At 60.1% G+C, this 114,721-nt stretch carries 103 protein-coding genes and 6 pseudogenes (1 of these 109 cut by a window edge); 51 read left to right on the plus strand and 58 right to left on the minus strand.

What is annotated here, in order from left to right:
- Positions 1 to 92: SAM domain-containing protein (locus tag QQL28_RS46120; protein ID WP_431309600.1), on the minus strand; the 92-nt coding region annotated here is incomplete at its 3' end.
- A gap of 335 nt (positions 93 to 427) precedes the next feature.
- On the opposite strand from QQL28_RS46120, the gene QQL28_RS13005 reads away from it, so the two are divergent.
- Positions 428 to 571: a hypothetical protein gene (locus QQL28_RS13005; protein WP_284265609.1), complete on the plus strand. Its 144-nt coding sequence runs from the start codon at positions 428 to 430 to the stop codon at positions 569 to 571.
- A 41-nt stretch (positions 572 to 612) separates the two neighbouring features.
- Here the strand turns inward: QQL28_RS13005 and QQL28_RS13010 are convergent, their stop codons facing one another.
- The gene (locus tag QQL28_RS13010) at positions 613 to 921 is read right to left on the minus strand and encodes a hypothetical protein (RefSeq protein ID WP_284265612.1); all 309 of its coding nucleotides are present in this window, start codon (positions 919 to 921) and stop codon (positions 613 to 615) included.
- Positions 922 to 2,231: 1,310 nt separating this feature from the next.
- Here QQL28_RS13010 and QQL28_RS13015 point away from each other — a divergent pair.
- On the plus strand, positions 2,232 to 2,426 hold the full coding sequence (locus QQL28_RS13015; protein WP_284265615.1) for a hypothetical protein: 195 nt from the start codon (positions 2,232 to 2,234) through the stop codon (positions 2,424 to 2,426).
- 497 nt (positions 2,427 to 2,923) lie between these two features.
- On the opposite strand, the gene QQL28_RS13020 is transcribed toward QQL28_RS13015, so the two are convergent.
- From QQL28_RS13020 to QQL28_RS46125, 8 genes and pseudogenes are all read right to left on the minus strand, one after another.
- Positions 2,924 to 3,076 (minus strand): hypothetical protein, encoded by a 153-nt coding sequence (locus QQL28_RS13020; RefSeq protein ID WP_284265616.1) that lies wholly within the window; start codon positions 3,074 to 3,076, stop codon positions 2,924 to 2,926.
- Between the two features lie 672 nt (positions 3,077 to 3,748).
- Positions 3,749 to 4,603, minus strand: coding sequence for a sugar phosphate isomerase/epimerase family protein (locus tag QQL28_RS13025; RefSeq protein WP_284265618.1), 855 nt, complete (start codon positions 4,601 to 4,603; stop codon positions 3,749 to 3,751).
- Between the two features lie 219 nt (positions 4,604 to 4,822).
- Positions 4,823 to 6,840: pseudogene (locus QQL28_RS13030) on the minus strand (methyl-accepting chemotaxis protein).
- 141 nt (positions 6,841 to 6,981) lie between these two features.
- Complete coding sequence (pcaF, locus tag QQL28_RS13035; protein WP_284265620.1) at positions 6,982 to 8,184, minus strand: 3-oxoadipyl-CoA thiolase; 1,203 nt, start codon at positions 8,182 to 8,184, stop codon at positions 6,982 to 6,984.
- Positions 8,181 to 8,858, minus strand: coding sequence for a 3-oxoacid CoA-transferase subunit B (locus QQL28_RS13040; protein ID WP_284265622.1), 678 nt, complete (start codon positions 8,856 to 8,858; stop codon positions 8,181 to 8,183). Before QQL28_RS13040 ends, pcaF begins: the two co-directional genes overlap by 4 nt.
- The gene (locus QQL28_RS13045; protein WP_284265624.1) at positions 8,858 to 9,577 is read right to left on the minus strand and encodes a 3-oxoacid CoA-transferase subunit A; all 720 of its coding nucleotides are present in this window, start codon (positions 9,575 to 9,577) and stop codon (positions 8,858 to 8,860) included. Before QQL28_RS13045 ends, QQL28_RS13040 begins: the two co-directional genes overlap by 1 nt.
- Positions 9,578 to 9,721: 144 nt before the next feature.
- Complete coding sequence (locus QQL28_RS13050; RefSeq protein WP_284265625.1) at positions 9,722 to 10,582, minus strand: sugar phosphate isomerase/epimerase family protein; 861 nt, start codon at positions 10,580 to 10,582, stop codon at positions 9,722 to 9,724.
- 169 nt (positions 10,583 to 10,751) lie between these two features.
- Entirely contained in the window at positions 10,752 to 11,420 is a 669-nt protein-coding gene (locus tag QQL28_RS46125; RefSeq protein WP_431309598.1) for a LysR family transcriptional regulator, read from the minus strand.
- On the opposite strand from QQL28_RS46125, the gene QQL28_RS13055 reads away from it, so the two are divergent.
- The 6 genes from QQL28_RS13055 (at position 11,377) to QQL28_RS13080 (ending at position 15,880) form a co-directional block, all read left to right on the plus strand.
- Positions 11,377 to 11,703 (plus strand): Dabb family protein, encoded by a 327-nt coding sequence (locus QQL28_RS13055; protein ID WP_284265627.1) that lies wholly within the window; start codon positions 11,377 to 11,379, stop codon positions 11,701 to 11,703. The two genes, QQL28_RS46125 and QQL28_RS13055, sit on opposite strands and share 44 nt — an antisense overlap.
- Before the next feature lie 9 nt (positions 11,704 to 11,712).
- Complete coding sequence (locus QQL28_RS13060; protein ID WP_284265629.1) at positions 11,713 to 12,000, plus strand: YciI family protein; 288 nt, start codon at positions 11,713 to 11,715, stop codon at positions 11,998 to 12,000.
- A gap of 12 nt (positions 12,001 to 12,012) precedes the next feature.
- Positions 12,013 to 13,080: a maleylacetate reductase gene (locus QQL28_RS13065; protein ID WP_284266170.1), complete on the plus strand. Its 1,068-nt coding sequence runs from the start codon at positions 12,013 to 12,015 to the stop codon at positions 13,078 to 13,080.
- Positions 13,081 to 13,091: 11 nt separating this feature from the next.
- A complete protein-coding gene (locus tag QQL28_RS13070; protein ID WP_284265631.1) occupies positions 13,092 to 13,877 on the plus strand; it encodes an SDR family NAD(P)-dependent oxidoreductase in 786 nt (261 codons plus the stop codon).
- A 21-nt stretch (positions 13,878 to 13,898) separates the two neighbouring features.
- A complete protein-coding gene (locus QQL28_RS13075; protein ID WP_284265633.1) occupies positions 13,899 to 14,699 on the plus strand; it encodes an SDR family NAD(P)-dependent oxidoreductase in 801 nt (266 codons plus the stop codon).
- A 110-nt stretch (positions 14,700 to 14,809) separates the two neighbouring features.
- The gene (locus tag QQL28_RS13080; RefSeq protein WP_284265635.1) at positions 14,810 to 15,880 is read left to right on the plus strand and encodes a 2,3-butanediol dehydrogenase; all 1,071 of its coding nucleotides are present in this window, start codon (positions 14,810 to 14,812) and stop codon (positions 15,878 to 15,880) included.
- Positions 15,881 to 15,946: 66 nt separating this feature from the next.
- Here QQL28_RS13080 and QQL28_RS13085 read toward each other — a convergent pair whose 3' ends face one another.
- The 5 genes from QQL28_RS13085 to QQL28_RS13105 all read right to left on the minus strand — a co-directional run bounded on the left by QQL28_RS13085 (position 15,947) and on the right by QQL28_RS13105 (position 20,429).
- Entirely contained in the window at positions 15,947 to 16,786 is an 840-nt protein-coding gene (locus QQL28_RS13085) for an intradiol ring-cleavage dioxygenase (protein ID WP_284265637.1), read from the minus strand.
- A gap of 50 nt (positions 16,787 to 16,836) precedes the next feature.
- Positions 16,837 to 17,616 carry an ATP-binding cassette domain-containing protein gene (locus QQL28_RS13090; protein WP_284265639.1) on the minus strand — a complete coding sequence of 260 codons (780 nt, stop codon included), beginning with the start codon at positions 17,614 to 17,616 and terminating at the stop codon, positions 16,837 to 16,839.
- The gene (locus QQL28_RS13095) at positions 17,616 to 18,689 is read right to left on the minus strand and encodes an ABC transporter permease (protein WP_284265641.1); all 1,074 of its coding nucleotides are present in this window, start codon (positions 18,687 to 18,689) and stop codon (positions 17,616 to 17,618) included. The genes QQL28_RS13090 and QQL28_RS13095 overlap by 1 nt, the downstream gene beginning before the upstream one ends.
- A gap of 128 nt (positions 18,690 to 18,817) precedes the next feature.
- Positions 18,818 to 19,771 carry a sugar ABC transporter substrate-binding protein gene (locus QQL28_RS13100; RefSeq protein ID WP_284265643.1) on the minus strand — a complete coding sequence of 318 codons (954 nt, stop codon included), beginning with the start codon at positions 19,769 to 19,771 and terminating at the stop codon, positions 18,818 to 18,820.
- Between the two features lie 502 nt (positions 19,772 to 20,273).
- Entirely contained in the window at positions 20,274 to 20,429 is a 156-nt protein-coding gene (locus QQL28_RS13105; RefSeq protein ID WP_284265645.1) for a hypothetical protein, read from the minus strand.
- Between QQL28_RS13105 and QQL28_RS13110 the strand changes: the two genes are divergently transcribed.
- The 4 genes from QQL28_RS13110 (at position 20,428) to QQL28_RS13125 (ending at position 24,765) form a co-directional block, all read left to right on the plus strand.
- The gene (locus QQL28_RS13110; protein ID WP_284265647.1) at positions 20,428 to 21,357 is read left to right on the plus strand and encodes a sugar ABC transporter substrate-binding protein; all 930 of its coding nucleotides are present in this window, start codon (positions 20,428 to 20,430) and stop codon (positions 21,355 to 21,357) included. The two genes, QQL28_RS13105 and QQL28_RS13110, sit on opposite strands and share 2 nt — an antisense overlap.
- Positions 21,354 to 22,916, plus strand: a complete 1,563-nt coding sequence (locus QQL28_RS13115) for a sugar ABC transporter ATP-binding protein (protein ID WP_284265649.1) — start codon at positions 21,354 to 21,356, stop codon at positions 22,914 to 22,916. Before QQL28_RS13110 ends, QQL28_RS13115 begins: the two co-directional genes overlap by 4 nt.
- Positions 22,913 to 23,947: an ABC transporter permease gene (locus tag QQL28_RS13120; RefSeq protein WP_284265650.1), complete on the plus strand. Its 1,035-nt coding sequence runs from the start codon at positions 22,913 to 22,915 to the stop codon at positions 23,945 to 23,947. Before QQL28_RS13115 ends, QQL28_RS13120 begins: the two co-directional genes overlap by 4 nt.
- A gap of 95 nt (positions 23,948 to 24,042) precedes the next feature.
- The gene (locus QQL28_RS13125; RefSeq protein ID WP_284265653.1) at positions 24,043 to 24,765 is read left to right on the plus strand and encodes an SDR family NAD(P)-dependent oxidoreductase; all 723 of its coding nucleotides are present in this window, start codon (positions 24,043 to 24,045) and stop codon (positions 24,763 to 24,765) included.
- 66 nt (positions 24,766 to 24,831) lie between these two features.
- On the opposite strand, the gene QQL28_RS13130 is transcribed toward QQL28_RS13125, so the two are convergent.
- Entirely contained in the window at positions 24,832 to 25,737 is a 906-nt protein-coding gene (locus QQL28_RS13130; RefSeq protein WP_284265655.1) for a LysR family transcriptional regulator, read from the minus strand.
- A gap of 150 nt (positions 25,738 to 25,887) precedes the next feature.
- On the opposite strand from QQL28_RS13130, the gene QQL28_RS13135 reads away from it, so the two are divergent.
- Positions 25,888 to 26,802, plus strand: a complete 915-nt coding sequence (locus QQL28_RS13135; protein WP_284265657.1) for a LysR family transcriptional regulator — start codon at positions 25,888 to 25,890, stop codon at positions 26,800 to 26,802.
- 1,413 nt (positions 26,803 to 28,215) lie between these two features.
- Here QQL28_RS13135 and QQL28_RS13140 read toward each other — a convergent pair.
- Positions 28,216 to 34,617, minus strand: a complete 6,402-nt coding sequence (locus QQL28_RS13140; protein WP_284265659.1) for an AAA family ATPase — start codon at positions 34,615 to 34,617, stop codon at positions 28,216 to 28,218.
- 236 nt (positions 34,618 to 34,853) lie between these two features.
- On the opposite strand from QQL28_RS13140, the gene QQL28_RS13145 reads away from it, so the two are divergent.
- The 3 genes from QQL28_RS13145 (at position 34,854) to QQL28_RS13155 (ending at position 38,132) form a co-directional block, all read left to right on the plus strand.
- The gene (locus tag QQL28_RS13145) at positions 34,854 to 35,825 is read left to right on the plus strand and encodes an ABC transporter substrate-binding protein (protein ID WP_284265661.1); all 972 of its coding nucleotides are present in this window, start codon (positions 34,854 to 34,856) and stop codon (positions 35,823 to 35,825) included.
- A gap of 94 nt (positions 35,826 to 35,919) precedes the next feature.
- Complete coding sequence (gene groL, locus QQL28_RS13150) at positions 35,920 to 37,560, plus strand: chaperonin GroEL (protein WP_284265663.1); 1,641 nt, start codon at positions 35,920 to 35,922, stop codon at positions 37,558 to 37,560.
- Between the two features lie 344 nt (positions 37,561 to 37,904).
- Positions 37,905 to 38,132, plus strand: coding sequence for a hypothetical protein (locus QQL28_RS13155; protein ID WP_284265665.1), 228 nt, complete (start codon positions 37,905 to 37,907; stop codon positions 38,130 to 38,132).
- Positions 38,133 to 38,178: 46 nt separating this feature from the next.
- Here QQL28_RS13155 and QQL28_RS13160 read toward each other — a convergent pair whose 3' ends face one another.
- Positions 38,179 to 38,421 carry a hypothetical protein gene (locus tag QQL28_RS13160; protein WP_284265666.1) on the minus strand — a complete coding sequence of 81 codons (243 nt, stop codon included), beginning with the start codon at positions 38,419 to 38,421 and terminating at the stop codon, positions 38,179 to 38,181.
- A gap of 208 nt (positions 38,422 to 38,629) precedes the next feature.
- Here QQL28_RS13160 and QQL28_RS13165 point away from each other — a divergent pair, with 208 nt between their 5' ends.
- The 3 genes from QQL28_RS13165 to QQL28_RS13175 all read left to right on the plus strand — a co-directional run bounded on the left by QQL28_RS13165 (position 38,630) and on the right by QQL28_RS13175 (position 39,905).
- Complete coding sequence (locus QQL28_RS13165; RefSeq protein ID WP_284265668.1) at positions 38,630 to 38,854, plus strand: hypothetical protein; 225 nt, start codon at positions 38,630 to 38,632, stop codon at positions 38,852 to 38,854.
- A gap of 520 nt (positions 38,855 to 39,374) precedes the next feature.
- Positions 39,375 to 39,731, plus strand: a complete 357-nt coding sequence (locus tag QQL28_RS13170) for a hypothetical protein (protein ID WP_284265670.1) — start codon at positions 39,375 to 39,377, stop codon at positions 39,729 to 39,731.
- A gap of 15 nt (positions 39,732 to 39,746) precedes the next feature.
- A complete protein-coding gene (locus tag QQL28_RS13175; RefSeq protein ID WP_284265672.1) occupies positions 39,747 to 39,905 on the plus strand; it encodes a hypothetical protein in 159 nt (52 codons plus the stop codon).
- 430 nt (positions 39,906 to 40,335) lie between these two features.
- Here the strand turns inward: QQL28_RS13175 and QQL28_RS13185 are convergent, their stop codons facing one another.
- Positions 40,336 to 40,512 carry a hypothetical protein gene (locus QQL28_RS13185; protein ID WP_284265674.1) on the minus strand — a complete coding sequence of 59 codons (177 nt, stop codon included), beginning with the start codon at positions 40,510 to 40,512 and terminating at the stop codon, positions 40,336 to 40,338.
- Positions 40,513 to 41,397: 885 nt separating this feature from the next.
- Here QQL28_RS13185 and QQL28_RS13190 point away from each other — a divergent pair.
- Complete coding sequence (locus QQL28_RS13190) at positions 41,398 to 41,673, plus strand: ribbon-helix-helix domain-containing protein (protein WP_284265675.1); 276 nt, start codon at positions 41,398 to 41,400, stop codon at positions 41,671 to 41,673.
- A 190-nt stretch (positions 41,674 to 41,863) separates the two neighbouring features.
- Here the strand turns inward: QQL28_RS13190 and QQL28_RS13195 are convergent, their stop codons facing one another.
- The 3 genes from QQL28_RS13195 to QQL28_RS13205 all read right to left on the minus strand — a co-directional run bounded on the left by QQL28_RS13195 (position 41,864) and on the right by QQL28_RS13205 (position 43,525).
- Positions 41,864 to 42,145 carry a hypothetical protein gene (locus QQL28_RS13195; protein ID WP_284265677.1) on the minus strand — a complete coding sequence of 94 codons (282 nt, stop codon included), beginning with the start codon at positions 42,143 to 42,145 and terminating at the stop codon, positions 41,864 to 41,866.
- Positions 42,146 to 42,392: 247 nt separating this feature from the next.
- Positions 42,393 to 42,590: a GDCCVxC domain-containing (seleno)protein gene (locus tag QQL28_RS13200; RefSeq protein WP_284265679.1), complete on the minus strand. Its 198-nt coding sequence runs from the start codon at positions 42,588 to 42,590 to the stop codon at positions 42,393 to 42,395.
- 137 nt (positions 42,591 to 42,727) lie between these two features.
- On the minus strand, positions 42,728 to 43,525 hold the full coding sequence (locus QQL28_RS13205; protein WP_284265681.1) for a RodZ family helix-turn-helix domain-containing protein: 798 nt from the start codon (positions 43,523 to 43,525) through the stop codon (positions 42,728 to 42,730).
- A gap of 223 nt (positions 43,526 to 43,748) precedes the next feature.
- Here QQL28_RS13205 and QQL28_RS13210 point away from each other — a divergent pair, with 223 nt between their 5' ends.
- From QQL28_RS13210 to QQL28_RS13225, 4 genes are all read left to right on the plus strand, one after another.
- On the plus strand, positions 43,749 to 44,603 hold the full coding sequence (locus QQL28_RS13210) for an arylamine N-acetyltransferase family protein (protein ID WP_284265683.1): 855 nt from the start codon (positions 43,749 to 43,751) through the stop codon (positions 44,601 to 44,603).
- Positions 44,604 to 44,880: 277 nt separating this feature from the next.
- On the plus strand, positions 44,881 to 45,174 hold the full coding sequence (locus tag QQL28_RS13215; RefSeq protein ID WP_284265685.1) for a hypothetical protein: 294 nt from the start codon (positions 44,881 to 44,883) through the stop codon (positions 45,172 to 45,174).
- 901 nt (positions 45,175 to 46,075) lie between these two features.
- Positions 46,076 to 46,555 carry a hypothetical protein gene (locus tag QQL28_RS13220; RefSeq protein ID WP_284265687.1) on the plus strand — a complete coding sequence of 160 codons (480 nt, stop codon included), beginning with the start codon at positions 46,076 to 46,078 and terminating at the stop codon, positions 46,553 to 46,555.
- A gap of 232 nt (positions 46,556 to 46,787) precedes the next feature.
- On the plus strand, positions 46,788 to 48,539 hold the full coding sequence (locus QQL28_RS13225) for an adenylate/guanylate cyclase domain-containing protein (protein WP_284265689.1): 1,752 nt from the start codon (positions 46,788 to 46,790) through the stop codon (positions 48,537 to 48,539).
- 76 nt (positions 48,540 to 48,615) lie between these two features.
- Here the strand turns inward: QQL28_RS13225 and QQL28_RS13230 are convergent, their stop codons facing one another.
- Positions 48,616 to 48,993 carry a response regulator transcription factor gene (locus QQL28_RS13230; protein WP_284265690.1) on the minus strand — a complete coding sequence of 126 codons (378 nt, stop codon included), beginning with the start codon at positions 48,991 to 48,993 and terminating at the stop codon, positions 48,616 to 48,618.
- A gap of 314 nt (positions 48,994 to 49,307) precedes the next feature.
- Here QQL28_RS13230 and QQL28_RS13235 point away from each other — a divergent pair, with 314 nt between their 5' ends.
- From QQL28_RS13235 to QQL28_RS13265, 7 genes are all read left to right on the plus strand, one after another.
- Complete coding sequence (locus QQL28_RS13235) at positions 49,308 to 50,579, plus strand: two-component system sensor histidine kinase NtrB (RefSeq protein ID WP_284265692.1); 1,272 nt, start codon at positions 49,308 to 49,310, stop codon at positions 50,577 to 50,579.
- A gap of 33 nt (positions 50,580 to 50,612) precedes the next feature.
- Positions 50,613 to 51,701: an ABC transporter ATP-binding protein gene (locus QQL28_RS13240; RefSeq protein ID WP_284265694.1), complete on the plus strand. Its 1,089-nt coding sequence runs from the start codon at positions 50,613 to 50,615 to the stop codon at positions 51,699 to 51,701.
- 80 nt (positions 51,702 to 51,781) lie between these two features.
- Positions 51,782 to 52,960, plus strand: coding sequence for an ABC transporter substrate-binding protein (locus tag QQL28_RS13245; RefSeq protein ID WP_284265696.1), 1,179 nt, complete (start codon positions 51,782 to 51,784; stop codon positions 52,958 to 52,960).
- Positions 52,960 to 53,859 (plus strand): ABC transporter permease, encoded by a 900-nt coding sequence (locus tag QQL28_RS13250; protein WP_284265698.1) that lies wholly within the window; start codon positions 52,960 to 52,962, stop codon positions 53,857 to 53,859. Before QQL28_RS13245 ends, QQL28_RS13250 begins: the two co-directional genes overlap by 1 nt.
- On the plus strand, positions 53,856 to 54,698 hold the full coding sequence (locus tag QQL28_RS13255) for an ABC transporter permease (protein WP_284265699.1): 843 nt from the start codon (positions 53,856 to 53,858) through the stop codon (positions 54,696 to 54,698). Before QQL28_RS13250 ends, QQL28_RS13255 begins: the two co-directional genes overlap by 4 nt.
- Positions 54,699 to 55,133: 435 nt before the next feature.
- Positions 55,134 to 55,724: a hypothetical protein gene (locus QQL28_RS13260; RefSeq protein ID WP_284265700.1), complete on the plus strand. Its 591-nt coding sequence runs from the start codon at positions 55,134 to 55,136 to the stop codon at positions 55,722 to 55,724.
- Positions 55,725 to 56,167: 443 nt separating this feature from the next.
- The gene (locus QQL28_RS13265; protein WP_284265702.1) at positions 56,168 to 56,350 is read left to right on the plus strand and encodes a hypothetical protein; all 183 of its coding nucleotides are present in this window, start codon (positions 56,168 to 56,170) and stop codon (positions 56,348 to 56,350) included.
- Positions 56,351 to 56,930: 580 nt separating this feature from the next.
- On the opposite strand, the gene QQL28_RS13270 is transcribed toward QQL28_RS13265, so the two are convergent.
- The 5 genes from QQL28_RS13270 to QQL28_RS13290 form a co-directional block, all read right to left on the minus strand.
- Positions 56,931 to 57,587, minus strand: coding sequence for an SGNH/GDSL hydrolase family protein (locus tag QQL28_RS13270; RefSeq protein WP_284265704.1), 657 nt, complete (start codon positions 57,585 to 57,587; stop codon positions 56,931 to 56,933).
- An 11-nt stretch (positions 57,588 to 57,598) separates the two neighbouring features.
- A complete protein-coding gene (locus QQL28_RS13275) occupies positions 57,599 to 58,543 on the minus strand; it encodes an ABC transporter permease (RefSeq protein ID WP_284265706.1) in 945 nt (314 codons plus the stop codon).
- A gap of 3 nt (positions 58,544 to 58,546) precedes the next feature.
- Complete coding sequence (locus tag QQL28_RS13280) at positions 58,547 to 59,488, minus strand: ABC transporter permease (RefSeq protein ID WP_284265708.1); 942 nt, start codon at positions 59,486 to 59,488, stop codon at positions 58,547 to 58,549.
- A 12-nt stretch (positions 59,489 to 59,500) separates the two neighbouring features.
- Entirely contained in the window at positions 59,501 to 60,997 is a 1,497-nt protein-coding gene (locus QQL28_RS13285; RefSeq protein WP_284266172.1) for a sugar ABC transporter ATP-binding protein, read from the minus strand.
- A gap of 86 nt (positions 60,998 to 61,083) precedes the next feature.
- Positions 61,084 to 62,160: an ABC transporter substrate-binding protein gene (locus QQL28_RS13290; RefSeq protein ID WP_284265710.1), complete on the minus strand. Its 1,077-nt coding sequence runs from the start codon at positions 62,158 to 62,160 to the stop codon at positions 61,084 to 61,086.
- Between the two features lie 342 nt (positions 62,161 to 62,502).
- On the opposite strand from QQL28_RS13290, the gene QQL28_RS13295 reads away from it, so the two are divergent.
- From QQL28_RS13295 to QQL28_RS13305, 3 genes are all read left to right on the plus strand, one after another.
- A complete protein-coding gene (locus QQL28_RS13295; RefSeq protein ID WP_348522497.1) occupies positions 62,503 to 63,162 on the plus strand; it encodes an SGNH/GDSL hydrolase family protein in 660 nt (219 codons plus the stop codon).
- A 53-nt stretch (positions 63,163 to 63,215) separates the two neighbouring features.
- Positions 63,216 to 64,301 (plus strand): ROK family transcriptional regulator, encoded by a 1,086-nt coding sequence (locus QQL28_RS13300; RefSeq protein ID WP_284266174.1) that lies wholly within the window; start codon positions 63,216 to 63,218, stop codon positions 64,299 to 64,301.
- Positions 64,302 to 64,494: 193 nt separating this feature from the next.
- Entirely contained in the window at positions 64,495 to 64,773 is a 279-nt protein-coding gene (locus QQL28_RS13305; RefSeq protein WP_284265713.1) for a hypothetical protein, read from the plus strand.
- Between the two features lie 203 nt (positions 64,774 to 64,976).
- On the opposite strand, the gene QQL28_RS13310 is transcribed toward QQL28_RS13305, so the two are convergent.
- The 11 genes and pseudogenes from QQL28_RS13310 to QQL28_RS13360 all read right to left on the minus strand — a co-directional run bounded on the left by QQL28_RS13310 (position 64,977) and on the right by QQL28_RS13360 (position 73,775).
- Positions 64,977 to 65,822, minus strand: coding sequence for an Npun_R2479 family HD domain-containing metalloprotein (locus QQL28_RS13310; protein WP_284265715.1), 846 nt, complete (start codon positions 65,820 to 65,822; stop codon positions 64,977 to 64,979).
- 149 nt (positions 65,823 to 65,971) lie between these two features.
- Positions 65,972 to 66,160 carry a hypothetical protein gene (locus tag QQL28_RS13315; RefSeq protein WP_284265717.1) on the minus strand — a complete coding sequence of 63 codons (189 nt, stop codon included), beginning with the start codon at positions 66,158 to 66,160 and terminating at the stop codon, positions 65,972 to 65,974.
- A gap of 332 nt (positions 66,161 to 66,492) precedes the next feature.
- Positions 66,493 to 67,269 carry a benzoate diol dehydrogenase BenD gene (gene benD / locus QQL28_RS13320; RefSeq protein ID WP_284265720.1) on the minus strand — a complete coding sequence of 259 codons (777 nt, stop codon included), beginning with the start codon at positions 67,267 to 67,269 and terminating at the stop codon, positions 66,493 to 66,495.
- Positions 67,266 to 68,288 carry a benzoate 1,2-dioxygenase electron transfer component BenC gene (gene benC, locus QQL28_RS13325; protein ID WP_284265721.1) on the minus strand — a complete coding sequence of 341 codons (1,023 nt, stop codon included), beginning with the start codon at positions 68,286 to 68,288 and terminating at the stop codon, positions 67,266 to 67,268. Before benC ends, benD begins: the two co-directional genes overlap by 4 nt.
- Positions 68,289 to 68,320: 32 nt before the next feature.
- Positions 68,321 to 68,845 (minus strand): benzoate 1,2-dioxygenase small subunit, encoded by a 525-nt coding sequence (gene benB / locus QQL28_RS13330; RefSeq protein ID WP_284265723.1) that lies wholly within the window; start codon positions 68,843 to 68,845, stop codon positions 68,321 to 68,323.
- A pseudogene (locus QQL28_RS13335) lies at positions 68,842 to 70,215 on the minus strand (Rieske 2Fe-2S domain-containing protein). The gene benB and the pseudogene QQL28_RS13335 overlap by 4 nt, the downstream one beginning before the upstream one ends.
- 51 nt (positions 70,216 to 70,266) lie before the next feature.
- Positions 70,267 to 71,160 (minus strand): dioxygenase family protein, encoded by an 894-nt coding sequence (locus QQL28_RS13340; protein WP_284265725.1) that lies wholly within the window; start codon positions 71,158 to 71,160, stop codon positions 70,267 to 70,269.
- Between the two features lie 56 nt (positions 71,161 to 71,216).
- Positions 71,217 to 71,507 (minus strand): muconolactone Delta-isomerase, encoded by a 291-nt coding sequence (gene catC / locus QQL28_RS13345; RefSeq protein WP_284265727.1) that lies wholly within the window; start codon positions 71,505 to 71,507, stop codon positions 71,217 to 71,219.
- A 3-nt stretch (positions 71,508 to 71,510) separates the two neighbouring features.
- The gene (locus QQL28_RS13350; RefSeq protein ID WP_284265729.1) at positions 71,511 to 72,674 is read right to left on the minus strand and encodes a muconate/chloromuconate family cycloisomerase; all 1,164 of its coding nucleotides are present in this window, start codon (positions 72,672 to 72,674) and stop codon (positions 71,511 to 71,513) included.
- Between the two features lie 119 nt (positions 72,675 to 72,793).
- Complete coding sequence (locus QQL28_RS13355; RefSeq protein ID WP_284265732.1) at positions 72,794 to 72,922, minus strand: hypothetical protein; 129 nt, start codon at positions 72,920 to 72,922, stop codon at positions 72,794 to 72,796.
- Positions 72,923 to 73,553: 631 nt separating this feature from the next.
- Positions 73,554 to 73,775, minus strand: a complete 222-nt coding sequence (locus QQL28_RS13360) for a hypothetical protein (RefSeq protein WP_348522492.1) — start codon at positions 73,773 to 73,775, stop codon at positions 73,554 to 73,556.
- Positions 73,776 to 73,907: 132 nt separating this feature from the next.
- On the opposite strand from QQL28_RS13360, the gene QQL28_RS13365 reads away from it, so the two are divergent.
- On the plus strand, positions 73,908 to 74,831 hold the full coding sequence (locus tag QQL28_RS13365; protein ID WP_284265734.1) for a LysR family transcriptional regulator: 924 nt from the start codon (positions 73,908 to 73,910) through the stop codon (positions 74,829 to 74,831).
- An 843-nt stretch (positions 74,832 to 75,674) separates the two neighbouring features.
- Here QQL28_RS13365 and QQL28_RS13370 read toward each other — a convergent pair.
- The 3 genes from QQL28_RS13370 to QQL28_RS13380 all read right to left on the minus strand — a co-directional run bounded on the left by QQL28_RS13370 (position 75,675) and on the right by QQL28_RS13380 (position 79,106).
- The gene (locus QQL28_RS13370) at positions 75,675 to 76,379 is read right to left on the minus strand and encodes a DUF899 family protein (protein ID WP_284265736.1); all 705 of its coding nucleotides are present in this window, start codon (positions 76,377 to 76,379) and stop codon (positions 75,675 to 75,677) included.
- 1,571 nt (positions 76,380 to 77,950) lie between these two features.
- Positions 77,951 to 78,229, minus strand: coding sequence for a hypothetical protein (locus QQL28_RS13375; RefSeq protein WP_284265738.1), 279 nt, complete (start codon positions 78,227 to 78,229; stop codon positions 77,951 to 77,953).
- 466 nt (positions 78,230 to 78,695) lie between these two features.
- Positions 78,696 to 79,106: a hypothetical protein gene (locus QQL28_RS13380; protein WP_284265740.1), complete on the minus strand. Its 411-nt coding sequence runs from the start codon at positions 79,104 to 79,106 to the stop codon at positions 78,696 to 78,698.
- Here QQL28_RS13380 and QQL28_RS13385 point away from each other — a divergent pair.
- The 8 genes from QQL28_RS13385 to QQL28_RS13420 all read left to right on the plus strand — a co-directional run bounded on the left by QQL28_RS13385 (position 79,087) and on the right by QQL28_RS13420 (position 90,010).
- Positions 79,087 to 80,064 (plus strand): ABC transporter substrate-binding protein, encoded by a 978-nt coding sequence (locus tag QQL28_RS13385; RefSeq protein WP_284265742.1) that lies wholly within the window; start codon positions 79,087 to 79,089, stop codon positions 80,062 to 80,064. The two genes, QQL28_RS13380 and QQL28_RS13385, sit on opposite strands and share 20 nt — an antisense overlap.
- A 247-nt stretch (positions 80,065 to 80,311) precedes the next feature.
- Entirely contained in the window at positions 80,312 to 81,268 is a 957-nt protein-coding gene (locus QQL28_RS13390) for an ABC transporter substrate-binding protein (protein ID WP_284265744.1), read from the plus strand.
- Between the two features lie 533 nt (positions 81,269 to 81,801).
- Positions 81,802 to 82,605 (plus strand): alpha/beta fold hydrolase, encoded by an 804-nt coding sequence (locus QQL28_RS13395; RefSeq protein WP_284265746.1) that lies wholly within the window; start codon positions 81,802 to 81,804, stop codon positions 82,603 to 82,605.
- Between the two features lie 520 nt (positions 82,606 to 83,125).
- A complete protein-coding gene (locus QQL28_RS13400) occupies positions 83,126 to 84,862 on the plus strand; it encodes an adenylate/guanylate cyclase domain-containing protein (RefSeq protein ID WP_284265748.1) in 1,737 nt (578 codons plus the stop codon).
- An 815-nt stretch (positions 84,863 to 85,677) separates the two neighbouring features.
- Positions 85,678 to 86,988: an ABC transporter substrate-binding protein gene (locus tag QQL28_RS13405; protein ID WP_284265750.1), complete on the plus strand. Its 1,311-nt coding sequence runs from the start codon at positions 85,678 to 85,680 to the stop codon at positions 86,986 to 86,988.
- A gap of 72 nt (positions 86,989 to 87,060) precedes the next feature.
- Entirely contained in the window at positions 87,061 to 87,990 is a 930-nt protein-coding gene (locus QQL28_RS13410) for a carbohydrate ABC transporter permease (protein WP_284265752.1), read from the plus strand.
- 3 nt (positions 87,991 to 87,993) lie between these two features.
- On the plus strand, positions 87,994 to 88,845 hold the full coding sequence (locus QQL28_RS13415) for a carbohydrate ABC transporter permease (protein WP_284265754.1): 852 nt from the start codon (positions 87,994 to 87,996) through the stop codon (positions 88,843 to 88,845).
- Between the two features lie 73 nt (positions 88,846 to 88,918).
- Positions 88,919 to 90,010, plus strand: coding sequence for an ABC transporter ATP-binding protein (locus QQL28_RS13420; protein WP_284265756.1), 1,092 nt, complete (start codon positions 88,919 to 88,921; stop codon positions 90,008 to 90,010).
- A 394-nt stretch (positions 90,011 to 90,404) separates the two neighbouring features.
- Here QQL28_RS13420 and QQL28_RS13425 read toward each other — a convergent pair whose 3' ends face one another.
- From QQL28_RS13425 to QQL28_RS13445, 5 genes and pseudogenes are all read right to left on the minus strand, one after another.
- A complete protein-coding gene (locus tag QQL28_RS13425; RefSeq protein ID WP_284265758.1) occupies positions 90,405 to 93,218 on the minus strand; it encodes a hsp70 family protein in 2,814 nt (937 codons plus the stop codon).
- A 27-nt stretch (positions 93,219 to 93,245) separates the two neighbouring features.
- The gene (locus tag QQL28_RS13430; RefSeq protein ID WP_284265760.1) at positions 93,246 to 95,078 is read right to left on the minus strand and encodes an Hsp70 family protein; all 1,833 of its coding nucleotides are present in this window, start codon (positions 95,076 to 95,078) and stop codon (positions 93,246 to 93,248) included.
- A gap of 117 nt (positions 95,079 to 95,195) precedes the next feature.
- Positions 95,196 to 95,816: a DUF2760 domain-containing protein gene (locus tag QQL28_RS13435; RefSeq protein WP_284265762.1), complete on the minus strand. Its 621-nt coding sequence runs from the start codon at positions 95,814 to 95,816 to the stop codon at positions 95,196 to 95,198.
- 732 nt (positions 95,817 to 96,548) lie between these two features.
- The gene (locus QQL28_RS13440) at positions 96,549 to 96,896 is read right to left on the minus strand and encodes a hypothetical protein (protein ID WP_284265764.1); all 348 of its coding nucleotides are present in this window, start codon (positions 96,894 to 96,896) and stop codon (positions 96,549 to 96,551) included.
- Between the two features lie 196 nt (positions 96,897 to 97,092).
- Positions 97,093 to 97,253, minus strand: a pseudogene (locus tag QQL28_RS13445) (adenylate/guanylate cyclase domain-containing protein); the annotation flags it as partial.
- Positions 97,254 to 97,428: 175 nt separating this feature from the next.
- Here QQL28_RS13445 and QQL28_RS13450 point away from each other — a divergent pair.
- Complete coding sequence (locus QQL28_RS13450; RefSeq protein WP_284265766.1) at positions 97,429 to 97,680, plus strand: hypothetical protein; 252 nt, start codon at positions 97,429 to 97,431, stop codon at positions 97,678 to 97,680.
- 319 nt (positions 97,681 to 97,999) lie between these two features.
- Here the strand turns inward: QQL28_RS13450 and QQL28_RS13455 are convergent, their stop codons facing one another.
- Both QQL28_RS13455 and QQL28_RS13460 read right to left on the minus strand, forming a co-directional pair.
- Positions 98,000 to 98,161, minus strand: coding sequence for a hypothetical protein (locus tag QQL28_RS13455; protein ID WP_284265768.1), 162 nt, complete (start codon positions 98,159 to 98,161; stop codon positions 98,000 to 98,002).
- Between the two features lie 230 nt (positions 98,162 to 98,391).
- The gene (locus tag QQL28_RS13460; protein WP_284265770.1) at positions 98,392 to 98,658 is read right to left on the minus strand and encodes a hypothetical protein; all 267 of its coding nucleotides are present in this window, start codon (positions 98,656 to 98,658) and stop codon (positions 98,392 to 98,394) included.
- A 338-nt stretch (positions 98,659 to 98,996) separates the two neighbouring features.
- Between QQL28_RS13460 and QQL28_RS13465 the strand changes: the two genes are divergently transcribed.
- Positions 98,997 to 99,236 (plus strand): DUF6064 family protein, encoded by a 240-nt coding sequence (locus QQL28_RS13465; protein ID WP_284265772.1) that lies wholly within the window; start codon positions 98,997 to 98,999, stop codon positions 99,234 to 99,236.
- A gap of 75 nt (positions 99,237 to 99,311) precedes the next feature.
- Here QQL28_RS13465 and QQL28_RS13470 read toward each other — a convergent pair whose 3' ends face one another.
- The 5 genes and pseudogenes from QQL28_RS13470 to QQL28_RS13485 all read right to left on the minus strand — a co-directional run.
- The gene (locus QQL28_RS13470) at positions 99,312 to 101,552 is read right to left on the minus strand and encodes a DUF3363 domain-containing protein (RefSeq protein WP_284265774.1); all 2,241 of its coding nucleotides are present in this window, start codon (positions 101,550 to 101,552) and stop codon (positions 99,312 to 99,314) included.
- Positions 101,553 to 102,080: 528 nt separating this feature from the next.
- Positions 102,081 to 103,156 (minus strand): annotated as a pseudogene (locus QQL28_RS13475) (IS110 family RNA-guided transposase).
- A 195-nt stretch (positions 103,157 to 103,351) separates the two neighbouring features.
- The gene (locus tag QQL28_RS45895; RefSeq protein ID WP_348522493.1) at positions 103,352 to 103,720 is read right to left on the minus strand and encodes a lytic transglycosylase domain-containing protein; all 369 of its coding nucleotides are present in this window, start codon (positions 103,718 to 103,720) and stop codon (positions 103,352 to 103,354) included.
- Positions 103,695 to 104,213, minus strand: a complete 519-nt coding sequence (locus QQL28_RS13480; RefSeq protein ID WP_348522494.1) for a transglycosylase SLT domain-containing protein — start codon at positions 104,211 to 104,213, stop codon at positions 103,695 to 103,697. The genes QQL28_RS45895 and QQL28_RS13480 overlap by 26 nt, the downstream gene beginning before the upstream one ends.
- A pseudogene (locus tag QQL28_RS13485) lies at positions 104,210 to 104,502 on the minus strand (S26 family signal peptidase); the annotation flags it as partial. The pseudogene QQL28_RS13485 and the gene QQL28_RS13480, both read right to left, overlap by 4 nt.
- A 659-nt stretch (positions 104,503 to 105,161) precedes the next feature.
- Between QQL28_RS13485 and QQL28_RS13490 the strand changes: the two are divergent.
- Positions 105,162 to 105,458, plus strand: coding sequence for a helix-turn-helix transcriptional regulator (locus tag QQL28_RS13490; RefSeq protein ID WP_284265776.1), 297 nt, complete (start codon positions 105,162 to 105,164; stop codon positions 105,456 to 105,458).
- Here the strand turns inward: QQL28_RS13490 and QQL28_RS13495 are convergent.
- Together QQL28_RS13495 and guaA are read right to left on the minus strand one after the other, a co-directional pair.
- Entirely contained in the window at positions 105,412 to 106,668 is a 1,257-nt protein-coding gene (locus QQL28_RS13495; protein WP_284266176.1) for a tyrosine-type recombinase/integrase, read from the minus strand. The genes QQL28_RS13490 and QQL28_RS13495 overlap by 47 nt on opposite strands.
- Positions 106,669 to 106,959: 291 nt before the next feature.
- The gene (gene guaA, locus QQL28_RS13500) at positions 106,960 to 108,558 is read right to left on the minus strand and encodes a glutamine-hydrolyzing GMP synthase (protein ID WP_284265778.1); all 1,599 of its coding nucleotides are present in this window, start codon (positions 108,556 to 108,558) and stop codon (positions 106,960 to 106,962) included.
- Between the two features lie 415 nt (positions 108,559 to 108,973).
- On the opposite strand from guaA, the gene QQL28_RS13505 reads away from it, so the two are divergent.
- The gene (locus QQL28_RS13505; RefSeq protein WP_027526965.1) at positions 108,974 to 109,183 is read left to right on the plus strand and encodes a cold-shock protein; all 210 of its coding nucleotides are present in this window, start codon (positions 108,974 to 108,976) and stop codon (positions 109,181 to 109,183) included.
- A gap of 318 nt (positions 109,184 to 109,501) precedes the next feature.
- On the opposite strand, the gene QQL28_RS13510 is transcribed toward QQL28_RS13505, so the two are convergent.
- Positions 109,502 to 110,800: an RsmB/NOP family class I SAM-dependent RNA methyltransferase gene (locus tag QQL28_RS13510; RefSeq protein WP_284265782.1), complete on the minus strand. Its 1,299-nt coding sequence runs from the start codon at positions 110,798 to 110,800 to the stop codon at positions 109,502 to 109,504.
- 122 nt (positions 110,801 to 110,922) lie between these two features.
- Complete coding sequence (locus tag QQL28_RS13515) at positions 110,923 to 111,345, minus strand: MAPEG family protein (RefSeq protein ID WP_284265785.1); 423 nt, start codon at positions 111,343 to 111,345, stop codon at positions 110,923 to 110,925.
- Positions 111,346 to 111,580: 235 nt separating this feature from the next.
- Between QQL28_RS13515 and QQL28_RS45900 the strand changes: the two are divergent.
- From QQL28_RS45900 to QQL28_RS13535, 4 genes and pseudogenes are all read left to right on the plus strand, one after another.
- Positions 111,581 to 111,727 (plus strand): annotated as a pseudogene (locus QQL28_RS45900) (acriflavin resistance protein); the annotation flags it as partial.
- Between the two features lie 68 nt (positions 111,728 to 111,795).
- Positions 111,796 to 112,644: a metallophosphoesterase family protein gene (locus QQL28_RS13525; protein WP_284265789.1), complete on the plus strand. Its 849-nt coding sequence runs from the start codon at positions 111,796 to 111,798 to the stop codon at positions 112,642 to 112,644.
- A 132-nt stretch (positions 112,645 to 112,776) separates the two neighbouring features.
- On the plus strand, positions 112,777 to 114,075 hold the full coding sequence (locus tag QQL28_RS13530; RefSeq protein WP_431309599.1) for an alanine racemase: 1,299 nt from the start codon (positions 112,777 to 112,779) through the stop codon (positions 114,073 to 114,075).
- A 7-nt stretch (positions 114,076 to 114,082) separates the two neighbouring features.
- Positions 114,083 to 114,721 carry the 5' portion of an amino acid ABC transporter permease gene (locus QQL28_RS13535; RefSeq protein WP_284265793.1) on the plus strand. The gene runs 21 nt beyond the window's last position, so 639 of the gene's 660 nt are visible here — the first part of the coding sequence; its start codon is at positions 114,083 to 114,085; its stop codon lies off the right edge, out of view.

Below are 114,721 nucleotides of genomic sequence, written 5' to 3' on the forward strand. Positions count from 1 at the left end.
ACGTCGCGTTCGATCGCCTGATCGGAGAACAAGGCCCGGTATTGGCCAAGCCCAAGTCCTTCAAGCCATTCGCCGAGGTCCAGACTTTGCATCAGACAGCATGTCCCAAGACCCTGATATTCTAGCGCATTTGCCTGCTCTTCCTAGGTCTCTATATAGACGCGTAGACCGCTTCGGAGTCACCTGGCACAGCGATGACCCCCTCCGGCGGCGAGAGCTACGACAGTGTTTCCGGAAAACCCCGCCCCCAAGTCAAGGGAGAAGCAACTGGGGGCGGGTGTCTGAGTATGGCTTAACAAGAGCAGGCGGCAGCACGCAAACCTGTCGCCCGTTTGCACGCTAAGCATCATGGACAGCGCTGTCTGCCCAGTAGGCGACACTCGAATGCAATAAATTGCCACGTATTCCCGGTCCCGTGAGCGGACTTTTGACCTATCTCAACGGGATCGAAGTCGCCGGCGCTGTGCTTCCTGGCATGAGGAAGCTCCAAACGGATGTCTGGCTTGTCATCGCCTGGTACTCATGGCTGGTCGTGCTCGTTGCGACACTTGCTTACCTGATTTTCCATTGAGAAGGCCCGCCAGCGTGAACCGGCGGGTGCGGGAGCGCTCCTCAAAGTTCAATCTCGGTCGCCAAATTCGAACGCACTAAGGTGGTCAAGCCGGCTTTCAATCTTTTCGCTTGCCAGGTTTGAAACGCTGGATCCGCATTAAGTTTCTCAACTGCCGCACCGTAAGCTGAGAACGTCTCGAAGTTTACTGAGAAAGCGAAATTTCCGAATTCACCGACAGCGACGGACCAGAACCTTGGTTTGCCACCGTGCTTTCGCCAAAGCCCGGCGCTCTCCTTAGCCAGTTCGAGTATTCCCGCGAGGTCGGCACCTGGATTTGGTTTGACTACATATTGAACAACTACTGCCATTCTACCCTCCCATTGAAATTACGAAGGTCGCGCGTGCGAGGTTTTGCTACTTTTTCCCGAAAGCATTGACCTAGATCAAGTGGAGCTTGCGTGATGTGCCCGTCATGCCCTCTACAGGGGACCATCTCGTCGCGCTACGTCGAGCGGATTCCCCGCGCTAAGCTTTGTTAACTTACTTCCCTTACCCTTCACTATCCGCAACCGTCATTTCGGGGGAGCAATGACTGGGGCAATTGCGATTTGGGTACTCACATCGCTCGAGGTGAGACGCTATTTCCAGCGGCAACAAGCTTCTCGCCATTTCGAGGCAAGTAAGCGCTCCTAAGACCGACGAGCGAATTTGCGTGCGCGCTGAATTAGGACGACTCCTGGTGCGGGGGGCTGTGAGCCTTTCTGTTTGCGTCGTCGTCGCGCTTTGCGTTTTTGGATTCCTGTCAATGATGGCTGATGATCCGGGCGCAAAAGCGCGACCAATCATTCCGTGCAAGGCAGGCCACTGCGCAGCAGAAGCCAGGAAGAACAACACGATCAGGGCCCACTAAGTCCGAGACCGCACGAGAGCGGCATCGGAACACAGCAAGATGAAGTTCTACGCGACAATTGCAGCCTGCGAGAACGCCTACCAAGCTCCGACGGCCATCAAAACAACAATGGTTAGGCAAGAGACGCAAGCGATCATCACAGTATACCATTCGGGCGTATTCATTGTTGCCTCCCGAGCGGCTTGAAAGCAGTCCTGATCTGCTCCCCTACCAAGCGCCAACGGCAATCAAGACGACGATGGTCAGAACAGACAAACAAACGATAGTTGCGGGGACGGTAAGCCAATCGGGTGTCATCGTTGCCTCCCGAGCGGTTCTCCCAAAAGCTTAGGGCGGTCGGCGCGAAGACATTATGAAGCAGCTAACACCTTGCAACTGAACTGCATTTTCAATCTAAGGACGCTGAGCGATGTCCTCATGCGCTCTTGGTTGATGGCTCGCCGATGTTCGTGCGCATCGCATCATACGAGCTTCAACGTGCGGCGCCTGCACCCAGTGGCAACTCTTTTCACGTTGTAGTTGGATCTTCAGCCGCACGACTCTCTCTGGGGTTGTCCGACGAAGTCGTCCTGAAACAGAAGGCTGCTATACTTTTACTTCGGCTCCGCTTCTTTGCGCCGACAAATTAACTGATCGCTCTTTGGAGCTTTGAAATTCGGCGCCGCCTTTGAACGCGCTTATGCCAGGCAGCTCTCCAAATGAGCCGAGGTCTGTCACCTCGTGGTGGGAATATCTCTAGCTAGCAATAGTCAAACGATGGGGGTGATCATGCCCGCCATATTCGACTTGCTCTATCGCGAATATTGCCGCGCCCGCCTCGCGGAAATGCGGAAACAGCTTCTGATCACGGGTAAGCGTGCGGAAGTTCTACAGGCGGATTGCGACGCCGCCGACGATCATGATCGGAGTGGTGTAGGTGAGAAAGCCACGCTGTACGAAATCGGTCTCGTCGCAGCAAATTGAAGTGTTCAATAAATAGCAGCAGCCATGCAAGCATATGGCAGAGCTGTTGCCGCTTGCGAAGCCTGAACCAAGAGCCAGCCGAGTAATAAAGGAAGAAAGGCCCCGACGATATCGCATGTCGGGGCCCTTCAAGATCATCAGGCCGGTTACCTCCGCCGTGCCTTCTGATCGTTGATATCGCCGATTACCGCATCCGATCTGGTGCAGAACATGGCAACGCTGCGGCATCGGGGTGATCACATTCGGCCTGAAGGCTGATGGCCGCCAGTTCTGCGACCAGCTCGCCGAACCGGGGAAGCTGGCCGCTTTCCCAGCGGACCTTACGCCGTCTTACGACTGTAAATCCTCCTCAGTTGGTCCACCAGGAATTCCGGGGTCATCGCGTGAGCAGCCCGAACCGACGCCCACGCGCAATGCAAATCCTCTTCTTTTTCTCGTGAGCCATCTGACGTGCGGTCATTTCGCGCGCGAATACGTTCGACTTCAGTGCGGCACTCCTATTCGATCACCTCGTCGGCGCGCAACAGGAATGATTCAGGCAGGTTTAATCCAATCAACTTCGCCGTCTTGAGATTGACCGTCAGAAAAAACCGGGGCGGTTGCTTGATCGGCAAATCGGCGGGCTTGGCGCCCTTGAAAATCTTGTCCACGATGAATTATGTCGTTGAATCAGTCTGTTAATTTGTGCAATTGGATAGAGCGGGATAGTCCCGGGCTGGCCCGAATTACTCCCACTCTATCATTTCGGACAGCGTATCGTCGTTGATTTGTAAGCACAATTCCTCAAGTCTGACGGACAAATGCCGACGGCATACCCGCCGCAATATTGTGGTCTTGAATTCACAGAAAAAATTGCGCCGTTTGCGCTCTCTGCGATTTCGGCACCTATCGGAGTCAATCGACTGATCAGCACTGCCGGCGTGGTCAAGACTGCCGTTACCGCCTTGGTTGGGCGTATGCTCAAATACCGTCAGAGATCAGCAGCGCGCTGGTCCGGTCGTTCGATGGCCCTCACGTGCGCGGCCATAGCGCGACCGGGATGCGACCAGTTAGTGTGGGCTACCTTCAAGGTTTCGCTGAGGACCGCGAAGCCTGAGTTGCAACGTAGAGGCCGGTATCCCTCGCAGAGACCAAAGGTTGAGTGCGCGTAAGCCGCGATCTTCAGGAGCCACGCGCTCCCCGAACCCTACAATGCCTGAAACATCACGAGGAGCTTGGTGAACTCCTGTTCCAGAGCCGATGTCTACTGACTTGAAATTCCTTGATACAATTTGCGTGCGGGCGCACTGAGAGTTGGCGCCCGCACACGCTTTCAAGTCTGTTCAGATGCTGTCGATGATAGACTCGAAGCCAGGCAGAACGCTGTCGAAAATCTGCTCCGGGGGCAGCGCATCCAGTTTGCTGGAGAAGATTTCCGGACCGATACTCGGGATCAGATCATTCTTCGCCAGAAGTGCGAGGATTTCTTTGTTCGGAATTTCCCCCTCGCCGATCGGGACGCGATGGAACAGGCAGTCGCGCACCATTGAGCGACCAGAAGGGCACACCAGGGGACCATCGGCGATCTGAACAGTATCGATCGCGCTCGGTGGGATCTCTGAAAACAGCTCATCCTTGCGACCGCCGCGAACGTAGTGCCAAGTATCGAATATAATGCCCGTATTCGACCTGCCGGCGCCCTTGACGACCTGCCAAGCCTCATCCAGCGTTGCAAACCCCCAGAGCGGCATCGCTTCCAGCGTGACGCGCAAGCCTTCTTTCCCGGCCCGATCGGCCATGGCACCGAAATGCTGGGTGAGTTCGTCAATGCTGTATCGGTCCTTCGGGAAGGTGCCGATCAGGTGGATCTTGTCGACCTGAAGCTCTTCTGCGACGCGAAGGAACGATTCGGGCGACCTTTCGAGGTAAGGCAGGATATCGGGGTCCTCATTGACCGGACGCCAATCTGGAACCCAACTCGTCAAGGGGTCGAGGTAGCTCAATCTGACGCCATTATCGGCTGCGATCTGCCGCTGGTCGGCAGCGCTAAGACCTGAGGCCACCGTCTGATCGAAGTCGGTGGGCGAAGTGCTCAACCATCCGAAGCCAGCTTTGCTCGTCAATTCGACACGCTGTCGAAACGGGATACTCCGCACTTGGGAGAGCCACATTACACGCTGCTCACGAGTGAATTTCATCGTTGTCCTTTCGCTTATTATTCGTGATCGGGCATCGGGTAACGACACCAACAACCTATCGCGAAACCAAATAAGGACGATCTATTGTATATGAAGCGGCTCAGTAGAAACTGTAAGTAGACTACAACTCTACAATCAGTCAGGGCCCGTAGCTTGTGGCCCCGTGCGCGAGCCTGTTCATCGTCGCTGATTCGAAGTCTGCAAATTATCTCGAGAGCGCTATGACACACGAATGTTCGCCATAAATCGGTCCAGCTCGGCGCGCAGTCGAGCACTTTCGCTCGACAGATTTTTGGCTGAGCTCAGCACCTCCTCTGAAGCCGAACCAGTCTCGGCGGCACCACGGTTAACCTGACCGATATCGGTCGCAACAGCCTGTGTGCCCTGCGCAACATTCTGTACGCTGCGGGCGATTTCCTCTGTGGCGGCACCTTGCTCTTCCACTGCCGTCGCGATGGACGTGGCGATGGTCGATATTTGACCGATAGTCGCGCTGATCTCCTTGATCGCCACGACCGAATCCGCCGTCGCCCCCTGCATGCCGGCGACGTGCGAAGAGATCTCATCGGTAGCCTTCGCCGTCTGGCTAGAAAGCGCCTTCACTTCGCTTGCGACCACGGCAAAGCCACGGCCGGCGTCGCCGGCGCGGGCCGCCTCGACGGTCGCATTTAGCGCTAACAGGTTGGTCTGCTCGGCGATTGCGTTTATCAGTTTCACCACCTCTCCGATTTGCTGTGCAGCTCGAGATAGTCTAGCGATCCGGTCGTCGGTCTCCCTCGCCTGTATAACTGCGGCTTCTGCAAAAAGGCTGGAATCCCGCACTTGACGCCCGATCTCGCTAACGGATGCCGAGAGTTGTTCGGTAGCCGTCGCAACCGACTGCATATTCGTCGAGGCTCTTTCGGAGAATCCCGCCACTTGGTTCGAGAGGGCCTGCGTTGTCTCCGCAGTGCGGGTCAGCGTCGATGCTGCCAGTTCAAGCTGGACAGCGGAGGACGAGACGTTGGAAGCAATGATGCCTACTACGGCCTCGAACTCATCGGCAAAGCGGATCAGTTCGGCACGACGCGCCGCGGCCAACTCCTTGTTCTGCGCTTCGCTGGCCGCTGCATCACGTTCCGCCTTGGCAATCGCTTGCAATTTGAACTCTTCAACTGCGCCAGCCATCTCGCCCAACTCGTCCTTGCGCCCGAGCCCAGGAAGCACGACGTCGAAGTTCCCCGACGCGAGTTGACGCATCGCGTTGCACATGGCGATCATAGGTCGCGAGATGCCATTACCCAGCATGATCGCAAGCACCGCGCCGATCGCTACACCACCAAGCGAGAGAAGAAGAATGAGATGCTCGGTCTCACCGATCGTCGCGCTTGCTTCGCCGTCGATGCGCTGCTGGTCGACTGACATTTCCGACCTCAATGCTTCCGACAATGTAAGAACTGCGGCTCGGCCTTGCGCTTCGCAATCGCATTCGCGTTCTCAACGAACTTGGCGAAGGAGGCACGGTAACGCTTCAGTAGGCCTCCGATGTCAGATGCCCACTGAGTGATCTTTTGATCGTCGCTCGAGATTGCGCCCACCGATGTCGTCAGGAACCTGATACGCCCCAGAATGCCGTCAGCGGCCTTTAATTCTGGTCTCACCGTGAATGCGCTAACGGAGGTTGTTACTGACAGAGATTGCGAAGTGACATCCTTAATCGCCGCTTGATCCGCGGCAGCGTTCGTCAGCGCCGCCGTGTCGCCGAGATCGTCAAACTTGAACTGGATTTTGCTTCCCGCGTCGTTGAGTTCTTCACTTGCAATCTTATTGTTGGCACGGGTTAGGGTGACGATCTCACCAAAGAGTTTTGCAAAAGAGTGAAATTGCGCCTGCAACCTCGCAAGCTGCTCGCGGCGCTCGGGTGCGATTGCGGCCGTAACGGATCTGTCGATCGACGCTCTCAGGCTCTCTTCAATGCTGTGAGTCGCAGCTTCGTCCGCATCGGTGCCGGTCAACGTATATGTTCGAGCGAGCCCTTGATACGAGATGAGCTCCCGATCAACCGTCCGGACCAGGTCGGCTTCCGCGACACTGCCGCGATACGAGCTTACGGCATTGGCAACTCGCTCGAAGCCGAGATAGGCAAGGGCCATGCTTACGGCCAGGATTGCTAGTACGGCGGAAAAGCCAAGGACAATCTTCGCGCGAAACCGCAACGTTGGCAGCCTCATGCCGTGCGATTTTGACTTGACGGACATTGCCCCACCCCATTCCAGTGTTGCGCACCCGTTTAGCCGCTCGCAGCGGTCACCTTGACGGCCACGTCGTCTACTTCGAGTGCGATGATCGCGCCCGCAATTTGTGAATGTGCCATTTTGGACTTGCTGCCCCGGAGACGCCTAGACCCGTTCAAGCGCAGTTGCGATCCCCTGCCCCACGCCGATGCACATCGTCGACAGCGATCGCTTGACGCTGCGAAGCTTCAATTCAATTGCGGCGGTGCCGGTGATGCGCGCGCCAGACATACCCAAGGGATGGCCAAGAGCAATCGCTCCGCCATTCGGGTTTACGCGTGGATCATCGTCGCCAATACGAAGATCGCGCAGTGTAGCCAGCGCCTGTGAGGCAAAGGCCTCGTTCAGTTCGATAACCTCAAAGTTCGCTTCGCGCAGCCCGAGCCGCGCCATTAGTTTCTTTGATGCGGGTGCAGGGCCAAAGCCCATGATGCGCGGAGGCACACCTGCTGTCGCACCCCCGAGAATGCGGGCTATTGGGGTCAAGTCGTGGCGTTTTGCGGCCGCCTCCGATGCTAGGAGCAGAGCGGCGGCCCCGTCATTCACGCCCGAGGCATTGCCCGCGGTAACCGATCCGCCTGCGCGGAAGGGCGCTTTCAACTTGCTAAGGCCGTCCAACGTCGTCTCGGGACGAGGATGCTCATCGACTTCGACAGTCTTGGAGTCTTTCCCTCGCGGGACGACGACCGGCGTGATCTCGACCGCCATTCTACCCTTTGCGATCGCTGCAGCCACCTTCTGTTGGCTCCGCAGGGCAAAAGCATCCTGGTCGTGACGTGAGGTTCTATAATCTTCGGCGACGTTTTCAGCGGTTTCAGGCATGGACTCGACGCCATACTGGGTCTTCATTAATGGATTGATGAAACGCCATCCGATGGTGGTGTCGTGCACCGCGTTTTCGCGCGAAAACGGCGTCTCGGCCTTGGGCATCACGAAAGGAGCACGAGACATACTCTCTGTTCCGCCCGCGATGATCAGGTCAGCTTCCCCCGACTTGATCGCGCGCGCGCCGGCGATCACGGCATCCATACCTGAGCCGCAAAGCCGATTGATGGTGGTGCCCGGCACCTCGACCGGCAACCCTGCGAGCAGCGCCGACATGCGCGCCACGTTGCGGTTATCTTCGCCCGCCTGGTTGGCGCACCCGAAGATGACCTCGTCGATGAGCAGTGCCTCAAGGCCCGGATTGCGCGCCAACAACGCCTTGAGCGGGATAGCGCCAAGATCGTCGGCGCGCACAGCCGCCAGAGCCCCTCCGAAGCGACCGATCGGCGTGCGGATATAGTCGCAGATGAATACCTCGCTCATGACACGTCTCCGGGTACGGTAAGATCGACCACTGTACCGTCGATCTTCAATTCGGCTGCGGTCACAGATTGCAGTTCGTCCAGCGATACCGCCGGAAGCTTCTCTCGCAGCACAAACCGGCTGCTCTCGATGTCAATGACGGCGAGGCTGGTATAGATCCGGTTCACACAAGCGACACCGGTCAGAGGCATAGAGCAACGGCGCACGAGCTTTGGCTGGCCATGCTTAGTTACATGTTCTGTTACGACTGCCACGCGCTTAGCGCCATGAACTAGGTCCATGGCCCCTCCCACTGCAGGGACGTCGTTTGGTCCGGTCGACCAGTTTGCCAGATCGCCATTCTCAGCCACTTGATAAGCGCCAAGTATGGCCACGTCTAAATGTCCACCACGCACCATCGCGAAACTGTCGGCATGATGGAAAAACGCAGCGCCGGGCTTAAGCGTAATCGCCTTTTTACCAGCGTTGATCAGGTCCCAATGCTCTGCGCCTGACGGCGGTGCAGCGCCGAAGCCGAGAACCCCGTTCTCGGTATGAAAGACCGCCTCGCGACCTGCTGGTTGGAATCTCGCCACGAGCTCGGGAAAGCCGATGCCGAGATTCACATAGACTCCATCTTCAATGTCCTGCGCAGCCCGCCAGGCGATCTGAGCGTTGGAAAGTTTGTTGATCATCAAAAGATCGCTCCGGCGCGGTTGAGCTGCTCCTCCTGTTGTGGATCCGACACCTCGACGACGCGCGTCACAAAGATGCCAGGTGTCACAACTGTCTCGGGGTCGATACGACCTGCCGGCACGATGCGCCGGACCTGCGCGACCGTACACTGCGCCGCCATCGCCATAAGGGGGTTGAAGTTCCGCCCAGCCATCCGGTAGGTGAGATTGCCGTGCTCATCGCCCACCTCAGCCTTGATCAAAGCAAAATCAGCCTTAAGCCAACGCTCCTGCAAATACATCCGGCCGTCGAATTCAGCGACCGGCTTGTTGCGCGCAAGATCTGTACCTAACGCGGTGGGCGTATAGAAAGCGGGGATGCCAGCACCGCCGGCGCGAATACGCTCGGCAAACGTGCCCTGGGGAACCAACTCCAGCTCGATCTCTTTAGCGCGGTACTTTTGCGAAAACGCACGGGAATCGACTGAGCGGGGAAACGAGCAAATTAGCCTTTTTACTGTGCCGCACTCTATCAATGCCCCTAGACCAACGTGGCCGTTGCCAGCGTTGTTATTCACAAGCGTCAAGTGCTTTGGGTGGCCGGTCGCGCGAAACCGTTCGAGAAGCGAATGAATTAGCTCGATGGGAGCCCCTGCGCCTCCGAAACCGCCGATCATCACCGTCGCGCCGTCGGGAATGTCCACGACTGCTTCAGCGAGATTGAATTTCGTCTTATCCATTGCCCTCCAACCTCGTCGCATTTGCCTCGATTGAAATCACCACGCCGCCCGGCGGCCCTCATACGGGCACGTCCGCGGATCGAGGGCAGATCTCGCTGCAACGCGCGACTAATAGCAGCTCACAAAGTCGCTAGAGCACGGTACTCAGACCTTGGCGAATTGAGCCATCGTGCTATCGAAGACCCGCTTTGCCATCTCGTTAAGTCCCAGCTTGCGGTGCCGCGCCGATAGGATCTCGGTTCCGTAGACGCCCTGGTAACCCGCAGCGCGGATTTCGCGAAGGAACGCGGGGACGTCCAGCTCACCCTCACCGCACAATTCGCGATGATGGATCGTATCTTCCCACATATCGTCGACGGGCGGCACCTTCAGAGCATCGTCGACCTCGACCGCCTTGATGTAGCGCGTCGGGATCTTTCGTATATCAGCATAGGGAATGTTTCCACGAGCGATATGCCAGATGTCGATCAAAAGCCCCCCGTTCGGCTGATCAGCTGCACTCACGATGGCGAGGCCCGTCTCGATGGTGCGCACATTCGACCACGGCATAATCTCGAGAACAATATCGGCACCGTAGACGGCCGCTTGCTCACACAGCTTCGCAAACTCGTCAGCGATACGCGGAACGTCAGCATGCGTTTCGTGGAACCCAGGGCCGACCTTGATATCCCGCATCCCCAGTTCAGCCGCGACTTCGAGCAATTGCCGACGGAACTTGTCGGATTCTTTGCGCTTCTCATCGGTCCTGTACCAGTCGAGTAGAAACTCGATTTCCAGATACTTCATACCGTTGGATTGCAGAATCCGCTTCATTTCTGCAAAGCCGATTTTGCTTTGTGTCGCCATCGTATCTTCGTAGTGAAGACCAAACCCTTTGAACCCTGCGCGGGCAGCCGCTTCGACTCTGTCCTTAAACGGGAATGGGCTGACCTCGGTCGGCCCCAGCGGGTAAACGTCCCCCGAAAGCGCGAAGTACGAGATGAGAAGCTCTACGTCATCAACCACGACAATATCCTCGCGCAAGTTCAAACGGTAACGTCGCGATCGCGGCCAACGGACCACCGATCTAGCGCTCTGATATCATGGCGCCGGCCGACATAAAGTGGGCGCCACAGGAAACAGTTTTGCGAATTGTGCAAGTAAGGGCCATGCACGTCCGATGCATCTCCTTTGCCTAAACGTTCCGATTCATCAACGTTCCAACGAATGCTGCAGAGAAACGGCCTCCGATGGTCGTATCGGAGGACTTCGAGCCGGCAATCGTGCCCAAGAACTTCTGGTCGAAATGCGTCCAGTACACGTCAAAGATGAAAGCCGGATCTCTTGACCGAGTCCGGACCGCGTTGCCACCGACCGCAGTCATCCGGTGCGAGAGGCAGAAGGAGAGCGACGCCCTCACGCGCAACCGGCCCGCGTGAGCGATCACTGCTACAGAACGTTGGCTCCCTGCCTCTCGGTGACTCGCTAGCACCTGACGCACGTCTTCATAGAATTGATCGCTTTCGCTTGTGAGAACCAGATGTCGTGTGATCCGTTGCCAGCGTACTCCAAGCCGACTCTCAAGTTGGATCAGATACCTGCTGATTGCCGAAGTCGATAGGCGCAACGTATCGGCCACCTTAGTCATGCTCTTACTAATAGGACCGTCACGAATGTTAGCAGTGCCGTCTACTGGACCATAGCTTTTTGCGCTTCCTGGGAGAGTGTTTTGTCGGGAGCAATCTTTATTCCTAGATCGGCAAGTGCAATCTTTTTCGCGAGCGCGTCTTTGGCGATAGCTGACGCGGTGAGAGGATTGAATGAACCTATCGGGCGGAACTGAGCGCGTTAAACACATTGTCATGTGGAATCTCGTCGGATCCTCCGAGGAGGAGAAGGCGGCATCGGTCACCGCGGTCAAGTCGCGCTTTGAACGACTTCTTGGCGTCATCCCCGGCATGACCCATCTCGAGATCGGCGTGGACTTCAGCCGGGTCAATTATGCTTGCGATATCGTTCTCTACTCAGAATTCGAGAGTCGCGAGGCGCTCGCTGCGTACGCCACGCACCCCGCGCACTTGAAAGTTCGCGACGAGTTGGAAGGCGTGCGCATTGCGCGACACCAGGTTGACTATGTTTCCAGATAGAGGGTCGAAATGCACTTCGCAGTCCATTGCCTCGATTACGCTGAGGCGCTGCTGTTGCGGCTCGAACACTACGAGGCGCACAAACAGTACCTGAAGGATGGCGGCGTTCGTACCGTGATTTCCGGGCCCCTACTCGCTCCGGATGGCGAGACGATGATTGGGTCGCTTTTCGTCTTCGAGGCCACAACGTTGGCCGATGTGGTGGCATTCAATGCAGGTGATCCATTCGCGCGCGCAGGTGTGTGGGCGGACGTAAAGATCAACGCCTTCAATCTGCGCGTCGACAATCGGTCTTGAGTTATGTCCGACATTCTACGTACCTTCGTCTACAACCAGCATCCTGCACGCGTGACCTTCGGACGTGGTTCGATCGCTCGTGTAGGGGAGGAGGCTGACAAGCTCGGCCTAAAGCGCGTTATCGTTCTGTCCACGCCGCCGCAGGCGGCTGCCGCTGAGCAGGTTTCGAAGCAGCTCGCGGACAGGCGTACCCACACCTTTTCTGGGGCGGTGATGCATACCCCCGTGGAGGTTACCGAGGCGGCTCTGACGCTTGTGCGTGAGCACCGGGCGGATGGCCTCGTGGCGTTTGGCGGAGGATCCACCATTGGGCTGAGCAGGGCGTTGGCACTGCGCACTGACCTGCCTCAGATCGCGATTCCGACAACTTACGCCGGCTCGGAAATGACACCAATTCTCGGCGAAGCGGCAGCAGGTCGAAAAGTCACACTCAGATCACCCAAGGTTCTGCCCGAGGTCGTGATCTACGATGTCGACCTCACCATGTCCCTCCCCCCTTCGTTGTCTGCGACCAGCGGAATCAATGCCATAGCGCATGCGGTGGAGGCCCTCTATGCCGAGGACCGCAATCCCGTTGTTGATCATCTCGCGTTGGACGCAATCGCTGCAATGTCTGGTGCCCTCCCGCGGATATCTGCCGACAGTCTCGATCAGGGCGCGCGCACTGAAGCTCTTTACGGCGCCTGGCTGTGTGGCATGTGCCTTGGGTCGGTCGGCATGGCGTTGCATCACAAGCTGTGTCACGCCTTGGGCGGCGCTTTCGATCTGCCGCACGCCGAGACGCACACGGTCATCCTCCCGCATGCGCTCGCCTACAATGCTTCGGCTGTTCCCGACGTGATCGCCAGGCTGAAGACGGTATTGGCCGCGGATAATCCTTCCCATGCATTGTTCGAGCTCGCAGGCCGTGTGGGCGCGCCCCGCAGCCTCGAGGCCCTCGGGATGCCGATCGAGGGGATCGAGAAGGCGACGAATCTCGTGTTGTCCAGCCCCTATGCGAACCCCAGGCAACCGGAGCGTGATTCAATTCGACGCTTACTGCATCGGGCTTACTCCGGCCTACCGCCTGTTTCTGATTGAGGAGAATGCCTTTGGCTTCGATCACTTTTGCTCTCCCTGAAACGGTAGTCGTCACCGGGGCCTCGTCCGGGCTGGGGCGAGAGATCGCCGTCCTGTTGCTGGAATGCGGGGCGCAGGTGATCGGCGTCGATGTGGCATCTTCTGAACTCAACGGGCGCGACCGCTTCGCTCAAGTCGTCGGTTCGGTCAGTGAGCAAGCGACATGGGACCAGGTCAGCGAACTGCTCGACGCATTCAGACCGGCGAGCCTTGGCCTCGCAACCTCGGCGGCAATCCTCGACACCGGTCTCGTGCCTACCGCGTCGCCGGATTTCATCGCTCGGACGATGTCGGTTAACGTAACCGGAACAGCGCTCGCCATGGCAACGGTCCTCCCTAGGATGGAGGCCGGTAGCGGTGGCGCGATCGTTGCGATCGCCTCTGTCAATGCCTCCGTCGCCGAACAGCAGTTGGCGATCTACAACGCGTCGAAGGCGGCGGTGCGCCAACTTGCTCGTACCGCTGCCCTCGACCATGCCCGCAACCGCGTGCGGATCAATGTGCTCAGCCCCGGGCCGATGAACGCCGGTTTGTTCAAGCGGCATGTCGAAAGTGCCAAAGACGGCGGCAAGTTTCTTCAGACGCGCACAAACCGTCAGCCGCAGGGCCGCATCCTCGAGGCGCACGAGGTGGCGCGGGCGGCCCTGTTCCTCCTGTCGAGCGGTGCTGAAGCGATCCTTGGGGCAGACTTGATTGCCGACGGGGGCCTGACCGCTGGATTTGACTTCAGGACTGGCGCGGAAGGCGCCTCAGTCTAACGAAAAGAGGAGGACGGGACCATGGACACGGGATTGAAGAACCGGATTGCGGTCATTACTGGGGCCGCCGACGGTATCGGTCGCTCCACAGCATTGGCGTTCGCCCGCGAAGGCGCGCACCTTGGGCTCCTTGATATCAATGCTGCCGGGCTGGAGAGCCTTGCTGCCGAGGCCCGCGAGTTGGGAGTGAGTGTGCATGCTGCTCAAGCAGACCTGTCGACCGCCGAAGGCGTCTCACGGGGGATGCAGGCGGTCCAATCTTCCTTCGGAAATCGTTTGGACGTTCTCGTCAATAACGTGGGCGCCGGCGCGATTCGAACCTTTGACGACCTGACAGACGCCGCCTGGGACGCCACGCTCGGTCTGAATTTCATGAGCTACGTCCGGGCCATTCGTTGTGCGCTGCCGATCCTGCGCGAACACGGCGGCGTCATCATCAACAACGCATCAGATCTGGCCCGGCAGCCCGAGCCGGTACCGATCGACTATTCGGTCTCGAAAGCAGCCGTCCTGTCGTTGACGAAGGCGCTTGCGCGCGCAGAGGGTCCTCGCATCCGCGTGAATGCGGTGGCTCCCGGTCCGACCTGGACACCCTTCTGGACGAAGCCCGGCGGCTTTGCAGAGACCATGGGCAGGTATCACAAGATGGAGCCGCGGGCGGCAGTAGAGCACGAAATGAAGCTTCGCCAGCTCCCGCTGCAGCGGCTTGGCACACCCGACGAAGTAGCCAACGTTATCGTCTTCCTTGCCTCTGACCTGGCAAGTTTCGTCACCTCAGCGGTATGGGGCGTCGACGGCGGCTCAATCCGTTCGATGATCTGAGGCCGCTGAGCCGCCCCGGGCACAGAACGCCATATTTCTAAACGATCGCGACATTCCTAGGGATGCAATGAAGCGCACCCGGGACGCGGCAAAACAGCGAGGAAACCACCGTGAAGGCTGCACGATTTTACGCCCGGGAAGATGTCAGGATTGACGACATTCCCAAGCCGGACGAACTGGGGCCGGACGAGGTTCTCGTGCGAAATCGCTACTGCGGTATTTGCGGAACCGATCTGCACGAATACGCCGCCGGTCCAATCTTTATTTCCTCGACTCCAAACATTTTTTCGGGCGCCTCGCTCCCGCAGATTCTCGGCCACGAATTCGGCGGCCAGATCGAAGCAGTCGGGCAAGACGTACGGCACCTGCATCCGGGGGATCGTGTCGCAATCCAACCCCACATGGGCCCCGCCGACGGCTATTTCGGTACCCGCGGCCTGCATTTCCTCGGCACCAGAGGCGCAGCCACCGGGTTGACCTGGCCCTGGGGAGGCTTTGCGGAATATGCGGTCATGAAGGCTTGTGCCACCATCAGGCTGCCTCCAGGCTTGTCCTTCGAACAGGCGGCGATGGTCGAGCCCGCTGCCGTTGCAGTAACGGCCGTTGATCGGAGCGGATTAGAACCAGGTGGTTCAATCCTCATCACGGGCGGCGGCCCAATCGGCGCACTGACGGTCATGGCCGCACATGCCGCGGGCGCGGGACAGATCTTCCTCAGTGAGCCGAACGCCGCCCGCCGCAAGCGGGTCGAGGCGCTGGGCCTCCCTGTCATCACCATCGATCCGACGGGCACTGATGTTAAGGCCATCTTGAACGACAAGACCTTCGAGGGGCTTGGTTGTGATGCTGCGATTGAGTGCGCTGGCAATCCACGCGCCATCACCGACTGCGTCGCCGCTGTTCGCCCCCAAGGCACGGTCGTGCTCATTGGGTTAACCAATGCCAAGGTCGAGCTTTCGCCCTTCGACCTGATCGTGCGCGACGTCCGCGTTCAGGGATCGCTCTGCTATCCCACGACACTTTGGCCGCGCATCTATGCGATGATTGAAAGCGGTAAGTTACCCGTCGCGAGGCTGATCGACGCGATCATCCCCCTGAAGGACCTCGTCGAAGGAGGGTTCAAGCCGCTGCTTGATCCCGCTGGGACCAAGATGAAGATCCTCGTCGACGCCACCAATTAACGGATCGACCGAACGGCAGGGAGGTGACCCGCTGAGGTAACCTCCCTTCGTCGTTCGTAAGTGACTTCAAAGCGCTTTCAGCACAAAATCGAAGTTGGCCTTCCATTTTGTGTCAGCCCCCTCGATCGCTTCGAAGGCGACAACGAGCGACTCCTTGACCCCGAAGACCGCATCCGACTCCAGATAAGGATCTCCTGCGACAAAAATGTGCGTGCAAACCCGCTCGTACCCGTCGGCGCCAACCAGGAAATGCACATGGGCCGGCCGATTGGGATGCCGGCCAACCGCCTTGAGCATCTGCCCGACCGGACCGTCGTGGGGAATTGGATAGGAAACCGGTTTGATGCCCCGGAAGCGGTATCGACCATCTGGCCCGGTGCGGAAATAGCCACGGTTGTTGAACGGTGGCTGGATGCCGGGCTGCTGCACGTCATAGTAGCCGTCGTGGTTGTCCGACCACACGTCGAGTGAGGCGCCCGCAATGGGATTGCCGGAAATATCCAGGACTCGCCCTTCAAAGAGACAAGTCTCGCCTTTGCCATCCAAGTTGATGGAATCACCCATCGCCCGTTCGGGGGATCCGGCGACGTGGAAGGGACCCAAGACCGTATTGTCAGTGGCGCCTGCTGGCCGCCGGTAGTTGATGGCATCGACGAGCATCGAGACGCCGAGCACATCAGACAGTAGAATAAACTCCTGCCGCTCATTGCTGCAGATCTTGCCCGTACGGGTCAGGAATTCGATCGCGGTGAACCACTCTGCCTCGTTGAGCTCCACATCGCGGATAAACGCGTGCAGGTGGCGAACCAGGGACTCCATGACCTTCCGCAGTCGCGGGTCAATGCCCGCACTCATGCGCTCGTTGACGGTCTCAACGGAGTTGAACTCGCTCAGATACTTGTTCACTTTCTTAAGCCTCTTCTTTGGACACCGCGCGTCTCCGATAGGACCAGGCCTCAGACCGTTCCTCCTAACGAGGATTCCAGTTGAGCCAGTTCCTGCCCCCCCGCCATCAGATTCTGAAGCTCGTCCGCCGAAATCTTCCCACGGTCGGCGGTACCCAACGTCTTGCCGCGATTAAGAACTGTGAACCGATCCCCAACGGCCATCGCATGCCGTACGTTGTGGGTGATGAACACAACACCAATCCCCTTCTTGCGAACCTGATCGATGGTCGCGAGCACATTCGCGGTCTGGCGAACGCCAAGGGCCGACGTAGGCTCGTCGAGGATAAGAACCTTCGCGCCAAAATAGACCGCCCGCGCAATCGCGACCGTCTGGCGCTCGCCTCCCGACAATGTACCCACCGCCTGTTCGGGCTCGCGCAAGTTGATGCCCATGTGCGACATCTCCTGCATGGCGACGCGATCTGCCATTTTGAAGTCGATCGTGCGGAACGGCCACACTCCCCGCTCCGGCTCCCGCCCCATCCAGAAATTCCGGCTAACGCTCATCAGCGGAATCACCGCGAGATCCTGATAGACCGTCGCAATGCCGGCAGACATCGCATCGCGCGGGTTGGCAAAATGCGCAGTCTCGCCATTAACCTTCATTTCTCCGTGGGTTGGCGCGTGAACTCCAGCCATCGTCTTGATGAAGGTTGATTTGCCTGCGCCGTTGTCCCCCAAAAGACAATGGCACTCGCCAGGCATCACGCTGAACGACACCCCAGATAGCGCAATGATGTGCCCAAAATGCTTCTGGATATCGATCATCTCGACGATCGGCACGGCCATCACCTTTCTCCCGTGATCAGGCGACGGATATAGGTGTTAGCTATCACCGCCCCGAGCAGGATGGAGCCGAGGAAGACTCGAAACAGCGAGCTCTCGACATTGGTGAAGAACAGCCCCTGCTGCACCACGCCAAAGATCACAGCACCTAACGCAGCCCCGATCACGGATCCATAGCCGCCAGTCAGAAGCGCTCCACCAATCACAACGCAAATGATTGCTTCGAACTCCTTCATGAGCCCGCGATCGGCCGCGGCAGATCCGAATTCGACGACTTGCGAGATCCCGAGCACCGCCGCGCAGAGAGATGCAAACATGAACATGATGATTTTGACGCGGGTGACGGGAACACCGATGTAGCGGGCCGCCTGCGGGTCGCCACCCGTGGCAAAAATCCAGTTACCGAACTTGGTTCGCGTGAGCAGCCATTGCCCGAAGATCAACAGACCGATGGCCCACACTATCAGCATGGGGATGCCCTCGACCACCGGCTGTCCTGCGCGTGCCCCCCGGGCAAAGGTCGCAATCACACCATGGTTGGCGAGCCATTGGAAAAGGCCGGTAAGAACCTTGCCCCCGAAGAGCCTGGCCAACGGATCATTCGCAGCCGCCTCGCCCATGCCCGAGACGACCGTCTGGCGGGTCAAGGAGATGGCGCTCCAGATCGTTAACCCGCGCAGGATGAACATGAAGGCGAGGGTAACAATGAATGACGGCAAGCCCGTCCTGACAACGAGAATGCCGTTGATCGCACCCAGCGCACATGCCAGCGTCAACGCGAGAAGGATCGACAGCCACACGGGCAACCCCAGCGCGATCGTCAGCAACGCGAAGATCATGCCGGAGAAACCCACCATAGAGCCTAGCGACAGATCAAATTCACCCGCGATCATCAAGAGGCAGACGCCAACCGCTAGCACAACGAACTGGGCTGACACCGTGCTCCAGCTCATCGCGCCTTCCAGGGTGAACATCGCCGTTCCGCCCGCAAGTACGAAAAAGAACGCAAAAACCGCAACCGTTCCACAGATCGCACCGAGCTCCGGCCGGATAATCGCCCGACGGAATTTCGACATCCGCTTTATTCGTTCATCTCTTGCCGTATGCATTAGGGGGGCTGCTACTGTTGAGGGCATCGTCATGGTTCAAGATCCCAAAAGAGCACGGGCTGCGACTTCCCGCAGCCCGTGAGTCACGGGAGGAATTAGCGGTACTTGCCGGCCAGCGACTCGACCAATTGGATATTTTCCTTAGTGACGAAGCCTGGCCCCGACAGAACCGAATTTGCGGGCGTTACGCCGTAGCGCAGGTGATTTGTCAGCGTAATGAGTGACAGATAGCCTTGCAGGAACGGTTGCTGATCGATAGCGAACTTGATCACACCTTCCTTGATCGCCCTTGAGATATCGGGATTGAGATCGAAGGTGGCAAAGAAGATCCGACCAGCTTGGCCGTTCTCCTTCAGGGCCTTGATTGTCGGAATAGCCGTCATCGGACCGAGGGTCAGCACCGCCTCCGTCTGCGGATTGGCAGCCAGGTAGGCCTTGACCCGGTTGGCGATTTCCGTCGCGTCGGTGCCCGAGTCGATCATTTGCTTGCCGAGCTCGACACCGAGGCCAGCCGCAAAGCCCTTGCACCGCTGCTCGCCCGCGACATTCGGGAAGAGACTGTTGACGCAAAGGAACGACTTGACGCCGGCGGCCTTCGCCTTCTCACCAGCTCCCTTGCCCGCCTCGAACTCGGGCTGACCGACATGAAGAAGGGCGCCCAGCTTTTTCGACTGCTCGGCCGTGCCAGTGTTCATCGTCACCACTGGAATTCCCTTGTCGACCGCAGCGGAGATCTGTCCCCCAATCAGATCGAAATCGGGAATGGTGATAATGATTCCGTCCGGGGCCTCGGCAACCGTCTGCTGTATGATCCGCGCCATGTCGGCAAGGTCGCCCGTCGGCGGGTTACGAAACGTTACCGTGGAGCCGGTCTCTTTCGCCGCCAGCGTGGCGGCATTCTTGACCGTGTTCCAGAATGTTTCACTGTCCGGCGAATGTTCGATCATGACGAATTTCTCGTCTTTCGCGACGGCAGTTCCTGCCGCACCAAACATCGCCACCGCAGTGAACGCCGCGGAAATCAGAGACAACTTCAGTCTATCGTGCATTCGACTCCTCCCTTGATAACCGGCTTATCCCGGCATTGCTCTGCAGATCGACAGCGCTTTGGCGCGCTGCGGTCCCCTCGTCGCGGTTATTCCATGTCGCGTAGTGCGGGATAAACAAGGTCAATCGGGAAACACTCTTGCACGCCGTGCAAAAAGCATCGGTGCGAGATTGCGCTGCGATGCGCACGACTGCGGTCCGTCCGAACGCGATGACGCAGCTCGACGATAGCGTCGATCGCAGCCACGCCTTCTGTGGCGTCGCGTCGGCTCTTCAATTGATGGCGGCGGGTCCGGCGTCATCATCAGATTTCAAGAACCGCACGCTCAACCACCGACCCGCTTCGGTTGAGTGGGCGGACGAGACACTCTCTGCGAACAGAGCCGCATCACAAGGAGGACGAAAACCGATGTCCTTTTGCATCACACACAACAGTGTTTCCCGGCCCGCCGTCTTTATCCCAAACGCCGCAATATAGGATAAGCCCTCCCAAGAGGACGATCGCTAATAGCGCGTCCGATCAAAAACAATCACATCGGCATACGCCGTCAAAAGAGAGGAGCCCATGAACACAACGCTGAAATTCTCGCTGGTCTCGACCGTGCTCGCCGCAACGCTGGCAGTCGGGGCAACAAATGTCGCGGCCGCGGACTCGACCATGAAGCTCGGCCTTTCGATGCCGACACTGAACACACCTTTCTTCACCGTTCTCGTTGACGCAGCCACCAACGAAGCGAAGGCTGCCGGCGGGAGCGTCGTGCAGACGACGAACGCGAACCGCGACGCAAGTCAACAGGTCACGGACTTCCGGAACCTGATCAATGCGGGAGCCAACACGATTCTAGCGGGCGTTGTCGACCGCGCCGCGATCAAGCCCGCGCTCGACTTCGCCAAGAGCAAAAATGTCCCCGTGGTCATCGTCGATGATGAGCCCTCGGCGGGCGACGCATATGCTGTCGTCCGGGCCGACAACGTCGGGATGGGCGCTCGCGCGGCTGAAGCGCTCGCCGGCGCGATCACCGCAAAAAGCGGCCAGGTTCTCAACATCACGGGCGCCCTGACCACAACGAATGGTCGCAACCGCAAGGATGGGTTCAATCAGGAGTTCAAGAAGAAAGTCGCTGGGGTTGAAGTCATCGAGCAGACTGCCAACTGGGAAGGCCCCGCCAGTGCCAACGTCGCATTGACGGTGCTGAGCGGAAACCCGAACATCATCGGAATCTATCTGGCGACCGACACGCTTTACTACGATCCCGTTGCAGCAGCGCTCAAATCACGCGGGCGTCTGGTCCCCATAGGCCAGCCTGGTCACATTCCTGTGGTCGCGATTGACGGCGGATCGGGTGCTCTGAAGGCAATCCGCGAGGGCTATCTGGATGCGACCATATCGCAACCGGTGACCGACTATGCCAAATGCGGCGTCCGCTACCTCGCCGCTGCCCTCAAAGGCGAAGCGATGAAGGCGGGTCCCACCGACCATAACAGTACGGTGGTGAAGGACGGCGCCTATTATGTCGATGAGCTCCCTTCGCCGATCGTGACGAAGCAAAACGTCGACGATCCCAACCTCTGGGGCAACGGCCGATGATCCCCGCGACTCGCCCCGCCGTCTCGTCGACATCGGTGAACCCGCTCGCCGCCATTGTGCAGATCGACCGGGCAGTTAAGCGATTTGGAGAGACAGTTGCACTCAACGAACTGTCGCTCACGATTTCGCGGGGCGAGTCGCACGGCCTGGTTGGTCGCAATGGCGCTGGCAAGTCGACGCTGGTCTCAGTACTCACCGGGTTGAGGACCATCGATTCCGGCAAGTTCCTGGTCAATGGTGCGGCACCGCCGGTGCTAAGTGACCGTAACGCTTGGCGCGAGATCGTATCCTGTGTGTATCAACACCGCACGCTGGTTCCCGATCTAAGCGTTGCGGAGAATCTCTACCTTGGACGATATCAGGGCAAGCAGACGATCTCCTGGCGCGCGTTGAACCAGAAGGCTTCCGCCGAGCTCGATAGCTGGAATATGCCGATCCTGCCGAATGCGAAGGTCCGGGATCTCGGCGTCGGCGAAGCTCAGATGGTCGAAATTGCGCGCGCCCTCAGCCAGGGCTCGCGGTTCGTCATTCTCGATGAGCCGACAGCGCAATTGATCGCCAGCGAAATCGACCAGCTGATCTTGCGCGTGAACGAGCTGCGCAAGCGCGGGGTGACCTTCCTGTTCATCTCTCATCACCTGGAGGAGATTCCACAGGTGTGCGACACAGTCACGGTCCTTCGTAACGGTCGGGATGTGCTGCACGGGGACGCGCAGAAGATTACCACGACCCGGATCGTTTCTGCGATGGTCGGCGACGAGGCGACAGGCATCGCATTGACCGCAAGCGAGCATGTGACACGCCCTCCCCTCTCGTCGGACATGCCGGTCGTCCTGGACGCTCAGATTAAAGCAGCGGCTTGCAAGGACACATTCCATCTCACCCTGCGAGCAGGCGAGGTCGTTGGCCTGGCCGGCCACTCTGGATCTGGCACTCGCCACCTGGCTCTTACGCTGGCTGGCCACAATCCGCGCTGGGCGGGCCAGATCCAGCTCAAGGGTGAGAAAGTCCCGCGAACTTGGAATCCCAGCACTGCAGTGCGAACCGGCATCAGCCTGCTGCCGGAAGATCGCATCAAGACCGGTTTGGTCGGCGGCCTTTCCATCGAAGACAACATCACGCTTCCCAGCCTCAAGACGTTCTCGAGACGAGTTCTGATTGATCGCAAGGCACGCCGCAAATTCGCCGAAGCAAACCGCACTGACCTTGGGATCGCCTGTCATTCAGTCACCCAGGCTGTGAGCGAGCTCAGCGGCGGCAACCAACAAAAGGTTCTGTTGGGTTCGGCCTTGAGCCCGAACCCAGCGATCCTGATCCTGCTGCATCCGACCGCCGGCGTGGATATAGCCTCAAAAGCCACGATCCTGGATATTGTCGAGCGGCGCCGGCGGCAGGGCTTGGCGGTCATTCTCGTCAGCGATGAACCGGAAGAACTCGCGTTTTGCGACAGGGTCCAGGTCTGGGTCCGCGGCGAGAAGGTCGCTGAGAGAAGCGGTATGAACGAGCAAGAGCTCGTCGCCGCGATGGAGGGTTTCACTCTGCCTTCGGAGACATCATGAGCAACAGCACACATATCAGCCCAGCAGCGCCGCCCCTCGCGGGGGTGCGCCCTACTCCGAATCGAAGGTCCCTGAGCAATCTGTTCCAGCCTGAATGGGCGATCCTACCGGTGCTGGTCGTCGTGATCATCGCCGGCGCCATCTTGAACCCGGCCTTCCTGTCCTCTGACAACATCTACGGCGTCATGCAGCAGGCCAGCGAACTCGGCATTCTCACCATGGGCCTGACCCTCGTGCTGATTGCCGGCAAATTCGACCTATCCCTCGAATCGACCTTCGGGCTCGCTCCCATGCTGGGGGTCTATTGTTTTCTCGATGTGAGCGGCGGAAGCCTCGGCCTGATGAGTTCGCCAATTTTGGCCCTTTTGGCGATCTTCGTCTCGGGCGCCCTGATTGGCGCGTTCAACGGCGTCCTGGTGATCTATCTGAAGTTCAATGCGTTCATCGCGACGTTGGCCACATTGATCCTGCTCCGGGGCATCAGCCTAGGTGTTACGCGTGGACAGACCCTCTCGGAATTGCCACCGCTGCTGACGGCGCCGGGAGAGGCGAGCATCGGAAACGTGCCGCTGTCCTTCCTCATTGCTTTGGGCCTGCTCGCGATGCTCACCTTGTTCATGTCGCGCCACCGGATCGGGCGAATGCTCTATGCGGTCGGGGGCAATTCCCAGGCCGCTCGGGTTGCCGGAATACCCGTCGAGCGTGTCCTGATGTGGGTCTTCATTGCCGCCGGCGTGCTGGCTGCGCTCGCAGGCCTTCTGCAGGCTGGTCGCATCGCCTCGATTCCATCGTCTCTCGGGCAGAACCTGATCTTCAACGCATTCGCCGCGGCCGTGCTGGGCGGGGTCAGCCTCAACGGCGGACGCGGTACGATGCCGGGCGCCTGCGGCGGGGTTTTGCTACTCGTCCTCATCCAGGACGTACTGGTTCTATCGCAGGTCCCTGCTTACTGGATCAACGCCACGACCGGCGGAATCATCCTGGTCGCACTGCTCATCAGCAAGCTCAGCGGAGCTGATAAAGCGGCCTGAGCAAGCCAGCCAAGGCAGCTTGCCTAAGCACCGGTTTTGATGACGGCAACGCAATTGAATGGCTCTCATCCGAGCCTGAATTGGGAGGTAAGGCAATGCGTCTTGCAAAGAAGGTGGCACTGATCACGGGCGGCGCGCGGGGAATAGGCCTTGCAACCGTGAAGCTCTTCGCCAAAGAAGGGGCAACAGTCCACGTCTGTGATCTCAACTTCGATGAAGACTTCGCCATCGATGGAGTGGTTCGGCATCGGTTAGACGTAACCGACTTCGCCAATTGGCAAACCGTTGTGCAGGACATCATTCACCAAGATGGCCGCATCGATATCTTGTTCAACAACGCAGGTACCGTCCTGTCCTACGCCGGTATCGCCGACATCTCCATCGAGGACTGGCACAAGGTCATCGCCATCAACCAGACCGGCCCGTTTTACGGAATGAAGGCCGTCCTTCCATACATGAGGGCCGTCGGCCGCGGCTCGATCATCAATACCTCATCGATCTGGGGAATTGCGGGGGCGGCCGGCGTGGCAGCGTATACCGCATCCAAAGCGGCGGTCAGACATATGAGCAAGAACGCCGCCTTGACGTATGTCGCCGATGGCATCCGGGTAAATTCGATACATCCTGGCATCATTCAAACGCCGATGATCGATGCGCAGGATCCGCAAATTACGGACGCTGTCGTCAGCATCACCCCAATGAAACGATTGGGAAGGCCGGAGGAAATCGCCTACGGAGCCCTGTTTCTGGCGAGCGACGAATCCAGCTACATGACCGGAGCCGAACTCGTCATCGACGGCGGATATACTGCGCCATAACAATCAGGCGATCCGCTCAACGACGGTCGAAATTCCGCGAACCTGGCAAGGTTGCGACCGGGCACCTCAGTCGAGCGCGCCCGCGTCAGCCTTCGCAACGAGCGCGTCGACGACGGCGCGGACTTTTGGGACCAGATGCCTGGTCCGCGGCCACACGGCGTGAATCTCGACCTTCGCTTTCGAATATCCCGTCAGGAGTGGCACGATCGTGCCGTCGGCGATCGGCTTGCGTACAAGCGAAGCCGGCATTTGGGATAGTCCACATCCTGCGATCGTGGCCGCAACAATGGCATCGCCGTCGCCGACCTCATGTGTCGCGGGCGGCGTTACACTGATCGCCTCCCCTCGTTTGTCGACAAAGGACCAGACAGTGCCTCTTCTGTAGCCGACAATACACTTGTGCGATTGCAGGTCGTTTGGATGCAGGGGAGAGCCATGAGCCTGAAGATAGCGCGGTGAGGCGCAGAGCACGAGGTTCTGCTCCGTTAATCGCCGGGAAATGAGACCGCTGCAGTCGCGCAGCTCTCCAAACCGGACCGAAAGATCAATCCCCTCTTCCACCGGGTCGATGATCCGGTCGGTAAAGGTCATCACCAATCGCAGGGCTGGATGCGCCTTGGCGATATCGAGCAGGAGAGGAAGCAGAACCAGTCTCCCAAAGGCGGCCGGCATGTCGATCCGCAGTTTCCCGCTTGGCGTGCCATGCTTGGAAGTCAGCGTGCGTTCCGCGTCACCAATTTCGTCAAGGGCGTGGGCACAACTGGCGAAGTAAGCCTCGCCGTCGGGCGTCAAGCTGAGATGGCGGGTGGTACGATAGAAGAGTTTGGCGCCGAGGCGCTCCTCAAGCCGAGCAATGCTCTTGCCGACGGCCGATTTGGTTATCCCGAGCTTTTGTGCGGCGGTTGTGAAGCTTCCAGTGCGAGCGGCTTCTACGAATGCGGCAACCCCGGCTAATTGCTCCACGCGAGCCATTGTAGACTCCAAGTCTACTCTGTTCGGAAAACAGAGGCATTTTTCCCAGTGTCATTCTACTGTAGCACTAGTGGCAGTCGCAATCGCCCGCAAGGCGGGATGATGAACAGAAAAAGGCGACGTTAATCGAGGAAACACCCGGAGCAGGCCATGGACCGGTGGAACGAAGTCGAGGTGTTTGTTAACGCCGCCGAGCTCGGCAGTCTCACCCGGGCGGCTGAGCAGCTCGCCATCTCAACCTCTGCCGCAAGCCGCTATCTCCTGGCGCTGGAGGAGCGGCTGGACGCTCGCCTGGTCCATCGAACCACCCGCCGTCTCCATCTGACTGAAGCGGGCGAGCAGTTTTTTCTACGGGCGAAAGACCTGATCTCGAATATGAAGGAGGCCGAGGCTTCGGTAAGCGAGACGGCCATCAACCCGACCGGTACCTTGCGAGTCACCGCCTCCCTGTCCTTTTGTTTGAGGCACCTTGCACCTCTGGTACCGGAGTTCACACGCCAGTATCCTAATATCTCCGTCGATATCGTCGCCGCCAACAGATATTATGATCTCATCGACAACGGCATCGACCTTGCGATCCGGACTCGGCAGTTCGAGGCGGATTCCTCGATCACGATACGCAAGCTGGCCGAAACGCGCCGTTTGCTAGCCGCATCCCCAAGCTATCTAGAACAGCATGGCAGGCCAGAGACGCCATCCGATCTTTCTCGACATAAGTTCTTGCTCTATACGCTCGCGGACAAACCCTACGAATTTCGTCTCAGCAAGAATGGCAAGGAAGAGGTCGTACCGGTTCGGCCGTTGCTCTCGGCGAACGATGGCCAGATCATTCGCGCAGCCGCACTCGATGGCCTCGGAATACTAGCGCAGCCAACCTACATCATCTGTGACGACTTGAGAGCTGGACGATTGGTCCGCATATTGGACGACTGGGACCTTCCAAGGCTCACGATGAATATCGCATTCCCCACGAAGGCACACCTTCCAGCCAAAGTGCGTCTATTTATCGAATTCCTGATCGCTCGCTTTCGGGAGAAGGACTACGAAAAGCACTGGAACGCGTAGACTTCGTTCACGATGGACGCGAGCTATTAGACATAAGACCACTCTCGTGCCGCCTGCGTTAGTGGATCACACTCCAGCCGCATCGATCCGCTGTCCACCTGGGTAACAGAGTAGCAGGCATGGAATTTCGGCCACAAATACAATTTCCAGCAGGCAATGGAAGTCACTGAATTTCTGGATCTCAGTGCTCTGTTAGAATGCAATTAGCCAATATCGAATTAGCAGCAGTTGCCACTGGCACTACAATCTTAGCTTGTATATCTTACAATCCGATAATTGTCCTTATCGGAAATGTTCGGCCGGGCCTCCTTCCCGCGCGCTTCGCCGAGACTACATTTGCGACCCGTCGCGGTTCGATTCACGGGTGCGCTACCAATGCACGCTGCGAAATCTCTTCACCCTGGGTTGCAATCGAGCCGCGCGATGTGCAGTGAGGGAGTCTTCGCACCGTTAGCGCTGGCCCTTCTCCCCTGCGCTCAGAAATTTGGCCGCGGATCAGGCGCAGCCCACCAACTTGGGAGGCCTGCTCACATTGGCTTTCTCAAGTTTTTTCTTGATCTCACCGCTGCACACTTCGTGCGCACGCCGCCACCAATTGAAAAAGTCGTACCCTCGCTCCAATCCAACATTCGGAAATGTAAGCTAACCGCGGCCAAGAAGATCGAGGCTGATCAACAATGTCCGCTTTGCGCCAAAACCTGCCGGTGCTCGAAGCTAAGCTTTGGGCCCGGCCTTTCTGTACGATCCAACGCGCTGCGATACTCCATGAGTGAAGACACAATGGATTTTGGAACGCTACTGGGATAAGCCAAGCCCACTTCTTCGGTCAGGATTCTCAACGCGAAGGAAGCGAGAACACACGAGCAGACCACGCTAAACTACGCGATGGCAGCAAGCCGCACTACTCCCACTCGATCATTTAGGAAGATGTTTCCGCGTTGATTTCCAAGCACAAATTCTCACAGCTGACGGATGAATGCCGACGGTATGCCCGCCCTAATTTTTCGATCTTGAGTTCACAGGAAACTTTACGAGGCTCTGAAGGACGGCACCTTCAACAAGTATCGGAATCAATCGACGCAGTAGACGTATACCAAGTCGGAACGGCCTCGTCGTGGCCTCTCGCCGCTTCCCGCCCGATACCGTCAATGGTCAGTCGGACGGGCCATTGATGGTCCGGTTTGCGCCAGAAGCAGCCCTCCCCGCCAGGTCTCATTTTGACCTCAAGCCGACCTCGGCAGCCCGATCCTCCCACTCACCACCCAAGGTCCGGCGGCGCCAGCAAGCGGCGGCCGATCTCGGTAAGGTCATCTGCCGTCCCGGAGAACGGGCTCACGTTTTCGCTCCGCGTTTCGGCTCTCTCATGCCGCCGGCATTGGCCGGCGTATTCAGCGGAAACGGTCTCGTCTCGTTCTAGAGCAGTGTGAATTGAAAGATTGCGCCCCGAGGTTCATTTGCGCTCGCCCATATTCGTCCCCCGTGCGCTTCGACGATCGAACGGCAAATTGATAATCCCATGCCCATGCCACCGGACTTGGTCGTGTAGAATGCGTTGAAGATTTGCTCAAGACTCGCCGGATCCAATCCCGGCCCCGAATCCCGCAGGCTGACGAGCACGCCATTCAACCCATCTCTGCCGGTGCTGATCAGCAACTCCTGCGTCCCCTCACCAGCGCCGCTCATTGCTTCGACGGCGTTGACGATCAAGTTGAGGACCACTTGCTGCAGTTGGACCCGATCTGCTTGAATGAGCGGCAAGCCTTCCGCGAGTTCCGTCCGCACCGAGACGCCGTTCTTCACCACTTCGGCACGGGTCAGGGCTATGACCTCAAGAACCGTCTCGTTGATGTCCGGGTCCTCCTTCCGCGGAGGCTTCTTCTTCATAAGAGCCCGGATCCGGCTGATGACGTCGTCGGCTCGCATGCCGTCGCTGACGATCCAACCGAGCGTATCCCGGACCTTCTCCAGATGTGGCGGTTGAGCATCGAGCCAGTTCAAGCCGGCCTGTGCGTTGGTGACAATCGCAGCAATCGGCTGTCTGATTTCATGGGCAATCGAGGCCATGAGCTGCCCCATCGTCGCGACGCGGCTCGCGTGCGCCAGCTCCGCCTGCACTTCGCGATAGCGGCGCTCGCTATCTCGTGCTTCGGCTTCCGCCTGCTTGCGTTCGGTAATATCATTGAAAAGGATTCCGACGCGTCTGCGCTTGGGGTCTTCGACCCGGAAGGCATAAACGTCATACCAGCGTCCGAGTTGTTTGGCTTCATTTTCAAAGCGCATCGGCTCGCCTGTCAGGGCGACCCTGCCGTAACTCTCGAACCAATGTTCTTCGTGCTGTGGCGCGATTTCGCGCATCCGCCTGCCGGCGGCATTCTTGATTCCTGTCTGCCGTTCAAACGACGGGCTGATTTGCAAAAAACGGTAATCGACCGACTTTTCGTTCTGGTCGAACAAAACTTCAATCGTGCAAAAACCCTCGTCAATCGATTCGAACAACGTGCGGTAATTCTGTTCCGACTCGCGCAATTCCGTCTCGGCGCGCTTGCGCTCGATGAACTGACCGATTTGGCTGCCGACGGTTGCCAGCATATTGAGCAGCTCCTGATCGGGCTGCCTGATCTCACGACTGAAAAACTCGATCACGCCAAAGACCTCCCCACCGAGCAGGATAGGAAAGCCGATGGCCGCGTGCAGTCCTTCGCGTCGGGCGATGAGTCCGCGCGGAAAGTTTTGATCAGGAACGACATCAGGAACGTATTCGGGCTTAAGGCTGGACCACACCCGGCCCGGTAGTCCCAACCCTGGAACGAAGGTGAACTCCCAACCGGCTCTTTCAAATTCCGGGACTTCTATCGACGCTTTATGCCAAAGCTCGACACAGCGCAGTGCCTCGGCCTCGCGGTCCACGCGCCACAGCGCGCCCACGTCCCATCCCAGACACTCGCCCATAGCCCGCAGTATTCTCGGAGTGGCCTCTTCGATCGTGACCGCTTCCGCCAAGATCTGCGCGACCGTGTGCTGCACGCGAAGGCGTTCCTCTGCGCGCTTGCGCTCCATCAAGTTGAGTACGAATGCGACACCTTGGTTGCCGCCTTCTTGGAAAGTAGCCGCGCCGATCAGCACGGGAACACGACTCCCGTCTTTCCGGAAATATTCCTTCTCGAACGGCTGCGAACTCCCGGTCATCTTCAACTCGGGCACCCAGCGTTGTTCATCGCGGTCAAGCCATTCCGGCGGCGTCAGCTCCGTCCAGCGTATGCGACCCGAGACGAGAGCCTCTCGGTCGTAGCCGATGATGCGGAGAAATGCGTCATTGGCCTCGATGATCCGACCGTCGAAATCCCAGATGACGATGCCGATGATATTGGCATCGACCAAGCGCCGAATCTTTGCTTCACGCTCAGCCAGATCGCGGTACAAACGGTTATTCTCCAGCGCGATCGCCGCCTGCGAGGCCAGCAACTTCAGCGCCGCGATGCGGGCCGGCGCAAAGACGCGAGGAGTCAGGTTGTTCTCGAGATAGAGCATCCCGATGAGCTTGGCCCGGTTGAGCAAGGGCAGGCAGAGAATCGAACGAGCACGGTGCTGTTGGATGTACGGATCCGCGGAGAACGGGTTCTGGGCCGCGGCATCATCGAGGATCACACTCTCCTGCGTGCGCAAGGCGAAATGTAGAACCGACTCCGGCAACATTGCTGCAGTTACGGCCTCCTCGTGCAGTTGCACGATGACCGCGTCGCCGCTGGTCGTGGCTTCTGCCGCGGTCCGCTGCTCAAGCCCTCGCGAAAGAATCAACAGGCCGCGCTCGGCGCCCGCCTGAGTGATCGCGGTGCGTATGAGCGTGTCGATGAGCTTATCCAGCATGATCTCGCCCGAGACGGATTGCGAAACCTTGATCACGGTCGCGAGGTCGAGGTGTTCGACCGGGGTGCCGATCGTGCCCGTCGCAGCGGGCACCAGTACTTCCTTGCGAAGGTGCGGATACATCTCGTCGAGCTGCCGCACCTTGCCAAGGGCACCCCAACGGAGATAGCCATCGCGCGCGCTTGCTAGATACACGCGCGCGAACTCTTCGAACCCGCGCGCCGCGTAGAAGCGCGCGGCCAGTTCGTATGCAAGCGCTTCGTTGTGAACAAAGCCGTTTGCGCGCGCCGAGTGGAGCGCTTTCTCGTATAGACGCTCGGCCTCGAGCTCCCGGCCTTCGATCCGCGCGATCTCGGCTCCTACAAGCGCGGCGCGGTTCTCGAAATTCTCCGGGCAATTCGCTGCCCAGATCTCGAGCTGTCGGTGGTGCGCGGCTAGAGGCTCCAAATGCTGCTGCCGCTCGCCGGCCGGTGCGATGTCCCACGATGAGGCGCGCGAGAGCGCGCCATAGAAGTGATACTCGGCCGTTTCCGGGTGTGACAGTGACGGCCAAGGCAGCGGTTGCGCCCTCGACAAAGCATCGACAGCAGCCTCATAGTCGCCGGCAAGAAAGCGTGCCTGCAGCTTTCGTATCCAGTACCAGCTTTCGGGAAGCCCCAATGCCGGGTGACTTGACAGATGGCGCTCAAACGCACGTTCATCGAACCTCCCGTCGTCAAAGGCACCGAATTTCGTCGTTAGGCCACGCAACGTCCGGATCAGGGCGAGTTGCGCGGTGATCCAACCGACGACAAGGCCAAACCGGAATTTCTGCGCAAACTCGAGACCTCTTTCCGCTTCGCTTTGCGCCTCTACGAGCGGATCGCCTGCCATGAGAAGATTGGTGTTCAGCTGGGCACAGCCGTATCCCGCATAAGTGAGATCGCCGACACGGTCTGCGATTTCGAACGCGCGACGCAGGAGATCACGGCCGGTCCGGACATGTCTCGTCCAGGGCACGATGAACCCGAAAACCTCGAGCGTCCTCCCCTGGAAGCGCTTCAGCTCCGGTTTTTCAACGAGCTCACAGCCGAGCCGGCCAAATCGAAATCCGGCATCGTAGTTGCCGAAATACGGCCCGGCCAACATGGCAAGCAGTTCATAGGCGGGACACGAGGCGTCGCTATGGCCGTGCTCGAGACTGAGGTTGACGGCTCTGCAGGTTGCAAGGGTCCCCAAATGGGACGATGTAAAGAAGGCGGGCAGTGCGATCCTTATCAGGACGTCCACTGTCGCGAGCGATTCCGGATCGCTCATCAAGGGTAACTCGACAAGCTCCTCGATCGTGCGGTTTCCGAGCTGCGACCAGATGCGCTCGTATTCGCGGCGCGCTTCCTCTTCTGTCGGATGCGAGGACCAGCCGATGCCCAGGTTCCGGAGGTAGTCCAGACCGACTGCTATGGCGCGGTCGTTCTGATCGATGGTCATATACAGATCCACGCGCAAACACGCCACGGTTGCTCGCTGGACCGTCGTTGCGGTCCGCCAAGCAAGCGCAGCCAGGCGCTCGTCCGCTTCCGTCAGAGCGCCCGTCACGAACTCGCATTCGGCCCGGTCCAGCTCCAGCTCGAAGATCAGTTCGGGCCGGCGCTCCCACGAGTCTTCCGGCAGCAGCGCCGCGCCCGCGGCAAGATAGGTGAGCGCCGAGGCATAGGCGGTAGAGGCCTTGGCGCGCTTGCCTGCGATCAGGTTGAGCTCGGCCAGCCGCTCGCGCTCGTCCGGTGCCGTGATCAGTGTGGCGCCACGGTTGAGGTGATTGACAGTGTCGAAGATCGCTTCCTCGCGTTTCTCAGGAGGGATGTGCGCCGCGAGCAGTCTTCCGATTCGAAGATGCGCTTCGCCGCGCAACTCCTCCGGGATCAGCGAATATGCGGCTTCCTGAACGCGATCGTGGACGAACCGGTAGCCGCCGGCCAGACGCTCGACAAACTCCTGGTGGACGGCCGGCTGCAGGGCCGCGTGCACGTGCTTCTCAGACGTCCCGTGGACGAGCGAAAGGGTCTTGATCTCGGCGATGTTGGCGAGACAGGCCAGGCGCTGCAATGCGTTCTGCGTTTCGATCGGCAGGCGAGAAAACTTACCGACCACAAGGTCCACGACGTTGTCCGTGTATCGCTTGGAGTGAATGCGGTCGAGATCCCAGGACCAGTTCGCAGCATCATGATCGAAGGCGAGCATTCCCTCGTCGGCGAGCGAAGAAATGAACTGAACGGCAAAGAACGGATTACCACCCGTCTTCTCATGCACGAGTTGAGCGAGCGGCGCGGCGCGCTTCGGCTCGCAGCGCAGCGCGTCCGCCATGAGCTGCCCAAGGTGCTCACGAGCGAGGGGTGCAAGCGTGATCTCCGCCACCTTTCCGCCAGCGGCCTTGATCGCGTCGACCGTCCGCATCAACGGATGGGCGGCAGTGACTTCGTTGTTACGATACGCACCGATCAGCAAGAGATGCTGCAGATCCGACCGTGCCAACAGATCCTCGAGCAGATCCAGCGTCGCCGCGTCGAGCCATTGCAAGTCGTCGAGGAAGAGGGCCAGGGGATGTTCCGGCCGTGCAAAGACACCGATAAGTCGCCGAAACACCAGCTGGAAGCGCCGTTGCGCGTCCTGTGCCGCAAGCTCAGGAACAGGTGGCTGTTCTCCGATGATGAGCTTTAACTCTGGGACGACGTCGATCATGAGCCGTCCGTTCGGGCCCAGCGCCTCCTGCAGGGCGTCGCGCCAACCGCTTAGCTCGGCGTCGCTCTTGCCGAGAAGAGGTCGGACGAGGCTCTGAAAAGCCTGAGCGAGCGTCACATATGGAATGTCGCGCCTGTACTGGTCGAACTTGCCGGACGCAAAAAGGCCGCGTTGCGGCACGAGCACCTTGTGCAGCTCATGGACGACCGAGGACTTGCCGATGCCGGAATATCCCGAGACCAGGACAAGCTCAGGCGAGCCGCTCTTGACGACGCGATCGAAGGCGGCGAGCAACGTCTCGACCTCGCGCCCTCTCCCGTACAGCTTCTCGGGGATCACCAACCTGTCCGGCGCGTCGTTGTCGCCGAGCGCAAACGGGTCGATGCGCCCCTGATGCTCCCATTCGGCCAGACAGCGCCGAAGATCGCCCTCGAGGCCGGCGGCAGTCTGGTAACGCTCCTCGGCGGCCTTGGCGAGCAGCTTCATGATGATCTGGGAGACCGCGGCCGGGACATTCTCCAACCGCTCGCTCGGTGCCACCGGCTTTCTGGCGACGTGGCAGTGCACCCATTCCATGGGATCGGACGCGCTGAACGGCAGTGAGCCCGTGAGCATTTGGTACAGCGTGACACCCAGCGCGTAGAGGTCGCTGCGGGAATCGATCGAGCGGTTCATGCGTCCGGTTTGTTCGGGCGCCATGTAGGCGAGCGTCCCCGCAATCGACTCGGGTGGATCGGGCGCCTGTCGCTCGCGCAAGCGCGAGGCGAGGCCGAAGCCGGTGAGCCGCACGTCGCCGCCCGCGCCGGTCACCATGATGTGGGCGGGCTTGAGGTCCTTGTGGGCGAGACCGCGCTGGTGGAGCTGACCCAGGGCCGAAGAGATGCCGATGGCGAGGCGCAGGAATAGTCCCACCTCCATCGGGCCGCCGAGCAGCGCGGCGAGCGGTTCACCCCCGGAGTCCTCGAGCACCAGCATAGTCCGCCGGCCATCGCGCCTGAGGTCCAGCGGCCGCACCGCCCAGGCACCGTCCAGCTCGTCCTTCAATCCGAATTCGTGGTCAAGGCGATCGAGGCTGGCGGGCGTTGGGTGGTCGGCGGCGGGCCGTACGGCCAGCACGGCCTTGCGCTGGCCGTCGGCGTCCAGCCTCCATTCCCGGCAGACGACGCGTTCGCTGTCCTGCCACAACACCCGGAGACCGCTGTCCCCACCAGCGCCGAACTTGGATGATGGGTTCATATGCCGGAGTTTATCACTCACGAGCCAGCATGACGATGTCCTTTCTCGACCTCGTCATCAGCTCGAATGTCCGCTTAGCGCCAAAAGCTGCCCCACCCGCCAGGCGCAGTTTGACGACCCATAGCCGTCCTGCGCCACAGCGCTTGCGATGCACTATTCGCACCTTGCAGTGGGTGCGACTGCCATCCAGACGTGATACTTTGCCCCCGTCGTCCTCAAACTGCGATGAGGATCGAATGAAGCGGCGGGAGTTCATAGCGGGCACTACGGCGCTGTTCGTTTCGCCACGGCGCTCGCGAGCACAAGCGACGCCTCGCCGCGCCGGCTTTCTTGGCGGCTTTCAAAACTTGCAAATCGGCAATGTGTGGCGCGACGGCCTGCGCGATCACGGCTGGATCGAGGGCAAGAACCTGATCATTGACTACCGATATTTCGAGGGTCATGCCGAGCGTATACCGGCTCTCGCGGCCGAACTCGTCGCCCTCAAGCCCGATCTGCTCATTGGCTCCAACCCTCAGGCAACCGTAGCCTTGAAATCGGCAACTGCCACCATTCCGATTGTTTTCGTGGCTGTGCCCGATCCCGTGGGGCTCGGCCTCGTCCAAAGCCTGTCACACCCGGGCGGCAACGTAACGGGCCTTACGGACTTCGTGCCGGGACAGTTCTCCAGTAAAATGATAGATACAATGCGGGAAATGGTTCCTACCGCTTCGAAAATTGCGATCCTGGTCAATCCGGGCAATCCGATTCACAGGTTGATAGTAGCCGAGGAGTTGCCCCAAACGGCTCGGAAACTAGGCGTGGCTCTCCTGATCGTAGAGGCGAGCACGGTGGACGAACTGGATATCGCCTTTGCCTCGGCCGCAGCCCAGCATGCCGATGCAATAGTTCCATTTGGCGATCCGTTGACCGTTAACAACGCCCCACGAGTCACCGCACTGGCGGCGCAGCATCGTCTGCCCGCGCTCTACCTATTTCGACTATTCGTCACCAAAGGCGGATTGATTTCATACGGCCCCGATTTTGCCGATCTGTTCCGCCGTGCAGGTGGCTACGTGGATAAAATCCTCAAAGGCACCAAGCCTTCCGAGCTGCCGGTAGAGCAGCCGACCAAATTCGAGCTAGTGAAAAACATGAAGACCGCCAAGGCGCTCGGCGTCACCGTGCCGCCCTCGCTAGTCGTCCGCGCCGACGAGGTGATCGAATAGAGCATTCTTGCTGCGATGCATGAGTCCGCTTGAGGAGCCCCTGCCGGTGCTGCCTCGCAGGTGAGAGACCCAGTTCAATTCAGGGAGGACAAATATGTCGGCTAAGGAAGTAAAATTAGGCGTTGACGCCCGCGACCGCATGCTGCGCGGTGTCGAGATCCTCGCCAATGCCGTGAAGGTCACGCTCGGTCCGAAGGGCCGCAACGTCGTCCTCGACAAGTCGTTCGGCGCGCCCCGCATCACCAAGGACGGCGTTGCCGTCGCCAAGGAGATCGAACTCGAGGACAAGTTCGAGAACATGGGCGCCCAGATGGTGCGGGAAGTGGCGTCGAAGGCGGCGGATGCTGCCGGCGACGGCACCACCACCGCGACCGTGCTGGCCGCTGCGATCGTCCGTGAAGGCGCCAAATCGGTTGCCGCCGGCATGAACCCGATGGATCTGAAGCGCGGTATCGATCTCGCGGTCGATGCGGTTGTCGCCGATCTAGAAAAGAACTCCAAGAAGGTCACCTCGAACGAGGAGATCGCCCAGGTCGGCACCATCTCCGCCAATGGCGATGCCGAAGTCGGCAAGTTCCTCTCGGATGCCATGAAGAAGGTCGGCAACGAGGGCGTCATCACGGTTGAAGAAGCCAAGTCACTCGAGACCGAGCTCGACGTGGTCGAGGGTATGCAGTTCGACCGTGGCTACATCTCGCCCTACTTCGTCACCAATGCCGACAAGATGCGCGCTGAAATGGAAGACGCCTACATCCTCATCAACGAGAAGAAGCTCTCCTCGTTGAACGAGCTGTTGCCGCTGCTCGAGGCCGTGGTGCAGACCGGCAAGCCGCTGGTCATCGTCGCTGAAGACGTCGAAGGTGAGGCGCTCGCCACCCTCGTCGTTAACCGCCTCCGTGGCGGCCTGAAGGTCGTGGCCGTCAAGGCGCCGGGCTTCGGCGATCGCCGCAAGGCCATGCTGCAGGACATCGCGATCCTGACCGGCGGCCAGGCGATCTCGGAAGATCTCGGCATCAAGCTCGAGAACGTGACGCTCAACATGCTCGGTCGCGCCAGAAAGGTAATGATCGACAAGGAGAACACCACGATCGTCAACGGCGCCGGCAAGAAGGCCGACATCGAGGCGCGTGTGGCCCAGATCAAGGGACAGATCGAGGAGACCACCTCGGACTACGACCGTGAGAAGCTCCAGGAGCGTCTCGCCAAGCTCGCCGGCGGCGTCGCGGTGATCCGCGTCGGTGGCGCGACCGAGGTCGAGGTGAAGGAGCGCAAGGACCGCGTTGATGACGCGATGCATGCGACCCGTGCGGCGGTCGAGGAAGGCATCCTGCCGGGCGGCGGAGTCGCCCTGCTCCGTGCCTCCGTGCATCTCAAAGGCATCCGGACCAAGAACGACGACCAGAAGACCGGCGTCGAGATCGTGCGCAAGGCACTGTCGGCACCTGCCCGCCAGATTGCGATCAATGCGGGCGAGGACGGCTCCGTCATCGTCGGCAAGATCCTGGAGAAGGATCAGTATTCGTTCGGCTTCGACAGCCAGACCGGCGAGTACGGCAACCTCGTCACCAAGGGCATCATCGACCCGACCAAGGTGGTTCGCGTCGCGATCCAGAACGCCGCCTCAGTCGCAGCGCTGCTGATCACCACCGAGGCCATGGTCGCCGAGCTGCCGAAGAAGGCCGCTGCCGGCCCCGCCATGCCCCCGGGCGGCGGGATGGGTGGCATGGACTTCTGAGTCCATGGGCGCGCGTCGGCCGCAGTCTAGTCTGCAAGGCGTGCGGCGCGGGCGCATCGAACGTCGTCCGTAACTGGCACGATATGCCGGGGCGCACGACACCGTTCTCGAACTCATACGAGCCGTAGTTTCCCGGACCGTCTCGTTCTTCGGCCATTAAGCTGTAGTGGCTATAGGGACAGGATGAGCCAAGATGCTGATCCGCGAATCGAGGCCGAAGAGGCGATGCGCCGCGCTGCAGCGGCTACTTGCGCAGTTGACCGTTTGAAATGGTTGCGTGTTGCTCTGGCGTGGCAGGACCTTGCCCGGGCTCAAGAACCGAAACAACGCCGAGCATCCGCTGCATGAAGCTTACCGCCGAACGTCCCTTTGCCAACCCGAAAGCCGCCGCCCGCAAGCTGGTTGAACTCGCCTCCGGCATTGAGCCTGTGCAGGACGGTCGCATCCACATCGAGAAGATCAACGCGCCCTTTCTCTACGCGCTCAAGGCCAGCGGGGGCCGAGTTTGGCACCGGGATCAAGCACGCGGTCGAACGCGGCTGGCTCGAGCTGCAGTTATGTCCGTCTCTTGAAAGGGCGAGACTAACCCTACCGGTCCCACCGGAACGCTCGATCATTCTAGCGTCGATGCATGCACGCGTGCACGTAATCTTTAAAGCCGGGATCTTTCTTAGCTTTGACGAGACCTATCGCATGGGCTTCGTCGCGGCACATTTCCTTCTTCTCGACGATTTCCGGATGTTTCGCCGCCTTGCGCTGGAAGCGGAAAGGTCCCGGAGGATATTGCCTGCAGTTTTGCGTTTCGGCGGCGACTATCAGGCTGCCGAGAATTATCGAAGCGCCAATCAGAATTCTGATCATGAGGCACCCGGACAAAAGCGAATTTTTAAACCTCGGCCGCGGTCCGATCGCCGCCGAGAAGCGGCCCCAGCACAACCCTAAATGCCGGGGCCGTTGAAGGTTTGCTTGGCGGTATTTGGGATCACCAAGCGTCATGAGCCTATGACAATCCAGCAATCCGGTCTGTCTGCTTTTGGACTAAGTTCCCGCCCCGGAACGGAGACCGGACATGCAAGACATGCCGGCTCAACTCGAAAAGCTCCGTACGGGCGCAGCCGAGTGCGCCCTGATCCGCGACTTGGCGACCGATCCAAAGAAGCGCGAGCTCTTCACAAAGCTGGCCGATCATCTGACGGTTCTGGCAGACGACGTCGAACGAGCCATTGCTGCCGTCGAACCCAGACTTCCAGGTGAAGCGCGTACTTTGAGATGTCGTCCGAAGGCGGGGCGCTAGGGCTTAAGTATTTCCATTTCAGAAATACCGGATTGCAGTCCGTAAGCCCGCCATCCGACCAGATCAGGCTAGCATGGCACATCGGGAAAAAATGGTACCCTAGGTCTTGGGCGCTCTTTGGACGCACCAGGATTGTGAAGCGCGCAGAATGACCGATCGAGGCTGGGGGCGGCCGATCAGACTCCCGCCGGGTTCGTCAAGGGCGGGCGCTGAAGTGCCGAGTGAGATATCCTAATCTTGTAAGGTGTCGGTCAGGTCGCGGGTCTATTATCCGGGATCATATCTCTTCGAGCGGCCTAATGGGCGAGTGGCTGGTGCGCGATCTGCCCGGGGCGCCGATCCAGAATTGGATGGTTGCAGCCGGGGCCATCGTCCTGGTGTGTGCCGCCCTTGCTTGGCTGATACGCCATGACGCGGGATAGCCTTTCCTCGTTTCTCTGGCTTGTCTCGCGATTGTGGTCGGTTGGTTGATCTTCATGTTCGTTGCCGAATAGGTGCGCCTCTCGACTAGGAGTGTCAAATGACAGTCCGAACCCTGCTGGCTCTTTGCCTGCTGCTCAGCAGCGGCATTCAGGCTGAAGCGAGGGGGAGCATAGCTAGAGATGCCCCTTGGGACGCCCATCACATCGATGTTCTGCCCATTGAGGTCCGCCACTACATCGCGGAAATCTGTAAGGGCCCGCCTCGTGCTCAGCACGACTTTGCGACCTACAATCCTCAAGAAAAGCGCTGGCGAATAAACCTCGAGTACCTTGAATGCAACGGCCACGGCCTGGCCGAATATCGTCGAGGAAACCAATGCCTTGACGTCGACTTCGTGGCTGTCGGCTCGCATTGGCAGCTTGCCAGGAAAACCTACGCTCAGTGCGGTCTCTGAGTGTGAGAGCCCGCGGTGCTGGATAGCAAAAAGTTGCGTAATGAGGCCGCGGAAGCTCGGCGGATGGCCGATGCGGCCAGCAACCAGCAAGACAAGGATTTCTGGCTCGGCATAGCCGAAGGTTGGTTAAAACTTGCCCGAGAGACCGACGAGCTAACGGGCAAGAAGCAATGAGCGCGCGGACCGAAGCCCCGCGCCCGCTTGGTGCTTGTCCACACCCACGACGCACGGGGCCTTCCAAGCGCAGCGAGGCCCAGGGGATTGATAATTTGCCGGCTTCTCCCGGCACCGCTTTGATGGCGACATGCCTCGCCCCGTTCGCCGCCAAAGCAACACTGCCCCCGGTGATCGCCCGGTGAAGATCACCTTCGGCGACATGCGCCGGATGGGCGTGCGCAGCGTGCTGGTCTATTGCGCTGACTACCGCTGCGGCCATAGCGTTGCCTTGAGCGCCGATCGCGGCCCGATGATGTGAGGCTGTCAGACATCGAGCCGCGATTTGTCTGCCAGGTGCGCGGCAGGCGCGGCGCCGACTCTCGGCCGGACTTCAACTGGAACAGGCCGACGACGTCGGCGATGGGTTACCGATGAGATCCGTTCTGCCTCAAAGTCGGGCTGGATATTTTGCGATCATCCGATCGTCCCGCCAAAGCTCGACCGCACAATCATGTGCCAGTTGCCATGCCTGCTCTCTTGCCGTTTTCTCATCCGCACAAATGATATCGATCCGGTTGGTAATTTGCCCATCAGGCCCGAGCAAATTGGCCCTGTACTCTTCCATCGAAGCTATCCCCGGCGCTCAGCGTACGGCCGGGCGATGGAGCGACTTAGAAATGGGTCCTACTCTTTGTCATCGGGAAAAATATGCAACCCAGCCCCATGATCGAGGAAGTAGCTATGCAGATTGTGCCAACGAATTAGGACGCGCCTCAACCGAAGGAGACTGTGTCGAGAGAAACCCGCCCCCAAGTCAGGGGACAAACAACTGGAGGCGGGTGTCTGAGGTTTGGCTTATCAAGAGCGGGGCGGCAGTCCGTAAGCCTGTCGCCCGTTTTCACCCTGAGCATCATGGATGGCGCTGTCTGCCCAGTAGGCGACAAACGAAAGGTATAAATTGCCACTTATTCCCGGTCTCGTGAGCGGACCTTGACCTATCTCAAACACGTCGAAGCCAGCCGCCCTCTTCTTCCCCATCATGAGGAAGATCGAACCGGACATCTGGGTGCTGATCGTCTGGTACTCATGGCTGGTCGTGCTTGTAGCAACCCTTAGCTACGTGGTGTCCCGTTGAAGGCCCGCCGGTTCACGGGCTTCTCTCGCAGCGGGGCGAATTGTTGCCTACCGAACAGACGGCACCGAACGACTCGCCCACACTGACGTCATCCGGGATTTTGCATCACCTTTGTGGGTTATCCTATTTAGTTCATCTTCTGGTAGAGCTTCTTGATAATCTCTCGCAGATCTTTCTCATACTCCTCGATGATTCGGCGCGCCTCGTCCAAGTGCGAAGGCTTTGGCGCGTCCTTTCCCGGGCGAGGCTCGTTAGACGGTGTCATGCTCCATGGTGCCATAAGCAGAGGACGACCGTTGATATGAGTCAAAGATCGGCCTGGCCGCGGGGCCATTAGAAATTCGAGATCGTCTCCTGACTAAGCGCGAGGAATCCATGAAATCCCCCGTCGTAAAACGATCCATCGTTGTCGCCGGCCACAAGACCAGCGTCAGCCTGGAAGCGGCCTTCTGGAATGGCATGAAGGAGATTTCCGGCCTGCGCAACATGACGCTGTCGGAGTTGGTCGGCGAGATCGACAGCAACCGCCCTCACAGCAATCTGTCGTCCGCGATACGCCTGTTCGTCCTCGACCACTTTAAGAACCGCGCCACGGCGACCCAGCCTCATCAGAGAGTGCCGGCACTGCAGCCATCCCTCGATGGAGCCTGAGCTCTGAAGCGCGACCGAAGCCCGGCGCCCTGGTTCACCGCCTCAGGCGGACATGCGCCAGATGGGCGTGCGTGGCATCCTGGTCTATTGCTCCGACGACCACTGCAGCGGAAAAGGCCTGTGCTCGGCTCTAATTCGCCGCGTGCCTGATTGGGCTGCTAGGGTACGCGATGAACCCGCAACGACTACCTTAGCATCCCGACAGGTCGCACACTTCCAATACCCTCAATGTTCGCTCTAAAACACAATTGGCAAACTCGCTGTTGCCAGTACAGGTGTCCACTGCTCTGTTATTTTGATCCGTCACACAGTCAGCGTAATTGTGACCTTTTGCTTCACCGAACTTCTGCCGAAATTTGGCAAGGCAAGCTTTGCTCGCTCTTGCAGTCTGCTCGATCCACTTGTTTCGGTCGATAGCTCCCGCCTGAGCAATCCATCCAATCACCATCGCGATAATCAAAATGGATCGCATGTTGTTATCTCACTTTCCACTGCGGGCAATGCGGCTGCGATTTGAGGCCTGAAACGCCGCTCGGCGTTGTTATTGGACGGGCGCACGAAAAGGCCCCAGCCGGGGGCTGACCGGCTGAGGCCCTCCTGAGTCACCCACTCCAGAAAGCGGTCACGACTCGATTGCCACTTTATCCCGAACAATGTTCTAATTTGGCAGAGCGCGTGTCCAAGTCAGGACAGTACCACCGGCGGCCTTATTCGCAGCATCATGCTTTGCCTTGTTCTTGAACCGGCGGGCACGGGACAGAGCCATAAGAGCAGAACACGCAACAATCGCCAGCCTTGGGCTTAAACCGGGTGCCGCAGCCCTTGCAGTCATAGAAGAACTGGCAGGCGTCGGTTGGCATAGTCTCGGTGGCTTGGTGGCCGCAGGCTGGACAGGTCAGGGTCGAGTTCAATTCCATGGCCCGTAGTAGTTCAAATCAGGCCACTGTGAATTCAACTTAGGCCACCAGGGGTTAAACTAGGCCAGCGCCAAGAGACGTGAGCCGACACAAGCCAGTCGGTAACCTACGCGGCTATGTGCGGGACGCCGAGCTGTTCAAGGACCACGCTGGGGCGGGCTTGCTCTAAACGGGCCGAAGATTTGCAGGAACGATGGTGCCTGGGCACTCTGCACAGACTGGTCCTGTGCTCGTGCATCTTGTACGGGCCGGACGGGTACCTCTGCATTTTGCTCCCGCTGGACCTTTGCTCGGGGCTTCTGCGCGTGCCGGATCTTTGCCCGCGCATTTTGCACGGGCCGGACCCTTCGGTGCTTTTGCATGGGCCAGATCTCTGGTCGGGCATCTTGCAGGAGCGCGACCTGTGCCCGTCTATCCTCCTCGGCCCTCCAAGCCTGGAATTGCTTGAACAGGGCTTCAGATGGTAGCTCACTGCTTTCCGTCTGACTCTGAGCGGCGGGTTCAGAAGCGGCAGCAAATTCGTCGTCGGTCGGCGCGTTCGTTGCGGCGGTCTTGTTGACTGATGGCGGCGCCGACTCGGGATTAACCGACGGCGCGTCCCGTGCCGTCGGCGGCAAAGCCTGAGCATCGGCGGTTGATTGCATTGCGGTTGATTGAACTGTTGGTGTCGACTGATCGGTGTCAGGCTGAAGCACCGAATTGTCGATCCGCAAAGCCGTGACGTCCGCAAAGAGCGTCGCTGGATTTTCCACTGATAGAATCGCGATACCGATCGCTGTCGCCGTTGCAACCAAAATACTCGCCTTGAGGACTCGCGACGAGATAGTCGCACTGTCCAAAGCTTTCCCGAGTCCCTGCTGCTCGGGTTCATCGGCATGTTCGGAGAGAAAGAGAGACAAAGGATCGTTCGAAGTAAAACCGTCTTTCGTCGGCATTGGGTAATGCCTCCTCCTAATGTTCTTGTCGACCCGGTACCTAATTAGCGAAACGACAATCACCGGCACGATTTAGGAGAAATCTTGATTTCATTTGGCCGGGGGAACCGCTCGATCACGCGGGAACCGGACTTCCATGGTATCCCCAACCTGCCGAACGGGTGGCAGCAGATGAAGTGCGTCCCGCAAGGTGACGAGCCGCGAAACACCGAGAGTGCGTGAAATGTCCGACACACAACTCGATCAGAAAGCCTGGCTTACGCGCATCGGCTATTCTGGGTCGCTCACACCTACGCTTGAGACTCTAAATCAACTTATTTTGGCACACTCGCATTCAATCCCCTACGAAACACTCGATATTATGCTCGGGCAACCGCCCAAGCTCGACGTACCTACGCTTCAGCACAAGATGATCGCCAGCAGGCGGGGTGGATACTGCTTTGAACAGAACATGCTGTTTCGGGCCGGGCTTCGGTCGCTCGGCTACAGGATCACAAGCCTTCAAGGGCGTGTCGTGCGCGGGCTGGAGATCGACGCACCGCGCCCGGCCATCCACATGCTGCTGAAAGTGGAGCTGCCGGAGGGAATTTATCTGGCGGATGTCGGCTTCGGCAATCTCGCGCCGACCTGCGCACTCTTGCTCGCACCGCAGATTGAGCAAGAGACACCGCACGAGGTTATGCGCTTTATCGATGTTGGCGGAGAGCTGACGCTCCAAGCGCGGCTCAAGCAGGGCTGGCAGCACATTTACCGGGTCGTTCCTTATCCGCGGTACGATGGCGAATACGAGATCACCAACTGGTACACCGCGACCCATCCTGACACGCCGTACCAGTGCAACATCATCGTGGCGAAGCCGGGGCCGAACAGGCGCCGGATCACCATGTACAACGCGCGTGTCACCGTCCGCGACGCGGAGGGGCATGCCGAGAAGCGCTGGCTCGCGACCGAGAGGGAGTTTAGGGACGTGCTGCGCGGCGAATTCGAACTAAACATGTCCGATCAACAGATTGACGAGTGCGTCGCGGTTATGAAAGCAAAAGGGACGGGAGACGCTCCGCACCCATTCTTTGCTTAGGCTCCCCTCAAGCCAACGTCGGCAACGGGTCAAAGCGCTGGTTGGACAGACGGCCAACTGCTTCCCGTCTACCCCGATAAGCCGACAATTTCAGAGCCCGCCGGGACTTCGCATTAGGGAGCCAGAAGCCGACATCACCAAGATCAAGAGGAAGCGGAAGCAACAAAACTGGTTGCTGAATTGGATCGTGACGGCCCACGGCACCCAACAGGGCCTGTCTTTCGTTCAAAAGGAAACTGGGCTGACATGTTCCAACTGTGGGCGGGCAGTACCAAGAATGACAGATCGAGGCTGGGGGTGGCCTTTCGACGATCCTATATCGGTTGACGGCCGCAAGCCGGTGAGGCTGCGCGATGCCGGCAAGTACATTGCCGCCCTTCCCAAGCGCGAGCACGACGCGCCGGAATGGCGAGCAGCGATGGAGGCGCTGATGCTGGTGGCCGAGCAAGGCGGCCCAACCATGTTCGCCCGGATCGGCATCATGCGAGCCTTCAACCGCGGGAAGCCGCCGCCAGATTCCGAGCCAAGACGCAAGAAGGCCAAGGCGTACCGGGTGGTGACCACTCGGTGACTGGCGCCGAAGCCACAAGTTGTCGAGAGAAGCCCGCCCCCAAGTCAGGGGAAAATCAACTGGGGGCGGGTGTCTGAGTATGGCTTAATCAGAGCAAGTAGGCAGCAGTCCGTAAGCCTGCCGCCCGTTTTCACCCTAAGCATCATGAATAGCGCTGTCTGCCCGGTAGCGACAAACGAACGCGGCAAATTGCCACTTATTCCCGGTCTCGACCTTTGACCTATGTCAAGCGGATTGAAGCGATCCACGCTGCTGCTTCCCTCACGCTGGTGGCGCGCCGTCAAAATGCGAAACACCGACGTTTTCGCATATTGAGACGAACGCCCTCTTCGCCTCAACGTCGTCAAAGCAGAATCGTGTCCCTTGGACGTCGCGCTCAATCCACCAGTCGATCTTGTTTGCCCGTGAAATGCGGGATGCCTCTCCGCGCAACTGATCTAATTGCCTTCCGTAGGCTCGAACGATCACCCAATTTGTCATTCTCTAGTCCACAAATTGCATTGCTTTAACTAGCCGTGAGCGCAATAGCCCGTGCGACCATTCATCGCGCACGCGCGGTAAGCTATCCCCTCGAAACGCCAGAAAGTCACAGACTCAGTCGCTCCGCAGCGATTGCACGTCAGTCGCTCCTCGCCGAGCATGTAGCGCCCGCAGATCGCGGAAGCGGCATTTTTGCAAGTTGGACAGATCAACAAAAAATTGCGCATACGCCAGCGCATCACCAGACCACCCAACACCTTCGAACGCCCCTTCGTGAATCAGGTATCTCGCAGAGGTGGAGGTTAGCGGACCTTTACACACCTGAAGGTTCGGTTGCGAACACAGGAACCGCGACCACTTGTCCAGGCGAAGTGGCGTCCGTTGCGGGAGCTGCTAAGCTAGGCCCAACTGCGAGAGAGCGATGAGCGATGACGCGAAAGATTCGGGTCTTGCGGCACTGATCAGCGGCCTTCTGGGCGGCAAGCGCGCTGACGATCAAGCTTCCGGGCCGCATCCGCTCGCTGAAGCTACCCCCTCAGCACTGACCGAGCCCGCCACCGCACCTCCGGCGCCGGACATGCCGCCAAAGCCCCAAGAGGAGCCCGCGACCTCGGCAGCGCCATCAGCCAAGCAAGTCGTTCCCTTGTCCGCCGGTGGCCACGATGAAAAACGAGCGCGATTGCCAGCTGTGGCGATCGCCGACCTCGTCCTTGGTGGGCTTCGCAAAGTAGACGGCTTTCCGAAGTCCGGGGTCTCGATCACCGTCTACGGAAGTCGCCCCTGGAACGCCATGATCGAGTTCGCACCGTTCTCGACAACTTCCCAGGATGCTTCACGCCTGCGAAAGGCTTTGCCCGACATCATCTTCAGGCTTCGGCAGTACGTCGATCTCGAAAATTAAGTTCTGCCGATTACGTTCGCCCGCAGCCGACACTCGTCCCCGCGCTCAGCATGACTTTCGACAATTGGCATTACCTATGGCGGCGGCGGCTGAACTGATAAAGTCGCCCTCTGCCCCACAACACACATATGCACCTCCATAACGGCGGCGGCAGGACCAGATATCGCCTCGTGGTGATAGCCGTGCGCTCATTGTGGTACAGTGCCGCGAGCCGTAGCCTGGAGAGCAGTCCATGGCACAGCAGCGGGTCGAACGCAGGCTTGCAGCGATCCTTGCCGCCGACGTGGCTGGTTACAGCCGGCTCATGGGCATGGACGAGGCCGGGACAGCGCGCCGCTTGCGTGACCATCTAGCGGCAATGCGGCCAATCGTCGGAAAGCATGACGGACGGATTGTCAAGACCACGGGCGACGGCGTGCTCATTGAGTTCCCATCGGTGGTGGCAGCAGTCGAATGCGCGATCAAAGTGCAGAAGCTAATGGCCCGACGCAATGCCAAGCTGATCGCGGAACAGCGCGTGCTATACCGCATCGGCATCAATCTCGGCGAAGTGCTGGTCGAGGGCGATGACATTCTGGGCGATGGTGTCAATATCGCAGCGCGACTCGAAGCAATTGCTGAACCCGGCGGAATATGCTTGTCGCGTTCCGCATACGAACAGGTCAAGAGTAAGATCGACACCCAGTACGCTGATATGGGTGAGCAGCGCTTGAAAAATATCGCTGACCCGTTGCAGGTATTTCGGGTCAACGTCGGCTTGGCCGCTGCCGCGTCGGCTCCGCCAACCCTGCCATTGCCGGACAGGCCGTCGATCGTGGTCCTGCCTTTCACGAACCTCAGCGACGAACCGGAGCACGCGTACTTCGCGGACGGCGTCACCGAGGATCTCACCACGGCGCTGTCCCGGCTTCGCTGGCTCTTCGTCATCGCCCGCAACTCGGCCTTTGTCTACAAAGACAAAGCCGTCGATGTGAGGACAATCGCCCGCGATCTGGGCGTGCGCTACGCGCTGGAGGGCAGCGTACGCACCGCTGGCCAGCGCATCCGCATCACAGGTCAGCTCATCGATGGGGAGACGGCCAAGCACATCTGGGCGGAGAAATACGATCGTCAACTGCACGACATCTTCACGGTCCAGGACGAGATCACGGAAAACATCGTTGCCGCGATCGAGCCGCACCTCTACGCCCAGGAGGGCTATCGTGCCGCCCGACAGCCGCCTGAAAGCGTCGATGTCTGGGGACTCGTGGTCCGCGCCATCGACCTTATTAACAAGTTTGGCCGCAAGCACAACGAAGAGGCACAACGCTTGCTGCGCCGCGCCATAGAGATTGACCCGAACTATGCGCGAGCGCACGCCACTCTCAGCTGGGCGATCTGGTGGGCCACGCTCTACTATTACGTTGAAGACCGCTCCGAGGGCTACAGGCAGAGCGCCTTGCGTGCCCAGGAGGCGTTGCGTCTTGACCAGGGCGAGCCGTGGGCCCACATGACCGTCGGCCTCAACTTGAGCACCTCCCGCCAACACCAGCGCGCGCTGGCCGAGCACCAGGCCGCCCTCAACCTCAATCCCAGCTTCGCGCTCGCGCACACGGCTTATGGCTGGGCGTTGTTGCGGGCAGGTCGCTTCGATGATGCGATCGCCGAAACTGCAAAAGCGCTTCGCATGAGCCCATTGGATTCCTTTTCCGGCCTTTACACCACGATCCACGGCTTGGCGTTGCTCGCGGCGCGACGCTTCGCGGAGGCGCTGCCGTATCTCCGGGCATCAGTCGCCGCCGATGCCGAATTCGCTGGGCACTACAATGCGCTCATCAGCTGTTGCGGGCATCTCGGCCTGATCGAAGAGGCGGTGGAATTCACCGCCCGCCGCAACACGGTCGGGCCACCGCTGAGGGTGGGCGTGCTGCGCGACAATCTGCGCGGCTTCGCCCATTGCGAGGTGTTCGCGGAGGGCTTGATCAAGGCCGGCATTCCCGAATAGGCGCCGTCCTTCAAGATATATTCGACAGAGATAGAGTGTGGCGCTCGGCTTGCCAGAACGCCCGCGAGAAATGCGCTCAACTGTTGGATCGGTTGAGGGCTCGATCGACACATTGAAGGAGGATCTCTCCGTCGAAAGGCTTCGTGAGAAAGCAGATGGCCCCGCCCGCGAGCGCCCTCTCCTGGATTCGAGGATCCGGAAAAGCGGTAATAAAGATGACAGGCGTTTCACGATGTGTGGACGCCAATCGGCTCTGCAACTCGAGACCGCCGATGCCCGGCATCTGAACATCAGAAATGACACAGGACGTTTCGCCGAGTTCGGGGGACTGCAGAAACTCTTCAGCCGACGCAAAACTCCGGGCAGCGAATCCGAACGCCATCATGAGCGTTGCCGTCGAGCGGCGAATGGATTGATCGTCATCGACAATCGCAATGAGAGCTTTTTTTGCCATTGCCAGGTGCTTTTAGAACAGTGGTGGTGTTTGCACAAGACTAGGGACTCGACGAGGCATTCTTCGCAAACGGCCTCGCGACCTTACTTTCGTCAACTGCACAACCAATCACACAGGCTCGCAAAGCGGGCGAGTGTTGGTACGGACCTACCATCGGCAAAACCTCCGTGCCGATCGGCACGCGAGATTGAACACCCGCCAAAATCGTAGTAGCGTTCTGCCTTTGTACATCAGCGTCATAGTGGCGACCGCAAAGTGGACGCGGATGGCTGCCTCGATATGAGGTCGTGAAGCCGGTTGGCCCGAGCATCCCAATGTCGCAACCGGAATTTGAAGCGCACTATGACGCACTGAAGCGAGAGATTGATGCTCTTGAAGCGGACCTCGCGGAGCCAAAAGCACGCAAGCATTTTGCAGACGTGAGGCAGCGGATCGAAGCGCTCTACGAGACGTTGCGAGAGAACCATCTGCTCCTGCACACCGTCCTCGAAAACAGCGCCGCGAGTATTTACGCCAAACGCAAGGATGGTCGCTATATCTTCCTCAACCGAGGCATGGAGTTGCTGTGCAACGTGACTCGGGAGCAGTGCCTCGGCAGAACAGACTTCGACGTGTTTCCCCTAGAAATCGCCCAGCAGTATCGAAGCAATGACGTCGCCGCCATGAGGACGGGCAAGCTGTCGGAATCCGAGGAAATGTCGAAGACACCTGCAGGTGACCGGTTGCTCCTATCAAAGAAGGTACCGCTAATTTCAGACGCCGGCGAAGTCCAGGGAATTTGCGGCATCTCGACGGACATAACGGACCTGCGACGGACCGAACGCGCCCTGCGCGAGGCGGTTGAGACACTGCAGCGCGAACGAGACAACAAACTGCTGAATGTCGAGGCGGCGACAGCGTCCATCGCCCACGAAGTACGCCAACCCCTGGGGGCTATTGCGACAGGCGGCCTTGCGGGAATACGATTTCTTGGAATGATGCCGCCCGATCTTGACGAGTTGCGGGCGATTCTGAATGGGATCATCACCGACTGCCATCACGCGAGCGAGGTCTTCGACAGCATCGGCGGCCTTTTTAAGAAGGTCGATCACAGCCGACGACCGGTCGATGTCAACGAGATTGCACGTGGCGTGCTGCAATCGCTTCACGGACAGTTGAGGGATCACGGCGTCGCGACCGAAACCGAACTTGCATCCGATCTGCCGCTGATCGAAGGTCATCAGGGTCAGTTGCGACAGGTGGTCTTCAACCTGGTCCACAATGCGATCGATGCCATGGCCACCACAACGGATAAAGCACGCCTGCTGCGGGTGAGCACACAGCCTCGGGATCGCAACACAATCGTGGTCGCAGTTGAGGATTCAGGCCCTGGGATTGATTCTGGACGTTTGAACAACATATTTGATGCATTCGTCACGACCAAGGCAAATGGAATGGGATTGGGCCTCGCGATCTGCCGCATGATCGTTCAGCGCCACGGCGGACAACTTTCGGCATCGTCAGACGGCAAGACCGGCGCGCGCGTCCAATTCGTTCTGCCGGTCGGATTGGTGGATACTGCACAGGCGCGCAACGTCAGCCATTGACTGTTTCGGTTTTCTGGCGAACGAGGAGGCCGGATGAGTTCGCCAGCCGCCATAGCGCTCGATCATGTAACCAAGGTCTACGACAAACCTGTCGTGTCCGATATTTCGTTGGAGGTGCCGGAGGGAAGCTTCGTCACGGTGCTGGGGCCTTCCGGCTCTGGCAAGAGCACGATATTGCAAATAATCGGTGGCTTCCTGCAGCCGACCGCAGGCCGTATTCTCTTCGCCGGTACGGACATGACGGCGCTTCCGCCCAACAAGCGGCCATGCAACACGATCTTTCAGGACCTCGGCCTGTTTCCGCACATGACAGTTGCCGAGAACGTGGCCTATGGTCTTAAGGTACGTGGCGTCGACCCAGCCACGCGGCGCAAGTGCACGGCGGAGATGCTCGCTATCGTTGCCCTTGAAGGCTACGAGCGGCGCCCCATACACCAGCTTTCCGGAGGCCAGCGCCAACGCGTGGCGCTGGCCCGAGCGCTGGTGCTCGACCCTGCTGTACTTCTGCTCGACGAGCCATTAACGGGGCTCGATGAGCGATTGCGCCAGCAACTGCGCGGCGAGATCAGTCGTCTGCACCGACGGCTCGGCGCGACCATCCTTGCCGTCACTCACAATCAGGATGAGGCTCTATCTCTAAGCGATCGAATTATAGTCTTGCGAGCGGGCCGCATCGAACAGATCGGTACGCCGCGCGAAATCTTCGAACGACCGGCCAATGCCTTCGTCGCGCGGTTCGTTGGGTTCGACGCAATATTGAAGCCGGAGTGCGTCGATTCCGGCATTGCCGACTGGCATGCGCGCGTAGCTGGACGGGATATCCGCTGTGAGCCGCCCGTCAGCCGTGACCCGGCGAACGGTTATGTGCTGGTCCTCCGACCCGAGCGGATCAGGATCGCGCACCCGAAAGAACGAAGTGATCTCGGGCCACTCACGGTCATTTCCACCGCCTACAAGGGCCGGGACGTCGAGGTTGAGAGCCGCTTGGTTGACGGTCAAGCGCTCAAATTTCTCATCTCCGCGGACTCGGGTGTCGCGGTACCCGCATCAGGCAGCAGCATCGAGATTGTTTGGGAACCCATAAAGCCGCTGTTGCTACCGGACGCGCTCGTCGAGCCCTGATATCTGCCCAGCGCCGTCTCTGCAAAGGCGCCTGAATTATGATATGCATCAAGCCGGAAGGCTCCCGAGGAGCTTGGACAATGGCGTACAGCATCGGGAATGGCTCTCCACCGGCCGTATTTTCCCAGTTGACACGCCGCCAGCTTGTTCAGAACGGTGTTCTTGGCGCTGGCGCGCTGGCAGTCGGAAGTTTGGGCGGATTGCGCGCCGCCCGAGCGTTAGATGATATCAATTTTTGGGCAACCGGCACGCTCGATATCGGCGACGACGGCTGGAGAACCATTGCAAACGACAGCGGTGTCAAAGTCGACTTCACCGACAACGGCAATGACCCGGGGCCGGTCGTTGCGAAGCTGGTGGCTGGCAACGCAATCGACATTTATGATGTCGGAGGGCTCCAGGGAGGCAGCGAAAAGGAACTGGCGAGACGCGGCCTGATTGCGCCTTGGGACATTTCGCAAATACCGCATTATGCGAGCGTGTGGCAGTGGGCGAAGGACATTCCCTACCTGACCCACGATGGCAAGGTCTACGGAATTCCGACCGTCATCAATGCCGATTCCATGATCGCCGTAAGGGACAAGGTTGGCAGCGTCGACAGCTACGGCGTCATCTTTGATCCGAAGCTGAAGGGCAAGACCGCCATGGAAGACGCCTGGATCAATAGCGTCACCTTTACCGCCATTTATCTGAAGAACTCCGAGAATGCGAAGATTGCCGAGCCCGGCAACCTGACCGCTGACGAACTCGGGCTGGTCATGGAATTCCTGATCAAGCACAAGCGGGACCGCCAGTTCCGCACGTTCTGGAACGGTTGGGAACAAGGTCTCCAGCTCCTGGCCAGCCAGGAGGTCTGGGTGATGACCGGCTGGGAACCCATCCTTTATGCTGCGCGGAAGCGGGGTATCGATTGCTATTATGCCGTGCCGAGGGAAGGCTACGAGGGATGGGCTAACAATACCGTCCTGCTGAAGAGCGCGGTGGTCCGCGGGCGTACGAAGGCGGCCCATCAGATGGTCAATGCCCTTCTCGCGGGATTCTACGGCTGCAAGCTCGGCCAGCTGCGCGGCTATGTCATTCCCACCGACAACAGCGTCGCCTACGCGACGGCTCATCCGAATGCTTTCGATCCGGCGGCTGTCCGGGAACTGACCGAGCGTGTGAAGCAAAAGTTTGCCGGCAAGGTCTATTGGCAAAACACCCGGCCGGACAATTTCCAGCTCTACGAAACATGGTGGCAGAAGTTGAGGAACGCGTAGTGCCTCGCGAACCGGGGCCCGACGAAAGCGCGGGCGCCGGCTTGCGGCCGGCGGGCTTCCTCCTCGCGCTTCCGTCGCTCGCGGTCTTTGTTGGGGTGGGCTTCATTCCGCTGGCACTGATTGCGACATGGAGTTTCTGGAGCTTCGATCCTGACACCTACTGGATCAAGCCCGCCTGGTCGTTCGCGTCATATGCGGCCCTCCTCGACAACGGACGAGCAACCGTCTTTCTGCGCACGGCGGGCCTTGCCGCACTGACGGCTACGGCTTCCACGCTGCTCGCGGTTCCGGCCGCGGCGGTCGTCGGTCTGTTGAGCGGACCGCGCCGGGCTGCGCTCCTGCTCGCACTGTTCACCATTCCATTCTTCACGAGCGGCCTCGTGCGCGCCTTTGCATGGCGCCTCGTGCTTGGTCGGCAGGGCGTCATCAACAACGCGCTAATGAGCCTTGGAATTGTGGAGACTCCAGTCGAATGGCTTTTGTTCTCCGATTTTGCGGTCCTGATGGGGATGGTCGCCGCCTATCTGCCATTCGCGATAGTTCCCATCGTGCTGGCATTTGCGCGGATCGAACATTCAGTGATTCGTGCAAGCCAGGACCTCGGTGCAGGCTTCTGGACCGTGCTCGCAACCATCGTCTTACCGCTCGTCCTGCCGGGAATCGTGGCGGGCTTTCTGTTCGTATTCGTCGCCGCCGTTGGCACGTCGATGGAGGTTCAGCTTCTTGGAGGGGCTGGTGCTTCGTCCATTTCCATCATGATCGACGATGTACTGAGAGTGGTGAATTTCCCCCTCGCCTTCGCAATCGCGACTGTTGTCGTCACTGTGCTCACCGTCCTCATCATCATCGCAAATCGCGCGCTCAGGCTGTCGCGCCTGTTCGAAAGCCTCGGCATATGAGCTCCGATGCAATCGTCACGGGACGCACCAGCGGCGGCCGGCTTTTGTTCACTACTATCACGGCGCTGAGCCTGGCAATCATGTATGCGCCGGTACTGTACCTGCTGCTTGCATCGCTGAACCCGGACGAGCAGCTTGGACTCGTTCCGCCGAGCCGCTATAGCCTCAAATGGTATTTCGCGCTTCTCGACGATGGCCGCCTCGCCGGGGCTCTCAAAGAAAGCGCGCTGGTCGGGCTCGCAACAGCCGCACTGGCGGCGCCGATCGGCCTCTCTGCTGCGCTCGCCTACCGGGCGATGACGCGCCTGCGCGGCGTATTCCTCCTCGTCATTCTCTCGGCCATGTTCGTCCCGGGTACGATTGAGGGCCTCGGTCTGTCGACTGCTCTGAGAGTTGTCGGTCTCGCCCCATCTTGGGTCACCATAGCAATCGGACATCTTCTGTGGACGCTGCCGTTCGCCGCAATGGTCTCGCTCATCGGCCTGTCGGCGGTCAGGCCCAGCACCATCGCGGCGGCTCGCGACCTCGGCGCCGGGCCGATACGGGCCTTCGTCGACATAACCCTGCCGCTCATGCGCACCAATCTCATCTCGAGCTTCGTCTTTGCATTTCTCCTTTCACTGAACGAGCAGGCGCGCGCCTACTACCTGGCCGGTCGCCAGAACACGCTTCCGCTTTATATGTTCGGCGCGATGAATTCGGGTGCCTCGCCGACCATCTACGCATTTTCAGGCGCGATCATCGTCATCTCGGTCGCAGTCGTCGCCCTGGTCTTTGCCGCCCTAGTCGGGCAGCAGAGCCGAAGGCCACGACAAGCACCAGGCGAAACCAGCTATTGAGGCTGCAATAGGCAGTTGTCATTCTGCCCATTAAACGGCTAACTCGCCAAGATTGTCGCCGATCCCTTGCGGCTGCGGGTGAGGCTGGGATGGACGTTCAGTTATCCGTGTTACAGACGGAGTAACGAGGTCGCCTATTGGCCCATCGCTTCAGTTTGCGCGGTGCAGCGCGATGTCTGAAGTTGACGGCAGACCGGAAGTAGCTGGCCGACTGCAAAAACGACGCGATTGAAGCGGCGGCAGTTCATAGCGGCTACGGCGCTGGTCATCTGCCAAGAAAATTGCCGTCTCACCTCCAAGCATGTGGCCTCGAATTTGAGAGGAAGTTGAACAGTCAGGGCTTGGCTATTGATGTTTGCTAGCGAACCGTAACGTCATCCGGCAACACTAGAGGCCTACGCTTGAGCAATCGGATTGACTGATCGTCGGATACTCATGGTTGCACTGTTCGCGCTAGCCGAGGCGATCGTCGCGCTTGGGCTCATCTTCCGAGTGGCGACCATCCTTCTGTCTTCTCGTGCGCGCGCGGTTGCGCTTGGGTGCGTGATAGCCAGCCCTTTCATAGCTCTCCTTGCATCAGTCGCCACGTTCGGCTCCAAAGGCTTCGCGGTCTTCCTCGACAGGATTGGTATGCTTACCGAGAGCCTTCCGGCCCTGTATTTGCCCGCTAGAATGGCTTGGGATCCTCTGGTGACGATTGCTCTTTTCGCACTTTATTTCCTTCGCTGGCGTCGCAGCATGCCGTCGTGGAAGGCATGGTTGACGGGCTCAAGCTTGTGGCTGATTTGGGTGTTGTTGCCTCTGGCCATCGACGTCGGCTGGACGCCAGGCCTCATGTTCTTGTACATCCTTGCGATATTTACGATCGGCCTTCCCGTCCACTACGTTGCACCGACGATCTTTGAAAGTCTGTTCTCCGGTTTGAACTTACTCCTGTTTCTGACCCCTATCCCTGGCCTTCTCATTGTATTAGTTCCGAGCGGGATACTGTTCACTCTGAGGCGACGTGAAGATGCGAGCAATTGACGAATTTGCCGCTCGCGCGGGCTGACCTCCTGGCTCTCCATCGAGCAGACATACCGCGGAAAGCCAGGTCCAGGCCCCGTTTCCGTGTCAGCGCGGAGTACGAGAAAGGGGCGCGGCACCGAAGCCTCCCGCCCTCGGGTTGTCACGGTCTCAGCCGGCGAACATATGCTGCCAACCGCGGCCGTTTGCTTCCTGTGCAGACGAATTCGCGAATTTGCTGCTCGCGGTCAAAACTGCCATCGATTCTGCAATTTCATGTGCGCCGGTTATGCCTCCCCTCAGACATCCCGACCCCGCTTGTAACGAGCAGCGTGGTGCGAAATGATTGCCTCCCCATCAGGAGACTGCCTTGCCCGCGTACCTCCATCGCTTTCACGTTTTACTTGAGCATTTGCGCCGTCGTGATACGACCACATCTCCCATAAACAACTGAGGTTGGTACATTGGCCAAGAAAAGCAAAAGGGTCGCGCGCAAGGAATATACGGTTGTCGATGTGAAGCAACTTAAGGCGCACTCCAAAGCCAAAACGCCAGTAACGAAGATCGCAAAGGCGATGAAAAGAACCGAAGGATCTCTGAGGCAAAAAGCGAGAGCTCTCGGAATCGGTCTAGGTCATCAGCGCTGAACGTAAGAGAGCCCGGGTTGATGCCGGGCTCTTTCTTGCGCGGGATTGAGCGCCGCTGCCAACCAATCGGCCGGATGCCCGATCTGAACACGGCCACCCCAGGTTCTCGTCAGGTCTGTCGGTTGCGCTTCCTATGTATGCCCTTCACCACAACCCTTCGGACACGGTATCGACTAACCGGGTGCTCGTATCGTCTCCGATCGGCGCGTCAGCGACCATGGCGACTCTACCTTCCCGTACGCCTTCGTTGGGTTCTGCTTGTCGGGTTCGAACTCGTTGATACATTTTGGCGTCTTCGCAATGCCGAACGGCTTCTTCCTGAAGGTACGGCGACCGCTGGCCAATCGTCCTGACGCAATTGCATTTCAGCATCGACGTGGCTGTGCCGTCCATAACTCTCACATTCGTCAATGGTGACCGTCACGATCGGCACAAACTGATGCGATGATCTGCCATGACCTGAAGATGCGTCGGAATCGGATTGGGCAGCACGTACGGCGCTCCACGCGAGGCGACGGAGACATAGCGCCTCGGTCCATCGAACAGAAATTGAATTCGCTGCCAGAATGTCGTCTCCTGATCAGTTGGCGAAGAGAGTGGCAACCTTTCTCGCAAGAGCCAGTCCAAGATCGGCATTATTCTTGGCAGTGAAATGAATACCGTCGACGCCTGCCGTCGCGATCGCGCTGCCGGCATCGAAGAACTCGACCTTCATGAAACTGGCGAGCGCCCTGTACTGGGCCGCGAGTTGAACCGTCTTCTCGCGTCCACCTTCGAACATGCCCTGAAACCAGGGGTCTGGCAGATCGGCGAGCGGCGGCGGTGCCACGACCAAAACCTTCGGCGCCGGATAGATCGTTCCCACACCGCCGGCGGAGGTGAGGACCTGACCGACCAGCTTCGACATGCCGACCGCGATCTCATAAGGCGTGCGACGGTAGTAGCTCTTGGTGTCGTTCGTCCCGAGCATCAGGATGACGAGGTCAAGCGGGATGTGGCTTGCGATCGCGACGGGAAGATAGGCCGAGCCGTTCAGGCGCGGATCGACGGGATCGTCGATCGACGTCGTGCGCGCGCTCAGGCCTTCCTCGATGATCTCGTAGCCGTTGCCGAGGGCCGCAGCCATCGCGCCGGTCCAGCGCTCGTGAACGGGAAAACGAGTCGTCGGAGATCCCTCGGGGACGGCGATCCATCCCCAGGTCAGGGAATCGCCAAAGCACAGGATACGTCTCGTCATCGTGACCTCACTCAGTTGGATTTGGATCGTAGACCGTAGAAGATCGCGGCAAGCAGGATGATCAGGCCCTGCACAATTAGCTTGCCCGGCTCCTGCACGCCCATCGTCGTCATGACGACGAACAGCAGCGCAAAGCAGAGGACGCCCACGAACGGGCCCCATACCTCTGCGGGCCTTCCAAAAACCACACCGCCGAGAATCGTTGCCGCGATCGAATTCATGACGAGCTCGGGCCCGAACCGCACGCTGCCGACGGCGATCGACGAGGTCTGCACCAGCGCGGCCACCGCAGACATCAGCCCTGAGATCACATGCGCGATGACGACGGTCCGTTCGACCGGCACGCCGGAGAAATGTGCCGACGTCGGGTTGCTGCCGATCGACCACACGAAGCGTCCGAACACGGAGACGCCGAGAAACGCACTCATGATGCCGGCGAGCGCGATCCAGAACATCACCGGCGCCGGTATCGTCCAGAACCGCAGATTGTAGAGCGCATGGAATTCCGCCGGCACGTCGCCGGGCGGCTTACCGTTAGCGAGGTACTCGACGAGACCGATCAACACGATGTTGATCGCGAGCGTTACGATCACGGCCGACGCGCGCCGCTTGCCGACCAGAAGGCCGTTGACCAGACCAACCGCCAGCCCGACGCCGAGGCAAAGCAGGACGATCGGCAGCAGCGGCCAGCTATAGAGCAGTCCGGACGAGATCAGATAGTTGACGAGCAGGATGATGCCGCCGGCCGACAGATCGATCGAACGCGACGAGATCACCAGCAGCTGGCCGAGCACGACAATGCCGAGCGGCACGACCTGGCGGGCAAACGTTCCAAGGATCGCAGGATTCATCATGTTCGGCCGCAGCACCCAGAGGGTGACCAGCAGCACCACGAACACGATGCAGGACGGCGGGATCCGAAGCGCGGCGCGGAACAGGCTCGAACGAGAGGTCATGATCTACAGGCCGATGTTCTTGCGCGGCTGGAGCGCGATGACGAGAAGCAGGATCGCGCCTTTCACGACCGTCTGGATGAACGCAGACACGTTGAGGAGGTTCATGCCGTTCGCGATCAATGAGAGCAGTCCGCAGCCGATCAGCGTGCCGTGGAGGCTTCCGATGCCGCCGGCAAGCTGCGTGCCGCCGAGCGCCACGGCGGTGATCGAATCCACCGCATATTGCGTGCCGATATTGGGATCGCCCGAGGCGATCCGGCCAGCAAGGAAGATGCCGGCCGCCGCCGCGAAGCAGGAGCTGAGCACGTAGGCCGCAAGCACATTGCGCCGCTCGGCAATGCCGAACGTGCCGGCCGTCTCGCCGCCGCCGATCGCAAACAGGTGCAAGCCGAAGCGCGAAGCATGCACGATCTTCCAGCCGAACAGGATAGCGACGATCGTCCAGATCACGGGCATGTAGATGCCGAAGAGCTGACCGCTCACGAGAGCAACGATCTCGGATGCGACCGTGCCGCCCGCGGACGGCCGCACGAACATGGCCGCGCCCTGGGTTATGCCCATGATCGAGAGGGTCGCGATGATCGGATGCACCCGGAAGCGCGTCACCGCGACGCCGTTGAGAAGCCCGACCACTGCGGCCATCAACATCGCCGCCGGCACCGTGACATACACGGGCGCGTTCAAGGACAGGATCCCGGTGGTGAGGCTGACGACGGAGCCAACGGACAGGTCGAGACCCTTCACCAGGATCACGATCATCTGGCCGATGCTGACCAGGATCAGCGGAGCTGCCTGCGCAAACAGGTTGAGGACGTTCTGCCGACTCACAAAATCGGCTGTCGCCGCCGCAAGGCCCGCGCAACAGCAGATCGCGACCAGAAGCGGAATGGTCCAGAGACCGTGCCGCGAATTGGCCCTGAAGAAGATCTGACCGACTTTCGACATCCTTCCGATCCCTCAGCGGTGCAGCGCGGCTTCAAGGATGGCGTGCTCGGTGGCCTGCTCGGCCGGCATTTCCGCAACGACATGCTTGTCATGGATGACGTAGAGCCGGTCGCAGAGGCCGATCAGCTCCAGCGTCTCGCGCGAGAGCACGACGACCGAGCCGCCGGCATTCGCGTATGCCCGCAGCAGCTTGTAGATCTCCGCCTTGGCGCCGACGTCGACGCCGCGCGTCGGCTCCTCGATCAGCAGGATATCGGCGCCGAGCGCCAGATAACGTCCGAGCAGCACTTTCTGCTGGTTTCCGCCGGAGAGCGTGCCGACCGGCGTGTAGGGCGTGGCCGCCTTGATCGAGAGACTTTTGATCGAGTTTGCGATGACATCGCGATGGCGGCCTGCGGGCGCCAGCTCGAAGTGCTGGCTGTGCAGGCCGATGGTGAGGTTGTGCGCGAGCGACAGTTCAAGGAACAGACCTTCGAGTTTTCTGTCTTCCGGCACGAAGCTGACGCCGAGCGCCTGCAAAATGCGGATACCGTGGTCTTCCGGCAACGGCAGAGCGAGCTCGCGGCTACCAATGCGCACCCTGCCCTCATGCGCCGCGTACCGCCCGACGAGCGACCTGACCAGCTCCCGCTGTCCCTGCCCCTCGAGCCCGGCCAGCGCGACGATCTCGCCGCGACGCAGGACGATCGAGCACGGTGCCGAGTCCGGCGTCAGACGAAGACCTTCGATAGAGAGAACGACCTCGCCCTCCCTCCGGGGCGGCCTGGGCGGAAACAGCTCGGCGAGCTCGCGGCCGACCATCATCGCGATCAATCGTTTCGGCGTGATCGCGGCCACAGGAACGGTGTCGACGTTCCGACCGTCCTTCAGCACGGTGATGGTGTCACAGATCTTGAAGATCTCCTCCATCCGGTGCGAGATGTAGACGACGGCCTTCTCCTGCTGCTTTAGGCTGAGGATTTGCGCGTTGAGGATCTCGACGTCAGCAGCGTTGAGCGCGGCCGACGGCTCGTCGAGGATGATGACGTCCGCATTGGCCGAGATGCCGTGCGCGATCTCGACGAACTGCCGCTCGGCAATGGAGAGATTGCCGACGAGTGTTGCCGGATCGAGGTTCAGGCCGAGGCCGCGGAGCGTATTGCGCGCATTCTGCTCCATAACGGCGACGTCGACGGATCCGAGCACCGTCAGCGGCTCCTTGCCGAGACACATGTTCTCGGCGATAGATAGATTGGCGAGAAGCGAGTGCTCCTGGAAGACAGTGGAGATGCCGGCATCGAGTGCCTCGCGCGGTGACGCGAAACGGACGGTTCGGCCGGCCTTCCGGATCATGCCGTCATCAGGCTGAACCACGCCGGCCAGGATTTTCATGAGTGTCGACTTGCCAGCGCCGTTCTCGCCCATGAGGGCGTGCACGCTGCCGGGCAGCAGTTGAAAGTCGACATCATCAAGCGCTGCAACGCCACCAAACGACTTCGAAATCGACGTCATCTGGACCAGTGGCTCAATCTTCATCGTCTCGATCCGACGTAGTCAAAGTGCAGAAAGACGCAAGCGCCGGCGGCGGCACGACCATGCCGCCGGCGCTGCCGCGATCAGTGCTTGCCGTAGTACTTCTGGAGATCCTGCTCGGTCAGGCTGGTCGGAAACCAGGCATTGGCGCTGAGATCCTTGCGATAGTACTTCTTGGCCTTTTCGAGATCCCAGCCTTCGGGCTCGTAGACGTAACGCTTGTGGAGCTGCTTGCCTTCGAGAAGAGCAACGGCCGCACGCACGCCGGCGGCGCCTTGCTCGGGACCGTACTCCGGCGAGATCGACGGGAAGCCGAGCTCGATCCAGCGGGCGAAGAAGCCGTTATTGCCTTCACCGGTGATCGGCGGAATTTTGGCGCCATATTGCTGGAAGACATCGACGCAGGCGCGGGTCATGTCGGCGCCCGATGACCAGATGCCGTCGACCTTCGGATTGTTGAGATAGAAGGTCTCGCAGACCTGCTTGCCGACGTCGTATTGCCACTTGCCGGCATCTTCCGCGACGATCTTGATGTCGGTGCCCTTGAGCGCTTCCAGCAGGCCCTTGTAGCGGTTGATGTCCTCAGGATGCGCCGGAAGGCCGCGCAACACCCAGATGTTTCCCTTGCCGTGGAGCTGCTTGACGAGGAAGTCGCCCATCACCTTGCCGAAGTGAACGCCGCCGCCCTGGATATCGACCGTGTATTTGTCGGTCTCGGTCAGACCGGTGTGGACGATGACGGGAATGCCGGCGGCAACGGCCTTTTCGATGCCTGCGTCGGCGGAGGTTGGCGTCAGAGGTGTGACGATGATCGCATCGACCTTCTGCGCAATCAGGTCCTCGATGTCGGCGACCTGCTTGGCTTGGCTGATGTTGGCGTCGAGCAGAATGAACTGACCGATTCGCTTGTCGAGCTTCGCGGCCGCCTCCGCGTCATGCGCCATCTGGACAGTCCAGGTGTTGGCGTTCACGCCGAAATGGCTCATGCCGATCTTCCACGGACCGTTCTTCTTGAACTGGTCCGGCGCAGTCATGCGCTCGTCGCCGGGGCGCGGTGTCACGCCCTGCATGAGATTGACTTCCTCGGCCTGGACTACGCCAACCCCAAGCCAAATCGTTGCCATCAAACCGAGGCCGAGTGCCCTCATTCCCTGGTGCATCAAATCCTCCTCCTTCATCGCACGTAACGTGCAGAGTTCTTTTGCTTCGGGGGAAAGAAGGACGCAGGTCGCCGCGCGCCCGCCGCGGACACGCGACGTACGTGGGGTGATCCAGTTCAAAAGGTGAGCGGCTCTTCTTCACGAAGAGCTTGTGCCAACGACGTCCCAATCTCCCAACGCTGGCAAGCTGCGAGCAGCAGACCAGCAAGACCTACTTGCACATAGCCAGAGCAAGCTGTCAATAATTATTCATCTTGAATGATCAATTAGCTCTTGCGACTGCCCGCCGGCGCGACCAAAGATGCGGAAGCCCAAAAAGCATGAGGATTCAGAGCGATGCCGATGCGCTCCGTTCTATGTTTCGGAGACTCCAATACGCATGGCCAGATTCCGGGTCGTGGACCGCTCGAGCGCTTTGACCGGCATACGCGCTGGCCCGGCGTGCTTCAGTCCGAGCTCGGGGCGTCCTGGTATGTCATCGAGGAAGGCCTGAGCGGACGGACGACGGTGCATGACGATCCGATCGAAGGCGCCCATAAAAACGGCCGCACCTATTTACGTCCGTGCGCACAGAGTCACACCGTGCTCGACCTGGTCATCATCATGCTCGGGACGAACGACCTCAAGGTCCGCTTCAACAAGCCGGCCTCGGAGGTGGCGATGGGCATCGGTTGCCTGATCTACGATCTGCGCGAGCTCGCGCCCGGCCCCGGCGGCAGCGTGCCCGAGATCATGATCGTTGCCCCTCCTCCCATTCTCGATGACGTCAAGGAATGGAAGTCGATCTTCGCCGGCGCGCCGGAGAAATCACGGCAACTGGCGCTCGAATTCGAAATCATGGCGGATTCGCTCGGCGTGCACTTTTTCAACGCGGGCTCGGTATGCAGTTGCGACGCCGCCGACGGATTTCATCTGAATGCGGAAGCCCATCGCGCACTTGGCGCTGCACTCGCGCAGGAAATCGAGGCAATCGGCTGGCCGGCTCAAGAGCGCAAAAGCTGACAACGATCACGCGCGACGGTCTGCCGATATGAGGAGCACCTCCCTTGCCTGATATGCGATTTGCGCCCCCGAACCCGCTGCGGATCGCGGATCGCGCCAGTGGCCTCAACGCGCCCACGGTGCGAAGCTACAATGAGCGGCTGGTGCTGTCGTTGCTGCTGCAGAGCTCGGGCATCTCCCGCCTCGAGATCGGCGAGAAGACAGGGCTCTCGGCGCAGACCGTGTCCGTCATCGTGCGTTCGCTCGAACAGGAAGCTCTGGTCTCCAAGGGCGAAGCCCAGCGCGGACGCGTCGGGCCGCCGACCATTCCGCTCTCGCTCAATCCGGAAGGCACTTTCTCGGTTGGCGTGAGCTTCGGTGAAGACGCCACGAATGTCGCACTGATCGATTTCGTCGGGAAAGTTCGCTATTACGCGGCACACCCCTATTCATCCCTGCAGGAGTCGTCCGCAACGATCGCGGCAAAGATCGAAGAAGGATTGTCGACGCTTCCACCGGACAGCCGGACCCGGGTTGCTGGCATCGGATTGGCGGTGCCTGACGATGCCAACACTAGCGGCCAAATCAGGAAGCTGCTGGGACGCGACCTGGCGGACGTGCAAGCCAATATCGAAAGGAGGCTTGGCCTGTCGGTCTACATTCAGAACGAGATCACCGCAGCCGCCGGAGGCGAGAGCCTGTTCGGCATGGCACGCTCGCTGTCCGATTTCCTGTTCTTCTATCTCGGATCACGCCTGCACAGCCGCCTGATCCTGAATTATCAGATCCACAGCGGCAGGTCCGACCTCAGCCACGATGTTGGACTACTAGCCCTGCTCCAGGGACTGAAAAAGCATGGCCTCACTCTGTCCGACATCGGATCGACGAACTTCCCCGACGCGGCCGGCGAGCTCTATGCACGGTGGCAGGAGGTGTGCTGCCGGCGCATCTCGGTATCAGTGCGCTCGCTGTTGAGCTTTGTCAATTTCAAGTCGGTTGTTCTTTCCAGTTACGCGCCGCCTGTGGTCGCACACGACCTATGCGAAAGTCTTAACAAGGAATTGCCAGATATCTCGTTTCTCCTCGGTGCCAATTCGACTGCACCAAAGGCTATAGGCGCGGCCAGTTTGCCCTACCACTCTCGCTTCATGGTTCAGTAGAACTTCTCAAAGAGGGTTAGATCCCACCGGTGCCACCAAGACTGCCGGTGTTCGAAGCCAGAGCTTGGAAGCCCTGCCCATCTCTACGACCGAGGGCGCTGCGATACTCCCTTAACGAAAGTGCGGTGGAATACCGACCCCAACCTGGATAAACCAAGCTCACTACTTCGGTCGGCGTTCGAAAGCTCACTAGTTGGGTCAGCGTCCTAAATGCGAGGGAAGCGAGAAAACACCAGACTACGCCAAACTGCGCGATAGCGGCCGGCCGCACTACTTCCACTCTATCATTTCAAACGGGCGTTTCGTCGTTGTTTTGCAAGCACAAATTTTCATGTCTGACGGAAAAATGCCGACGGTATACCCGCCGCATTTTTCTGGGCTTGAATCCACAGAAAAAATTGCTCCTCACGAAGCACTGGCAATTCCATTACCCATCGGAGTCTATCGACTGGATGGCGCGCCGCGTGCGTGACTAAGACTGACATTGCTCGCACTGGCACAGAGCCTCAGATACCGTCAGAGATCAGGAAGGCACCTTTGGCCCCGGCGCCGCTCACTCCAACTGCTGTGTGCCAGCCATGCAGGTCCGCTCCGCATTCCAAGCCGCCCTCTCCGTCAGTTCGGTTCGTAACCCGTAGCGGAAGTCACAAGAAGTCGTGGCGCCTCGGGCCTAAGCTAGGCTCCGAGTGCTCCGCGGTGCTCTTCCGAAAACACGTGGGCATAAAGATTCGCGATCCACTGCTTGCCTTCCTGTGTGACCCTCAGGTACCTAAGTGCATCGCCGATATAGGGACGGACAGCCTTCCAAAAGAACGACGGATACGCTGCCCGTAGATCGTCAGAACTTTGATAGCCGAGTTTTTCACTAATGCCTGTTTCGCGAAATTCTGCAAACAATGCCGAAGTTTTGCGGAGATAGTTGATGTCGGCTAGCTGTCCGATCAAATCCGCCGCTCGAAGCAAGCCGGGATAGTCTGCCGTACTGGCATGCTGTTCGTGTTCTGGCACGGGAAATCTCGTGTGCTCAATATTGGCTTGGATCTCGAGCGTATCGATATGTGTCAAGCTTGCTTTCCCAAAGCGCTCACTGACAAAGAGTTTCGATCGTGACACATGGTAGGGAGTCATCGATGCATCGGTTGCTCCCGGGGGAACATGCACGAGATCACCTTTTTCGTTGCAGACATATTCCCCCTCCTGATCGCCTCGGCATACCCCCCGTACATAGCCAATGTCGTGGCAAAGAAGTGAAATAACAAAGTGGAGCCAATCGCGTGGCGTAACGCCGCCCTCCTTGGTATGCTTCCCGCGCAAGATCTCTTGGCCCACAAGCGTTACCATTATGGTGTGGTTCATATCGTGGTAGGCTGCATCGCTGTCGGCGATGTTTTCTAAGGCGAGGCGCCCCACGAATGCAATGATGTCCGGATAGGTCGGCTCAAGGACGCCATAGCTTTGAACGTATGCCTCCCGAAGCTGCTCGATAGATGCCTCGATGACAATTTGTGTGGGATTGAACATGGTCGCCTCCCCCAAGTGAGTGGATGCTATTCCCGTTCGAGCCCGCCGTCACGAGCACCCATCTTGCCACTTTCCATATCCTTGCCGACGGTGGCCTGAGAGGGGTTCTGTCGCAGTTACCGTCTCTTGGAACTTGCCAATGCCTTCTCCTAAAGGCGGGGCGGGTCAGGGATCCCGGCGCGAAGCAGGATGTGGTCTTTGTGCCGGCATTGTCCCTCGCTGCACCACCACACCGCGGTGCCGGTCGGGTTTGTGCCGGATAGCACCTTGCAGGACTCGATCTGGTGGACGTCCGGGGTGCCGGGGCTGATCGTCACCGAGCCGTCGGAATTGAGCACATAGTCACCGTAGTAGCGGTGACCGTCGGCATCGTTGCAGCACCACCCCGCCGAGCGCGTTGTGCTGCGAGCGCGATGACCATGAACAAGCGGTTACGGTTCTCGTTGGTCATGAAAATACTTCCAAGCGTCTGGGTAATGACGGCGGACATCTTCGCCTGCGAGCTTTGCCAAAGCACAATCGGCTCGGCCTGAGTGCGGGAGCCGGGATGAAGCGACGCGAATTCTTAGGTGCGAGGGCAGTTCTATTTCTCCTTCGTTCGGCCCAGCATGCGCAGCGACCTCGCTCAGGGTCCAACTGTGGACCTTGCGCGCGGAACGACGTCGCAGAGTTACCCGAGGTCGCCGCCGGCGACGTGCAAGATATTGCCTGTGACATAACTTGCTTCATCCGACGCCAAGAACAGGATTGGCGCGACCTGCTCGTCGATCGAGCCGTATCGCCCGAGGAAGCTAGATTTCTTAACCTGCTTGACGACCTCGTTCATCCATTCCTTTTCTTCAGCCGTGTCGCCGTCGGCGTTGCGCGGCACTCGCCTCGTCGGCGCCTCTGTGCCGCCGGGAGCCGTCGCGACAACGCGTATGTTGCCCGACGCGTACTCCATCGCCAAGCTTTGAGTGATCGCGTTGATTCCGCCCTTTGCAGCCGAGTATGGCACCCGGTGAATGCCGCGCGTCGCGTTCGATGAGACGTTCACTATCGTACCCCTGCCTCGCCGCGTGAGGTGCGGAATCACGGCGTGACAACACCACAAGGTGGGCATTAACGAGCGCCGAATCTCTGCCTCGATCTGCTGCGGCTCGAACCGATGGTATGGTCGCATCCGGATTGCGCCGCCGACGTTGTTGATGAGGATGTCAATTGCGCCGAAGTGCCCGATGGCCTCGGCCATGGCGGCTTCAGCACCCTCGTAGGTTTCGAGATCGCATACGAAGCCGCGGCCTCCGACACCTGCTTCCGAGGCGACATCATCGACGAAGTCCGCACGATCGACGAACAGGACGTTGCCGCCCTCGGCCGCGGCCCGCAGTGCCACGGCGCGTCCGATCCCCTGAGCGGCACCGGTCACGACCAGCGTCTTTCCGGCAAAGCGGCCTTCGAAGATCATGCTGCCACCGCTTCGGTCGCGGAAAACTTCTCGTAGAAGAAATGCGAGGGGCTCACCCTCTTTTCCGTGAAGAACACCCGCACCGCCTCCACCATCGGCGGCGGACCGCACAGATAGACGTCGCAGTCGCCGTCGTTGAGATGCTCGTCCGCGAGATGCGCCGTGACATATCCCTTCAGCGGATGGGCGCTATCCGGGTTGGCGACGCAGGTCGCCCAGGTGAGCGTCGGCAGTCGCTTGGCCAGCGCTTCGATCCGATCGATCTCGACCAGATCGCCATCATTGGTGACGCCGTAGATCAGATGCACTGGCTGGTCGGTGCCTTGGTCGGCGAGGACCTCGAGCATCGACAGGATCGGCGCGAGGCCCGTGCCGCCGGCGAGCATCACGACCGGACGGTCGACCGCTCGCAGGAAGAAGCTTCCTTGCGGACCGACAAACGTCATCCTGGTACCGACCTTGGCCTCGCTCGCGAGCCAGCCGCTCATCAGACCGCCCGGCACGTTGCGGATCAGGAAGCTCGCTTCACTCGCCCCCACCTTCGAACTGAACGAGTAGGAACGATGCTCGCTCGTCCCGGGCACTGTGAGGTTCACGTACTGGCCAGGCAGGTATCCCAACGCGTCCGGTCTGTCGAGCTTGAGCTTGAGGACGATCGTGCTGTCCGACACGAGTTCGACCGAGCTCACCTCGGCGCCATGTTCAGCGGGCTTTACCTTGCAGGCGGTGGACGGAACCGGCACGGCGATAACGCAATCCGAGGATGGCACCATCTGGCAGGTCAGCACTAGTCCCTCCTCGGCCTCGGCTCCACTCAGGGCGTCGTCGAGATATTCGTCGCCGAGATTGTATTCACCATGCTCGCAGCGGCATTTGCAGGTGCCGCAAACGCCATCCGAACAGTCCATCGGCAGGTTGATCTTGTTGCGATAGGCCGCGTCCAGGACCTTCTCGCCCTCGTTGCATTCGATGAAACGGGTGGCCCCGTCCTCGAAATTGAGTGCTACGCTATAAGTCATGTCTTACTCTCCGGCGATCCCAACGAGCGGCGTCAGATGTGATAGATGTCGATGACCTGGTGGATGTAGTCGCTCTTGAGCACGACCTTCTTTGCCAGGATCCGCAGTTCCTCACCGCACGTATCCAGCGTGTAGAAGGCGGCACCGAAGAAGCTGTCGGTCTTCTTGTAGCGGTGGCTGAGCGTGTGCCAGTTGAAGCGCAGGTCGAGCTCGCCGTCGCGCTCCTCCACGATTTCGACATTCGAGACATTGTGGCTGGTACGCGGCTCCGGCGTGCTCGCGCCGGACCGCTCGGTCTTGATGCGGAAGACGCGGTCTTCCAGACCCTCTCGGTTTGGATAGTAAATCAGCGAGATATGCTGCTGCGGGTCCTCGACGAGTTGGTCGTCGTCGTCCCACGCCGGCATCCAGAAACTGGCCTTAGGCGAATAGAGCTTGATCCATTCGTCCCACTGCCGGTCGTCCAGCAGCCGCGCCTCGCGAAACAGGAGGGAGCGGACCTGTTCGAGATCGAATTTGCTGGTGGACACGAGCGTGCTGGCGGTTGCGATGCTCATGCTGCCTCTCCCCGCAACGCAACGACGCCGCCTGCCGCTTCGCCGCCATTTTGCAGGATCGCATGGCGCAACGACTTGGCCCAGAACTCATGCTGGCGCACGAACAGGCCTTCGTCCTCGCTTCGTTCGCCGCTCAGCAGCGGCTCGAGGCCTATCGCCCTGGCGTTCTCATCCGGGCCGTCGATCCAATTGACGGCGCCGCGACTGAGGTCGTTCCAAAGTTCGCCGGCGCCGACATAGGCGGTCTGACAAGCACGGAATTCTTCCAAATCATCCGGCGTGCCCATACCGGAGACGTTGAAGAAATCTTCGTATTGACGGATACGGGTCGCCCTCTCCTTTTCGTCCTCTCCCTTTGGCGCGAAGCAATAGATGGTGACCTCGGTCTCGCCGACGCTGATCGGACGCACGACGCGAATTTGCGTCGAGAACTGGTCCATGAGGTAGACGTTGGGGTAGATGCCGAGATTGCGGGTCTGGCCGACGATGAAGCCGGTGCGTTCCTTGCCGAGGCGGGCTTCGAGCTCGTCCCTGTGATTGAAGATCGGCCGGACCTCGGGGTTTAGCAGGTTCGTCCAGAGCAGGATATGGCCGTTCTCGAAGCCGTAGACTCCGCCCACGCTCTTGGACCAGCCGTTGGCGTCGACCGTCTTGGTGCCCTCGTTCTCGTAGTTGCGATGGCCCATCGTCGCCGATTAGTTCCAATGCACCGAGCTGACATGATAGCCGTCGGCGCCGTTCTCCATCTGGAGCTTCCAGTTGCCGTCATAGACGTAGGAGGAGTTCCCGCGCAGCACCTCGATGCCGTTGGGCGCCCCATCGACGATCTGGTTGATCACGGCCTTGGCTCCGCCGAGATGCTCCTCTAGCGATACGACGTCTGCATTGAGGCTGCCGAACAGGAAGCCCCGATAGCTTTCGAACCGCGGCACCTTCGCCAGGTCGTGCGAGCCCTCGGTGTTGAACGAGACAGGGTAATCGCCGGTCTTTCCGTCCTTCACCTTGAGGAGCTTGCCCGCATTGCTGAAAGTCCAGCCGTGGAATGGGCAGGTGAAGCTGGCCTTGTTGCCGTGCTTGCGCCGGCAGAGCATCGCCCCGCGATGGGCACAGGCGTTGACGATCGCATGCAGCTCGCCTGCCTTGTCGCGGGTGATCATGATCGGCTTGCGGCCGATCCAGGTGCTGAAATAGTCGTTGTTGTCCGGTATCTGGCTTTCGTGGGCCAGGAACACCCAGTTGCCTTCGAAGACGTGCTCCATCTCCAGCTCGTACATCTCGACGTCGGTGAAGATGTCGCGGCGGCAGCGGAACAGTCCGCGCTCCTTGTCTTCGACCACCGCGCCGTCTATGCGCTCCAGCAGTGTCGTCATGGTTTTCTCTCCTCTTCGTCTTCGTTTGGCGTGTCCGATCCCTGCCGAGGTTCAGGCCGCCTCGGCGCGTTGCCGGCTGGAAAGGTGCTCATCGTCGGCGCCGGCGGCACGCTGGAGCTGGAAGTCGAAGTTGATGTACGCGCTGTCGCCTTGTCGCTGCGGGACCGGGAGCAGGCCGTCCCGGGTGGCGAAGGCGAAATCGTCGGCGGCATGCGGATCGTCGCCGAAGTTGATCTGCGTGGTCAGCTTGCGGTAGCCGGGCGCTTCGATGAAGAAGTGGACGTGCGCCGGGCGATGACCGTGACGGCCGATCGCCTTCATCAACGTGTCGGTGGCGCCGCCGTCGGGCACGGAGTACCCATTCGGCATCTTGGAATGGAATGAATACTTTCCGTCCGCACTGAGCTTGATGCGCGCGCGGTTGTTGAAGGGCGTCTGTTCCCGCGTCGGGTCGAAGTGCGAATACCAGCCCTGCGAGTTGGCGTGCCAGACATGCAGCACCGCATCCTTAACCGGTTCGCCGTCCGGGCCGGTGACGCGGCCTCGCATGTACAGGCTGCCGGTTTCGTCCGGATCCTTGGTCAGGTTGACGTCGCCCTCCTCGAGCGGGGCGCCGGCCACGTACAGCGGCCCTTCGATGGTGCGCGGCGTGCCGCCGGTGAGGCCTGCCTCCGCGTCCTTTGCATCCATGAACAGATCCAGGAAGTGCTCGAGGCCCGTGCCCGGAACCAGAAGGCCGAATTCAGGCGCGCCTTTCTGCAGGAAGTTGATCGCGTGCCAGAACTCGTCCTCACTGATGTCGTGGCGGACGATGATCTCCGCACCGGCCTCGATGAGATCGCGGACGATTGTCTTCAGACGCGAATCTCCGCCGGGCTGATTGAGGCCCGCCGCCTTGTCGAGCAGTGACTGGACTTCCGGGGTCTTCACGAAGCTCGTATCCATGTCGTCTCTCCCTTGGTTTTAGGTCCGCTGTGCGGACGTTCGTCGTTCGAGCTGGTTCAGCGGTCGTCGTTGTGAATCGAGGACGGGTGCCTGCAGAGCGGCGTCACCTTCATCTCCATGAAGGGATAGAGCGGCAGGCTGGTCAGGACGTCGTGAAGCTCGGCATTGCTCACGACGTCAAAGATGCTGACGTTCGCGTAGTGGCCAGCGACGCGCCAGATGTGGCGCCATTTGCCGGCACGCTGCAGTTCCTGAAACCGCTCCTTCTCGCTCGCCTTGAGACGCTCGGCTTCTTCCTTGTCGAAATCGAGCGGAATGCGAACGTTCATCTCGACCATCGTGAGCATGATTCAAGCTCCCTTCGCGGCGACGACATGCAAGGTCGGCGCGGTGCGGTCCCGACGAAACCGAGCGATCTTGTCCTCGTCGAGCGCGATCCCGAGACCGGGCCCCGTCGGCACACCCAACGAGAAGTCGGCGTAGTCCAGCGGCTCGGCCAAAATCTCCTCCGTGAGCAGCAGCGGACCGAACAGCTCGGTGCCCCAGGCGAGCTTGGGAAACGTCGCAAAGAGATGGGCGGAAGCTGCAGTGCCGACGCCCGCCTCGAGCATCGTGCCGCCGTAGAGACCGATCCCTGAGGCATCGGCGATGGTCGCGACGTCGCGACCGGCATGCAGTCCGCCTGACTGGGCGATCTTCACGGCGAACACGCGGGCGCCGGCGCTGGCGGCAACACGGAACGCGTCGCGGGGACCATGCAGCGCCTCGTCGGCCATCAGCGGGATGCCGTGCCGCGCGGACAGACGCGCCATGGTGGCAAGCGCGTCGCGGGCGACCGGCTGTTCGACGAGGTCGCAGCCGGCGTCTTCCAGCATCTTCATGCCGGCGTTGGCCTGTGCCTCGTCCCAGCCTTGGTTGACGTCGACGCGGACGCTGCCCCGGTTTCCGATCGCTTTCTTGATCGCCGCAACATGCGCGACATCGTCGGCCACGCTGCGCTTGCCGATCTTCAGCTTGAAGATCGAATGCCGCCTGGCCTCGATCATCGCCTCCGCTTCCTCAATATCGCGCGCGGTATTTCCACTCGCGAGCGTCCAGGCCACCGCCAGGCGGTCGCGTACGCGTCCCCCGCCGATCAGTTCGGACACGGGCACGCCGAGACGCTTACCGGCGGCATCAAGCAGCGCGGTCTCGATCGCGCACTTGGCGATATGGTTGCCGACGACGCTGCGACCAATCTTCGACATTGTCTCGGCGACGCGGGACACTTCACAAGTCTTCAGGACCGGCGCGATATAGGTATCGATTGCGAGCTTGATGCCTTCCGGGCTTTCTTCGCCGTAGCTCAGACCACCGATCGTGGTGCCCTCGCCGATCCCGATGACACCGTCTGAGCAGGTGATCCGGACCAGAACGACGGCCTGGCTCCGCATCGTGGCCATCGCCAGGACGTGAGGCCTTATCGTGGGCACATCGACTATAAAGGTATCGATCTGGGCAGCTTTGCTCGTCACCGGCGCGTCCTCGAATTCGCATTTCTTGGCCGAAAACTAGATATCTGCGGCATCGATGGCAAAGACCGATTGGGTCCAATATTATACCTGTGAGGTATACGTTTCAGATGGGACAATGGTCAGCTCTGCTTTTCCGTACGTTCGACGACGAGTATCGGTGCGTCGTCCGCCGCCAGGAACCTTGGATAACCGCCCCGCCGATCGGCCACCCTCTCGAAAAGCAAGGCGACCGTCTCGCTGTAGCTCATGGCTGATCTCTACGTCAGGTGTCCCATGAGCACTCGGTTGACCCGACCGGCGATTGTTAGCCCGTTGAGACATGTTAACCATTGTTCTGATTGTCGGCCTTGGAGCCGACCTGCATCGCGATCGTGCTTCTGTCTTCAGGTCAGAGTGGCTCGCAGAGTTCAAGCCGCGTCGAATTCACTGCGCGCGGTTTTGCGGTTAAGCACTTGGATCGATTATCGGCTTTCAGACCTCACGCCGATCTACAGATTTTGGGCGTTGGCCGCTCCAATTGCGGTTCGATCCCAGGCGCGAAGCCTCGGATTTCCTTGAGTATGGTGCAGGCGCAGTGGCCGCACTTCGCCGTGCAGCCGAGCAAGGCGTAGACGCGACTGACCCGCGGGCATGGTGCGACGCTTGCGACCGCGGACCTAATCTCGACCTCGCTGAGGACGTTGCAACTGCAAACGATCACGGCGCATTCCTGACTGAAGAAGCTGCTAGGATCGCAATGGGAGGCAATCCTGGCGAGACTGCCGCCGCTACGATGGTGAATGAAGCGAGACCACCCTAGGGCGTAACATCCGATCGAAACAGGACCGCCTCAGTCTATATTCATACCTGCGGGGTATAGTACACGCCGAATTCCACTCCTCATCGGAGGGACACGTCGGGTACTATGTCGCTCGACGGCCAAGCACAGCCCGCGCTTCGGCAGGCGTCGCCGGCCTGCATCCATGCTTCGGCGTTGTCGGATGCGAGCCGATCCTTGCCGATCCCAATATTGTCCTCCGGGCCGTTCAGCACCGCGTCGGCGCTCCGTTGCAAGGCCCAATCCACGACGAGAGACTGATGGTGATCGATCCGGTCGGCCATCCACGTGGCGCCGGGAATGACGCGCCTCGTTTCCGGGAGCGGGAGGATTTGCCCGGATCAACTTGAAGCGAAGGATCGATTGTGTCTACTTCAATACTCGAGAGGTATGGACGCGATTGGAGGGCTGTTCTCATGGAACTCCGTCACCTGCGCTACTTCACCACCGTGGCAGCGGAGGGCTCCTTCAGTCGCGCCGCTGAGAAACTCCACATTGCGCAACCACCGTTGAGCCGCCAAGTACAGCAGCTCGAGGACGAGCTGGGCGTGCGTCTGCTCGATCGTGGCCGACCGCTTACGTTGACAGAGCCCGGACGATATCTGTTCGAACAAGGACGCCAGATCCTGCAGCGCATTGACGAGATGCGTGCGATGACCAAGCGGATCGCCAAAGGCACGGTATTGCAGTTCAACATCGGCTTTGTCGCATCCACCCTCTACGACGCTCTTCCGGAACTGATCCGCCGCTTCCGCATCATCATGCCCGGCGCAGAGGTCAATCTTCTGGAGATGACGACGCTCGAGCAGGTCGCAGCATTAAAGGACGGTCGTATCGATGTAGGTTTCGGCCGACTGAGGTTCGACGATGAGGCGATCGTCCGTAGCGTCATCCGTGAAGAACGCGTCTGCCTTGTGGTACCACGCCGGCACAAATTGGCGGCCAAGAAGGGGAAGTTGCGGCTGCGCGCAACCGCTGACGAACCGCTTATCGTCTATCCCAAGTCGCCGCGGCCAAGCTACGCCGATCAGGTTCTTTCGTTTTACCGCGATGCAGGTATTGAGCCGAGGGTCGCGACGGAGGCGAAGGAGTTGCAGACCGCGCTCGGTCTTGTCGCCTCTGGTGGCGGGGTCTGCATCGTGCCTGCCTCCGTGAGGCGCTTCGGGCGCGACGACGTATGCTTTATCGACCTCGATGAGCCGAAGATGATTTCGCCGATCATCATGAGTTATCGCAAGAATGACGCGTCGATGTTGCTCACGCAATTGATCAAGCTAGTTCGCGAATTCGATAAATGGGATGCATCTACCGGTTACCCTGCCTCCGGCTCGTCTGATTGATCGCGATGCCGCGCCTGCGCCGAGGATTCAAGCTCGACGCAGATATCATTCATTGCCAGATAAGCCTCTAAAGGCGCGGCGCGTCACCGTAGCTACAAGCGAGCCCCTCCCCACTCGGTTAAGAAGTTGATTCAACACAATCACTTAGATCTCGCGGTTTGGAGGAGCCCTGTGCGATCACGGCCATTGGTCGAGATGCTTCTCGCTCCAATGAACCAGATCGTTGCCGCTCCCTCGCCTCACGACGTCCTGCCATTCTGCACGCCATAGTGCGCTTGGATACTCTGTTAGTGGAAGGGAAGTGGAATGCCGACTTCCACCGCATTAAGCTCGGCCACAACTTTGGTCAGTCGCTGAATATGAAAGTAACTGGGAACAGCCCCCACCAAAACTACGCTGTGCTGCGCGATTGCACTCGGCCTCACTACTACCACTCAATCATTTAGGAAGATGTTTCCGCGTTGATTTCCAAGCACAAATTCTCACAACTGACGGATGAATGCCGACGGTATGCCCGCCCTAATTTTTCGGTCTTGAGTTCACAGGAAAATTTACGAGGCTCTGAAGGACGGCACCTTCAGCAAGTATCGGAATCAATCGACGCCGTAGACGTATACTAGGTCGGAACGGCCTCGTCGTGGCCTCTCGCCGCTTCCCGCCCGATACCGTCAATGGTCAGTCGAACGGGCCATTGATGGTCCGGTTTGCGCCAGAAGCAGCCCTCCCCGCCAGGTCTCATTTTGCCCCGAAGCGGACGAGACCGACTGGCTGATATATGCTTTTGATCCGAGGGCGGACAACGCAGTCTCGAGATTGCGCTCTCCGTCCTCGCAACGGTCGCTCTCAGTAACTCAGCTTCGGATACCAGTCCTTGCCGCGTCCGTCTGGTGTCAGATCCAGGATCGACCACAACGAGGCGACGTCAGGAGCCAGACGCGGGTCTTCGCCCGGATCGGCCATCTCTGGCGTCATCTCGGCGGCCCAGAACAGCCGTACTTTATCGCCGTCGCGCTTGAACACAGTGACCGCCGGCCATTCCGAGCCGTCGCTTTTCAGCGACCCGATATCCCTGGCGTAGTCGTCGCCGATAGTTTGTACGAAATCCAGATCGCGCCAGCCGCGCTCCTGCGCGAATGCGAGTTGTCGCGGGACGGGCGAGCGGCCGAGCACCTTCAATGCGACGCGCTGCTTGATGTCAGCCGCGTTGCCATTCACCGCGCCGAGCCAGTTGGTGCACATCGGACACGGCCGCTCGCGTTGCGGCCCGAACATCCAGAAGTAGGTCACCAGCGCGTTGTATCTGCCGAACAGCTCAATGAGCCCGGACTCGGAGCCGTTGGCGTTCTTGAAGCGATAGTCCTTCTCGATGACAGGACCGGGGGGAAGCGAACGGCGCTGTTCGGTGAGCCGCGTCATGTGGCGGCGGAATTCGATTTCCTCGGCCACCAGCGCCTCGCGCGCCTTGCAATACTCCGGGCTCTCCCCGGCGAATGGAGTTCTGGCGAGCTTCGCTAGGGTTGCGGCCGGTTTCAGGGTATGAGCGTCCATCATGCTCCTCCGATGACATCGTTCGTTACGATAACTCCGGCCTCGCAGGACCGTTTCACGCCGGAACCTCCGGCATTGCGCCTCAAAGCTGCAATTTGCGGCCGACGAGGTAATCGACGCCTGCTGTTGGCCGAAGGCGAAGATGATCGGGAAGCCGCATAGGCCCGTCAAGGAGACCGGACATTAGCCGCTCCGTTCTCGACCGACGCTCATGACCCATTGCAGACCGTCGAACGCACTAATCTCCACCATTTCATGTAAACGCTGCGAACCTCGAGGCCACGTCAGGTCGTGGCCTCTTGCGTATCCAAGGCGTACAATGTCACTCAAGGCACTAATGCGAACTCCAGCCGGGCCCTTTCAATTGTCGGCTTAGCGAGGCCGGCCGATCGGTTGTGGGCCTTAGCACAAGCGGCACACTCCCCAGGATCCGCAGCAACCCGCGCAAGCTGCGCAACTCGCGCAAGCTGCGCAGCCCGCGCAGGCACCGATCCCCCAACCCCAGCCGATCCCGCAGCCACCGAATCCGATCCCGATCCCGCAGCCACCGAACCCGATCCCGATCCCGCAGCCACCGAACCCGCCACCGCAACCTCGGCAACCGCCGCCGCAACCTCGGCAGCCGCCGCAACCTCCGCCACCACGGCAGCCGCCACAACCACCGCATCCGCGGGCTAGCTGCACGCCGCGTCCAACGGTCTCGTTATCGAAGAGATAGAACGTGGCGAGACTGACATCGGCCATTTCCTCTTCGCCAAGGACGAAGCGCTGATTGGGCGAGCTATTGTTAGGTTGTGGGATAACAGCGGTGGGCATCGTGGACGCCGATGCGCTACCCACACCCACCAGCGAAAGACCCAGTCCGGCGGCACCAAGGGCGACGGCTTTGGTAGTGCGTTTCTGCTTCGAAGCTTGCTTGACCCGTGACATGGTCGCATCCTCCGTAAGGCTTGTGTAGCGCAAGCGTGCGCGCGGCCTATCCGGCGTGCAAGGGTTACCGTGCGAAAGATGCGAAATATCTCAACGAGTTCCCATTCATCTTCATGAACGAGATCGACACGTAATGCTTTCGGTTAAGGGAGAGCCGTCTGCGTGCATCCGACAGCTGAACGGTATGTCCGGTGTTGGCCCTTTTGCGAAGTGGCGACACGCCTCATTGAGGTTCGCTTAGTGGGGCATAGCCGACTAGATTTGCTCACTCTGAGTTCTTCGCATTTTGACCCACAAGAGACATTCGGGTTGAGGCAAGCGGGATTGGCAATCCCGCCCTGTTGCACGATGAAGCGAGGATAAGGAATTCAGATAAGGCGCAGGTCGCCAAAGCCCCGCGCGATGCAGCAACACCCCTTCGTCATTGATGGCGGAGTGGGTTGGTTTAACCCCCGCATCGGGATCAGGGGCTCCGTCTCAGCGGTGATTGCAGGTGACGACGAACGCAGCGCGGCTGCATTGCCACTCCGTTCCCAAGACGGGTTCGGAGATCGGGTGCGGTCGAGCCAAAGCTATAGCACCGGCGCCTAACACGATGACGACTGCAGTTGCGATCATCCTCGATCCTTGGCAGATGGATCTCATTGGCTGATCTCCTTTTCCGCCGCTCGATCAATTTTTTTGGTCGCAGGATGTGCCGCTAGGAGCTCTCTGTATAACCGGTCGATCTCGCGCGCCTGATCCGGCGTGACATCCTGGAGATGCGATGATCTCAGCTCATTCTCGGTCGGTTGGTAGTTGCGACCGTTGCGTATGGGCCATGGTCCTTTGTGAACTGGCGGAACTTGCTCTGCATATCCGACGTTTGCCAACAACGACGACACAACCAATGCAGCGCCAAAGATTGTTTTGCTCGACATGGATCGCTCTCATTTCCTGCACTTTGCCTAGGGGCGAACGTGGGACCAGTGCCAATGGCAAAGACCCTCGTTGCTGTCGCTCTTCAGAGATCGATTTTGTCGCGGTGTTAGTCCAACAACAGTATGTGATTGGCTTTTCCTTGGAAAATTTCGCGACGAAAATATTTTAGGGAAAAGGGAATTTTTAGCCGGTAACAGCGATCAACTTATCAGGCCACATTAGATGCGAGATTGCAAATTCCGCTCCCGGTCCGGCGGCGGGCGTCAACTGTACGTTCGCCAATCCGAGCGCGCGGTGCGAGCGACAACGAAGGGGCAAGATGAGGATAGTTTTGGCATTAGCCGTTCTTGCAGCGTCGTCATCAGCATTTGCAGAGCAATCGCCGCTAACGGGAGAACCTTACCGACTGCCTTTGCTGTGCAATAAATCTGGAGAGAAAATCTCGGGACTAACCAAGATTTGCTACTATAGCTGCGCAAAATCGGAAGGTGCGATGACGGCGACGACGTACGAGGCTTGCCCGCGTTGGACCACACACTGGAAGTTGAACCGAAACGCGCAATTCGGCCCAAAGGAAAATTCACGGTAGTTGAGCACGCGATTGTTGTTAACTGCACTCAAGACCGCCAAGGCACTCGGCATCGATATCCCGGCGACGTTGCTCAGCCGCGCCGACGAAGTGATTGGGCCCATCGCATCAGTTGGCGCAGTGAGCGCGATGTCTGAAAGTTGGGGGTAGACCGGACGTGGCTGACCAACTGCAAGAATGTCGAGATTGACCCGTTGCGGACCTGCGCCCCGCTTGTACGACGGATTGGAACGATGGATACTATCAGCCGGAGTCTTCGGCGAAGATATGAAACGACGTGATTTCATCCTGACCGCCGCTGCTGCTTTGTGCTCATCCATGGGACGAGCCCAACAGGCTTCACCAGTCGTGGGCGTTCTTGGAAATGGACCACAACAAGCCATTCGAATGAACTTTGCGCCGGCAAAAGCTCGGCTGGCCGAAATGGGCTATGTCGAAGGACGTAATCTGACCTTGGAGTATCGGGGCGCAGACGATCAACTGGATCGGTTGCCTTCTCTAGTCACCGATCTGGTTCATCGCGGGGTGGCTGCCATCTTTGCCCCCTCGGGACCAGCCACCTCTGCCGCAAAGGCTGCGACGACGACTATCCCGATAATCTTCTTTACTGGCTTCGATCCGGTTGCGAGCGGTTTTGTGAACAGCCTGAACCAACCGGGCGGCAATGTCACCGGCGTGTTCATTCTTGCTCCGGATTTGATCTTCAAGCGACTGGAGCTCCTTCACGAATTGGTTCCAGCAGCCAAGACTATTGCATTCCTCTACACCCAAACCGCCATCAAATCGGGAGATCTCTCCTACGAAAACCTGCGGCACACGGCAGAAGCGATTGGCGTGAAATTGCCCTTTTTTAACGTGACTGGTCCCAGTGATCTCGATCAGAGTTTCGCAAGGGCTGAAGGCGAAGGCGCTGGCGCCGTGATTGTGCACAGCGACTCTGTGTTCCTGAACAACCGTCAAAAGATAATCGCGCTGGCGGCTCACTACAAACTGCCCGCAATTTATTTCGTCCGCGAATACGCCGCAGAAGGTGGCTTGATAAGCTACGGACCAAACTATACCGATGCTTATCGTCAAGTTGGCGACATTGTTGGTCGCGTGCTGAAAGGCGAAAAACCTGAGAACTTGCCTGTCCGGCAGGTTAATACAAAGATAGAGCTTGTCATCAACGCGAAAACTGCAAACTCACTTGGGCTTACGGTTCCCAGTTCGCTGCTCGGCCGCGCCGACGAGGTGATCGAATAGGCGAGGTGATGTCGCCTATTGGCCCGTCGCGTCGATTGGCTCGGTGCAGCGATATGTCTGAAGTTGACGGCGGACCGGAAGTAGCTGGCCGACTGTAAAAGCGAGCGATTGACCCAATTGAGACATCGGGCCGGGCTCAGCGGACCTTGGGTCAAACCAAATTCCACCCATATGAGCGTACTCGTTTGAGCCGCTACGATGCTTCGTCCAGAGCTTTGGGGCCAGGATGCGACGACGCGAGTTCATAATGGCGACTACGGCAGCAGCCTTGCCACTCGCGGCTCGGGCGCAGCAGCAGCCGATGCCGGTGATCGGTTTCCTCCACAGCGCATCGCCCGGTCCACACGCGGACCTTGTGCGCGCGTTCCGCCAGGGCCTGAACGAAACTGGCTATGTCGAGGGCAAGAACGTGGCGATCGAATACCGCTGGGCGGAGGGCCAAAACGACCGACTGCCGGCCCTGGCGGCTGATCTGGTTCGTCGTCAGGTGAACGTGATCGCAGCGCCCTCTAGAACTGCGGCACTTGCGGCCAAGGCTGCGACCAAGACGATTCCGATCGTGTTCGAGTTAGGAGACAATCCGGTCGAGCTTGGCTTGGTCAACAGCCTAAACCGACCGGGCGGCAACCTCACGGGCGTGACCTCGTTGAATACAGAGATTGGGCCGAAGCGGCTGGAGCTGCTGCACGAGTTGGTGCCCACGGCGTCCATCATCGCCCTGCTCGTAAATCCGACTAATCCCGGGCTTGCAGAAAACTTATCGAGAGACCTGGAGGCAGCGGCCCGAAACCTCGGGCTGCAGCTTCATGTCGTTCATGCAAGCACCGATCGCGACATCGACACCATCTTCGCAACCCTCGTCCAACGGCGAGCAGGCGGGCTCGTGATCGGCAACGATGCATTCTTCGTTAACCAGATCGCACAGCTCGCCGCTCTGACCGTCCGTCACGCGTTGCCCACCATCTTCCAGACTCACGAGTTCGCGGCGGCCGGCGGCTTGATCAGCTACGGTACCAATCTTAAGGACCTGTTCCGACAAGTTGGCGTCTACACCGGCCGGATCCTCAAGGGTGAGAGGCCGGCCGATATGCCTGTGCAGCAGGCCACGAAGGTCGAGCTGATTATCAATCTCAAGACCGCCAAGGCGCTCGGCCTCACCGTCCCACTCTCGCTACTCGGCCGCGCCAACGAGGTAATCGAGTAAGTTTTGCTGCGGTGCATGGGTCTGCACATGGCCGATACTGTTGAAAAAGTCCCATGTGGCGCGCATGCCTATTTTCTGAAAGTTACTGATGCGCTCGATGTCGTTGGACGCGGAGAGCCGCGTCAGGATCGCTCTGAGGTCTTCCTAGCTTTACTGCGTAGGCTCTTATTGCGTGTACTCGACCTGCGCTGATTTCGGCGAGATTCTCGCGGCAGTACTACTTTTGACTTTTTCAACGGAATCGGCCCGAAGGCGAAGTTCGAACCAGCTCTGGACTTTTCTGGTCATCGGGGCAAAGCGGAAGTGGTTGGCCATGACCCATACGACGTGATTGACCCAACTGCGACATTGGCGACCTCCCAATACTTCGTTAGAATGTTCCCTGCACAACCAATCGGCGTGCGATTTTTAAGGTCAATTCAGTTTTCTGGTCAGCCGGGAAGTCGAGTGAAGTGCCGGGAGTTCATGGCGCTCGTCGGCAGGGCGACGGCTACTTGACTCACTAACCGGCTACCCTTCCAAGGGAGCTTTTCATGATCAACTCAAACGTCACCCGCAGAATGGTGATTGGCGGCCTTCTGGCAGGAGCAGGCGCGGCCACGGTTGCTTCGTCAAGCGCATTCATCGACAACGCGCGTGCTCAATCCGCGCAAAAAACCTTCGTTCTGGTTCCTGGCGCCTTTTACGGAGCTTGGTCCTGGCATCGCGTCACGGACAGGCTCGAAAAGCAGGGTCATAAAGTGTATCCACTTACCCTCACCGGATTGGCAGACCGCTCACACCTACTGAACAAGGACATAACTCTCGACACGCACATAACAGACATCGCCAATCTCATCGAATGGGAAGACCTCGCCGACATTTGCCTTGTCGCCCATTCTTACGGCGGTTATCCGGCATCGGGCGCGCTCGAGCGCATCGGAAATCGTGTCTCGTCCATCGTCTGGGTCGATGCATTAAAGCCCGCGGATGGTCAATCATTTCATGACGAGCTGGGCTTTAAAGTAGAAGATGGCGTGATCGGCGCTCCACCCCCTAAAGCGGTCCGTCCGGACGCCTTTAACGATCCCAAAGATGCTGCTTGGGTCCTGTCGAAAATGACCCCGCACCCGACCGGCACGTGGCTGCAACCAGTGAAGCTCTCAGGTGCGCGCGAAAGGGTCGCGAAAAAGACCTACATCCGCTTGCCCAAGTTTCCGTTAGCCGCTTTGGACAAGGCACTTGGAGAGTGCAAGGCTGACAAGTCTTGGACCGTCCTAGAAAATACGACCTCGGGCCACTCTGTGATGATTAACGAGCCGGATTGGTTGACGAACGTTCTGCTGCAGGGATCGTGACAACGGAGAGGCAGCCTTCTTCGAGTCGGTAATGCGAACCTAGGTCGGATGGCCTGTGCACGTCCGACCTCCGTTCATGGCCCATCCCTGACCTCTGGCGATGTCCGCTTTCGCGCCGCTGTTGAGGGCATAGCAGACATCAGTCGTGGACGAGGCGGCGGAGACGACCGGGCCGTCGTGCGGGTTCTCGGCGAGGCCCGGCGCACCATCAACGCCAGCAATGCCGGGATCGCCGAGGAGGAGCGCAAGGCGGCGCGGCGGTTGCCACGCGGGACCCTCAACCGCCGAAGCGTACGATCTGATCAAGCTGATCACGCATGCTCAGTACGCGCTCTTCCGACTCTGGCCCTCGCGTCGGACCGCGATGGTTGATTTGGCGTCTGCTGCTGGAAGTAGACCGGCCGTCCTCAGGGTCTGACCCAACCGGCGCGAATGACCCATCTCGGACATGGGCATAGCCAGACATCGCCCCACAATCGTGCTATATCACCATTCAATTTCCCCGAGGATGGGGGCCATCGTGAGCAGCGAGCACGTAGAGCGGCGACTGGCGGCCATTCTGGCGACGGATGTCGTGGGCTACAGTCGCCTGATGGGCGCGGATGAGTTGGGCACATTCGAAAGAATTCGGGCGCACCGCAAAGAATTGTTTGAGCCAGAAGTCGCACGGCACCACGGCCGCATTTTCAAACTCATGGGCGATGGCCTCTTGGCCGAATTTGCCAGCGTCGTAGATGCTGTAAGTTGCGCGATCGTGCTGCAGCGCTCCATGCTCGAGCGCAACAGCGGTGTTTCACCCGAGCGACGCATCGATGTGCGAATCGGAATCAATCTTGGTGAAGTGATCGTCGAGGATGGGGATCGTCACGGCGATGCCATCAATTTAGCCGCACGTCTCGAACAATTGGCTCGTCCCAACGGCATCTGTGTCTCAGACAAGGTGAGAATTGAAGTCGAGGGCAGGATCGACATTCAGTTCGAAAACGGCGGCGAACAACGGCTAAAAAACATCGCGCAGACAGTCAAGGTTTTCCATTGGCGGCCTGACGGAGCACCGCCATTGGTGCTTGCAAGCACTGGTGCCGACGGGGCCCGCGATGTCGCACCGGCAAACGCCGGAGCGAAGCCGTCACTGGCCCTTTCCCCTTTTGAAGTCTTGGGCCGTGACGCACAAGCTGTAGCACTCACCATAGGTGTGAACGAGGCGGTGGCGTCATCGCTCGCTAATCTTACTGGTATATCGCTGGTTACCGCGCCCAGTGAGGCTGGCTATCGTGCCATTGGCAGCGTTCAGAGTTCTGGATCGCGCTTTCGGGTCACCGTGAAGCTTCTCGATCAACATTCGAAGAAGCAGTTTTGGTCAGAGCATTTTGACGAAGACGCAGTAGCCTCATTTGATGCTGCGGATAGTCTGGCTTTTCGTATCTGCTCGGCGTTGCGATACGAAATCTACGAACGAGAGGCAGAACGATCACGCCTGCGCACCCTGGAGGAGCAGACCAGCGAGGAACTGATGGGCCAGGCGGGTCATATACTATTGAATTCGAGACGAGCTGATTACGAGCGGTCTGTCACGCTTATCGACCTTGTCGTAAAGCGAGATCCGAACAACTTCATGGCGCTCGCAATCAGAGCGTGGGGAGCGATGGTGGAGGTGATTTGTGGGTATCGGGAGGTCTCGCCAGCCGACTCGAAAATTGCACTACAATTGGTGCGCAAAGCGACCGAACTCAACGGACGCAGCGATTTTGCGCATCTTATCTATGGAGAAATCCTTCTTTACCTCAAGCGCGATCTCGATGCGGTCGTTCGTCAAGCAAAGCGTAGTTTAGAGCTGAACCCCAACTATGCATTGGCTTTCGATCTGCATGGCATGGCAATGATGTATGCCGGCGATGTAGAGGCGGGTCTGAATGAGTGCAGGCGCGCCTTGGAAGCCAATCCTCGATTCCCGGCAAATAACTGGTTCATGGAGAGTATGGCGGTTGGCAATTTCCTTCGAGAAGATTACCGAGCCGCCATCGAGTGGGCTCGGCGCTCCGATCAAATCCACGGTGAGATTCCGCGGTGCCTGTTGCTCCTGGCTACCTGTTGCAGTCATGCTGGAGCAGTCGCGGAGGCAGCAAAGGAAGCCGACCGCCTGATGCAGGCCTGCCCGGACTTTCGTATTCGCGACCTGAGACGCTGGCCATTTGCCCGGGAGCAGGACTGGGCTCGATTTATCGAGGGCCTCGTGCAAGCCCGGCTACCCCAGTGACTCAGTTGCCAGTCCAAGGCCGGTTGCAGCCACATTGAGACAACGGGAATTGTTCGCCCTGCTTCCAATGACGGAGCCTGTATTCGCCTTGATAACCAACGACTGCTCCTGGCCCCTAAGAGACATGCCGACGAACGCTGAAATTGTCCGCTTATCGGGGTGGATCGGAAGTGATCGCAAGACGGTCAAAACGCCGCATTTGATCCGACTCAGACATGTGTACCTTCTAGTGGCGGGATGTGACGGGCAAAATCGTCAGGACTGACTCGCGAAGATCTCGAACGAAGGGCGCGAAAATGTGCTTGCTTGGCCGACGGGCGGATGCGCAGAAAGTCGACTGTCCAATTCCGTAGCTCGCGGCAGATGAAGCGTCGTACGTAACCGGCCCGGTCCATGGGAGAGGCGGCCAGTTCACGACGCGAGACGAAGGCCGGCCCACCAAAGGAGCACTTGATTTCCTGATGCGACCGGCGACAATGACGTCGCGCCAGTATTCCGGTACCAAGTTTTTATAAGACGGGGAAAACTCGCTCAGCGAAGGCAATACGACTGCGGTGCGAGGGAGGATACCGGTATGGCGGTATGGTTCATGCGCTGGCTGCAGTGCCTGCTCTGTGAAGACTTCACCCCACTTCGCGCCGAAATCAGCACCGGCGCTGGCACAGCGGGAACGCCAACAAACGATCGTCGAGACGACCTCTTGCGCACGCGACAACGTGCGCATGCGTTGAACCACGGGGGTGCGATAGGCTGAAAGGGCTCCAAGCCGGCGTCAGACCGGCCGAAGGGCATCACCATCACCAGGGGAGGAATGTATGACGACGGTAACCCGACGTAACGTTCTCAAGAGCGGTGCCGCGGTTGTAGGCGGCATGGCCGGCATCCTGGCCACCGGCCGTGCGCCCGCTTTTGCACAGGGCACGACAGTGCACTGGCTGCGTTGGAACGATTTCGTGCCGGCTTCCGATCAGCTGCTGCGCAAGGAGCTGCTGCCTGAAGCCGAGAAGGCGCTTGGAATCAAGATCAATCTCGAGACGGTGAACGGTAACGACCTGCAGCCGCGCGTGACCGCGTCCGTTCAATCGGGAAGTGGTCCTGATCTCATTATGGTCTTCAACAATCAGTCGGCCCTCTACGCGGAGAGCGTGGTCGACCTCAGCGATCTCGCCGAGGAGGTATCGAGCAAGGAAGGCGGGCTCTACAAATACTCGCGCGCCGTCACCAGCGACGGCAAGAAGTTCAACGCGATGCCGTGGACGATCGTCGGTGCCATGAACGCGTACCGCAAGTCCTGGTTCGAAGAGGTCGGGGTCACGAAATTTCCCGAGACCTGGGAGGCCTACTACGACGCCGGCAAGAAGTTGAAGGCAAAGGGCCGTCCGCTCGGCCAGGCTGTCAGTCATTCCTTCGGCGATCCGCCGACGTTCGTCTATCCGCTGCTGTGGTCGTACGGCGGCAAGGAGGTGGAAGCCGACGGGAAGACGGTGGCAATCAACAGCAAGAACACGATCGACTCCGTCAAGTTCATGACAAGCTTCTACAAGGATACCTGCGACGAGGGCGGCCTGGCGTGGGACGACACCAGCAACAACCGCGCGTTCCTGTCGCAGACCATCTCGTCCACGCTCAATGGCGCGTCGATCTACATCGAGTCGCTGCGCAATCCGGACAAGTACATCACCGAGAAGGGTGCCCCGCTGAAGACCGATATCCGGCATGCGCCTCTGCCCAAGGGACCACAGGGGCAGTTCGGTCTGCATACGTTCTTCTCGCACATGCTGATGAGCTACTCGCAGAACCAGAAGGCGGCGAAGGACCTATTGAGGTGGGTACATACTCCCGCAAACTACGAGAAGTGGTTCATCTCACAGAAGGGCTTCGCCACGCCGCCGACGGCGCAGTGGGAAAGCCACGAGCTGTGGCTCGCGGATCCGGTGATGGACCCCTTCAAGGTCGCAGGCAAGCTCGGCCAGGCCCCCGGCTTCGCCGGCCCCGCACGCAAGCAGGCGGCCGAGGCGCTGACCAAATACGTCATCGTCGATATGTACGCGAAGGCAATCCAGGGCGCGTCGGCGGAGGATGTCGTGAAGTGGGCGGAAAGCGAGCTCAAGAAGATCTACACTTGAGCGCGCGCGCAACGGGTCCATGCGGCTGCGAGGTGGCAGTCGTATGGGCCGGGCGCATCGAGGTGAAGCGAAATGGCGATTGCCGAGACCCAAGTCTACATGCCACCGGCGCCGCGGCCCAAGCTCCGGCTGCTTGAGGACGAGCGTTGGCTCGCACTCGTGCTGTTGGTGCCGACCCTGGTGCTGCTCGGTATGTTCATCGCCTATCCTTTCGTGCGCGGCATCCTCCTGTCGGTGACCAACTCGCGCGTCGGCGTTCCAGGCGAGTTCGTCGGCCTCGCCAACTTCTACAAGATCTTCAATGACGGGATCTTTCGCACCTCCGTCTACAACACGTTTCTTTATACGGGCGTAACCACCGTTTTCAAGCTGGCGCTCGGGCTGTGGCTGGCCATGCTGCTCAACCGGAATTTCCGCGGCAAGGCTTTCACCCGTGCTTTCATCCTGCTGCCCTTCATCATCCCGACCGTGCTCTCGACTTTCGCCTGGAAGTGGATGTTCGACCCGACATTCAGCGTTCTCAATTGGCTCCTCTACCATTTCGGCTTGATCACGGGTCGGATCAATTGGCTGGGGGATCCAGACCTCGCCATGATCTCGATCATCATCGTCAACATCTGGCGCGGAGTGCCGTTCTACGCCATTAGCCTGCTCGCCGGCCTGCAGACCATCAGTCCGGAACTCGGCGAGGCCGCTGCCATCGACGGCGCCAGGCCGTGGCAGCGGTTCTGGTACATCACCTGGCCGCTGCTGCTGCCCGTGACCATGGTCGTGGTGCTGTTCTCGGTGATTCAGACGTTCGCCGATTTCCAGATCGTCTATGTGATGACAGGCGGCGGACCAGCCAATGCCACGCACCTGTTCGCCACCTACGCCTATCAGATCGGCATCGGCACCGGCCTTTTGAGCGAGGGCGCCGCTATCTCGCTTGCGATGTTTCCGGTTCTGTTTCTGGTCGTCATCATCCAACTTCTCTATATCCGCCGCGTCGAGGTCCGCTGAGCCATGATCGAAGGCGCAAGGTGGCGAAAATGGGCGTTCTTCTACCTCCCGATGGCGCTGTTCCTGCTTTTCCTGCTGTTCCCGTTCTATTGGATGGTGATCACTTCGGTGCGGCCGGATGGCGAGCTTTACCGACCCTGGAATTCGATCAACTACAATCCGTTCTGGACCTGGAAACCCACCTGGGACCACGTCAGATACCTGTTCGAGGAGACGCTGTTTGCATCTTGGCTGTGGAACACAACGTTCATCGCGCTCGCGTCAACGGCTATCTCGCTCGTCTGCGGCGTATTCGCCGGCTATGCTTTGTCGCGGCTGAATTTTCCATTTGCCGGCAGCCTGGGCACCGGTATCTTCATCACCTATCTGGTGCCCCAGACGCTGCTGTTCATTCCGCTGGCCGAGATCATCCGCAACTATCGGCTTGGTGACACACCCTGGTCTCTGATTCTGACCTATCCGACCTTTCTTATTCCGTTCTGCACATGGCTCATGATGGGCTACTTCAAGGCAGTGCCCAAGGAGCTTGAGGAATGCGCGCGCATTGACGGCGCATCGCGTTGGCAGGCCATGCTCTACATCGTCATCCCAGTGGCGATCCCTGGCATCCTCTCGGCTGGCATCTTCGCTTTCACGCTGTCGTGGAATGAGTTCATCTATGCACTCGTCTTCCTGTCTTCGCCTGAGCAGAAGACAGTGCCGGTGGGCGTCACATCGGAGCTGATCCGCGGCGATGTATTCTTCTGGGGACCACTGATGGCCGGCGCCCTGCTCGGATCGATCCCGGTTGCAATCGCCTATTCGTTTTTCGTCGAGCACTACGTCGCGGGATTGACGGGATCGGTGAAGGGCTGACAGCACCCCGGTCGCGGGATTGGAAAGCGCGCATGCAGAATGCGCAAAGGCGGTGGGGAGGCAGGTGAGACCAATGGGACAGGTCGTCCTCAAGGGGATCAACAAGTTCTACGACAGCGTGCATGCTGTCAGAGACGTCAATCTGCAGATTCGCGATAAGGAGTTCGTGGTACTCGTCGGGCCGTCCGGCTGCGGCAAAACGACGACGCTCAGGATGATCGCCGGGCTTGAAGCGATCAGCTCCGGCGATATCTCAATCGACGGCAACGTGATCAATGAACTGGCGCCCATGGACCGCGACATCGCCATGGTGTTCCAGAACTATGCGCTCTACCCGCACATGAGCGTGTACGACAATATGGCGTTCGGCCTGAAGATGCGCAAATTCGGAAGGCCCGAGATTGAGAAGCGCGTGCGGGAGGCGGCCGACATCCTCGGCATCGGCGAATTGCTAATGCGCAAGCCGCGCCAGCTTTCCGGCGGCCAGCGCCAGCGCGTGGCGTTAGGCCGTGCCATCGTGCGCCACCCGCGCGTGTTCCTGTTTGACGAGCCGCTGTCGAACCTTGATGCCAAGCTGCGGGTGCAGATGCGCGTTGAGCTCAAGAAGCTGCATCTGCGTCTCGGCACTACCGCCATTTACGTTACCCACGATCAGGTCGAGGCCATGACGCTGGGTGATCGGGTCGTCGTCATGAAGGATGGCGTCGTGCAGCAGGTGGGGGAGCCGCTCGAACTGTACAATCAGCCCGCCAACAAGTTCGTCGCCGGTTTCATCGGCTCCCCGGCCATGAATTTCGCCGCCGTCACAGTGACCGAGGCGAACGGATCGCTGATCGCCGAGAACTCCGGCTTGCGCATCAAGCTGCCGGACGAGACTGCGCAGCGCCTGCGCGGCCATATCGGCCACGAGGTCACGCTCGGCGTGCGCCCGGAGGACCTCACCGTGGCGGGCACAGCCGATCTCGATCACCCGTGCTTTGATGCTGTGATCGAGGTGGTCGAGCAACTCGGTTCGGAAATCCTGCTCGACATGAAGGTCGGCGAGGGTGTCATGGTGGCGTGCGTCGAGCCGACCGCGCGGGTGAAGGTACGCGACAAGCTGCGCGTTGCCATGCGCTCTTCGAGGCTTCACGTTTTCGACGCCAAGACTGAGGCGGCAATCTAATGCCGACACAATCGGCGCCCAGACGAGATGAGCGCAACAGGCCAATTTTCCAGTTGCGAGGGGAATTCGCTGAAACCTGTGACCTGTCACCAGCTTCCATGGCGCCCGGCGAGCGCGAAGGCAGCTGGGCCTAACCACATTCCCGAGTCCTTCTTGGTGCGCGTCGACGAGGTGATCGAATGACGATGTTGTTGCTGCGGTGCATGAGTCCGGAATTGGCCCGTCGCGTCGATTGGCTCGGTGCAGCGATATGTCTGAAGTTGATGGCAGACCGGAAGTAGCTGGCCTACTGTAAAAGCGAGCGATTGACCCGTTGCTGACCTTCGGCAATTAACCAGTGGCGCCCGTCAGATGCCATGTGCTCATTGACTAGCGGCGCGGGCCTAGCGCATGTCTATTCGATCAGGATCAGACCGGGAGGGAGTGACTCGTCGTAAAGACTGGCCCGGTCGGATCGTCCGATCGGAACGAACCCTTTGATTTTTGCGGTCTGCAGCGCAGGGACGCCGGATTTCTCCAGCTTGCTGGCAATCATGCCGCGCAAAGGCATGGGTAGGTCCAGGCTCCGATCGTCGACGACGCGCGCGGCCCGGAGGAACAGAATCTGCAGGTCGAGCAACTCGGGCGTAGTCCAATCGAAGCTCTGGAAAGCCTGATACGCGTGCTCGACGAGATCGGGCGAGACAACAGTCTCCGGCCCTGCGTAGAGCGGAGTTCGGTTGAGCAGGAGCCCGAGTGCCGCAAGATAAGGAGCGCAGTGTCGCTTTGCCCGTGCAAGCGTCACCGCGCTATCGCAGAAGCAACGCACCAGTTCCGCCTTGGTGTCGTGGTGGATCAGTTCTAAGGATCCAGCCAAGCGCACGAGTTCGTCGGGCGCCTTGCCGCTGCGGATCCTGTCGATCTCTCCGGCCATAAGCCTGGTCTGGCGTTCGCGCGTGAGCCCGCCCGCCACCCGGCGCCAGAGGATGTATTCCTGGCTCTTGATGCGCCGACCGGGGAAACACGGGCCATCATCGTGCACCCGCCACAGGGCATCGATACGAAGATCGTCCCGGACAACGCCGAAGCCCGGGCGCAGTAAGAAACCAGCCACGATGAGCCATGCCTCTTCGTGGTCGGCTGAACGTCGTCTGTCGTCCCGCCGCTCCTCGAGCGCTGGCCAAAGGGCGCGCAGCAGGGGCCCATTCCATTCACTTCTGGCAGACGCGAGGATGCGCTCCATACCCTTGAGGATCGTGGCAGCAGTAATCTTGTTTTTCTTGCTGTTATTGGCAGGCTGGGTGAACACGATCCCGATTTGCCTGCGTGCCGTTTCCAGCGCGTCCGCTGAAGCGTTCGGTTCAATCGGAGCGTTTTCCTCCCGTGCCCGCCCCGCACCGGGCGCGCCCGCGACGCCGTGGACGTGCTCGCGCATGTTGAATTCCAGCGGCCAGGACTGCTGGAAGGCGGGGTCGGCGCTGACGCATGATAATTGGAGCAGCCCCAGTGCGTTCATCTGCGCTGTCAGACGGACGGGCAACATCCCGCCCGCTTCCGATCCGGATAGCTCAGCCGTCCTGACGATGGTCTGGAGCGGGGGCAACGGGTGAAATTCGCTTTCCGACCAGGAAACGATGTCTCCGGTCCGGCTGACGCTCTTCCGGGTTGAGGAATAAGCCTGGAAGCGCACCAGCTGATCGGTGCGGAGCTTAAGCCCAAGATCAGCGATCTCAAAAAGCTGCGACGGCGTTGCACCCTGAGGAAGAACGCATACGAGGGGCGGACGCACAGCCTGGCGATCCGTTGTCTGTATTCCCTCCACTTCGAGAAAGATCGCAGCGGCGGCCCCAGCGGCGATGCGAGCCGAACGGTGGTGGAGAAGGGCACCAAATCGCGCGGCTCCGCGCGCCACCGCCAGATCCGGCTCCTCGTTCTCCAGAACCTGCGGTACGAAGCCGTCCTGCCAGCCTCCGATTTGCTCGCGGAGTCTTTGGCGCAGGAGCGGAGGTCGAACGGATCCGCCGTTGAACAGGACGGCATCAATGCGCGGGCGATCGTTGAGGAATTCGGCAAGGTGTCGGGTTATCGCGCTGTCGGAAGGATAAGGAAGTCCCCATTCCCTCAGTGCCGCGTGCGTCCGGTACGGCCGCGCCGCCGCGTCGCAGAAGGGAAAAAATCCGTCCAGCAACAGGCTCTCGATTTCCGCGCGCGTCACCGCCGCCGCCTGCGAGCCGCCGACCATCCCCGACCCGCGACCGGCCAGTGCTACAACGAACCGCTCATCCGGCGGCCCCGTAGCGGCAAGCGCGCGCTCTTTCAGATGACGGCAGGCGGCGACGAGCTGATCCCATTGCGGGCCGGAAAGCCGGTCGCCCGCCCCGGCAAGCCGCGGCTCCAGGAAGTGGGCGACGGCAAGGTCGATATTGTCGCCGCCGAGCAGCGTATGCTCGCTCACCGCGACACGCCTGATGTCAGGGTCTTGCGTTTGCTCGTTGAGGCGAACTTCAAAAATGCTGAAATCCGACGTGCCGCCGCCGATATCGATGACCAACACGTGTCGCAGCCCGGCATCGCCGTTGTCGGCCCGCTGCCATAATTCGCGCGCTGGGTCGTGGCTTTCCAGCCAGCAATAGAACGCAGCCTGTGGCTCTTCGAGCAGTCGCACATCGCCAGGGAAGCCTGCTTCCTCGGCGGCGGTAATCGTCAGCCGCTGCGCCGCCGCATCGAAGGAAGCCGGGACGGTGACCGTGATGTCTTGATCATCGAACGCAAACCCGGCCTGGGCAAACCGGCTGTTCCAGATCCCCCGCAGATAGTTCAGAATCAGTGCCGAGGCGCGAACCGGTGAGATTTTCTGCTCACGTGCCAGAACGGTTGATCCCCATGGTAGAAAGGGTGCCGACCGGTCGGCGGCGTGATGGCAAAGCCACGACTTCGCGGAATGGACGACCCGTCCGGGCGCTTCGCTTGCCTTCATGCGTGCAAAAAGGCCGACGATCCATTGCCCGTCTCCGACCACCTCACCGCGCAAGTGTGCTGCGACCGCTTCCTCTGGCAGGTACATGAAAGAAGGTAGCGTTGGCTTCTCGGTCAGACTCGCCAGGCCCTCCCATTGCGGGACGAGAAGGACCTCTGGCGTCCCCTCGCCGACCAGTGGCGCGAATGCGAGTGCGGAATTGGTGGTGCCGAGATCAATACCAATGGCGAAGCGGGCGCGGTCTTTCGTCAAGAACTACCTCCAGAGGCGGTCCGGCCCCTATTCCGTGCGGACCTGGAACTCAACCTTCCATCGGCGATCGGAGTTTGTGTGCCTCATCCAAAGCTCAAGGATGCCAAGTTCGGTGACGACGGGGCTGACGCGGACCGGCACCGCCTGCCCCACCGGGACGTCCAGTGCCGGGATCGCGACTTCAAGCAGGCCAGCGTCATCAAGCTCACGCTCGGCGTCGGGGAGTATCTGTCCCGGCGTATCGCCGCTTCGTACCGAGGAGGAGAAAAACCGAAACTCCGCCGTGCGGCCGGTGACAAGGCCGAACTCGCGTCCTTCGATCAGCAGTTCCGTGCCTTCCTGCATCCCCTGCGGGACAACACACAATGCCTTCAGCGGCAGCTTGTAGCCTGGAATGGCGGGCATCGACGGTTCCAGGCCGATGTAATAGGAGCGCGCCGCGCCAGCCTTGATGCGTATGCCCTTGCCAGTGGCGCGGAGACGTCCGTAGATCGCGCCGCCGCGTGCGACGGCGAGGTCTGGTTCGAAACCCTGCAATTCGCGGACTGGCTGGCCGCCATTCCAGGACGCCAGCAGATCAAGCACCCGGTTACGGATTGGCGCTGCCTTGAAAACGCCCCCATTGAACAAGACCGCGGTTGGCATCAGCACCTGCGTGCCAGCCGATGCTCCCACCAGAGCGGCAAGCGTTTCGCTTGCCTTCACGTTCTGCAGGCTCTGAGCGAGAAACCGGGCGATATGCTTGCTGACGACCGGATCGGAAGCATACGGCAGACCGAATTCCTGCAGCCCTGCCCCACGGCCCTCGCGCGGCAGATCGTCAAGCCTGGTTCTGGCGAAAAAACCGTCGACAACAACTTGCTCTAGCGTCTCCCGATCGAGAGCCGTTGAGACAGTCTTGGCAAGCAGGCTGGAGCCGCGCGAGGGGACCGCGATTGGCGCCTGCGCCAGCCCGCCATCATCAAACAGGACGATCTTGGCTTTGGAGGCGGCGTGCACGAGCGCCAGGAATTGCCAGGAGTCCAGCCGTTTGCCCTCGGCCTCAAGCTTGGCGTTCAGCGCATATGCGAGCGCCAAATCCATATTGTCGCCACCTAGCAGAATGTGCTCGCCGACGCTGACACGCTCAAGTTCGAGCCGGCCTTCAACATCTGTGACCGCGATCAAGCTGAAATCGGCTGTCCCACCACCGACATCGCAGACCAGCACGATATCGCCATCAGCAATCAGGTTTCGCCACTCTCTGCTCGTCTGCGCCATCCAGGCGTAGAATGCAGCCTGCGGCTCCTCCAGCAATGTGACATCCTCAAGCCCCGCAGTCTTGGCGGCCTCGGCGGTGAGGCTTCTTGCGACCTCATCGAACGAGGCAGGAACGGTTACAACGATCTCGCCTTCCGAGAGGTCCCAATCCCGCCCCTGCGCCCGCTCGGTAAGCAGGAACGCGTCCCTGAGATGTTGGAGGTAAAGGTGTGAGCATTCGAATGGCGAGAGCTTCTCTTCCGCGATGTCGGATCGCCAGGGCAGGATCCGCTGCTTCGGGTCGATATGCGGGTTGGACAGCCAGGATTTGGCGGAGGTCGCGAGGCGATCAGGCACGAGCGCCCCCCGCTCGCGTGCGAACTGGCCAATGATCGCGCGCTCCCCGGCATCGCTCCAGGGCAGAGGAAACGAACTCTCCGGGAACTCCTCGGAATGCGGAATATAAATGGCCGACGGCAGCGTCGGCATATCGCCAATCTGATTTGGTCCCAGGGTCTGCGCGATTTCGACAATCCTGGTCTCACCGCTCTCGAGATCGGCGATCGCGATTGCGCTGTTGCTGGTGCCGAGGTCGATGGCAAGACTGAAACGAGCGCTCATGAGTGGCTTGACCTGGTTGTCGTGCTTTCAATTCGCGTTAAATAGCCGCGCGTGATGTAAAGCACCGGTTGTACGTGATCCGACTCGAGCGTCCGGCGTCCGGCCGATGCGAGCCGCTTATCTCAGTTCCACCTCCGCCGGAGCGATTGCTGGAAGTCGATGGGTCGAGTTCCGCAAAACGCGTGGTAGATTCACCGCATCCGTTTTCCAGCCGTGATGGACAAGCACGCCCGAGAACGGCGCCGGACCGCTGATCTTGCCGAGCAGTCGGTACTCGTCCGGCGAATAGCCAGCGGCGACCTGCACCGTCGATCCCTCGCTCTCTGCGCGCACGGGGGAGATTCGAAAGTGCTCCAGCAGGGCAGTCTTGCACCCGGCATGGACCACACGCGCGGCTGCCCCAACCTGTGCATCATCATGCGCGTTGATGTCGTCCATCAGGAAGTCGACCAGCCGGCCCCTTGCTTGCAGCAACGCCAAAAAGCTGACGATCTCGGCGTCTGCCTGGTTTGCGCGTGTCGTCACAGGAATCGGTCGGGCCGCCTCAGCGTCAGCGCTTCGATTATCCCGTGATGAGCTGCGCCCGACAAGGATCGCAATCAGCGCGACAAGGCTCAGCGCCACCGCCCCAGCCGATAGATACATTCGGAATGCGGTCGCTGCCGGCAGCAATTCCAAAGCATTCACCACGGCCAGGAGCAGGACCACTACGATCGCGATCACTTTCATGGCATGCATGATTAGCCGCAGCTCCCTTTGAGACGCATCAGCGTTGATTGATCCACGAAGAATATAGGATATCGACGGCTGTGGAAACCTAACTAGGTCCGCCCAGCTTGTCGATTTCTCCGTTAAAAAGTCGGGCGCGGTGAACACAGCGCATTATTGCTGTTGCAAGAAGCGATCTTAATCACAGAAACGCGAGCGAGTATCCGAGGTGGCGCACTCAGGCTCAGTCTTGCCACCTATTGCGCGCGCACGTCGCGGCTCGTTCCAGCGATTTATTAAACCCATGACGCCGACAACACGAGCGTCGATTTGAGTGAACGTTCCTGCTGCTCCCTTACCGAACGGACTACAAATGTTCTACAGCTAAGCGACGGCAAGTGGTCGCTGGGATGTCCGTTGTTGGCCGTGCGCCCCGAAGGCGCGAACCATCAGTAGAGGAGGATTCTACCCGGAAAGTTGTCGATTGGTCCGGTAGCTAGCGAGCAGCTTGGTCGGGTAACCGGCTAGGTTGGAGCCTCGCGACAAAGGTCGCCGTAGGGCGGCTGAGCGATCCGGCGGGCCGTAACGTGAGTAAAGCCTGAGCAGGCCTCGCCCTGATCATTTCGATGACGTGTTGTTCGCCAATCGCCGCCACTCTGTAGCGATCGCCATCGACCTCACATTCTTCAAGAAAACGGTCCCGCGTGCCGTCGTCGCGATAGTGCTCGATCAAAGGCGCAAGAGGTGTGTAGTTGTACCACGTCATCGCGGCATCTTTACGGAATGCGCTACCGCCTTGATCGCGGTCGTAAAGCTTGCCCACCATTCAGCGAAATCTGCATCGGACATGGTGCCCTTGGCATTGTTTGCGAACTTGGCGACCCATCGAACGTTGCGCTTGCAATAACCGCGGGCGCCGACCATCCGGTCGATGGTCGCGCTTTGCGGGCCGCTTTTGGTCAGCGGAACGCCGGTCAGAGCACAACGGAATTTCTGTCGGCGCCATAGCTTCAACAGGTATTCGGGCGTGAGATCGATCTGAGGCAGGTGCGGTCGATTTCTGGATCGCCACCTTGCGAAGTACAGGCAATCGGCGATCTTGCGCGCCACATCGATCGCCGACGCCGCTTCAAGGTCAATCATAATCCTCCTTGTCGTGCCCGGCGAGCGCCGGCGCGCGATCGTACCGACGAAGCAGAGCTTCCCACCCGGGCTATCGATCGATACTCCATTCGACGAATAGAACGGTCTTGCCAACGAACCGAACGTCGAGGGTCGACGTCCCGTATTCGTCATCGACCGTCTGGAGCGCTTCTGAAAGGCAGATTTCGCCGGCGCCAGCGCCTGTACGCGCGCCGCAACATTCACGGTCTGTCCGAAGTAATCGAGGTTTTCGTTTAACGTTACGGCGATGGACGGACCGCAATGGGCTCCGATTTTAAGGATGATGCTGGGATCGCCATGCTCAGCAGGCCCATCGCTTCAGTTGGCGCAGTGCAGCGCGATGTCCGAAGTTGGTGGTAGATCGGAACGGCTAAGCGGACCTGTCCACACCTACGAAGCCCAGTATCTCGGCGCCGATCCAATCCCCAACAGATCGACAATTTGCCACCGGGCTCCCCTGGCGCTTTGATCCGGCCGCATGAGGCCCCAAAAGATCACCTTCGGCGACATGCGCCAGATGGGCGTGCGCGGCGTTCTGATCTACTGTGCGGATTACCGTTGCGGCTATTCCGTGACCCTGAGCGCCGACCGCTGGTCGGATGACGTGCGGCTGTCGGACATCGAGCTTCGCTTCGTCTGCTCGGCGTGCGGCAGGCGCGGCGCTGACGTGCGACAAGACTTCAACTGGGGCACCCCGCCGAGTTCGGCGATGGGTTACCGGAGTACTTGACTTGACCTGACTTGACTTGCGGGGCAGACAAGATCGGCGACCGCTCCGAAATGCCAGTATTTGCGCGGGCTGTCGATTTTCGCTGAACCTTAATAATTCCGGGCGAATGAATACCCCTGTGGATCGAGAACTTGACCATCGAGCTGAAGCCGTGATGGCGATGAAGAAGGCCGTCGCTGCAAGCTGTCCGGCTGAAAGGCTGAGGTGGTTGCAGCTCGCTTTGGCATGGAAGGGCCTTGCGCGCATTGCCGAAGGCAGAGCCGCAAGCTGATGAAAGTTCGCCGCCGAACGGCCCTTTGCCGATCCGGAAGCCGCTGCCCTAAAGGTGCCTCTCATCCTGCTCGGATGGGCTCAGTGGTGCTTCTTTGGCCTCTTCCTCGGCCAGCAGCTTGCGGATCGTATTGCGCTTCTCTTCGTCCTTCTCTTCCTCAAGCAGCTTTCGGTAACGACGGATGTTCTCGTTGCGGATATATCGCTCCATGGGATGTTCACCATGCTGCGCCAGAGCAGGTATTATTGCACATCTCTGAACCCTCCGATACCACTGCGGTCGGAGGCTAAGGCCGGATCAAGCCGCCGAGTTGAGGCTTAGTGCGGAGAAACAAGCGCTGTGACGCCGAACGCAAACACGCACATGGCGGCTAAGGACCAAAGGTTATCGCGAGAGGGCACGCCCCATCCGCCGACCTCGATGCTCACCCAAGTGCAGGATCAACGCGACACGCAGTGAGGACATTCACCATCTGCGGCTTCGCTCAACTGCCGTCCAATCTCTTCCCTGAGGTCTTGCGGCTCCCAATTCGTACCGTCGCTCCTGACGATCCTCTTGGCGCGCTCAAAAGCATGGCTCTCGGCCGCATCGTCACCCATGCGGATGCTCACTTCACAGTGAAAGGGACAGACCGCGATTGCACGAGTTGTCTCTAGCGCATAGCGCACGGTCGCGCTCAGGTCGTCGGCGTAATCTTTGGCGAACATGTCGAGCCTCCCGTCGCCTCGGCACGGTGAGACATACACGCAATCACGATGCGGATAAGGCGAGGCCCGGTGTGCCTAGGAGCCCGGGCCTCATAACCTCAGCAGCCTGACAAGAGGTTGTTCGGCTACATGCTAACCTTACGGCGACCGGAGCGAAGCGCTTTGATGTCGCGCAAGAAGCCGCTGCTCCGCAGCGCAACATTGCCCGGAGCCGCCGTAGGTAGCTTCGGCTTGCAGCCGGACCTGTCCACCGGGATCGGCGCCGCGTTCATAGCCTATGCAGCAATTGTCTATCCGTTGATCGGGGGCGCCATCGGTCATGATTATCCGGAATGCCCATGTTTGGCGTCACACCTTGTCCCGCGACCATCTTCACGTTCGGACTGCTTCTGACGACGATGCGTCCGGTGCCACGCTGGCTGCTTGTCATCCCCGTTGTTTGGTCGCTGATCGGCGGAAGCGCGGCCATTCTACTCCATGTGCCGCAAGACTGGCTGCTCCTTGGGAGTGGCTGCATTGCCGCACCACTGATCGTCGCTCGCGATCGGCACACGATACGCGGTACCGGATTCGCATAGAGCCAAATGCAGTTGCACCAGGCCTTCACTGCTTGCCGAGCCAGCGCCGGAAGCAGCAAGGCCATACGACGAGGCTTACAACCCCAGCCCGCGCTTTCGTCCGAAGCTCCAATCGATGCCGCCGTTATCCAGCGTGATGCCAGAGACGTGTTGCCCAATGCGCTTGTCGAGGACTGGCTGCCAGGGGACGAGGGCAAAGCCGAGGCCACCGTCGGCGCTCAGGACTTCGAGCATGGCAAAGCGGCCGCTGGTGAGATTGGTCGAACCGACGAGAGCCCCAGTGACGTAGTCGCCTGCCTTGACCGGTTGGAAGGTTCGTCCCAAGGAGGACGCCATCTCCTGTCCGACCCGCTCGATCTCCTTCCGTTCGAGGGTGGCGATGCTGGTCCGGGAAATCGTCGTCTTCCCGTCCTTGGTCACGGCATAGCCCATCTCGACGAGTCGCTGGGCCCGCTGGCTGAGCGCCTGCCTGACCTGTCGGCCAAAGCCGAGGTCTTTGACCGAAATCGCATCCCGGGCGATCAACTCCCGGTCGAGCCAGGTCGCTCCGTCGCTGGTTATCTGCCGCTCAAGGTCGATGGTGGAAAGGATCCGTAGCTGGGGCCGGTTGCCGCCGTGAGCGGGGTCGTAGGACTGCCCGCGCTCGACGATGTCGTTCGGCACCCGCCAAAGATCCTCATCGAGCCGCTCGACATGCCCGGCCCGGCGGAGCGCCTCCAATCGGCGAACGTGGAAGCGGACAAAACTCTCCGGGTCCTTACCCTGGCGTTCGAAGCTGTCCTTAATCCGGGCCAGATGCCGGCTGGGCCGATAGATGCCGTCGCCCTCCTCAGCGTTGATGGCGATGTTGCGGTCGGCCGCCCGCGTCCCGGAGGTGGGAGGAGCCGCCTCGACGATCAAACCACGCCGGACCTCCTCGACCCGGGAGGCATCAACGAACTCTATGTGATGAACCCTTCCGTCGACTCCATCGATCACAAGAATGAGCCGCTCGCTCATTTCGTCTCCGGCCAGTCCCTTGGCCAGGACGCGACCGACCACGGTCTGGTCGATCGAGCCGCCGTGAAGGGCGTATTGACCAACCCCACGCTCCTCCGCGAGACCCTGCTCGGAAAGCGCTCGGTGCATGGTCTTGATGATGTCGTTGCGCTCGCCAAGCTCTTTCAGGGTGATCTCGGTCTTGCCGGACAGGACCCAGCGTCCGGGCTCAGCTTCGGATGCCAACCCATACCGCTCAAGCTGCTTGACCCGGCCGATCATGAGGGCCCGGTTCTGGCGCACCAAGTAGCTTGCCCCTTCACCCGATCTCAGATCGATGACGCCGGCCTCGCGCTGCTCGGACAGCAGCGCCTTGTCGAGCCGGGTCAGCCGCTCGGCGGTCACCTCATTGGCGAGCTTGGCCTGCAGTTCGATCTCGGTCTGGTGGCCAAGTTCCCTGGTAACGAAGTCGCTCGCCCGGTGTCGGATGCCGTGGGCGATATAGTCGCCGGCGATGTTGAGGATCTTGCCGTCGTCAGTGACGCCACGGACCAGGATATGGGTGTGGGGGTGGCCAGTGTTGTGATGGTCGACCGCGATCCAGTCGAGGCGTGTCTCCAAGTCGATCTCCATTTGCCGCATCAGGTCGCGGGTGAAGCCACGCAGGTCGACCATCTCGGTGGAGTCTTCTGGGGCGACGATGAAGCGGAACTGATGGCGATCCCCGCGTCCGCGCTCGACAAAGCCCTTGCCGTCGGCCTCATCCTCAAAGGCAGAATAAACCCTGCCCTTCTCGCCCTCGCGGGTCACACCGTCTCGTTCGAGATAGCGCAAGTGTGCATCGACCGCCTTGCTTGCCAGCCCGCGCATCCTGGGGCTACGCGGCCCGCTCTGCGGGTTAAGCTTGACGACCTTGGCCTTGACGACGACACGGCGTGAGCGGAAGCGGCCAGCGGCATCGCTCTGCCATCCGCCGCCATCCCGGGGCAGCGAGGCCACGACCTTCGCGCCGCGGCCACGGGCATTGAACCTGCCGCTGGCCTTCCCGCTTCGGCCGCTTGGCGATCGCGATCCGCCGATCCGAGAGGGATTTCCGCCGGCCTTGCGCACGGCGATCTGGACTTGCTTGAGGAATGGCTGGGCCTTCGAGCCGAGGCGCGTGCCGCCGCTGCGGACTCGTCCTGGTCTGACCCGAAATTCGTCGCCGTCATCTCTCACCATCAACGGACGATCTACGCGAGAAAATGGCTCGCACAAGGTCACGAAGACCGCGATAGCATCAAATCGTGGGAAGAGGCGTTGCAGCGAACGACCGGCGGAAGCGCCGCCGCCGCACATTGTAAGCGACGCCGCTCGGAGGATTGAAATCAATCATGAAAATTCGAAAAGCGACACCCGCACACTCTGCAAGGCGCCAAAATGGTGCCGCGGAAACCCGCAAAAACCAATGTGCAGACAAACCCTTGCGACCAGAGGGAGCCAGCGAACGCCAGTTCGCTTTATCTTGCCTTCCTAATCGGGCGGGCAAAGTCAACTCATTCCTACGCTTTTCTTCGACTCTTCGAACTTCAGCCACTACCGACTCCCTGCACCAACAACGCGCAACTTCACCACAGTTGCGTACGCGACGTGCATTCACCAGGCGGGATCCATGCGTTCCTTCGCATTCAGCACTTGGGCCGTCGCATGCTCTTCATCAGGTTCGTAAACAGGGCTGTCCAAGCAGTCCGGTGTTCTCGTCCCCGAAGGGCGGTAGCAGGCAAGAGATAGCGGACATTCCCCGTTTCGCGGCTCCGCCAGGGGACGCCCACCGCGCGCGGATCTCCAATTTCGCTTCTCCTCAACATGCCTGGCGCAAACCCAGCGCTAATCTGTCGTCATGTGCCACGCCGCTACTGTGCAGGTTTCAACCGCAGCCTTGGCGCCGAATCCGACGTGGAAATCGGTCGCGCTGACCCACATCCGGTGCAGAATGCTCGCCAGCTTGCGCGCGACCGCGGTGATCGCGCACAACATGCTTGACCGTTTGGCGATCCGCAGGCCCCACGCCCGCAAGGCCGACCATTTCCTGACGCAGCAGCAGGCTTGCAGCCGCCTCGCAAAGCGTCTCCCGCACGGCGACGTCGCCCTGTTTGCTGATGCGCCCTTCGTAGTCGATCGACGTGCCGGACTGGTGCCGCCTCGGCGCCAAGCCAAAATGCGCGCCTACCGTTCGCGATCTGGCAAAGCGCCGGGGATCATCGACGCCGACCTTGAACGACAGGGCCGCAACGGGACCGACGCTGGAACCGTCATCAGGCGGCGGCAGACAGCATCATGCTGGACGACCTGCAGCAGCACACGATGCAACCGATCGTAACCCTCAAGGATGGCGCGGCGCACATCCAACAATGCCTCGATGGTCATTACGAAGATCGGATCGCTACGGTCGATCAGCTCGCGCACGCGGGCTTCGTAGGCACCGCGGGCGACGGCTCCAACGAGCAACCCATAGGCCCGCAGCGCATCACGAACTTGGTTTTCGATGTCGATCAGTTTACGCTTGAGCAGCTTCCGGTTGGTCAGCAGCGTGCGCATCTTCTGCATGTCGATATTCTTGACATGGACGGCGCGGTACCAGCTCAACCGCATCATCTGCGCAATGCCGCGGGCATCGTTTCGGTCGGTCTTATTGCGCATCGTCGACAGTGACACACGCATGTGGCGCGCTTCGACGACAATGACCGGAAGCCCGGCTGGCTGCAGTTCGCAATAGAGCCAGATGCCAAGCGATGACGCCTCGACTCCCACTCTCTCCAGCGATCCGCGTAGTCCTCTACAGCGGAGCGGATCGCCGTTGGCTCGGTCGTGAACTTGAGTTCACGAACCGTGAGACCTTCACCATCGATAATGCAAAGACTGGTTTCTTCCAGACCGACGTCCAACCCAACGTAAAGCTTCATCGGAGCTCTCCTGTATGCGAACGACGACCTAAGTCGTTGCACCGGGCTCCAGATTCGGCCACACGGCGGCGATCCCCGTGCACCGGTTTCTCGGAGCCCGATTTGAAGGTCCCACCCTCGTGCTTCCCCACTGTCCTCCCGTTTCCGCCAAGTCCACTCCAGCGTACCCCGGCGCTCGCCGGTTCACGCCATTGCTCATCGCGCGCCTCCAACGTCGGATCTCGCGCTGAACAGGCTCGCCCCCTCGGAATGATCGATGACAAGGCGTGAACACCCGAAGAAGCGATCGCGTCGTTTGCAACGCTCCTGGCCTGTTGCCAATCTGGACTGCTCTTGCGTTCCGATTGCGTGACGAAGAGCGGGACGACGGTCCAAGAGAGCTGGCCAGCGAGTCGACACCCCCACCAAGGTCGCGAGATTGGCGACATACGCTTGCATCTCTGCCGGCAACGGTTCACCGGTGATATGCCGTTCGTAGCGTGCTGGCCCGGCATTGTATGCTGCAAACGCACCGGGCGCGCCATAGCGGTCCAGCAGTTCAGCTAGATACGCCGTGCCAACCAAAATGTTGTCGCGAGCGTGGTAGGGATCGTTGCCAATACCAGGTCCCCGGCATGATTTGCATCAATCCCATTGCGCCTTTCGGCGATTTGGCGCGCACATCGCCGGCGCTCTCCAGACGGATCACCGAGCTGATCCAGAGCACGGGCACCGCGAACCGTCGTGAGGCTTCTACAATCAAGGGCGCAAGCACATTGCTAGCCTGATCCTTCACTGGCTGGCCAGCAAATTCCTCCCCGGCGAGAACGGCACTGCTGCAAATCGTGAAAACGAACTGCAGTGGCACGACAGCCCAGATGCGCGCTCCCGACCGAGCCAAGCATGCCGTCGTGCTCGCGCCCGTCCAGGGTAAAGCCGCTTCGCGCCGGCCGTTCGGCCGCCCTGGACCGCGGCTGCGCGCGTCGGCCTTGCAAGCACCGGTCGAGACGGAGGAATGGTCCCTCAATCGATCGAACAGAGGAATGGCGCGGCAGACACCTGCAACACGCACGATCACTCCTCCCACGTCGACACCGGGAACGCATGGCCGATAACAGCCGACGCGGGCAGAAACCCAAAATACCGGCCGTCCAGGGAGTCGTCGGACTGCCAGTTCATGAGAAAGAGTTCGCCCTCCCCGACCACGCGGCACCCTCCCACCTCGGCAGCGGTCGGTCGCGCCCGTCGCGATCCCTCGCCTCGCCCACCGCAATCTTGTCGACCGAAGTTGTGAGCCCGGTTCTGCAGTCCGTTTGCCCTGGAGGCGCCAGCACGCGTTTGAGCATTGGGACGCCGACGGGCAGATGACGCTGGAAAACTCTCGAAAAATGCGTCTCTCACGATCGAGGCTGAAGGACGTGTAGCGTTCAATATCATTCAGAAATCTGTCGGCTATTGTGAGATCTTCCGCGAGCTCATCCTCCATGTGAGCAATCAACTCTCAACCGTATCGACATCAAACGGAGAGACGGTGGCTTCGCCGCAGCTGTTCCAAGTCGCCTCTTCCCGACTCGACACGATTTTGGTCCCAGCTTCCTGCATGACAGTGCTGAGCAGCTGATACTGGGCAGCGGTATCGGCCGGCCATGCGCCTCGCGACTTGTTAGCTGGAATGGACCCTTCCGCGAAGGCAGCGGCCATCGTCGATCTTGCGACAACAGAGAAAGCCAACCGCTGGCTTTGCTTACGGCAGCGCAATCTCAGCGAATGACCAATCGTCGTGTTCTTCCTTCAGGCGATAGTGCTTGTGGGCATGGCCTGCAGCCGATCGGTCTTAACCGGCCGCCCTCTACGCCGACATGATCCTTTCCCTGCCAGCGGCGTGCAAGGGAACTGGCCTCATCAGGTCAACCGAAATCGCCGAACGTTTCTTTTTGTACGACACGCTGGCCAGCCGGTTGCCGGGCGGAGCCAAAAATCTTAGGCGCACAGCACTTATTGGTCTCAATCGCATGGAGAAAGCAGTATGGCGCGTCGGGAAATCACACCGATCAAGCGCACCATCCGGCGAGACCAGCTTCGCGAGATGGTCCCGCTTGCCGACAGCACCATCTATGAGATGGAGCAGCGCGGCGACTTTCCGAGACGTTTCGCGCTTTCGGCTCGATGTGTCGTGTGGGACCTTGCTGAGGTCGAAGCATGGCTGGCTTTGCGCAGGTCGACACCTCTCTCGCGCGCGCCACATCCTGACGTGAGGCAACGCCGAACCCGGCCGGTTAAAGGGCCGGGTCGGGCTGCACGAGCGGCATTGACGGCGGAATGAGCGCCGGGATGTATTTCTGGCCACCGATCCAGGCATCAACGATGTTGGACCACTCCTGCATCATATGGCGACGCTGTACCTCGTACTCTGCCTTGTTGTAGACTCCCCTCGACGACCGTCCGTCCTCGTGCGCAAGGCACTTTTCGATCCAGTCGCTGTTAAAACCTAGTTCGTTCAGGAGAGTTGACGCCGTCCTTCGCAGGTCGTGAACCGTGAACGGCTCCAGCGGAAGTCCCTCCTTTCTTGCCTGCTCGACGACAAGATATGTTACGCGGTTAAACGTTGCTCGCGACATCGGAGCGTCGGCGTCATAGCGCGACGGCAGGACGTACTTCGAGTTTCCTGCGCAAGTCTTCAACGCAATGAAGATATCGAGCACATGGCGCGAGAAATACACGTTGTGCGCCTTGGAGCGCTTCATACGCTCCTTGGGAATTGTCCAGACTGCATTCTCGAAATCGACTTCATCCCATGTAGCATCAAGCAGCTCGCTCTTGCGGACCATCGTGAGCAGATAGAGACGCATTCCCAGCCTGATGGTGGGCAATGTCGCGACATGTTCCAGTTGTTTGAGCATGATACGAATTTCTGTCGGTGAAAGCGAACGGTCTCTCGGGACAAAGCTTGCGATCGACGCAGGTCCAACCTCGTCCGCTGGATTGGCAATCTTCTCGCCGTGCAGGATCGCAAACCCGTAGATCTGCTTCACGATATCGCGGACATGGATCGCTGTTGCAGGGGCCCCGCGCTCCACGATCGCAGCGCAATGGGCACGCAGATCGTCCGGTGCAATCTCATTCAGGAGGCGCCTGCGCCAAACGGGAAGCAGCTCGCGTTCGAAGATCGATCGCCGCATTGCCCGCGTACTGTCGGCCATGGGTGCCGCGTCGAGCCACTTCTCTCCGAGCTCGCCGAAACTCCTGGCTTCAAGGAGACGCCGCTTCTCGCGCTGTTTCTCGATCGCAGGGGAACGACCTTCACCGATTGCGCGCCTCGCATCGATGCATTTCTCGCGAGCGCGTGCGAGCGACAGGCCGGTCGGGCCGTACCTCCCGAGAACGACGGTCTCGCGTCGGCCATGCAAACGGTAATCAAGCCTGAACGACACAGTTCCACCCGGCGTCACGAGCGCGTACATGCCGTCGCGGTCGGTGATTTTGTACGATTTTTCCTTTGGTCTCAGAGCTTTAAGCGCAGCATCTGTCAGCAACGACTTCCCCTCCAGGCAAATACCGTCGGCCACTTTTCAGCCGCGACTGGCCGGAATTTTCTTTGTTTTACAAAGACTTGGACAAAGAAAAATACCGTCAGACGCAGCATCGCGCGTGACGGTATCGATCAGGATCGGTGGTTTCAATGGGCGGTGACGCCGTCAGGCGCCCCGTCTGGCCAAATTTCTGCGTATCGATAGATATCGAACGTAGATGACGAATTCAGTCGTAAAATCAGTCTGTTAATTCGTGCAATTGGATAGAGCGAGGTAGTCCCGGACGGACCCAAATTATTCCCACTCAATCGTCCCGGGCGGCTTGCTCGTCACGTCGTACACCACCCTATTTACGCCCTTCACCTCGTTGATGATGCGCGTCGCCGTCTCGCCCAGAAACTTCATGTCGAACTGATAGAAGTCCGCGGTCATGCCGTCGGTGGATGTCACCGCGCGCAGGCCCAGGACGAAATCATACGTGCGGCCGTCGCCCATGACGCCCACCGTCTTCACCGGGAGCAGCACGGCAAAGGCCTGCCAGATCTCATCGTAGAGACCGTGCTTGCGGATCTGGTCGATGTAGACGGCATCGGCCTTGCGCAGGATGTCGAGCTTGTCGCGGGTGATGTCGCCGGGGCAGCGGATGGCGAGGCCGGGGCCCGGGAACGGGTGGCGGCCGACGAAGATTTCGGGCAGGCCAAGCTCGCGGCCGAGCGCGCGCACCTCGTCCTTGAAGAGCTCGCGCAGGGGTTCGACGAGCTTCATGTTCATGCGCTCAGGCAAACCGCCGACATTGTGATGCGACTTGATCGTCACCGACGGACCGCCGGTGAAGGAGACGCTCTCGATCACGTCGGGGTAGAGCGTGCCCTGCGCGAGGAAATCGGCGCCGCCGATCTTCTTGGCCTCCGCGTCGAATACGTCGATGAAGAGCCGGCCGATGGTCTTGCGCTTCTTTTCGGGATCGGTGACGCCTTCGAGCTCGCCGAGGAACTGCTTTGAGGCATCCACGTGCACGAGCGGGATGTTGTAGTGGCCGCGGAAGAGATCGACGACCGTCCTGGCCTCGTCGAGGCGGAGCAGGCCGTGATCGACGAAGACGCAGGTGAGCTGGTCGCCGATCGCCTCGTGGATCAGCACCGCGGCCACCGCCGAATCGACGCCGCCGGAGAGACCGCAGATCACCCTGCCCTTGCCGACCTGGCTGCGGATCTTCTGGATCGCCTCCTCGCGGAAGGCGCGCATGGTCCAGTCGCCGCTAAGGCCCGCGATCTTGCGCACGAAGTTGCGGAGCAGCTTTGCGCCGTCGGGCGTATGCACCACCTCGGGGTGGAACATCAACCCGTAGTACTTGCGCTTCTCGTCCTGGATGATCGCGAACGGCGCGTTCGGCGAGGTGCCGGCCACCGTGAATCCCGGCGGCATCCTGGTGATGCGGTCGCCGTGGCTCATCCAGACCTGATTCTTGCCGCCGAGCGACCAGACGTCCTCGAACAGCTTGCTCTCGGCTTTCACCTCGACATCGGCGCGGCCGAATTCGCGGTGGTGCCCGCCTTGGACCTCGCCGCCCAACTGGGCCGCCATGGTCATCTGGCCGTAGCAGATGCCCATCACCGGCACGCCGGAGGCGAAGATCAGCTGGGGCGCACGGGGCGAGCCCTCTTCATGCACCGATTCCGGTCCACCGGAGAGAATCACCGCTTTCGGCTTCATCTCCAGAAAAGCCTCTTCGGCCTTGTTGAACGGGACGATCTCGCAGTAGACGCCGTCCTCGCGCACGCGACGCGCAATGAGCTGCGTCACCTGGCTGCCGAAGTCGACGATGAGAATCTTGTCATGCGCCGAGGCCACATGGGGCGACGACGGGGCGCGGTCGTTCTGTGCTGCTGTCATGGCAAGCAAATACGCGAGCGGGCACGCCCCCGCAATGCCGGAAACCGGCTTTCCCGCCGGATTTTTGGGCCGATTTCGGCGGAAAATGGCCGCGCCGGCCGCAGGTGAGCAAAGGCTCACTTGCGCCGTGCCAGCCGACGACGGGGAGCTGCGCTGGCCGAGAAGGCACGCCCAATTGCAGCGCAAGATAGAAAACCGGTGCGATGTCCCGACCCACGGGTGGTGCCTTGAAGTAGCCCCATTATCTCGCTATATTGTGATATCGATACTTGGCCGAACGACTGGGCCGCTTCGCCTCGTTTTTTTGACGGGCGCGCACGCTTCAGATGATTTCTCCAAAACATCGACTCATCAGGATCATGGGCGCAATGCGTACCGGTCCACGTGCGTATCTTATCTAACAAAGGAAATTCCCATGGCTATGGGCACCGTGAAGTGGTTCAACAACCAAAAGGGCTTCGGCTTCATCCAGCCGGACGACGGCGCAAAGGACGTCTTCGTTCACATCAGCGCCGTTGAACGCGCTGGTCTGAGCACCCTCAACGAAGGCCAGAAGGTGTCGTTCGACATCGTCGCAGACCGCCGCAGCGGCAAGTCTTCGGCTGACAACATCCGCGCCGGCTAGTCCGGCCGCGCGACACAGCACGGCGCTCTGACCACGGACGTACTGGCAGAGCGTAAGCGATCAGGCCCCGCCACCGAGCGAGCTTCGGTGCGCGGGGCTTTGTTTTTGGGCGGGATGGTGGCGCTGCGCTCGCGGGGGTTAGCCGAAGGCGTAACCCACCACTTTTCCCACGGCGACAGAAGCGGTGGGTTACGCCTCGCTAGCCCACCCTAAAGCGCGATGAGATTAGGATGAATCGTCATCGCGCTTTAGGTTGTTGTTTGCGCATGATCTTTCCGGAAAACCGCTTCACACTTTTCCGGATCATGCTTTAGGAAGCTATGCCTTCTTCAGCACCGAGACGAAGAATCCGTCCGTGCCGGTGCGGCGGGGGGTCAACAACCAGCCCTCGGGCGTCTTGAGCGCGGCCTCTGCAAAGGCATCCGCCTTGTCCCAGAGCACGCTCGCGGTCTGCTCACTCGGCACGAGCGAAAACTCCGGATGGCGCGCCACGAATGCCCTCACCTGCTCGCCGTTCTCCTCAGATAGCACCGAGCAGGTGATGTAGGCGATGCGGCCGCCGGCCTTCACCAGCGGCACGGCGCGCTCGAGCACTTCGGCCTGATCCTTCAGCCGGATCTCCAGGGCGCCGGGGCGCATGCGCCATTTGGCGTCGGGGTTGCGGCGCCAGGTGCCGGTTCCCGTGCAGGGGGCGTCGATCACGACGAGGTCCGCGGTGCTGCGGATATCGGCGAGCGGATCGGCCTCGCCCTTGGGCGTGCGGATCTCCGCGTTGTGGACGCCCGCGCGCGACAGGCGTTCGTGAATGGGAGCAAGTTGCCGCTTGTCGCGATCGGTCGCGATCAGACGTCCCTTGCCTTGCATGAGGGCGGCCAGCGCCAGTGTCTTGCCGCCGGCACCTGCACAGAGATCGATCACCTGCTCGCCGGGTTTTGCGGCCGTAAGCAAGGCCGCGAGCTGCGAGCCTTCATCCTGAACCTCAATGGCGCCCTTGATGAAATCCTCCTCGGCCTGGATGCCGGGATTGCGCGCGTCGGCGCCAAGCTCGATGCGCAGGCCGTTCGGCGACCACGGCGTCGGCTTCGCGCCCAGATGAGCGAGCGAGCGCAGCACCTTGTCGCGATTGCCTTTGAGCGTGTTGATGCGCAGGTCGAGCGGCGCGCGGCTCGCCATTGCGGCAGCTTCCGCCGCGCGGGTCTCGCCGAACACTTTTGCAAGGTGCGGATCGAGCCATTCGGGATAGTCGCTGGCAACCGAAGCCGGCGCGTCCGCGAGGGAGCGCGAGGCGAGCGCGGCCTGCTCGGCCTCGGTCAGCGGCGCCGGCGCATAGCGGCCGCCGTCGAACATCGCCGCCATGGTCGGCGTGTCCATGTTGCGCTCCAGGCGCAGCATGCCGATCAGGCGCGCCCGCGCCGTGTCGGAGTCCATGAGCCAGGCGCTGGAGGCGTAGCGACGCAGCACGTCCCAGACGAGGCCGGCAATCGCGGCGCGGTCGCCGGAGCCGGCGAAGCGGTGCGCGGTGCCCCACTCCTTCAGCGCCTTCGCCGCGGGCACGCGGTCTTTCTCGATGGTGTCGATCAGTTCGATGGCCGCGGACAGCCGTGCAGCAGGGGTCATATCAAATCTTTCAGAATGAAATCCGATGCTGGAGCGCGATACCATTATCGCGCTCTAGCTTTTTGATTGAGCATGATCTTATCGGAAAACCGGTACCCACTTTTCCGGATCAAGCTGAAGCATCAGATCAGCAACAAAATCTTCAGCGCGAAGTAGATCCACATCGCGAGCAGCACCAAGACGCCGGCGAGCCAGATCGTCGAGCGCAGGCCGAGATCGTTCGATGTGACGGAGATGCGGGCATGGGCGAAGCGACTCACCACGAACACCCAGGACATCAGCACGATGAACAGATCGGCATGGCGCAGCGGCAGCGCCAGTGCGATCAGCACGTAGAACAGCACCGGCAGCTCGAACTGGTTGGCAAAGCAATTGGCGATCTGTGTGGCGCGCTTCGGCCAGTTCGGCTCGCCGAGCGCAATGTCGCGGATCTTGGTCTCGCCGGAGACCAGCGTCTCGCGCCGCGTTAGCGCCATCCAGATCAGGAGCGCGAAAGTCAGCGCGACCTGAACGAAGACCGGCAGCAAAACCATTTGAACGGACATCGGGATCCTTCCCGCTTGGTGCGGAGGGCGAGACCGTCATTAGCCGCCACCGCTGGCCCTGACAATCAACGACTTGAACCGCCGTTCCCGCATCTGCGACCAACTGTCGATAGTTAAAGCGATTTTGGCCTCCTATCCCGCGCGAGCCGCGAACGCCACCATGCCCCTGTTGTCGTCCCTCTCCTCCCTCTTCAGTGATTCCGCCGATGGCGGGCTCGGCATCCTCATGTCGGCGCCCGCCGATCCCGCCCACAGCGGGCAATTCGGCGGACAATTCGGCGGACAATTCGGTCCTTGGCACCTCGCCGACCGTGTCGTCTCGCCGATCGCGAGCGCCGTGGCTCCGCAGGACGCATTCACGATCCGCTACCGCGTGTTTTAAACTTTGTTCATTGCGATGCATGCCCGCCCCGTCATCGTACCGACGTGCGACAACGGGTACGATCGGTCATGTCCGAGTTTCGCCTGACGCAGGTTTCCGACACGCATCTCGGCCGACGCTTTCCCGGCCTGATCGCAAACTTCCACCGCGTCAGCGAGCACATCGACGCGAACAGGCCCGATCTCGTCGTCAACACCGGCGACGTCTCCTTCGACGGTCCGACCAGCCGCGACGACATGGAGTTTGCAAAAACCCTGCACGACGCGCTGCCCGTGCCGTGCCGCTATCTGCCGGGCAATCACGACATCGGCGACAATCCGACCGCGATCGGGCCCGCGCCATCGCCGCCTGTCGATGAGAGACATCGCCAGCAGTTCTGCACCGTCTTCGGCCACGACCATTGGCAGTTCGAGGCGGCCGGCTGGTGCTTTATCGGCCTCAACTCGCTGGTGATGAATTCGGGGCTGGAGTTCGAGAGTGAGCAATTCGACTGGCTCGCCTCGCAATTGTCACGCGCGAGCGGCAAGCCGATCGCGCTGTTTGTGCACAAGCCGTTATTTCTGAATCTGCCCGGCGACCCCGAAACCGTGGACACCTCCATCCGCTACGTGCCCCAACCCGCGCGGCGGCGCCTGATCGAGATGTTTTCACATCTCGATCTCGGCCTCATTGCGACCGGTCATGTCCATCAGCGCCGCGATTTCACCTATGGCCACACCCGGCACGTCTGGGCGCCCTCGGCCGGCTTCGTCATCCCCAGCGACACGCGTCAGGTGCGGATCGGGATCAAGGAGACCGGTCTCGTCGAATACCGCTTCCAGCCCGACAGTTTTGAGGTCCGCCACGTCAGGGCGACCGGACAGGTCGATGTCGATATCGAGGAATTGCTGGCACAGATGGGCCAGCCTCATCCTTAGGCATTCCTCCCTACTTTAGTACCTCTATGCATCGCTCTTACACCAGAAATGGCTAAAAACTCCTAATGACAACGTTGTCATTTCTGTCATATCGTCGTCGCTGGCGATTGGACGCCGCGAGACGGAGTGACAATGCAGTCGTTTTCCCGGTGGGAGCGCGCCATGCGCCTCTCTGCGACCACGAGGGGCATCCCCGTTGTCGATGGCCTCGCCACCGAGGAGATCGGCAACCAGAGCTGGCAGCCCGCCCACGGCGACCTCGGGCTCCCCGCCCTCACCCTGGATGAAGCCGCTTTCGCTGCTAACCGCGACCTCTTCCTGCGCTGGTGCAGCGGCGCCGGCGTTGCCATTGCTCCGCACGCCAAGACGCCGATGTCGCCGGAGCTCGCCCGCTCGCTGCGCGAGGCCGGCGCCTGGGGCACGACGGTCGCCAACATCCAGCAGGCGGCCGTGCTGCTCGCCCACGGCGAACGCCGTCTGCTCCTGGCAAACGAGATCGGCGGCCTTGCCGCGGGACGGCGTCTCGGCGCGCTGCTGAGCGCCTATCCTGACGTGGAGTTTTACGCCTTCGCGGACTCGCCGGCTGCGGTCGCCTCGCTTGCGCAAGCCGCGCACCTGTCGGGCCGCAGCGACATTTCCGTGCTGGTCGAGCTCGGCGCGGGCCGCGCCGGCGCGCGCGATCGCGTGGCGGTCGAGGCCGTCATCGCGGCGGTACTCGCTGCGAAGGGGCTGATGCTCGGCGGCGTCGCGACTTACGAAGGTGCTGTCGCCACGCCGGACGCAGACGAAACCGCGCGCGCCATCGCGAAACTGATGGCGCGCACGATCGAGGCTTTTGCGCTCGTGCGCAATGCCGCCGCTGGCCGCCCTTTGGTCCTCAGCGCCGGCGGCTCAGCTTATTTCGATGTCGTCGCAACAGCGCTTGCGCCGGTCGCGCAGCGCGACGGCAACGCGAGCGTCGTCCTGCGCTCCGGCGCGCTGTTCTTCGCCGATCACGGCATCTATGCGCGCGCCTTCGCGGAAGTCGACCGGCGCGGCGGTCTCGTCATCGATGGCGTGCGCCGCTCCGCGGCCGAAAGCTTTCGCCCTGCCCTCACGCTCTGGGCCGAGGTGCTGTCACGCCCCGAAGCCGGGCTTGCGATCTGCGGATTCGGCATGCGCGATGCCTCCTTCGATCAGGGCCTTCCGGTGCCCTTACGCGTCTTCCGCGACGGCGTAGAGCAACGAGGCCTTGCCAGGACGCTCACCGTCACCCGGCTCAACGACCAGCACGCCTTCGTCGCCCTGCCTACGGACAGCCCGCTCACCGTCGGCGACATCATCGCCTTCGGCATCTCGCATCCCTGCACCTGTCTCGACCGCTGGCGCGTGATCTATGGCCTCGATGCCGGCGGCACGGTCACGCGTGCGCTCACCACGCAGTTCGGTTGAGCAGCGCATGAACTTCCTCCCGCTCTGGCGCTATCAGAACCAGTTGATCGACGGCGCCATCGTCACGCTCGAACTGACCGTGATTTCGGCGCTGTTCGGGCTGTTGATCGGCGTTGCGGGCGCCGTCGCGCTGAAGGGACGCATTAAATCGCTGCGCTGGCTGGTGCGCGGCTATATCGAGCTGTTCCGCAACACGCCGTCGCTGATCCAGATCTTCATCGTCTTTTTCGTGCTGCCGAGCTTCGGCCTGAAGCTGCCGGCGTTCGAGGCGGCCGCGGTGGCGCTGTCGCTCTATTTCGGCGCCTATTCGGTCGAGATCATCCGCTCGGGCCTCGATTCCATTCCGCGGAGCCAGGTCGAGGCCGGGCAGTGCCTCGGGCTTTCCGGCTGGCAGGTGTTTCGCCACATCGTGCTGCCGCCGGCGCTGCGCAATGCGTATCCGGCCGTGACCAGCCAGTTCGTCCTGCTCTTGCTCGGCACCTCGCTCGCCTCGCAGGTGGCCACTGACGAGCTGTTTCACGTCGCCGGCTTCATCGAGAGCCGGACCTATCGCAGCTTCGAGGTCTACGCGGTGATCTGCATCGTGTATTTCGCGATGGCGATGTCGTTCAAGGCACTATTCGCACTTCTCGGCGCGGCGGCCTTC

The sequence above is a fragment of the Bradyrhizobium iriomotense genome, from assembly GCF_030160715.1.
GTDB classification, from domain to species: domain Bacteria; phylum Pseudomonadota; class Alphaproteobacteria; order Rhizobiales; family Xanthobacteraceae; genus Bradyrhizobium; species Bradyrhizobium iriomotense.

Excerpts from the sequence above, each read along its gene's own strand:
- QQL28_RS13010 (WP_284265612.1), bottom strand. The coding sequence starts at position 921 with ATGGCAGTAGTTGTTCAATATGTAGTCAAACCAAATCCAGGTGCCGAC.
- QQL28_RS13015 (WP_284265615.1), top strand. The coding sequence starts at position 2,232 with ATGCCCGCCATATTCGACTTGCTCTATCGCGAATATTGCCGCGCCCGC.
- QQL28_RS13025 (WP_284265618.1), bottom strand. The coding sequence starts at position 4,603 with ATGAAATTCACTCGTGAGCAGCGTGTAATGTGGCTCTCCCAAGTGCGG.
- pcaF (WP_284265620.1), bottom strand. The coding sequence starts at position 8,184 with ATGAGCGAGGTATTCATCTGCGACTATATCCGCACGCCGATCGGTCGC.
- QQL28_RS13040 (WP_284265622.1), bottom strand. The coding sequence starts at position 8,858 with ATGATCAACAAACTTTCCAACGCTCAGATCGCCTGGCGGGCTGCGCAG.
- QQL28_RS13045 (WP_284265624.1), bottom strand. The coding sequence starts at position 9,577 with ATGGATAAGACGAAATTCAATCTCGCTGAAGCAGTCGTGGACATTCCC.
- QQL28_RS13055 (WP_284265627.1), top strand. The coding sequence starts at position 11,377 with ATGAACCTATCGGGCGGAACTGAGCGCGTTAAACACATTGTCATGTGG.
- QQL28_RS46125 (WP_431309598.1), bottom strand. The coding sequence starts at position 11,420 with ATGACAATGTGTTTAACGCGCTCAGTTCCGCCCGATAGGTTCATTCAA.
- QQL28_RS13060 (WP_284265629.1), top strand. The coding sequence starts at position 11,713 with ATGCACTTCGCAGTCCATTGCCTCGATTACGCTGAGGCGCTGCTGTTG.
- QQL28_RS13075 (WP_284265633.1), top strand. The coding sequence starts at position 13,899 with ATGGACACGGGATTGAAGAACCGGATTGCGGTCATTACTGGGGCCGCC.
- QQL28_RS13090 (WP_284265639.1), bottom strand. The coding sequence starts at position 17,616 with ATGGCCGTGCCGATCGTCGAGATGATCGATATCCAGAAGCATTTTGGG.
- QQL28_RS13095 (WP_284265641.1), bottom strand. The coding sequence starts at position 18,689 with ATGTCGAAATTCCGTCGGGCGATTATCCGGCCGGAGCTCGGTGCGATC.
- QQL28_RS13100 (WP_284265643.1), bottom strand. The coding sequence starts at position 19,771 with ATGCACGATAGACTGAAGTTGTCTCTGATTTCCGCGGCGTTCACTGCG.
- QQL28_RS13110 (WP_284265647.1), top strand. The coding sequence starts at position 20,428 with ATGAAGCTCGGCCTTTCGATGCCGACACTGAACACACCTTTCTTCACC.
- QQL28_RS13105 (WP_284265645.1), bottom strand. The coding sequence starts at position 20,429 with ATGGTCGAGTCCGCGGCCGCGACATTTGTTGCCCCGACTGCCAGCGTT.
- QQL28_RS13115 (WP_284265649.1), top strand. The coding sequence starts at position 21,354 with ATGATCCCCGCGACTCGCCCCGCCGTCTCGTCGACATCGGTGAACCCG.
- QQL28_RS13120 (WP_284265650.1), top strand. The coding sequence starts at position 22,913 with ATGAGCAACAGCACACATATCAGCCCAGCAGCGCCGCCCCTCGCGGGG.
- QQL28_RS13125 (WP_284265653.1), top strand. The coding sequence starts at position 24,043 with ATGCGTCTTGCAAAGAAGGTGGCACTGATCACGGGCGGCGCGCGGGGA.
- QQL28_RS13130 (WP_284265655.1), bottom strand. The coding sequence starts at position 25,737 with ATGGCTCGCGTGGAGCAATTAGCCGGGGTTGCCGCATTCGTAGAAGCC.
- QQL28_RS13135 (WP_284265657.1), top strand. The coding sequence starts at position 25,888 with ATGGACCGGTGGAACGAAGTCGAGGTGTTTGTTAACGCCGCCGAGCTC.
- QQL28_RS13140 (WP_284265659.1), bottom strand. The coding sequence starts at position 34,617 with ATGAACCCATCATCCAAGTTCGGCGCTGGTGGGGACAGCGGTCTCCGG.
- QQL28_RS13145 (WP_284265661.1), top strand. The coding sequence starts at position 34,854 with ATGAAGCGGCGGGAGTTCATAGCGGGCACTACGGCGCTGTTCGTTTCG.
- groL (WP_284265663.1), top strand. The coding sequence starts at position 35,920 with ATGTCGGCTAAGGAAGTAAAATTAGGCGTTGACGCCCGCGACCGCATG.
- QQL28_RS13155 (WP_284265665.1), top strand. The coding sequence starts at position 37,905 with ATGAAGCTTACCGCCGAACGTCCCTTTGCCAACCCGAAAGCCGCCGCC.
- QQL28_RS13160 (WP_284265666.1), bottom strand. The coding sequence starts at position 38,421 with ATGATCAGAATTCTGATTGGCGCTTCGATAATTCTCGGCAGCCTGATA.
- QQL28_RS13165 (WP_284265668.1), top strand. The coding sequence starts at position 38,630 with ATGCAAGACATGCCGGCTCAACTCGAAAAGCTCCGTACGGGCGCAGCC.
- QQL28_RS13170 (WP_284265670.1), top strand. The coding sequence starts at position 39,375 with ATGACAGTCCGAACCCTGCTGGCTCTTTGCCTGCTGCTCAGCAGCGGC.
- QQL28_RS13185 (WP_284265674.1), bottom strand. The coding sequence starts at position 40,512 with ATGGAAGAGTACAGGGCCAATTTGCTCGGGCCTGATGGGCAAATTACC.
- QQL28_RS13190 (WP_284265675.1), top strand. The coding sequence starts at position 41,398 with ATGAAATCCCCCGTCGTAAAACGATCCATCGTTGTCGCCGGCCACAAG.
- QQL28_RS13195 (WP_284265677.1), bottom strand. The coding sequence starts at position 42,145 with ATGCGATCCATTTTGATTATCGCGATGGTGATTGGATGGATTGCTCAG.
- QQL28_RS13200 (WP_284265679.1), bottom strand. The coding sequence starts at position 42,590 with ATGGAATTGAACTCGACCCTGACCTGTCCAGCCTGCGGCCACCAAGCC.
- QQL28_RS13205 (WP_284265681.1), bottom strand. The coding sequence starts at position 43,525 with ATGCCGACGAAAGACGGTTTTACTTCGAACGATCCTTTGTCTCTCTTT.
- QQL28_RS13210 (WP_284265683.1), top strand. The coding sequence starts at position 43,749 with ATGTCCGACACACAACTCGATCAGAAAGCCTGGCTTACGCGCATCGGC.
- QQL28_RS13215 (WP_284265685.1), top strand. The coding sequence starts at position 44,881 with ATGACAGATCGAGGCTGGGGGTGGCCTTTCGACGATCCTATATCGGTT.
- QQL28_RS13220 (WP_284265687.1), top strand. The coding sequence starts at position 46,076 with ATGAGCGATGACGCGAAAGATTCGGGTCTTGCGGCACTGATCAGCGGC.
- QQL28_RS13225 (WP_284265689.1), top strand. The coding sequence starts at position 46,788 with ATGGCACAGCAGCGGGTCGAACGCAGGCTTGCAGCGATCCTTGCCGCC.
- QQL28_RS13230 (WP_284265690.1), bottom strand. The coding sequence starts at position 48,993 with ATGGCAAAAAAAGCTCTCATTGCGATTGTCGATGACGATCAATCCATT.
- QQL28_RS13235 (WP_284265692.1), top strand. The coding sequence starts at position 49,308 with ATGTCGCAACCGGAATTTGAAGCGCACTATGACGCACTGAAGCGAGAG.
- QQL28_RS13240 (WP_284265694.1), top strand. The coding sequence starts at position 50,613 with ATGAGTTCGCCAGCCGCCATAGCGCTCGATCATGTAACCAAGGTCTAC.
- QQL28_RS13245 (WP_284265696.1), top strand. The coding sequence starts at position 51,782 with ATGGCGTACAGCATCGGGAATGGCTCTCCACCGGCCGTATTTTCCCAG.
- QQL28_RS13255 (WP_284265699.1), top strand. The coding sequence starts at position 53,856 with ATGAGCTCCGATGCAATCGTCACGGGACGCACCAGCGGCGGCCGGCTT.
- QQL28_RS13260 (WP_284265700.1), top strand. The coding sequence starts at position 55,134 with ATGGTTGCACTGTTCGCGCTAGCCGAGGCGATCGTCGCGCTTGGGCTC.
- QQL28_RS13270 (WP_284265704.1), bottom strand. The coding sequence starts at position 57,587 with ATGACGAGACGTATCCTGTGCTTTGGCGATTCCCTGACCTGGGGATGG.
- QQL28_RS13275 (WP_284265706.1), bottom strand. The coding sequence starts at position 58,543 with ATGACCTCTCGTTCGAGCCTGTTCCGCGCCGCGCTTCGGATCCCGCCG.
- QQL28_RS13280 (WP_284265708.1), bottom strand. The coding sequence starts at position 59,488 with ATGTCGAAAGTCGGTCAGATCTTCTTCAGGGCCAATTCGCGGCACGGT.
- QQL28_RS13290 (WP_284265710.1), bottom strand. The coding sequence starts at position 62,160 with ATGCACCAGGGAATGAGGGCACTCGGCCTCGGTTTGATGGCAACGATT.
- QQL28_RS13295 (WP_348522497.1), top strand. The coding sequence starts at position 62,503 with ATGCGCTCCGTTCTATGTTTCGGAGACTCCAATACGCATGGCCAGATT.
- QQL28_RS13300 (WP_284266174.1), top strand. The coding sequence starts at position 63,216 with ATGCGATTTGCGCCCCCGAACCCGCTGCGGATCGCGGATCGCGCCAGT.
- QQL28_RS13310 (WP_284265715.1), bottom strand. The coding sequence starts at position 65,822 with ATGTTCAATCCCACACAAATTGTCATCGAGGCATCTATCGAGCAGCTT.
- benD (WP_284265720.1), bottom strand. The coding sequence starts at position 67,269 with ATGATCTTCGAAGGCCGCTTTGCCGGAAAGACGCTGGTCGTGACCGGT.
- benC (WP_284265721.1), bottom strand. The coding sequence starts at position 68,288 with ATGACTTATAGCGTAGCACTCAATTTCGAGGACGGGGCCACCCGTTTC.
- benB (WP_284265723.1), bottom strand. The coding sequence starts at position 68,845 with ATGAGCATCGCAACCGCCAGCACGCTCGTGTCCACCAGCAAATTCGAT.
- QQL28_RS13340 (WP_284265725.1), bottom strand. The coding sequence starts at position 71,160 with ATGGATACGAGCTTCGTGAAGACCCCGGAAGTCCAGTCACTGCTCGAC.
- catC (WP_284265727.1), bottom strand. The coding sequence starts at position 71,507 with ATGCTCACGATGGTCGAGATGAACGTTCGCATTCCGCTCGATTTCGAC.
- QQL28_RS13355 (WP_284265732.1), bottom strand. The coding sequence starts at position 72,922 with ATGAGCTACAGCGAGACGGTCGCCTTGCTTTTCGAGAGGGTGGCCGAT.
- QQL28_RS13360 (WP_348522492.1), bottom strand. The coding sequence starts at position 73,775 with ATGGCCGACCGGATCGATCACCATCAGTCTCTCGTCGTGGATTGGGCC.
- QQL28_RS13365 (WP_284265734.1), top strand. The coding sequence starts at position 73,908 with ATGGAACTCCGTCACCTGCGCTACTTCACCACCGTGGCAGCGGAGGGC.
- QQL28_RS13370 (WP_284265736.1), bottom strand. The coding sequence starts at position 76,379 with ATGGACGCTCATACCCTGAAACCGGCCGCAACCCTAGCGAAGCTCGCC.
- QQL28_RS13375 (WP_284265738.1), bottom strand. The coding sequence starts at position 78,229 with ATGTCGAGCAAAACAATCTTTGGCGCTGCATTGGTTGTGTCGTCGTTG.
- QQL28_RS13385 (WP_284265742.1), top strand. The coding sequence starts at position 79,087 with ATGAAACGACGTGATTTCATCCTGACCGCCGCTGCTGCTTTGTGCTCA.
- QQL28_RS13380 (WP_284265740.1), bottom strand. The coding sequence starts at position 79,106 with ATGAAATCACGTCGTTTCATATCTTCGCCGAAGACTCCGGCTGATAGT.
- QQL28_RS13390 (WP_284265744.1), top strand. The coding sequence starts at position 80,312 with ATGGCGACTACGGCAGCAGCCTTGCCACTCGCGGCTCGGGCGCAGCAG.
- QQL28_RS13395 (WP_284265746.1), top strand. The coding sequence starts at position 81,802 with ATGATCAACTCAAACGTCACCCGCAGAATGGTGATTGGCGGCCTTCTG.
- QQL28_RS13405 (WP_284265750.1), top strand. The coding sequence starts at position 85,678 with ATGACGACGGTAACCCGACGTAACGTTCTCAAGAGCGGTGCCGCGGTT.
- QQL28_RS13410 (WP_284265752.1), top strand. The coding sequence starts at position 87,061 with ATGGCGATTGCCGAGACCCAAGTCTACATGCCACCGGCGCCGCGGCCC.
- QQL28_RS13415 (WP_284265754.1), top strand. The coding sequence starts at position 87,994 with ATGATCGAAGGCGCAAGGTGGCGAAAATGGGCGTTCTTCTACCTCCCG.
- QQL28_RS13420 (WP_284265756.1), top strand. The coding sequence starts at position 88,919 with ATGGGACAGGTCGTCCTCAAGGGGATCAACAAGTTCTACGACAGCGTG.
- QQL28_RS13430 (WP_284265760.1), bottom strand. The coding sequence starts at position 95,078 with ATGAGCGCTCGTTTCAGTCTTGCCATCGACCTCGGCACCAGCAACAGC.
- QQL28_RS13435 (WP_284265762.1), bottom strand. The coding sequence starts at position 95,816 with ATGCATGCCATGAAAGTGATCGCGATCGTAGTGGTCCTGCTCCTGGCC.
- QQL28_RS13450 (WP_284265766.1), top strand. The coding sequence starts at position 97,429 with ATGAGGCCCCAAAAGATCACCTTCGGCGACATGCGCCAGATGGGCGTG.
- QQL28_RS13455 (WP_284265768.1), bottom strand. The coding sequence starts at position 98,161 with ATGGAGCGATATATCCGCAACGAGAACATCCGTCGTTACCGAAAGCTG.
- QQL28_RS13460 (WP_284265770.1), bottom strand. The coding sequence starts at position 98,658 with ATGTTCGCCAAAGATTACGCCGACGACCTGAGCGCGACCGTGCGCTAT.
- QQL28_RS13465 (WP_284265772.1), top strand. The coding sequence starts at position 98,997 with ATGTTTGGCGTCACACCTTGTCCCGCGACCATCTTCACGTTCGGACTG.
- QQL28_RS13470 (WP_284265774.1), bottom strand. The coding sequence starts at position 101,552 with ATGTGCGGCGGCGGCGCTTCCGCCGGTCGTTCGCTGCAACGCCTCTTC.
- QQL28_RS13490 (WP_284265776.1), top strand. The coding sequence starts at position 105,162 with ATGGCGCGTCGGGAAATCACACCGATCAAGCGCACCATCCGGCGAGAC.
- guaA (WP_284265778.1), bottom strand. The coding sequence starts at position 108,558 with ATGACAGCAGCACAGAACGACCGCGCCCCGTCGTCGCCCCATGTGGCC.
- QQL28_RS13505 (WP_027526965.1), top strand. The coding sequence starts at position 108,974 with ATGGCTATGGGCACCGTGAAGTGGTTCAACAACCAAAAGGGCTTCGGC.
- QQL28_RS13510 (WP_284265782.1), bottom strand. The coding sequence starts at position 110,800 with ATGACCCCTGCTGCACGGCTGTCCGCGGCCATCGAACTGATCGACACC.
- QQL28_RS13515 (WP_284265785.1), bottom strand. The coding sequence starts at position 111,345 with ATGTCCGTTCAAATGGTTTTGCTGCCGGTCTTCGTTCAGGTCGCGCTG.
- QQL28_RS13525 (WP_284265789.1), top strand. The coding sequence starts at position 111,796 with ATGTCCGAGTTTCGCCTGACGCAGGTTTCCGACACGCATCTCGGCCGA.
- QQL28_RS13530 (WP_431309599.1), top strand. The coding sequence starts at position 112,777 with ATGCAGTCGTTTTCCCGGTGGGAGCGCGCCATGCGCCTCTCTGCGACC.